Here is a 115343-nt window from a genome sequence, read left to right as displayed (position 1 = left end):
CATCCTTGCAGGCGCTATCCTCTGCCGTAGCTGCCACGGTGGGTCTTGGAAATATCTCCGGTGTTGCCCTCGCCATCGGCATGGGTGGGCCCGGGGCCATCTTTTGGATGTGGATGTCCGCTTTTGTAGGCATGGCCACCAAGTTTTTTACCTGCACACTGGCGATCATGTACAGAGGGACGGATTCCTCCGGCCATGTACAGGGAGGTCCCATGTATGTGATAGAGGAAGGAATGGGCAAAAAATGGAAATTTCTGTCGGTGATATTTTGCGTGGCGGGAATTTTGGGCCTATTGGTGATTTTTCAGGCCAATCAGCTTACAGCCGTTCTGCGCGCTGTCATGTTGGAACCCTTTGGATTGGATCAGGGTATGCCTACGCGCTGGGCCATTGGGCTGATATTGATGGGGTTGGTTGCTACAGTAATCCTCGGGGGTATTCAGCGGATCGCCAAAGTGGCCTCCCGCTTGGTACCTTTTATGGTGACGGTATACTTTATAAGTGTACTCGTTATTTTAGGGAAGAACGTTGGACAGGTGCCGGAGATGCTTTGGTTGATATTGCAGGATGCTTTTACCGGAGATGCGGTCTTGGGTGGTGCTGTCGGGCAGGTAATCATCATCGGAGCCCGGCGGGCGGCATTTTCCAATGAAGCGGGAATTGGAACAGCTCCCATGGTACATGGTGCGTCCAAAAACAGCGAGCCGGTGCGGGAAGGGCTGATCGCCATGTTAGGGCCATTTATAGACACCATCGTGGTCTGTACCCTGACCGCCTTGGCCATCATGGTGACGGGCGTTTGGCAGACAGGCGAAAAAGATGGGGTCTTGCTTACGCTGTCGGCTTTCGAGCAAGGGTTGCCGGGGATAGGCAAGTACTTGCTGATGGTTTCGGTGTTGGTGTTTGCACTCTCTACCATGTTTACCTATTCCTACTACGGGCACAAGTGCTTCAATTACCTGTTTGGAGCCGACAAAGCGGACTATTACAATTATTTCTACTTGGCGACCTTGGTGGGAGGTGCGGTGACTTCTCTGAGCGTGGTGATGAGTTTTGTAGATGCGATGTATGCCGTGATGGCATTCCCTACCATGATATCGGCACTATACCTATCGCCCAAGGTGCGGGAGGCATCAAGGGATTATTTCCAACGGATGAAAAACATGGACACATGAAATGGTTAGTAGCACCGAATGCATTTAAGGGTACCATTGAAGCCGACCGGGCTGCTGCTCTCATCGAAAAAGCCATCCTCGATGGGGACGCCTCTCATCAGGTGGAACTATGCCCAATAGCCGACGGTGGCGACGGTACCTGCCACTTGCTGTCCGATATTTTGGGCATGGAAAGGGTGGTACTCCAAGCCTGTGGCCCGCTTGGCCGCCCCATCGAAGGATTCTTTGGGTTTGAAGCAAATTCCAAAACCGCATTTGTAGACGTATCAACCGTCTCAGGAATCAAATGGCTGCATGCCCGTGAACGGGATCCCTGGACGGCCAGCTCCTATGGAACGGGGGAGTTGATTCTCCGGGCGGTAGATCTAGGTGCAACGGAGGTGGTACTCGGACTGGGAGGCAGTGCAACCGTAGATTTGGGCACGGGCATTTTACGGGCGTTGGGATTTTTGTTTTTGGATGAAAATGGGCGGGAAATACCGGTCTTTTCACCCGGATTTCTGTCAAAAATCGCCCATATTCAGCAGACAAGGCCTTGGAGCGATTTGAAGTTTACCATCCTCTGTGATGTGGACAATACGTATTTTGGAGAGCGGGGGGCTATCCCTGTGTTTGGCCCGCAAAAGGGATTGAAACTGGAGGATTTTCCGGCGTTTGAAGAAGCCTCCCGCAGTTTGGTACATCTTTTTGGGCGCAAGTCAAATCGGGAGGTGGAGGATAAACCGGGTTTTGGTGCGGCGGGAGGAATTGCGTTGGGGTTGAGCCCGTTTTTTGAGACTAACTTGGTGTCCGGTGCCAGGTACTTTTTTGACAAAGTGCACATGGCGGATCGAATTGGCAGAGCAGATCGTATCGTGACTGGCGAAGGCAGGTATGACAGTCAGTCGGATCAGGGGAAGGGCAGCCACGAACTGCTGAAGTTGGCCAAGGAGGCAGGTAAAGAGATTTGGCTGGTTACGTCCGGAACGGATGCCACGAACAGCGGCTTCGATCGGGTGTTGCAGCTTCCTGACTTGGATTTTTCTGCGCATGACTTAGCCGCGCGGGCGGAACAAAACTTGGTTACCACATTGAAACAGGCAATTACCTGACCGTTTGTTTGCAGGTAAGTAGGTAAATTGCGTTTTAGGTTCTTTATATGAGCAAAGCCGATCACTATAAAACCCATGCTTTGATGATTTATTTAAGTAGGCATATTCTTCTTCTGGTATTGACCTGTCTTTTGGCCCCGATTGCCTTTGGACAGCAATCCGCTCTTTCAGTTGAAAAGATCATGCGGGATCCCAAGTGGATGGGTACCTTTCCGTCTGACGTCGTTTGGGATGATCACGGTGAGGCCGTCTACTTTAAGTACAATCCGGATGGAGATCCGGCAGATTCCCTGCACCGTTTAAGTGTCCGCAGTCGGCAGATTTCCAAACTGAATTGGGAGCAGGAGCGGGCTATGGTGCCGCTTAGGGGGGTATTCGATGAGGGAAAATCCAAGAAGGTCTATGTGAAAAATGGCGTTCTTACCCTGTACGATTTACCAACCCGTTCGGAAAAGGAGTTGCTCCAGCTTGGGGGGAGCGTACAGGATCTGCAATTTATTGAAAAGGGAGCATCCATAGGCTTTCGCCATGGAAATGATGCGTATCTCTACCGGCTTAAGTCGGGATCCTTACATAAGTTGACTCAGGTCAAACCCGGCGACAAGACAGAGGAGAAGGCTACGGAGCAGGAAGCATGGTTGAAGGAGGACAACCTGAACCTGTTGCAAGTGGTAAGGCAGCGGGAAGAGAAAGCGAAACGAACCGACTCGCTGGCTAAGGAAAAGGCGGTAAAAGAAAGGTTCACCTTTTATCTAGGTAAGCAACAGGTAAGCAACCTCAGGATTTCGGATGATGCCAGGTACGTTTCCCTGCTGTTGACTACGCCGGCTGACAATAAAGGCACTGCAGTGCCTGATTTCATTGCTGCCAGTGGGTATACTTCGGATCTTTCGGCTAGGCCAAAGGTAGGGGCCCAGATGGCTGAGTCGGCCCTGGCAATTTACGACCTGGAGCGGGATACGGTCTTTAGGGTCGATCCGGGGGATTTACCAGGTCTTGGTGACCTGCCTGATTTTTCATCGGATTATCCAGACAGGGACTGGCGTAAAATGGAGCGCAGGCTGATCTTTTCGCAGGCGGTTTTCAGTTCCCGTGGGAGCCAGGCAGTGGCCCAGCTACGTTCCACAGATAATAAGGACCGGTGGATCATTGCGGTGGACTTACCATCAGGGAAAGTGCGGAGCTTGGATCGACAGCGTGACGAGGCTTGGGTAGCAGGACCGGGAATAGGGTGGTCGGGATCGGGCGGTATCCTAGGCTGGCTTCCTGACGGAGAGCATATTTACTTTCAGTCCGAGGAAAGTGGGTATTCCCATCTATACTTGTTGCATGTTGCGGAAGGAAAGAAAAAGGCTTTGACCGAGGGAGCATTTGAGGTGTTTGACCCTATACTGTCTGTAGACAAGAAGCATTGGTACCTTACCACTTCGGAGGCGCATCCTGGAGAACGGCATTTTTATCGGATGCCGCTTATGGGGGGTAAAATGACCCAACTCACCAGCCTAGAAGGGAATAATGAGGTTGCTCTTTCTCCAGATGAAAAATGGCTGGCGATCCGACATTCTTACAGCAATAAACCATGGGAACTGTACCTACAACCCAATAGGGCTGGAGGCCACCCGGAGCCCATTACAGCTGGGCAATCTGCCGATTTCAAGTCCTATCCTTGGCGGGATCCCCGACTGGTAACCTTTACGGCAAACGATGGGAAAGAGGTTCCTGCCCGACTTTACCTCCCCGAACCGGAAAGAGGAAATGGTGCCGCGGTAATCTTTGTGCATGGTGCCGGTTATTTGCAGAATGTGCACAAATGGTGGTCCTCCTATTTTAGGGAGTACATGTTCCATAATCTGCTTGCCGACTTAGGGTATACCGTACTGGATATCGATTACCGGGGGAGTGCCGGTTACGGGCGGGATTGGCGAACGGCCATTTACCGTCATATGGGAGGCAAGGATCTTTCGGATCAGGTGGATGGTGCCCGGTATTTGGTTTCCAGCCACGGGATAGCTCCGGAAAGCATCGGGATTTATGGGGGTAGCTATGGTGGTTTCATTACCCTAATGGCACTGTTTAATGAGCCGGAGACGTTCAAAAGTGGGGCTGCGTTGCGTTCCGTCACAGACTGGGCCCACTACAACCATCCGTATACTGCCAATATTTTGAACGAGCCATCGGATGACCCCATCGCCTATAGGCGTTCGTCCCCCATTTATTTTGCGGAGGGTCTGCGTGGCCACCTGCTAATGGCGCATGGCATGGTGGATGTAAATGTGCATTTTCAGGATATTGTACGTCTAACACAGCGGCTGATTGAGTTGGGAAAAGATAACTGGGAGCTTGCTGTGTACCCCGCCGAGGACCATGGTTTTGTGGAGCCCAGCAGTTGGACGGACGAATACAGGCGTATTTTAAAACTCTTTAACCAAACGTTATTAAAATGATCATTTCATGTTTTCGCAGCGGATTATTCGTTCTGTGCATGGTATTAGTCCTATTTGGGTGCCGTGAAAAGGCGGAGTATTATGTAATCGCCACGGAGTTGGGAGATATTGAGGTGCAGTTATTTCCCAAGCAGGCGCCGAATACCGTGGCCAACTTTTTGGCCTATGTGGAAAGTGGAGCCTATGAGGGATCCACATTTTTCCGTGTCTGTACTCCGGAAAACGAAGCCGACCGAGAGGTAAAAATTGAGGTCATCCAAGGCGGGAACGTGGCCGAGGAGCAACTGCTGCCCGCCATTCAGCTGGAAACCACGGAGATGACGGGACTTAGCCATCGAGATGGAACATTATCTATGGCGAGAGCCACGCCCCACAGTGCCCAAAGCAGCTTTTTTATCTGTATTGGGGATCAGCCGGAGTTGGATTTTGCAGGCAAGCGGAACCCCGATGGACAGGGGTTTGCAGCCTTTGGTCAGGTTACCGCCGGCATGCCTGTAGTCAGAACCATTCAGGGACTTGAAAACGTAGGACAATACCTGATTGATTCGGTGCGAATTCACCGGATAGTTCGGAAGTAGGGGGAGTTGCTGATAAAAAAAATTGCCGTAGCGATAACTCACTGCGGCATTTTTTCTGATAGGTAACAATAAAGCTAGGTATTATCCGATGGATACTCGCTTAAATGCGGCTACAGTCAAACCTTTCGAAACTCCGTCCAAGTATTGGGCGATGGTTTTGCTGTTGTCTTTTACGAAAGCTTGGCTAAGCAGGGTGTTTTCTTTGTAGAATTTGTTCAGCTTGCCCAAAGCAATCTTTTCCAGCATTTCCTCAGCCTTGCCTTCTTGGCGGGCTTGTTCTTTGCCTACCTCGATTTCACGTTCTACCACAGAAGCGTCTACACCGTCTTTGTCAACAGCTACCGGGTTCATGGCGGCGATTTGCATGGCCACGTCCTTACCGGCTTCTTCTGCGTCGTTGCCACCAGTGTTTTTAAGTGCTACCAACACACCTAATTTGCCATTGGAATGGATATAGGCTACAGCCTGGTCACCGCTTACTTTTTCAAAGTGGGAAACTTCAATTTTTTCACCGATTTTACCGGTCATTTCGGTGATTTTCTCACCGACGGTGATTCCCTCGTAAGGAAGCGCCAAGATAGCTTCGATGGAAGCGGCGTTTTCTTTTACTGCCAGATCCAGGATGGCATTGGCAAGGGATCCAAATTCTTCGTTTTTAGCAACAAAGTCGGTTTCACAAGTAAGGGAAAGCAGGGTGCCCGCTTTACCGTCTTCGGCAATGTGGGTAACTACAACACCTTCTTTGGTTTCTCTGTCAGCTCTTGAAGCAGATACTTTTTGTCCTTTTTTACGAAGGATGTCAATAGCTTTTTCAAAATCGCCTTCGGCTTCGGTCAGGGCTTTTTTACAGTCCATCATGCCGGCTCCGGTCATTTGTCTCAGTTTGTTTACCTCTTGTGCAGTAATAGCCATTGTAATAGTCGTTTATTTTGAATGTGTTTTTTTGAAACTTACGTCTCCTTCACCTAAGTGGGGACAGGGTGTCAGTCAAAAACAAAAAATTGAACATCAGGTCATCCGATGTTCAATTTTTTGAAATACTAAAATCATTGTGGATTACTCGTTTGACTCCGCGTCAACTGCTTTTTTTGCCTCCTCTTCTTCAGAGAGTTTTGCGTCGTCTTTATCTTTTTTGCGTTCTGCCAACCCTTCCTCTATGGCTGCACCAAAGGCTTTCACCAGGAGAGAGATTGATTTGAATGCATCGTCATTGGCTGGGATAGGAAAATCCACCTCATTTGGGTTGGAGTTTGTATCCACCAATGCAAAAACAGGGATACCAAGCTTTTTTGCTTCGGATATCGCAATGTGTTCTCTTTTGATATCTACTACAAACAATGCCGAAGGAAGTCTGGTCAGGTCGGCAATACCGCCCAGTACCGACTCAAGCTTCTCACGCTGGCGAGTGATCATTAGTCGCTCTTTTTTTGCCAGGTTTTTGTAAGCTTCGTCCTTCATCAATTTGTCGATGGAGGACATCTTCTTCAATGATTTGCGGATGGTCGCAAAGTTGGTCATCATACCACCTAACCATCGCTCGGTAACGTAGGGCATTTTTAGCCTTCTTGCTTCCTCCGCCACCAAATCTTTGGCTTGTTTTTTAGTAGCTACGAACATTACTTTTTTTCCGGAGCGTACTATCTGCTTGATTGCGTTGGATGCTTCTTCAAGGCAAACAAGCGTTTTGTTTAGATCGATGATATGGATCCCATTCTTCTCCATGAAGATATAGGGTGCCATTCTCGGATCCCACTTTCTCGTTAAGTGTCCGAAGTGAACACCAGCATCCAGTAAGTCTTTGTATTCTATATTGGCCATTTAATAATTAAGATATATAGGTTGTTGTATCGAATATAGTAGATACAGCCCCAACGATTAACGTTTGGAGAACTGGAATCTTCTTCTTGCTTTTCTTCGGCCCGCCTTCTTACGTTCCACCATACGAGAATCCCTGGTAAGGAAACCTTCCTTCTTTAGGGGGGGTCTGTTCTCACCGTTGATTTCGCAAAGTGCCCTGGAGATGGCCATTCGGATGGCTTCCGCCTGTCCTTTGATTCCTCCTCCATCTACATTGATGGCAATGTCGTAGGCACCGTCCTGATTTACGAGTGCCAAAGGCTGCTTAACCACAATTTGATGCAGGTCAAACGGAAAATACACCTCCAACGCTCTTTTGTTGACGGTGATATTGCCATTTCCCGGCTTCATGTAAATCCTTGCCACGGATGTTTTTCTTCTTCCGATCGTGTTAATTACTTCCATTGACGGCTGACGTTAAAATTTAACTTCTTTTGGTTGCTGTGCGCTGTGAGGATGCTCCGAACCGGCATAGACGTGCAGGTTGGTGTACAACTGCCTGCCCAAACGGTTTTTGGGAAGCATGCCCCGAACCGCTTTCTCCACCAAGGTGATCGGAGACTTCTCCATCAAAATCCGGGGAGTGGCAATACGCTGACCACCTGGATAACCGGTGTGGCGCACATATACCTTTTCGTTCCACTTCTTACCTGTCAGCCTAACCTTTTCTGCGTTTACAACAATTACGTTGTCGCCACAGTCTACGTGGGGAGTAAAATTAGGCTTGTGCTTACCCCTTAAAATCTTTGCCACCTCACTGGCAACCCGACCTAGCACCAAGGAATGGGCATCCACAACCACCCACTCTTTTTGTACCGTAGCCTTGTTCGCCGAAATGGTCTTATAGCTTAAAGTATCCACTGTTTAAATGTTTAATTATTAGCTTGTTATATACAGTTCACCCTCAAAAAGGGACACAAAGATAGATGTAAATAAATTTATTTGCAATACATTGCCAACTTTAGTGCCTTATTTTCACAAGTATAGGGAAAACCAAGTGCTTTTTACCGCTTCTTTGCCTCCCCCTTGCATAGGAACAATGATTTAGCTGAACCGCTCCAATTGTTTTACCAAAACCGCAAAATCCTTCGGATAGGGTGCTTCGATGGTGATTTTGCTTTCATCCATCAATCGGAACGTAATCGCCTGCGCATGTAGAGCCACCCGCTGCATTAGAGGTTCTTCTTCGGTGCCTTTCTTAAGGTTAAATTTCCGCTTGAGCTGGGAAAGGTAGGCAGGTTTTCCACCATACAGCACGTCGCCGCAGATCGGAGCGCCCAAGAAGCTTAGGTGAACCCGTATCTGGTGCATCCTTCCTGTGATAGGATTGCAGGATACCAAGGTATGGCGGGTGTAGGTTTTTAGCGTGTCAAAGTACGTCAGTGCCGGTTTGCCATCAATGCTGACCTTCACTATTCCCTTGTTGTTTGCATAGAGGTTTCGGTCTGCGATGGTCTGTTTGAAATCGTGGATTCCATCCACTACCGCGTGATAGATCTTTTCCACGCTCCGATCTTCAAACTGCATGGCCATATGCCTGTAGGCGTCGGGGTTTTTGGCGATTACCAAGCAGCCCGATGTTTCCTTGTCCAGGCGATGGCAGACCTGGGCGTCCGCTACATACTGTTTGGCCAGCTGTAAAATATTCTGCGCCTCATGCCGATCCTCTAACGTGGGCATGTAGGGAGGCTTGTTGATGACGATCAAGTCATCGTTTTCAAACAGGATAAGGCTGTTAAAATCAGTTTTTTTCATTGCATGCCCATTCTTCTTCGGGCTGCAAAGCTAGCCATTTAAAGGCAATGCATGAAATCCAAACTGGATTTATGCAGGCATTATAGTTTGGTTCTGCTGCTACTCCACGAAACAAATCTCACCGCTTTTTTGCTCCTTCCTGTGGCAAACTGACCAATCAGGTATTTGCGCGTATCACCCAACGAGTCTGAATCGATTAAAAAAACAGGAAAAACCCTCGTTTTTTTCGATGATGGCGAAGAGCTTCTTGTTCCGGTCGGTCTTCTGTCCAAGCATGTAGTCACGGAATGAATCGGCATTCATGGCTCCACGCAGATTGTCTGCTATTGTCTAAAGGGTTTTCCTAATCTATCTTGGCCTTTTTCTGTCATTTGCCTGCTTTGAGGAACCTGTCTTCCTTCCAGGAGGCAGGGTTGTTTAAAATGTATGCTGTAATTGTTTGATAGGATTTGTCATCACGTATAATATGGTCACAAAATACGCGGCATTCCACCCGTAATCCCAAAATGGGGCACGGGCAGAGTCAATGCGGTATTTGTTTTTGAACCTGTCCATATCAATCGGTTAGCTTAGGAAGCAGCCCTGCTTTGCATCAATCTCTTTTTATGCACCTTCACTCGCACTATTTTCTACGCCTATTCCTCAATGAGCGAATCTACAGACGAAAATCTACCTGCTAAATATAGTAAAATCTACCTGCCTGATTGAGTAAATGCCCGCAGTGTTAGATACCTTCCTTCAATCGCAAAATAGGAAGATACTTATGGGTAGGACGGCAGGGCAAACAGTACCTTTTTTTCCTTTCGGTCGATACCAATAAGCCCGCCACTTACCGGGTCAATGGCAATGCCCTGCCCGGTAAACGGTGCCGGAAAGGTACCCCTGTATTCCAACACGGTTCCCACGTTGGGGATTTTCACATAATAGACTTCCCTGTCATCGTGGCCGGTTATCAGAAACCCTTCCCGGTAGGCCACACCTCCGGAGACGCTCATGCTGCCTAAGTTGCGGAGCACCTTCTTCGGAAAGGTGAACCTGCTTATCTCCTGCCATTCCGAGTCCCATTTTACCAGATAACTCGCGGCGTTGTTTTCTTTGTAATGGGCAAACATGCCCCACCAGTGCTCCTCTTGGCGAACCACCCAAGTGAGACTGCCGTCTGTTTCGCCAAAATCAACCACCGTACAAAGATTTCCCGATCTCGGGTCAAAGCTGCGGATATCACTTTGGTCGGGCTTTTGAGGGTAGTTGGAGTGGGCCATATACAACAGTCCATCAAGAAAAAATCCGCTGTTCAGATGTATCGTGCCCGGGACACTTACCAATTTTTGAAGTTCTCCGGATTTACGTTTATACTGTCCGATTTGGGTATTGTTGATTGCATAAACGTACAGACTGTCAGCAGCTGCCGCCTGATGGGCTTCTTTGGCATAAAAGGCACTGTACAGCTTCCACTCATTGGGTAGTGCATCGGGATTCAGGGCTTGTTCTACATGAAAAATATTGACTCCTGCGGATGAATCCAACTGATAGGGGGCAGAAAGGATGGCCAGTTTGGCATTTTGATAATGTAGTCCGCCTGCAGCCTTGAAATCAGCCTCTAGGGAAGGAACGAAGGTCTTTGAGCCCAATTTTTTCAGCGTGACGGATTGCTGCGGAAAGGAGTCTATTTTTTCTGGCAAACCGGATGAATAGGAGCTCACTAGCGTAAAATCAGGACTTGCCCAATTTTCTTTTTCCCCGATTTCAATAGAGAAGATGTCTGCCACCTGCCTATTTTCGGAGGTTTTGGCAAACCCGACGAGGTACAGGGTCCTGTCTTCGGAAACCAGATTAAGGTTTTGGTAGGAGTGCCAGGCTGGGTCAGACCAGTCCTGTCTCGGTAACTGAGCGATTTCCACGGTTGCGATTGGCTGGAAGGCCGCGGATTGGAGGCGGAAGGCATTTTCGGAAATAGCGTAAAAATCCAGGTTACGGGCATCCCAATCGGCCACTACAAGCAGCACGGAACCTTGGTGTGAGGTAATGCCCACCGCCCCGGCCGTTGATCGTTCGTAAGGCCCGGACCGCTCCACGGTATATAAGGGGTTTGTCCAGGTATCCACTGACATGGATAAATCATAGACCAGTACCTTGGAGCTGTTGCGCTGGTGGTTGTCTTCTATGCCTACCGCTAGATGGTCTTGAAAAATCTGAAAGCCACCTGCATGTCTGTAGGGGGCCATCAATAGGGTGTCAATCGAAAGAATACGGGACGTTCCTCCCTGTAGATGCGCTTTGGCCATGTAGGCGACATGGGAAGAGGATCCGGACAGGTAGGCGATGGTGTCCCCCTTTTCTATATGAAGCTGAATCCCTTGGATATGGCCTCCCCGGGGATCGAACGAGGGGATGTCCTGAAAAGCATAGTCGACAGGGTGTGAAGAAATCCTTTGAAAATCAAAAAATAGGCATTGATTGGAGAAGAATAGCTTTAAAACAAGTAACCAAGGAAGAATGAAAAGTGTAAGAAACGGATGCATGAAAATTGAATGAATAGGTTATCGGATTGGTTTTGAGGTAAAAATACAATAAATCCTCGGTAGTCCGAATCATTTTCCAATTCGGTTAATTTGCCATCTGAGTTGGCATTTGTAGGAAAGCCAGACAAATCATTCGCCAAATTGCCAACGGCATTTGATTTCAAACGCCTGGTAACCGGAGTGTTGTTCGGCGATCCCATCGGTGTCTGGACTTGGCGAGGTTCAATAGCAGCCTGGCTTGGATAAACCCACCCGAAAGATCAGTACCTCCATAGTTTCTGAAAAATGTATGGTTACTGATTACCTGAAGAGCGACAAAGCTACCTCCTTCTCCAAACGTTTTTAATCCAATGCCATAATTTCCTACAGGACTAAAAGAAAGCCTAGCAGGTAGCTCATTTTCGCGATCCATCTTTACTGTGGTGATTTGGGCAATTCCCAATCCGGAGAGTAGATGAATTTGAGTGTTGTTGGTATGAAGTAAGTTCCAGCAATATTCAATCCCCATCGAGAAATAGCTAAAATGATCCGTGGTTTGAAGTTCGTCAAGGTGCACAGTTTCGTAGTTGTTCTTAACGCTGTTGATAAAGGTGCCGCCGATCACAACGTCGATGCTGCTCAAGTCATTGGTGATTCCAAAGTGGAAATTCAGCACAGGCCGTCCCCCAACTACAGCGAGATTACCGAAAGGAACCCATGATCCAAAGCTAAAGGCAAAAAAGCTGTCGAAGATTTCTTCGGTTTTTTTTACAGCATCCTGGTAACCCGAGTGAAGTGAGCTGTCCTTTGTTTGAGTCGATTGGAGAGAGTGGAAGAAATAATCGATTTCCCCTGAATACAACGAGGCGATCAGGTGCGCGTAACTCTCCTCAGGAAATCGTCGCTTAAGTTCCCTTGCCCATTGAATCAACTCTTGATCAAATTCGTGCGAAACTGCATTGTTTCGTTCGAAGGCTTCGTCTGGAAAAAAGTTGGGCCGCTTGGATCTATGCTCCATTAGCGGGTTGATTCGTAACTCAAAGTATTCCAGGTAATCGAAGAAATCCCTGTCTATGTCTATTTCGGTAAAAGCTCCCTTTTCCATCGCAATTAGGTGTCCGAGTCGATAGATAGGTTCGATAAGGCCACACGAACCCTTCCAGATAGCAGACAACTTTTCAATTTTTTGAAAGTTTTTTTGTTTCCTGTAGGTTACGATTAATTCGGAGAAATCCCTTGACCGGACAGTGCAGTCACTTGTTCTCAACACCATTTGCTCGTCCCATTCTGGAAGGGAAATTTCTTTTCGTAAGTTAAATAGCTCCTCTTGTGCAAAGAATGGTACCCATATTTTCAAGACATGAATCTGATATTTGTTCAGTTTGCGTTCAACATGTCCCTGATGAGCTTTGTAGGCTTCTGCTAGTGGGAATTCCCTGTATGGCGATTTGGCCATGTACTGCGAAAATAGGTCGGGTTGGTTGGCATAGATCAGTGCCAATAGGTAGGGGCTTGATTTTGGGTCAAGTGTAGACAACAGATTTCTGGCCCACGCCTCTGTAAATTTATCAAAATCTCCACCAAGGCCCATAAATCCCAATTGCTCTAGGTATACTTGTGAGTAAATAGCGGAGAGTTTTGTCGATTGTGCTATCGATTGCCTGTCTTCATAGGCTCTCACATAGTCCAATAAGGTATCGTCTATCAAACTTTCGTGGAAGCTGGAGTTGGCCAAGGCCGTCAAAATTCTAAGTCGAAATACAGGCTCTGATAAGCCACAGTAGGCTTCCCAATAATCAGTTAATTCGCTTAGCGAGCCGTAATTGCTCTCCTCCAATAATCGTTTGGAAATAGATACTACATTTAAGGGGATGTCTTCGCATCGGACGGGGGTCTCTCGTAGGATATCGTTTTCCGTAGAGGTTTGGGAGAAAGATAGGCTAAAAGGGAGATTTACGTAAAAAAGAAGAACAATGAAAACCTTGAAGTTGGCATTGGCCAGTAGGTGGGTTGGTTTGACGAGCAGATCCATCATTTCCATCGTTTGAAGTAATCTTCCATCGATATTCTTGCCAGTTCCTGCCAGTTTTCCTCTGTTATCATTATTGCGGAAGGCAGTGCCTCAGCCTCTCTCCTGGTGTCGGTTCTCATCAGTTCACTCGTGTGCAGTGCTTGGCTACTGTAAACGATTTCATTTTCATGTACGATGTACACAATGAGATTTAGATAAGTAACCAGGTAGAAGCCATTGGATCCTGACATCCCACCAGAAGTAATGTAGCCGGTAAATGCAATTCGGTTTAGGATATACAAAAAGGGGATTAGCTTGTAAGTGCCTTTGGATTGCCCGGCCACTTCTTTGATCCAGTCGCTGTTTACACGTCGGGTTCTGACCACATATTTTTTTATGAACGTGCTATCAATGTGATTTTTGCCCAACTCCAGTCGGTCTTGGATCGGAGCTCCCAGGTTTTTAAAGGAGGCGACTAAAATCTGCATGACACTGTCCGAATTCATTTCCATGGGCTCGTTCTCGGCTCCGAATGATAAATGGGTACGGGTATTGTAAAAAATGTAATCTGAGACAACCAGCGTATCGTTTGGAGAATAACTTTTTAAAACGGTACTTTTTCCCCGGCTTAGTTTTCGATAGTCCTTTACGCACCCTGAAACAATCGGCACCAAACACAATAGACAGAGCACCCATTTTGTTTCCATGGCAAAAAGGAGTAGGACAGATCTAAGGACTATGGATTTAACGGTTTTTTATAATGCCCAGGTTCTTTTTCAGAGGGATAGTTTTTAAAATGGCCAGTTTTTTCCAACTCTTGGTTCATCAGTGACAAAAGCCTCTCTTGGCCTAGCTCACTGAGATGTCCGTGATCGATGTAGTTTGATAGATCTTTGTTAAAGGCAGAGGGATGTTGGTTTATATTTATCAGCAGCACCTTGTCGGGATGGCGCAGAGGCATCTCAGTGATTTTTGTCCAATAGCTGTCGAGGATTTCCCGGTTAGCCCGATAGATATCGGCTGGAATAGGATGGAAATAGAGAAGAATACGGGCTTCTGTTTGATTGATTTGTTCCAATAAGGATTGCAGGGAGTGCAGTCCTTCCTCGTGGCTGGCCAGTCGGGTTAATTCCGGGTCGTGGATCTTTTTCTGTATATGAGAGACAATGTCCGGCACTTCGAAGAATCGGTTGTAATCATTTCGGCCCTCAGAGCTGTATTGATTTTGTGGGTATTTGCTCTCCCAGAGTTTAAACTTCCGTATCAACGCCAATGCATATACGCGAAGGAGAGATACGGAACCCATAGCGGATTGAAGGCCTTTTTTGGCAAGGTGTGTGTCTGTTTTTTCGGTTTCCCCGGTCAGATACGGATGAATGCTGATGATGGCCACTTCAAAATCAGCACCCTGGTCCACGGCCGTAGAATAGAGTTGTTCCAATTGACCAATTCGAGCTCCCATCAAGCTGGCATTGTATATGCGGAATCCCCTAATTCGAGAAGGATCAAGATTGGCGGACAGGGATGCACCCATCCATATCCCATCAAAACATTCAGGGACATACCGGTGCATATGCAGGTACTTACTGTACCTTTCCTCCCCGTGGAGGCCGATTCCTTCGCAGGTATGGTTTCTATAAAGTCCAAAGATGTCGATTTGCCTATTAATCCCTATAACAGCCAACATACCGACCAAGCAGCCAGCCAGTAAAGTCAGAAAATACCTTTCGTTGTTCATCGCCTAGAAGTCAAAATACAGAAAATCCTGTTGGATCATCGAGTTAAGATACAACAAGTTAAGTAGGAAAAGCGAAACGATTAGGATAGCGTAGCGTAGATTTGGTTTAAACCGTTCACCTATCTCAACGCTATTTGGGCAAAAAAGGAGTATGATGCCTATTAGCCAGACGGGGGAATCGTATTTGTTGGCGACCAGGAAGAATTCGGAAGATCCCGGATGCTGTACAATCATCCGCTCCAACAGGGTAAAGGCATCTGAAAAGTCTGCCGCCCGAAAGAATACCCAGGTGAAATTCACGAATAGAAACGTGAAAACGATCGCCAAGGCATTCGGAACCTGGAAACGAAACCTTTGCAGGAGTTGGTAAAAGACCAATGCCAACCCATGAAGCATTCCCCAGATAACAAAGGTCCAACCGGCCCCGTGCCAGATTCCCCCCAGCAGAAAGGTCAGGAATAGGTTTCCCAATGTTTTTGGGGTGCCCTGTTTACTTCCTCCAAGGGGGATATACACATAGTCCCGAAGGAATCTGCCCAGCGTGATATGCCAGCGCCGCCAAAACTCCTTGATGTTTTTGGATTTGTAAGGGGAGTCAAAGTTGATGGGTAAGCGGATGTTGAACATCAATGCGAGGCCAATGGCCATATCGGAGTATCCGCTGAAGTCAAAATAGAGTTGGACAGCGTAGGCCAGGGATGTAATCCATGCCTCTTGGGTGCTTAGAAGTTCGACGCCGGCGTAGCCGGTATTTGCGACGACACCAAAGGTGTCTGCTATGACCACTTTTTTAGCCAGTCCCATTAGAAAGATGAAAAAGCCCTTGCTAAGGTTAAAGCCGTTTATCCGAAAGTTGGCCGGAGAACTAAACTGCAGCATCATCTCCCGGTGATGCACGATGGGGCCGGCCACAAGTTGCGGAAAAAACGAAACGAAGACTCCGTAGCTGATGGGGTTGTATTCCGAGGTTAGTCCCCGATAACTGTCCACTAAATAGGCGATTTGCTGAAAAGTGAAGAAGCTGATTCCAAGGGGAAGGACTATTTCCACCAGAGGCCATTGTTGCCGGGTAAATTGGTTTACTGTTTCGATAAAAAAGTCTACGTATTTGTAATAAAACAAAAGGCCTAGATTTCCACTCAGGCCAAGCATCAGCAGCGTTTTTTTGAATGGATGGGCGGGCAGTGCTTTTCCAAGTCCGAAATTCACCAACATAGAACCTATAATCAGTACCGAGTAGGCCGGGTTCCACCGGGCGTAAAAGAACATGGAGGCTGAAAGAAGTAAAATTTTCGCACTAAGGCTTCCCACTAACCTGCTTATGAAAAAATAAAGGCATACGGTTAGCGGTAGGAAAAGAAAGATGAATTCAAAGGAATTAAAAAGCATAATCTGTTCATGGTTTGACGGCACTCTTTGTTGAACAAGTGCGCGTTCGTAGGCTAAAGATACCGTGGGAAATCCAAAAAGTAAAAGGCCTGTGCAAAGCGAATATCTGCACAGGCCATCTTTCTTATCTTATTTTTTGGGGGTTCCTCTTGGCTTTTCCGGTTTGTACGGGTCAAAAGGATAGGTTTCCGGAAGTACTTTGACACCGGTAGTCAATTTGATGGGGGCTTTTCCAGCGTAGGTAATTTCTACAAAGTGTCCTTTCCAGCCTTTATCAGGGGCTTGGATAGGTATCTGGTAGACACCGTTTTCCTGTACGGGGATTACGGTGTCCATCCATTTAGGTCCGAATACATCTATTCGAAAATCCCTCGCCTCCGGGTTATGGGCTTCCCAAAGTTTCACTTGTACGGGTGGGTTTTGCGGATCTACCGTCACTTTTATGTGGGTATCGGTCACCTCCCAACTGTATTCCGGTCTTGCTTCATCCATAAGAATGTGCTTATAAAATCCAAGCAAGATCTGCATGGCATCAGAGTTGTCCAGCGAGTGTCCAGCATTTGGGATGTACACCAAGTGCTTCTCACCGGAAAGATCGTCCCAGTAAAATTTCCAACTATCTGGAAGGAAAAATTGATCCCCGGATCCATTGATGAGTAGTTTGGGGATATCCCGGAACACCTCAATAAATGAGTAGGGCTCAGTGATCTCCAGCAAACGGTCATATTCCTCCGAACCCATCCAGTCCATGATTCCCTCACGGACGTAATCCTTTACGGCCGGTGCCCAAAACCCGTAGCTTCTCCAGTGGTGTTGGAAGGATGGGACGAGGTTTAGGAGATCGATAACGATGGGTGCCATAGCCACCACTCGGTCGTCCATTGCGGCGGTGGTCCAGGTAGTCCAACCCCGTTTTGATCCGCCTGCTACGACGTATTTCCCAAGGTTTAACCCCAATTCTTTTCCGGTATAGTCAACTACGGCATCCATGGAGTGGATGACGGCCTTTGTCATGGGAAGGCGGGCAAGCCAAATGGCGTCTTCATCTTTGGCTCCTCTTTCCATAAACTCTCTCCATCCATACGCAATCAGGCCATCTTCTACCCGGCCCTCTACGGTGTCACCTACAAAAGTTACCGGCTGAAAAGGGATGTTATGCACCTTAATGGCAGGGGAATGCGTAGCCAGCGCAGCTTCCACCAACATCTGATCGGGCTTTTCGGGAAGCTTGGTATTGGTACTGCCACCCGAAATCATCAAAAATGACGTTTCGTGTGCGAGTTTTTTGGGAATTACAAAGGATACCCAGTGCCACCATAATGTCTCGGTAACCTCCTTTTCGGTGAGCCAATGCTGCGACTCCAACCGGATTACGTAGTAGTCATAGAGTGCCTCTTCGGCATGAAACACCATTTCGTACCGGGTTGCGGGATCCGTGCTTTCCACGTATTCCCTTAGCGGGTCGCTTGGGTTGGAGTCACTTGGATCTGTTTGGGTTTCAGAAGAAGGGGATTGGCACCTAATAGAGGCAAGAGCGGCAAAAACCAGGATTATCTGACTCAGCCGTTGTTGAAAAGTTTTTTTAGTCATGATCTGTGAGTTAATGGTTTGATACTTGTCAGCGTACACAATAAGATAGTACGTAGATGGACAGCATCTGTACTACTCGCTTACCTGAAAAGTGGCCCCTCTTCTAAGAAAAAGGTAATGTCGGGCCTGTAGGCTTGTAAGGCATGGATGATTTCTGGTTTGACCGGCGTGCCAAAAACATATACTTCCTTCAGGTTGGGGATATTCAGCAGGTGAAAGATATTTCCAGGATGTATAGGCGAGAAGGATATGCTCAGCGTCTCTAAATGTTCGTGGTTGTGAAAGTACGGAAGGCCGGATCCGTCGACGCGGGTTTTTTGAATAAACAGCCGCTGAAGATTTTTCATTTTGGCAATAAAAAATAGTTCATCATCGGAAATGTCCGCCGATGCAAGGGAAACGGAAGAAAAATTCATAAAGTAAGGCTCCAATGCCAGTAGCTCTTCATTTGAAAAGCGGCGCGGGGGAAACTTCATGCGCAAACGAAAAAACGGGCCTTCTGCTTCGGGATCCCGTTCGATATGGACGTTCAGTTCTTCCGCGAGGGTAGCGAGTGAACTTGCTGCTTCCTCGAAAGCTTCCTTCTCCAGAAGCATGCGCCGTTGGTTTTGCTGCACTTTTGGGATTAGGGATTCGAAGGATATAGCCACCGCAGGATCTTCCAAAAACTCGGGTAGCGGTTGGTTTTGGGGTGCACCGACTTCTATCCAGAGGCTTATGAGCGAGATTTCTTCTGTCGTTAAGCCGGGTTTTCCCTCCGGAGGCATTCTTTCATCGTCATCTTCTGGAAGGTGTACCCGTATCAGTAATTCGCTTTCTTTTGGATTTCCCGGGATTAAAGCGGGTTTTCCACTTTTTCCGGATTTCAGTAAGTTCCCATAAGAGGTCATCAGCAAATCCCCTTTGGTTTTGTTCTCGTTATGGCAATTCAAACACTTGGCGTCGAGGATAGTGTGAATCAGGTCTTCGTACACCAGCATTTCCTCCGCCGGCTTTAGCGCGACTTGTCTGGTTGGGAATATTTGGGTCAACGGCTCGGTGAGAAAATCCTGACCGTGGGTAAGGGAACCTCCTACATGGCTCGTATAAGCGAGCATGCCATTGGTAACCAGCAAAAGGGATAGGAATATTGGACTTTTCGTGTTGTTTTTATATTTTTTCTCCCGGAAGAAAAAATAAGCGGTGGTGAGGCAAATCCCCAATCCGGTGAGCACACCTCCGCGTAGGTGATTTTGTACTTGAATTCCCGAATAGTTGTCTGAGGCGTACAACAGGTAGCCAGCCACTATGGATCCGAATGCGGAAAAACAACCCAGCAGCAGCATACTTTTTATCAGCAGTGGTTGGGAAAAAGTACTGTGAAGGAACCCTGCTACAACAAATAAGGTCGTGAGGAGGATGACTACAATGGGGAAATGCAGTAGTAACGGGTGCAGTCTTCCACCAAAAACCCAAAGGGCAGAGCTACCCTCAAAGGAATCTGGAAGAAAGAAAATGCCAATGATGAGAAGGGCGATCACAAGAGGAACCGACATTCCCCAGAATCCATACCATGAAGATCTGGATTCTGGGGAACTATCCGTGCTGGGTTTAATCATACGTATACGTGCCAAGCGGCAAATCGACAGGGTTCCCTGGGCTTAAACTAAAATTTCGTGAAGGGTTCTTGTACTGTCCGCAAACTTGGCGGTGTTCATCCCGACGGTTTGCATCCAGGTGGTATAGAGGTTTGCTAGGGGCGTGTTGTCTTCAAAAATGAGGTTCTGCCCTGTTTTGATTTTTCCACCTCCTCTACCGGCCACGATGATGGGCAGATCTCTTGGAGAGTGCCTATTTCCGTCCCGAAGGCCTGATGCAAACATGACGAGGGAATTGTCCAAGAGGGTTCGATCGCCTTCTTTGATGGATTTGAGCTTCTCACAAAAATATCCATACTGCTCAAGGTGCCATTTGGTAATGCGGTCGTATTGTTCGAGGTTGTTTTCATTGTTCATGTGGTGGGAAAGCGAGTGGTGGGCGCCGGTTACACCATCCAAAAAGGAGAAGTTCCGGTTGCTTACCGAATTGCCGTACATGAAGGTAAGGACCCTTGTAGCATCGCTCCAGAGGGCCAAGGCCATGATATCGTACATCAGGCGCGTCTTCTCGGTCACATCGATTCCGGCATTCAAATCGGTAAACTCCTCTATGCTGATGTGAAGGCGGTTCAACTCCTTACGGATATCAGGAGTTATTTTGCTTTCAAAGTCTTTCAGGTTGCCTTGATTGGAGATGCGTTTTTCGATGGAGCGAATCGACTCCAGGTATTCCTCCAGCTTATCCTGATCGGATCGGCCCAGGTTGTTTTTGAGGGATTTGGCGTCTTCTTTTACTGCATCCAATATGCTGTGCTTGTGCGGGTTTTCACCCTTTGGGGTTCCGTCTACAAATGATTTGAAAAGCCTGTCAAAGGCCAAACGCGGGTCAATTTCCTTGGAAAGAGGCGTGGTTGGGGTCTTCCAGGAAATACTGGAGGCGTACAGCCTCGTAAAGCCGACGTTGATGTCCACTCCCGTAGCAATACGATCCAGGCCATACTCCAGGGAGGGAAAGAGTGTTTCGTCCTTAAAGTGCCCGGCAATTAGTTGATCGACGGATACACCTCCGGCATTGATGTTGTCTCCGGCGGTCTTGGTGATGGGCATGGAGGTAAGGAGGTTGGCATCCTTTGCATAATGTCCGTCTGCTCCCTGGAAAATGGAGTTCTTGTTCATCATTTGTCCAAGCACCAAAATATCGTTCTTTAGGGATTTGAGTGGCTGTAACGTGGGCGAAAGCTCAAAATGAGTCCCGATTCCAGAAGGAGTCCACCGGTCTGGATGTACCCCGTTTGGCATAAAAATGAATGCCGAGCGAACTGGGTAGGCCGGATGGCTGCTCGCTGTGGCCGAAAGCGGAAACATCGCGTCCAAAAAGGGGAGCGCGATTGCCGCTCCCACACCCTTTAACATTTTTCGTCTGGAGATTTGCCACTTTTTTCTCATTTCCCTATGGTTTAATTGGGTTATTAATCTTGATAACGAGCAAGTTAGGTTGTTTTTCTGCTAATTCAAAGCCTAAATTGATTGCCCCTTGATTTAAATTTCTGTGGATCGCTTCTGAAAATCCTTGATCTTCATGCGGAACGAATAACTTTTTACCAGTTCACTGATAAAGTACTTTGGGTGGAAATCATGTGTCAGTAAATTCTCGGTCAAGTCGCGAATGGCAATCTCATCCGAGAACAACACGGATCTTCCCACTGCATAGGAAAGGAATCTGCTGCTTAGATTACGGGCAAATTTCTCCCTTTCTGCCAAGAGGAGCTTCTTTAGCTCGCTTGGCCCGGCAAATGTTTCTCCGGTACTGAGTACCCCGGATGGGTCAATAGGGATATTGCCGTAGCTTTCCCGCCATTTCCCGACCGCATCGAAGTTCTCCAACCCAATTCCGAGCGGATCCATTTTTTCATGGCAGGATTGGCACGCAGGATCAGATCGGTGCCGCTCCAGAAGCGCCCGCAAGCCAAGATCTTCGTGCAATCCATCATCTTCCGGTAGCTCACTGACATCTGGAGGTGGAGGTGGCGGGCTTATGCCCAATATCTCCTCCATGACCCATTTCCCCCTAAGCACCGGACTGGTTCTGGTAGGTAATGAGGTCACGGTAAGCACACTTCCCATTCCCAGCAATCCGCCTCTCGTACCGTCGGTGAAATGCACTAATTGAAAGTCATTTCCTGTTACGTCATTTAGTCCATAGAAGTCGGCAAGATCCTCGTTAACAAAGGTATAGTTGCTGTTTATCAGATCGAGGAAGTTGTTGCTTTTAGTCAATACATGGTGGAAATACGCCGTTGTCTCCTTATACATCGCTTCCTTGATGGCCTCTGTAAATTGGGGGAAACGTTCGGTGTCTGCTAAAGGAGCATTTGGATCCTTAAGTTTGGTAATGCCCAACCATTGACTGACGAAAGACTCGGAAAAACGCCTTGCTTTCGGGTCATCTAGCATTCGTTCCACCTGTTGTTCCAGCACCTGTTCCGACTGTAGTTTTCCTTCCGCCGCAAGTTGAAAGAGTTCTTCATCCGGCATGCTAGACCACAGGAAATAGGACAGTCTGGTGGCAATCTCAAAATCATTCAGAGGAACCGGCTTATCCAGGTCAGGCTCTTCTTCCATTTTGTAAAGAAATGAGGGGGCAATAAGAATCGCTTTGTACACCTCTGCCATACTCCTGTCAAACCGCTCTGGATTTTTGAAATTGGCATTCGCGGCGTATACCTCTTCAAAAAGTTTTGTGAGCTTGCTTTTTTCTTCGGCTTTTAGGTATCTCCTGTAGGCCTTACTGGCAAAGGGGTAAATCACTTCTTCTGCGGCTTCTTTTACCCGGACGCTGGGGTTATAATCTGAATTGAAAAGTGACCTAAACCAGTCGATGATTCGGTGCCAGAGCGTTGTTCGAAACACAATAGGCACTGCACTGCGCCACTTTTCGCGATCTTCGTAGAGTGCCTCTACGATCTCCTCGGCGGCATCGAAGTAGCGCTCCATCTTGAGTGGCGTAAAAAAGAGTGCACGCCCCTGATTATCAAATCCTCCCCCGCCGGAGCCATCTGATGGAAACCGGTTTTTGGCATCAAAACTGATTCCTGTGAGATCCAAAACGGTGTAATGATATTCGGTATGGTTTAACCGGCGAATGACCACTTTGCCTGGAGTTTTGTTCTCCAGTGATTTGATAAGTATTCCATTTACCCCTTCCACTAGGGTGTGGTACTCATCGGCAGAGAGAGGGGGTTTGTTGCTGGGAGGCATCGCCTTTCCCTTTATTTCATCGATTACCTTCAGCCAAAATTGCCCATCTTTGATTACGCGGCCCTCCTCTTCGTAGATTTCAAGGTTTACGCCTCCCTTTGGATTGCCTACATTGTGGCAGGAGTAGCAGTGATTGCGCAGGACGGGGATAATGTCTTTGGTGAAGCTCAGCGTTTCTTGAGCCTTTGCCTCGGAGACGATCGCAACTCCGACAACCAAACAGAAAAAAAAGCCTCTTAATTTCATTTTTGACAAATATCCGCCCTAGCGTATTGAAAGGTATTAGCCGAAAATATAGGTAAAAATTAGTTTTTGGACAAAATACTTTTGATGAAAGGAGAATAACCATGCCGATGACCCGAAAATATGGAAGCAAGCATGCCGGACGCAAAAAAAAATGCTGGTCAATCGTTGCATCGACCAGCATTACAATGGCAGTAAGGAGGGCGTTTAGGCGTCAACACCAAGTGCCTTTGCCATAACTTCTCCGATTTCTCCAGGGGTTTCGGCGACGTATATACCATTCTCCCGCATAATCCTCATTTTTGCTTCGGCTGTATCATCTTTTCCGCCAATGATGGCACCGGCATGACCCATCCTTCGTCCAGCGGGAGCCGTCTGCCCGGCGATAAACCCAACGACGGGCTTCTTGTTTCCGTTTTCTTTGATCCATCGGGCTGCATCTGCCTCGTAGTTTCCTCCGATTTCCCCGATCATGACGATGGCATCGGTTTCGGGATCTTCCATCAGCAGCTGTACAGCTTCTTTCGTGGATGTTCCTATAATGGGATCTCCGCCTATACCTATAGCGGTAGATACGCCCAATCCTGCTTTGGAGATTTGGTCTGCTGCTTCGTAGGTAAGTGTGCCCGATTTAGAAACCACACCAACCCTACCGGCTTTGAAAACAAAGCCTGGCATGATACCTACTTTTGCCTCTCCGGGGGTAATCACTCCGGGACAGTTAGGGCCAATCAAGGTTGCCCCTTTCTTTTTCACATAGGGCTTCACCTTCATCATATCCTTAACAGGAATTCCTTCGGTTATGGTAATAATCACTTTTATTCCTGCATCAGCAGCCTCCAAGATGGCGTCGGCGGCAAACGCCGGCGGCACAAAAATGATCGAGGTATTCGCCCCCGTTGCAACAACTGCGTCTTCGACGGTGTTGAAAACAGGTTTGCCCAAATGGGTGCTTCCACCTTTACCAGGGGTCACTCCGCCCACCACATTTGTGCCGTACTCGATCATTTGTTGTGCGTGGAAGGAGCCCTCGTTTCCGGTGAATCCTTGCACAATCACTTTTGAACTGCTATTTATCAATACACTCATAAGCCGATTTTTAAGATTTGCTACAAAATTAGAAGTTTACACCCTTTCACAAAAAGAATTGACAAACATTATCAATTTAATTTAGAGAATAGAGAAGTTTTCATAATTTTAAAACCATAACAGCAACGCATGAGCAAATCCCTACCCAAGCTACTTCTTTTTTTTTGGATTGTGGGCTCGTTACATGGACAGACCTTTAAATCCACCAAGCAAATTAGAGGGTTTGATCTCTCCAGTGAGAATGTGTTGGGTATTCAGCAAGACCGAAATGGGTTTGTATGGCTGGCCACGGACCGGGACATCCGGTTTTCGGATGGGATCAGGGAGGAGAGCGTTCCCGATTCCATACGGTTGGCACTAGAAGGCAGCAAACAGGTGTTGGTGGATACGGATGGGTGGGTTTGGGCTTCCCAGACAAAGGGTACGGCACGCGCATTTTTTTTTTCCAATGGTACTTGGCATGCACCTGTATTGGCACTCCCTCCGGCAGCGGCCAACTCGGTGCAGCCCAATATCAAAATGGAGCTGATTGGTTCCGGAAAAGACAAACGATTGGCCCTTGCTTTTGATTTTGAAGTTTTGATCCAAGACTTAGCCGGTAATAGGTTGTTTCATGCTACCGTGGATCCAAAAGAATCGGGTAGGTTTGTCTCTTTTTTTGCTTCCGAGGATCAATCCTGTTTTTTCCTTTTTGAACATGGAGTATATGGGATCAGGGATGGAGAGCTTTTTAGGGTTTCCATGGAGTACAGGGATCGCCAATTGAATATCGTGCGGGTTATTTACAATGACTCGGATGGCTATTTTTATTACTTGGAAAATGATGGCCTATACCGAGGTAGAGATCTTTGGAAGGTGGAGGAAAGGGTATATTCGGGTTTTTCTGACGTAATCAACTCTATAAGAGATGTATCGGGATTGCTGAAATATGGGGCTGATGTCTATTTTTTTTACAATTCGCAACTGTATAAACGGACTGGAAAAACAGGACGAATTACCCGTATTTCTGTAATGGATGAATTGAAGGTTGTCAACGTCCAATCCTGTTTGGTGGATAGAGAAGGCCAAATTTGGATTGGCACGTATAGGGGGGTTGCCCTATTGGAAAGCCTGCGGTTTCAGAATTTTGACCGTTCGGTTGGACTTCCGGAGACGGATATTTCGGCAATCGTTTCCCTTGGGTCCGGCAAATACGTTTTGGGGTATAACAACGGCATCCAGGTTTGGCAGGGAACCAAAGCGGTAAAGGACTTTATGTTCACGACAGGACCACAGGCAACTCTTGGTAGAGTGTTGAACTTTTCACTCGACGCCTTTGGCGGTGTTTGGTTGTCTACGTATCAGACTGGATTAAAGCGATTGGACCGTCAGACGTTGACTTTAAAGGATTATTCTCTACCGGTTGATATTCCCGTGAGTTACGTAGAGGCGGAAGGGGATAGGTTGTATGTGGTTTGTAACGATAAGGTTTTCAGTGCCAAGTTGGGTCCCGGGGGATTGGAATCCGATTTTGAGCCAGCCCTTCCATTTATAGAGGCGGAGAATATGAGGAATTTTATCCGTAAAATCGGCAAATTCAAGGGAAAATGGATTGTCATGGACAACGATGGTATCTCCAATCCCAAACACGTGAAGAGTAGAAGTGCCGAGCATATCCGCATTTCCGGCTACGATTACTTGGCTAGGGCAGATACCCTGTTGATCGGAACGGAGGACGGACTTTTTTTTGTGGAAGGGGATTCCCTGAAGCCTTATATTTACCAAGGGCTAAGTTTCAATGTTCCGATGTACTCAATCAGGCAGGATGAATCAGGAGTACTTTGGCTGGGCACAAACATGGGGGTTATTCAGTTGGGTCCCCACGGGGTAAGGCATTTTACCGAACGCAATGGCTTGATAGGCGACGAGGTGAACAGAGGGGCACTCTGTATCGGGCCAGGAGGTAGAGTGTTTATTGGTACTCAAAATGGGGTATCGGTATATGTGCCGGAAGAAGATTATGTCCGTCGGACTCCTCCCAAGACCTATCTCGAGCGGATCAATGTGATTTCGGATTACTTTGTTTCGGCTTCTCCGACAAATATCCCCTATGCCTACAATAATGTTCAAGTTGAATACAGAGCGGTAAGCTTTGTGTCTTGGCCCCGACTCCTGTTGTCTTATCGACTGAAGGGGCTACACGATGATTGGAAGACCGTTGAAAACCCTAGGGACAATAAGCTGTTTTTGAATAATTTGCCGCCTGGAGATTACCAGTTGATGCTTAAATCCAGCCTGGGAGGGCAGTTAGAGTCGGATATCGTATATGGGGAGCCCTTTCGGGTCAACTATCCCTATTACTTGCAGGGCTGGTTTATCGGAATAGTAGTGTTGGTTTTTGTGGGCCTCGGCATTCTAATCAATTTTCTGTTTGTCCAGCACAAGTATCAGGGCGTATTAAAAAGCGATTTGAATGAAAAGAAAAAGGAAATCCAGAAGACCGAAGATCAGTTCAAAAACGTTTGGAACAGTTCGGAGGATGGGCTGATGCTATCGGTAATAGGCGGTAGGGTTATCGCAGCCAACCCTGCGCTTTGCCGCATGGCTGGCGTGGAGGAGGCTGCACTCATTGAACATGGGTTAACCTATCTTTTTACCGATCCGGGATATTATGCCAAAAATAGAGAGCAAGTAACCAAAGGGATAGACAAAGCAAATGGGGTGACAATCGAAATGAAGATGCCCTTCAAAGCCGGTGAACGGGAGGTGGAAGTGTTCATCACCCGTATGGCGGTTGATTACGAAGGCAAGCCCTTCTTTCTCAATATCATCAAAGACATTACCCAGAAAAAGGAGTATCAGCGAAGTCTACGTCTGGCGAAAGAGAGAGCGGAGGAGGTTAGTAGGCTAAAAAGTAGTATATTGTCCAACATGAGCCATGAGATCAAGACGCCGTTGAATGGTATTTTGGGAAGTGCGGAAAACATATTACTCACCCAACGTGGTAACCCGGCCGTTTTGGAGCAGGTAAACATCATCAAAGAAAGTGGAGACCGCCTTTTACACACAATCAACGCGATCTTGGACCTGTCAAAGATTCAGTCAGACTCGAAAAATATCGATTACCAAGAAGTAAACGTTGACGAGTTTCTGTCCAAGGTTATTTTGCCTCATAAGGCAAGTGCTTTTAAAAAGGGTGTGTTGCTTTCGACAAAATATGGCATCCGCCCATTTACCGCAAAAATCCCCTGCTCTTTCATTGAGATGATCGTCAATCACGTGGTGAGCAATGCTGTCAAATACTCCGAGAAAGGGATGATCACCGTCTGGCTGGGTAGGGAGGATGAAAAGCTGCTCTTGAAGGTAATTGATCAGGGTGTAGGCATAAGTGGCGAGTACCTGGATAAATTGTTCATTCCATTTGACCAAGAGAGCAAAGGGTATGACCGGAAGTACGAAGGGTCGGGGGTTGGCCTTGCCATCACAAAGCACTTGTTGGATCAGCTGTCGGGTAAAATTTCCATTACGAGTGAAAAGGGTGTCGGAACCACGGTTGAAATAGAGGTGCCGCTGAGTAGTTAACCATTTACGTAATCAATAATAATCGCTAATTTTACGTCCATGTTTTCACTGAAAATCTTAATTACCGAAGACGATACGGTTTCGGCCTTACTTTTAAAGAAGGCGTTGGAAAAGAATCATCACGAGATCATCGGCATGGCCGACTCTGGCGAGATGGCATTGGAAATCTTGGAAAACACAAAAGCGGATATCGTCATGATGGACATTAACCTGTCCGGCAAACTGGATGGCATCAAGACGACGGAAATAATCAACGAGCGTTACAGCATTCCGGTTGTGTATTTGACGGCCAGTTCGGATACAGAGACGCTTCAAAAAGTAGCCGTAACCAATCCCAGTGCCTACGTTATCAAGCCGTTCAATATCAGGGAGCTGAACATGGTAATTGAGCTTGCCATTTTCAAGGATCGTAAGGAGAAGGAACTGCAGAATCTGAACAATGAGCTGGAGGAGAAGGTAAAACAGCGTACAGCGGACCTCAACGAAGCGAACAAGGAACTCCAAAAGGCCCTCGAGAAAGAAAGGGAGCTTAGTGAGCTAAAATCTCGAATCGTGCAGAATGTGTCACACGGCTTCAAGACTCCCCTTACCTCTATCCTAAGCTCTGCGCAGCTTCTTCAGATGTATGCGGAAAAAGACCATCCCTTCAAAGCGAAGATCAGTAAACACGCGACCAAAATAGAGAACTCGGTGCGAAGCTTAAACAGTTTACTTACCAGTGTACTGTTTTTTGGAAAGGCGGATGCCGATAAGATGAACTATAAGCCGGTAAAAATCTACACAGCTTCGTTCTTGAAGGATGTGGTCGATATGGTAAAGGCGGGCATTGACAACGAGGTCAAAATTGAGACCACATTTGATAAGCTGCCCAAAATGATTACCTCAGATATGGACTTATTATACCAAATCCTTGAAAATCTTCTGGCCAATGCTGTAAAGTATTCCAAGGATGGTGGGCTGGTCCAATTCAAGGTTTGGGTGGAGGATAGTTTGTTGAAAGCGGAGATTAAAGACTATGGCATTGGTATACCCGAATCCGAACAGGCCCAGTTGTTTGATCGGTTTTTTAGGGGCAAGAATGTGGGACTCCGAGAGGGATCCGGTTTGGGACTATCTATCGTCAAAAAATGCATTGAGGTAATCGGTGGAAAGATTTCCTTTGAATCAAAGGTGTCGGTAGGGACAACTTTTTTCTTGGAAATTCCGATTAAGTAATATTGAATATGATCTTACAAGCCACACAATTATCCTTTGCCTACAACCCTACCGTATCTTTCCAGCTTCCGGACATACAACTGGTCGCAGGAGACGAGCTTTTGGTTCTGGGGAAATCGGGCTCCGGGAAAACCACGCTGCTTAATATTCTCGGAGGCCTGCTTAAGCCACAAAAAGGAGAGGTAAAGGTGAATGGCACATCTCTTTACACCCTTCAAGGGAATTCCCTGGATAAGTTTCGGGGTAAAAACATTGGGATCGTTTTTCAAAAACCTCACCTACTCTCGGCCTTGACTGTGCTGGAAAACCTGGAGGTGGCAAATTACTTTGCAGGCAAAAACAAGAGAGTCTTAATTGAAAAGAATCTAGAGGAGTTGGGGATCGTTCACAAAAAGCAGTCTAAGGTGACTACGCTAAGCGAAGGAGAAGCCCAGCGTGTTTCCATAGCCCGGGCACTGGCCAATGAGCCGAAGCTGATTTTGGCAGATGAACCCACCGCCAGTTTGGACGATGACAACGCGGAGGCTGTTATCCGTCTTTTAAAAAGTCAAGCAAAGCGACTGGGAGCCGCACTCGTCGTAGTAACCCACGATCAACGGGTAAAAAACCATATAGCGAACCACCTGACCATCGGAGATCTGTAGACATGAATTTACTGAAGCTAAGTTGGAAATATCTGGTGGCAAAGCCACTGAATACAGGGTTAAACATCCTACTTTTAGCCTTGGGTCTGGCGATCATCACTGTGCTGCTCCTTATGCAGGATCAGTTCGAAAACAAGATGAACAAAGACGCCGTAGGCATTGACCTGGTCATTGGGGCAAAGGGTAGTCCCTTGCAGTTGGTTCTTTCATCTGTCTATCATATTGATTTCCCCACGGGCAATATTGATATGAAGGAGGCCATAGCAGTGTCCAGAAACCGTTTGGTAAAAAATGTCATTCCCCTTGGGATGGGCGATAATTTCCAAGGTTTTAGGATCGTAGGCACCAACCATGACTATTTGGAGCTATACGATGTGTCCTTTCAGGAAGGACAAGCCTGGGAGGAGCCTTTTGAAGTGGTGTTGGGTGCATCGGTAGCTGAGAAATTAAATTTGAAGCTTGGAGATACATTCATCGGATCCCATGGCATTGGTTCTGCCAGCCATGACCACGATGAACATGACTACGTAGTTAAGGGAATCCTGGAGCGAAAGGGAAGTGTGGTTGACCAACTTATCCTTACGAGTATTGAGTCGGTTTGGTATACCCATGATGAACCGGAGGACCATGCCCTGATGCACCAGCCTGTGGCCAAGACTGGCTTTCCAGAGACCGAAGAAGACAGGGAAGTGACGTCTCTGTTGGTAAAATACAGCAACCCCATCGCTGCGGTCCAACTTCCCCGAATGATCAACAGTAGAAGTTCGCTCCAAGCGGCGTCGCCGTCTTTTGAGATCTCCCGATTGTTCGAATTGCTCGGTGTGGGTGTGATGTTGGCAAAGGGGCTTGCAGTTATCATCATCGGCATTTCCGGACTCGGCATATTTATTGCGTTGTATAATTCGTTGAAGGAGAGAAAATATGACCTTGCTGTGATGCGGGCGATTGGTGCTTCAAAAGGGCAGTTGTTTGTCCATGTCTTGTTAGAAGGCGTAATACTTACATTTTTGGGAGCATTGGTTGGCCTGGCGATCGGACACTTTTTTCTTCTCCTTTTGGTTACCAATTATGATCAGGGAGCCCTTTCTTCGCTAAGTGCTGCGGTTTTTCTGAAAGAAGAACTGTATTTGGTTGTATTTGCGCTGGGTGTGGGGGTAATCGCCTCGCTCATACCTGCATACAATGCGTATAAAACGGATATTGCCACTCAACTGACTAAGTAAAAGAAAATATATGACAAAAATGAAGTATTCGCTGCTGTTCTTTGTTGCTATCTTAATTAGTAGTACTACTCTTCACGCACAGGAATCCGTGTGGAAGGATCTCTCCGAGGTGACCTACAAAATAGGACAGGATGAATGGGGAGAACTATATCTGCCGGTGTTTGGGCCAAAAATCAAAAAAATAGAGGGTACCGTCGTAGAGGCGGATGGCTATATCATCCCATTTGAGGGTATGTTTAAGCCTGAACACATTATTCTATCCTCATTGCCTTTGGCGGAGTGTTTCTTTTGTGGCTCCGGCGGGCCTGAAACGGTGATGGAGGTAATGCTGAAGACACCCATTACCTACACTTCCAAGCGGGTGCGTGTGCGCGGTACCCTCACCCTGAACGATAAGGATCCAGAGAAGCTCATGTATATACTGACAAACGCCCAACTACTCAACTAATTGGGTTTATTGTGCCTTCACCTATCTGACTCTCTGGAGTGAAGTCTAGGGGATCCCTCCTAGGTGAAGGTTTTTTTTGGGCATGCATCCCGTTTTTGTCATATTTTTTAGTTTCTTTTTTCGTATATTTCGACTAGCATCAATCCATTCCTCTGGCCGTCATAGACGATTGATGTCCAGGGTGCCTAGGACTGTTGGTCGAATGTTTGTGGCTTACAAAGTGCCCTGAGGATCTCATAGAGGAAGGCCTGATTATCGTGATTAGGGACAAAAGGAAACCAAGTCGAATCTTTATGAAAGACCTAAAATACCTTATTGCCTACAGTATTCCAGTTTCCGCCTTTCTCGCTATACAGTGGGTTGGGTGGTGGTCGTGGGCTACCGTTATTTTGGCATTCGGGGTATTTCCGCTATTGGATCTGATCCTGCCTTTTTCCAGTGCCAATTATTCGGATGAGGAGGAAAAAAGGCGGGTGGCCAACCGTTTTTTCGACTGGCTGCTCTACCTGTGTCCTTTTATCTGTTTTATACTATTGTATGCCTATTTTCAGCGCATAAGTAGTGCTGAGTTGGGACTGTTTGAGCGGATTGGCCTCACGTTGAGTTTGGGGGTGGTTTTAGGGGCGTTGGGTATCAATGTGTCACATGAGCTTGGTCACAGAGCGTCTAAGTGGGAGCAGTTACTGGCCAAAGCAGGCTTGTTACCTGTGCTTTACCAACACTTTTTTATTGAGCATAACCGTGGCCATCACAAAGCAGTAGGTACAGATGAGGATCCGGCATCCGCTCGTAAAAACGAATCAGTATATGCGTTTTTTATCCGTTCGATTACGGGGCAGTATCGGAATGCGTGGAGATTGGAGCGAATGCGACTGGCAAAGAAAGGCAAGTCCTTCTTTTCCTGGAATAACGGAATGATTCGGTTTACAGTCTATCAGGCTTCGTATTTGCTGGCGGTAGGTTGGTTTTTTGGTTGGGGGATGATCCCGTACGCCATATCTGTTGCACTAATTGGCGTATTACTTTTGGAGACGATCAATTACATAGAGCACTATGGACTTCGAAGGGCTGTCCTGGCCAATGGGAAACCGGAACGCGTACGCGCAAAGCACTCCTGGAACTCAGATCATGAAATGGGACGAATTGTCCTCTTTGAACTGACCCGGCATTCTGACCACCATTACCTCGCTTCGAGGAAGTATCAGATCCTTCGGCATCTGGACGAAAGCCCGCAGTTGCGTACCGGATATCCAGGCAGTATGCTGTTGGCCCTGCTCCCGCCACTTTGGTTTTATCTTATGAACGAAAGACTGGAAGCCCATGGGTGCCAGTAAATTGATTGGTTGAGCGCATGTACTACCTTCCGTTCCTATCTTTTTCTATACCTTATTACATCTTTAGAGGGCTACTGTTTTGTCGTGTACCTAATTTTCAAGCTACACCCTAAAAGTCTATCGTTTGTAAAAATCTACCGCAACTATTATTTGGGTATTTGTTGGTTGCGTGGGGGTTTTGACTTAATTTTAGCCATTAACCACTAATTTAATTCCTTGACTATGAGCTTGAAACCCAGCAGACGATCGTTTCTTAGGCGTGCCACGATTTTGGCAGGAGGTGCATTTTCTGCACAAAGTATCTTTAATCAGACGTATGGATCGGTTTTTGACGATCTCGCTGCGAAATATTCCGGGATTGCGCCAGCTGATTTGGCCTATGACGAAGATTATTGGTCAGTTATACAGCAAGGCTACACGGCCAGTTCCGCGCCGGTACTCAACCTGAATAACGGAGGGGTTTCTCCTTCGCCCTTGGTAGTGCAGCAGGCAGTGGAGCGATATGGTCAATTATCAAATCAAGGTCCTTCCTACTACATGTGGAAAATTCTGGACCAGGGAAGGGAGCCCCTACGAGAGAAATTGGCCCTCCTGGGTGGCGCAGACCCGGAGGAAATCGCTATCAACCGCAATGCCACGGAAGCATTGAACTCCATTATTTTTGGCTTGGATCTAAATCGAGGAGATGAGGTTATCGGCTGTTATTTTGACTATGGTAACATGATGCACGCCTGGCATCAGCGTGCCAAACGGGAAGGTATTGTATATAAGCAATTGAGTTTCGATTTTCCTATCGAAGACGATGACATGATCGTGCAGGCCTATAGGGAAGCGATCACGGAGAAAACCAAAATCATCCACGTAACCCATGTTATAAATTGGATTGGGCAGATAATGCCGGTTAAGAAAATCTGTCAGATGGCTCATGAGCGCGGGATAGAGGTAATTGTGGATGGAGCCCATTCGTTTGGTCTACTCGATTTCAAAATCCCGGAATTGGAAGGGGACTATTTTGGAACCTCCCTTCATAAATACCTTTCGGCCCCGATTGGAAGCGGTATGCTGTGGATCAAGAAGGAAAAGATAAGCAAGGTATGGCCTCTGTTAAGTAATGGAGATCCGCAAAGCGGCAATATCCGTAAGTTTGAAAGTATCGGAACCAGGAGTTTTCCGATCGAACAGGGTATAGGTGAGGCGTTGAATTTCCATAATGCGATTGGCGCAAAACGGAAAGAGGAGAGGGTAAGGTATTTGAAAAATTACTGGGCAGAGAAGGCATTGGAAATTCCGGGGGTAAAGTTACACGCCTCTTTAAAAGCGCCGTATAGCTGTGCGATCGCAGGCGTTTCTGTGGCGGGTATGTCTCCAAAAGAGCTGGAAAATAGTTTAATGTCCAGATTTCAGATCCACACGGTTGCCATTCCTTATCGAAATCTGGATTGTGTGCGGGTTTCCCCTCACATTTATACCAGTTTATCCGACTTGGACAGATTTGTAAAAGCTTTGTCGATACTGGCGGCAGAAAACGCCAACTTTGACATGGGAGGTAAAGGAGCTTAAGTGGCCGCTACGGTGGAGGCTTCGAAGCGTTCAAATTTTCGCAGTAAATCCTGCGTAACCGGTCCGGGTACCCCCCTTCCAATGATGGTCTGATCAACGGAAGTGATGGGAAGGATCCGCTTCGTCGTGCTGGTCATGAACAGTTCGTCTGCCTGCATTACTTCATCGAGCGTGATATCGCGAACAAGTACATAAGGTGCTAAATCCATTACTTTTTGCCTGGTGATGCCTTTTAGGATGTGTTTGCCGGGTGTGCTTATTACGCCTTTTTTAACAATAAAGACATTGCTGCGCGAGCTCTCCGAGACAATACCTTGGTGGTGGTAAAGAACATCCTCTATGCCATTGGCTGCCCATTCGGTACTCAATAGACAGGGGAGGGTATAGTTTGTGGTTTTGATCTCTGCGATAGGTCTAACGTAGTCTACACTTGCTAACTGAACTCCCTGTTGGTATTTTTCGGCCCCTGGAAGTTTGAGGGATTCGCAAAAAATAAAAAGGGGACCTTTTGAGGGCGTGAAGAAATTTTCCGAAATCCCTCCCGATAGTACCATGCGGATCCCACCTTCCTCTAGGCTATTTTTTTGGATTAACTCTTCGATAATCTTTCTCAAGGAATCCCTATCATAGGAAAGCGGAAGCCGTGCTTTCCGCGCTGAATTTATAAACCGGGTAAGGTAGTCTTCCAAAAAAAGTGCGCTGCCCCGGACGGTCCGGAAAAAGTCAAAAATGGCATAGCCCCGTATTAACCCAATATCCAGGGGGTGTAAACTTGCCCGTTGGGAATCCATGATAGTGTCTCCGGCAAAACAATAGGGTTTTATCATTTGATTGTGAGTGGCGTGTTTTTTGAACTAATCGAAATTTATCAGTACCTTCAATTGTTTAATTAAGGTGTATAACTTTGTGCAAATATAACCTTACTGGATAAGAATGAAACGAATTCCGTTGTTTTTGGTAGTATTGGGCCTGATTTTTTTCAGTGCCTGTGGAAGCTCGGAGGAGTCAGAGGTAGAGAGAATGAAACGTGAAGTTATCGCCGTTCATGACGAGGTCATGCCGCTAATGGGAGAGCTCCGGTCCTTTCAACGCTCCTTGGAAGAAAAGGCAGATGAGCTGGATTCCCGGGGGGTAGAAAGCCCCTTAGTAGGAGAATATCGCACCGCCGCATCCGCTTGTTCAGCTGCCTATGAGGGTATGTTTATTTGGATGCGTCAGTTTGATATGAGGATGGAAGAAATGAACGAGGATCAATCCCTGGCATACCTAGAGGATCAGGCTATAAAGGTTGCCAAAGTCAACGAGGATATTAAAACAGCCTTGAAGCTAGCTGAATCCTTATTGGCAGAGTGATCGTTAGTGGATTTTGGTTTCTTGAGGAGCCAATAGAGGGCGTTGGTCAGGACTTCTATTGAACTGGCCAGTGTTTATGGTTTAAGGTAATCGCTGACCTGATCAGGGGTTACCAATATTTCTCCCTGACCCCAAACTGTGTAAATATAGGTAGTGATTTGGGCTATTTCGATCGGCTTTAAGATGGGATTTCCAGGCATGGGTTGGTTGTAAACCTGTCCATTTACGATGATTTCGCCCTTTAATCCATGGCGGATAATACGTACTGTTCTTCCCAGATCGTTTATCATGTAATCGGAGTCTTTCAGTGGAGGAATGACAAGACCCAACCCGGTGCCATCTTTTTGATGGCAATTGGCACAGTGTTGAACATACAACTCCCTGCCCGCAATTGCATACTGCCGGGTTTTCAGATCCTTGATTTTGTGTAGGCTTACCGTATTTTCCGTTTTTGGTTCTCCACATCCGAAAAGAAGGAATACCATCCAAACAGAAATAGCTGCAAGCTTAGTAGGATACTGCATCTTCTTTGAGAAGTTTTGGGATGTCACGCATCAGCCGGTTCACCTGATCTTCTTTGGTTCCGTCGTATACGCCCCGTATCCGCCCCTCACGGTCAATAAGTACAAAAGCTCCGCTGTGCAGGTATCCCCCGAGCTCGTTTTTGTCCTCCATGGCAGTGGTTAGGTAGCTGGTCTGTCCAATTTCAAAAATGCGCTCCTGATCCCCTGTCAGGAAATTCCATGTTTGCGCATTGGGTATACCCAGACGAATGGCATAGTCTTGGAGAAGTTCCACCGTATCGTGCTCGGGGTCTATGGTGTGGCTTAATATCAGAAAATCAGACTCATTCTGAAAGGTTTCGTATACACGTAGCATTTGTGTCTTCATGATCGGGCAAATGGTAGGGCAACTGGTAAAAAAGAAGTCTGCCACATAGACCTTTCCACGCACATCACGGTTGGAGACTAGTTTTCCCGATTGGTTTCTAAATTCAAAATCGGCTATCCGATGATATACGGTATCCACCACCTTTTTGCCATCTACAATCTTCTCCTCGGTGTACTTATTCCCCAAAATTGGAAGTTTACCACCGTTATTAGATCCTGTACAGGAAACAGCTGATACCACCATAAACAGCACAAAAACCAACCCTCGCATTTTCATTTTTCGTTGTTTATTTGAAAAGACAACCGCCGCCGGTCTTTAGTTCCTGCTTCGTATTGTTTTATAAAGTTTGATTCCCAGCATCAGCAAGGCTGCCAAACCGATCAGGCCGGCAATACCCCATACCATGCTCATCAGGTTTTTTGCCACAATCAAAAAAACAATGGCAAAGAGTAGCAGGGTAGAAGCCTCATTCCATAGTCTAAGCTGCCCACTGCTCCATGCACAAATACCTTGTTGTAGTTTGGCGTAGATAGCGTGGCATTTTAAATGGTAGGCGTACAGCAACACTACAAAGAAAAGCTTGGCCTGCATGAAGGGCAGCTCTATGTAGCCCCATCGGTAGGTCAGTACCCAAATACCAAATATTAAGGTAAGGACAGCCGACGGCCACGTGATAATGTACCACAGCCTGTAAGCCATTAGATCTAGTTGGGGTTTTAGGATTCGCCTTTCATGTTCAGGCTTATCCATGGATTCGCGTTGGTATATGAACAGCCGCACGATGTAGAAGAGGCCTGCGAACCAGGTTACCATAAAAATTATATGCAGTGCTTTGACGTATTCGAATGCCATTTCGGTAATTTTGGTCGAAATTAAGGTTTTAACCGTTATAACTGTAAATCATGAAGAGGAATTATTTGTTTCATGCGTTACTGTTGACCGTGGTGGGGATTGTGTTTTGGATGATTGCTGACACCATTTCCCAGCCGGGAGTGGGAGACCTGTCGAGTAGGTTTGAGGAGCTGGACTCCTACCGAAACGAGAACAATACAGGGCCGGTGCACAGGGTATATCTGGTCTTCACCCCCGACATTAACTGGGAGGAGATGGAAGCGTACGGCAATTTCATGCCACATACCAAATATGGTGTAACCCGCGTTTTCTTCGTCAATGAGCGTTTGTCTCCGCCGTTTGACTTGGACATCCGAGAACCCTACCTAGCAGCAAGTGCACAGCGCGCCTGTATAGGACGCTATGAAAAATCCCCAATGGGAGAGGTTAGTTTCCGGAAATACCCTTTCGATAAATGATGATTGGCGGAGATCCGAACGGTAAAAGGGGAAGGCTGGACTTGGAGACGTACGTCACAGGGATTCTTAGCGGCGAAAGAGCCATCCTGAGCAGAGCCATTACACTGGTGGAAAGTACCTTGGATTCAGACAGGAAGCTTGCAGGAGAGCTGATGGAGCGTCTTTTGCCTTATAGTGGGAAGTCCTTGCGTATAGGAATTACCGGCGCGCCGGGTGTGGGAAAAAGCACGTTCATTGATGCTTTTGGACAGCTCCTTGCCTTGAAGGGACATCAAGTTGCCGTCCTATCGATCGATCCTAGTAGTATCGAGTCCAAAGGAAGCGTTCTCGGAGACAAGACTAGGATGGAAAGGCTAGCACTCAACCCCTCTGCGTATATACGGCCTTCACCCTCGCAGGGATTGTTGGGCGGGGTTAGTGCAGCTACAAGGGAGGCGTCCTTGCTTTGTGAGGCCGCGGGGTTTGATCGGTTGATCATCGAAACGGTAGGCGTAGGGCAATCTGAGGTAGCGGTAAAGCAGATGGTAGATGTGATGGTCTTTTTGACCATGCCCGGTGCTGGAGATGAGTTGCAGGGGATCAAAAAGGGCATCATGGAGACCGCTGATCTGATTCTTGTCAACAAAGCGGATGGAGATCGCGTGGCAGCCAGCCTTGCCAAGGAGCAGGTTGAAAACGCCTTGAAACTTGCGTCGGCCAAGCCCAATGGGTGGAAGCCGCGGGTGCTTAGCTGTTCCTCCCTTCGGAATGATGGAATTGAAGAAGTACTGACCGTTCTAGAGGAGTTTGTTCAAACCTGTCAAAATACAGGATTTATCGAGAGAAATCGGGCAGAACAGCGGGTTCACTGGTTAAGGGAACAGCTTAAGTATCTGCTGGAAAAGCGTTTCTTTGAAAATGAAGCCGTTCGAAGGGAGTTTCCCTTGCTAGGTGATAAAGTGCGGGAAGGACATGTTTCGACCTTTGCGGCTTCCAATCTGTTGCTTGCTATGTATATCGAAAGCATTAAATCCAACTAGAACGAAATCAGATGATTAGAATTTTGTTTTTCTCTTGTGTGGTTATTCTATTGAATGCATGCGGTGCAGACCAGGTCAAGAGCCAAGTAAATTTATCCAGCCCAGCATCTGTCAGGTCGGTGGAAAGGGAGTTTTCCAAGTGTGTGAAGGACGTTTGCGTCACAATAGAGTTGTCTTTTCCAGCTTATGAGGAACAGAGCGGTTTAGACAATTTCTTGAATGCAGAAATCCAAGGTTTCGTAAAAAACGCTCTATCTTGGGGTGATAGGAAAGCTGATGAGTACGCCGATTACGAAGAAGCAGCGGAGGATTTTATAGCTGTCTTTGAAAAAGCCGAAACCGATGGGTTTAATGGTATGGATTGGTTTTTTACGTTGGAAGGTAGCGAAGCCTTTCGATCCTCCGATCTTATTTCTTTGCGTTTTTCGACCTATCATTTTACCGGAGGTGCGCACCCAAACGGTTTTCAGACACTGCTGACTTATGATTTGAAAGGCGAGGGGGCAAAAGTGGAGGACAATTCACTGGTACTGGATGAGAAGAGACTTCTAGAAATCGCACTGGCTAAATTTCGTGCCTACCATGAGGTGGCGGACGGCGTTTCGCTCGAGGATGATGGGAGGTTTTTTCTGGACGAGGGGCGTTTTTTTCTGCCTCAGACGATGGGCTACGGTGATGGCGTCTTTTTATTGATCTACAACGCCTATGAAATCGGACCCTATGTTATAGGAGTTACGGAACTTGAGATCCCAATCGAAGAATTGGGAGGTGTTGTCAGGCAACCTTTATTTTAATTCAACCTACACCTCGTTTTTCGCAGACGGCTAGTAGGACTTCATTTTGAATTTTTTCCGCAATTCAATGATGGCTGCTTTAAAAGAGTTATCCGTTTCCATCAGGTCATTGACTGTCTGTACCGCATGTATCACGGTGCTATGGTCGCGTCCGCCAAAATGGTACCCTATGGATTTTAGGGAATGGTTGGTAAATTCCTTTGCAAAATACATGGCTACCTGCCTTGCAGTCACGATCTCTTTTTTACGGGTTTTCGCCTTGAGATCCTCTAATTTGATATCGTAATAATCGGCACAGGTTTTCTGAATAAAATCTATACCCACCTCTGCCTCGATATCCTTGACAATGTTTTTCATGATTGTCTTGGCAAGACTAAGGTCAATATCCACCCGGTTCAGGGACGCGTGGGCAATAAGGGAAATCATGACCCCCTCCAATTCCCGCACGTTTGTGTCCACAGTATAGGCGAGGTATTCGATTACATCCTCGGGAATGGAAATGCCTTCGCTTTGCATTTTCCGCTTAATGATGGCAACCCGGGTCTCAAAATCCGGCATTTGTAAGTCGGTAGTCAGCCCCCATTTGAATCTGGACAGCAAACGTTCCTCAAGTCCCATCAAATCTTTCGGGGCACAATCTGAGGTCATGACTATTTGCTTTTTGTTCTGGTGCAGGTGGTTAAAAATATGGAAGAACATCTCTTGGGTACGTCCTTTTCCCGCAAAAAATTGGATGTCGTCAATGATGAGTACATCGACCTGCATATAAAAATTGGTGAACGGCTTCACGTTGCCGTCCTTAATGGCATCTAGAAATTGGTTGACAAATTTTTCAGATGAAACATATAGGACGAATTTGTCCTCCAGGTTGTTTTTTATCTCGTTTCCGATGGCCTGTACCAGGTGGGTTTTTCCCAATCCTACGCCACCATAGATAAGTAGCGGGTTGAATGAGGTTATGCCTGGCTTATTGGCTACAGCATATCCAGCAGACCTTGCCAGACGGTTACAATCTCCTTCTATAAAATTGGCAAAAGTATGGGTTTCAATCAGGTTGGATTGCAGGGTTGTCTCGGCATTTAGGGAGGGCAGATCAAACGGACTATGGTCAAAATTATCTCCCGCCGCTACCGGCTGCTTTTCCTTTAATTTTTTTCCAGCTTTCGTACCTTGGGGGAAGCTGACTACATAGGGTTGGTTTTGTGAATTTCCACGATCTACTACCACTGCGTATTCTAATCGCCCGTTCGCCCCCATCACGGTTTTGATCGCAAGTTTTAAAACGTCGACGTAATGCTCCTCGATCCATTCATAAAAAAACTGGCTTGGAACCTGTATGGTTAACGTGGTACCCTCCATACGAACAGGTGTGATAGGAGCAAACCAAGTAGAAAAGCTCTGCTCATTGACGTGTTTTTCAATTACACGTAAACATTCTTTCCATATAGCGCCAGCCTCAGTACCCATTGAACAATCTAACTATGCAACACCAAACTACTCTACCTCGATTTTTGAAGGGAGACAAATTTGTCAAAAAGAAAACAAAATAAAAAATCCATTTTGGCTTGATTTTTTTACTTTTCCGCTCAATTGCCCGAAAAGCGGGTTTTTCATGTTGCATTTTTTTTCCAGATTTTATCAGGCATTTTCAGCACCTGTTTTTTGCAGCTAAGTAAGTTCTCAAAAGGCGGGATTTTCGTATCCATCCGCATCCCATTATTCTTTTTTTCCACTACTAATTGGAATACCACGAGGGATCCTCGGAAAACGGGTACAATTGGGTTACATTTGGTTATAAGTAGTTTGTTTACTAAGGTGTTTTAAGCGAATGTGTGTATATGAACCTTTTAAGTGATTCTTTTCCCCCGGTCAATAAGGAGGAATGGAAGGAGCGGATGCAGCGGGAAGGGTTGGATTTGTCCCGAACATTATTGGAAATTGAAGAGGGCTTGGCGGTGGATTCGGTTTGTACCCAAGAAAATGCTGTTCCGCTGATGAAAGACTACCAAAACCGGATTAGACGGTTTAAGTCAAACGAACGGGTATGGGAAAACGTCGAAGAGCTCGACGGGCAATCGGATGAGGAGCTAAATGCCCGAATTCACGAATCGCTGCGGGATGGAGTGGACGGGGTGTTGATCTCCCTCACACCTTCCGCGGACTTGTCCGTGGTATTTAAGGGAGTGTTGTTGGCGCATGTTGGTGTGTGGATCAAATTCAATGGTAGTCCGATCGTTTCGATGCGTCAGTTTGCGGCTTGGATCGGAGATCAATCTTTCGATCGGCGACAACTATCCGGAGGATTTCTCTGGAGTAAGGAACAACTCGAAGGAGTTGATTTTCGATCTTCTGAGGTTTTGGAGTTAATGAATTTCTACCTGGCATTGGACAGGTTTAAATGTTTTGGCATTCAGCTTTCCCAGCAGCACCGGGCTTCAGGTAGTTTAACCGAAGTAGTAGAGGTTCTTGGGTTTTTCCAGGATAGTGTTGGGAATCCCCCTTCCATCGAAGGCTGGAGCAGGGCGTTCTTCGTGCATATTACGTTGGAAAGCCATTTTTTGCGCCAGATTGCGATCCTCAGGGCGATGAAAGTACTGGTTCACCAAGTGTTTTTACATTTTGGTTATACCGTGCACCCGAGCGATTTTTATATATTGGCAAGCAGTACTCCTGAAGGGAGCGACGGTTTTCATTCCCTGATAAGGCACACGTCCAAGGCTTTGTCAGCAATTATCGGGGGCGCAGATGGCCTGCTCTTGACCACTTATCCCAATACAGTGGATGGAACTATCGGCGTCAAGAGACAAGTCACTTCTAGGATAGGCAGGATTTTAAGTGAGGAGTCATGTTTATCGGAAGTGTTGGATCCGGTGGGTGGAGCTTTTTTGATAGAGAAGATAGCTTGGGAACTGTTGGATGCGGTAATGGCTACAATCGAAAAGCGGATCGTGGGATTTGGTTGGAGGTCTTTAGGTGATCTGGGGGTCTTGTATGGTGATTTGGGTGAAGCTGAATCCAGTTCCTTTCTGCTGCCTGAGGGAATATCTTGTTCCGCGGTAAATACACCGGCTGATCTCAGTAAGTTCTTTCCGATAGGGTCTGTTTCCGGCATGCCTCCGTTTCTCAGGGGACCCTATGCATCTATGTACTTGGCAAGGCCTTGGACGATTCGACAGTATGCTGGGTTTTCTACGGCAGAAGAGTCCAACCGGTTTTATCGGGCCAACTTGGCGGCTGGGCAGCGTGGGTTATCCATTGCTTTTGATCTACCGACCCACCGAGGGTATGATTCCGATCATCCTCGTGTAAGGGGTGATGTGGGCAAAGCAGGCGTAGCCATTGATACAGTAGAGGATATGAAGCAGTTGTTTGAGGGAATACCTTTGGAAAAGATGTCGGTGTCTATGACCATGAACGGGGCGGTAATCCCTATCATGGCTTTTTTTATTGTAGCGGGGGAAGAACAAGGGCTTACGCCGGATCAGTTAACGGGCACAATTCAAAACGATATCCTGAAGGAGTTCATGGTTCGTAATACGTATATCTATCCTCCTGGGCCCTCTATGCGCATAGTATCGGATATTTTCAGCTACACTGCAGAGAAAATGCCCCGGTTCAACTCCATTTCGATCTCGGGCTATCACATGCACGAGGCCGGCGCACCAGCGGATTTGGAGCTTGCCTACACCCTTGCGGATGGGCTGGCTTATGTCAGAAAGGGTATGGAAGCGGGCTTACAGATTGATGATTTTGCACCCAGGCTATCCTTTTTTTGGGCTACGGGAATGAATTTTTTTATGGAAATTGCCAAGCTCAGAGCAGGGAGGGTTATCTGGGCACGCATGATGAGTAATTTGGGTGCCAAAAATCCCAAGTCTTTGCAATTACGTGCCCACTGCCAGACTTCGGGCTGGTCTCTCACCCGACAAGACCCATACAACAACATTTGCAGGACTACCTCAGAGGCTATGTCTGCGGTCTTGGGGCATACCCAATCCCTGCACACCAATTCCTTTGACGAGGCCATTGCTCTTCCCACGCCTTTTTCGGCAGGCATAGCCAGAGAGACCCAACTTTTTCTTCAACAGGAAGCTGGGCTGACCGCAGCGATCGATCCGTTCGGTGGTTCCAATTACCTAGAGTACTTGACGGATCGGTTAATAATGCGGGCTGAAGGCCATATTCGTGAAGTGGAGGAGCTCGGAGGAATGGAGAAGGCGATCGAACTGGGAATACCCAAGATGCGTATAGAGGAAGCAGCAGCCAAAAAGCAGGCACGTATAGACGAGGGTATAGATGTCATTGTCGGTGTAAACCGATACCAATCCACAGACGATGAGGAAATAGACATTCTCCGTGTTGACAATGAAGCGGTGAGGCAATCCCAGGTGAATCGCATCCAGGAAACTAAGAAAAAAAGAGATTTAAACACCGTAGAGAATTGTCTGAACCGTATAGAAGAAGCAGCGGAAACAGGTGTAGGGAACTTATTGGCGCTGGCGGTAGACGCAGCGAGGGCTCGGGCAACCTTGGGAGAAATATCGATGGCTATGGAAAAAAGTTTTGGGAGGTACCAGGCAACCGCAAGAACTATTTCGGGTGCTTATTTGTCGGAGGCCGGAGATTCAAAGGTGATTCAGTTGGCAAAGGAAAAGGCAGATGAATTTGCTAAGCTGGAAGGGCGTAGGCCAAGGATCTTGGTCGCCAAGATCGGACAGGATGGGCATGATCGGGGTGCAAAAATAATTGCGAGTGGTTTTTCAGACCTGGGATTCGATGTGGATGTGGGCCCTCTTTTTCAGACCCCTGAGGAAGTAGCCAAGCAGGCAGTGGAAAATGACGTGCACGTGGTAGGCGTTTCCTCCCAGGCTGGGGGGCATAGAACACTGGTGCCCGAGTTGATTGCTGAACTGCACAAATCCGGAAGGCCCGATATCACAGTGGTTGCCGGTGGTGTGATTCCTCCGGAGGATGAGTCATACCTGCTGGAATGTGGCGTGAAGGCGGTATTTGGTTCCGGTGTGGCTGTCAGTAAAGCTGCTCTTAGGGTTCTGGAGGTGCTCTCGGAATGATCGATATAGGCAGTTTTGTTTCTCCTCCAAACCCAGATCACCTTTCGCTTAAAGGTGCTTTTGGCAGGCAATATCCGGGTTCCTTTTTAAAAAGAGATAGTAATTTCGGGCCATATTCGGTACTTTTAGTGTTTCAATAAACGATTACTACTTAACCATAAATTTATTTACCATGAAAAGAAAAGCAACGGCCATTTGGAAAGGTACAGGTTTAGAGGGAAGCGGGACATTGGATGCTCCCAGCGGTTTTTTTGATGCGACGCCTTATTCGTCCAAAACCCGGTTTGAAAACGAAGATGGCAAGGCGGGCACCAACCCAGAGGAACTCATAGCGGCCGCTCATGCAGGGTGCTTCTGCATGGCATTGAGCTTTCAGATAGCCGGAAAGGGATTTGCTGCGGAAGAATTAAATGCGGTAGCGACGGTGTCTTTGGACAAGCAGGAAGCAGGCGGTTTTGCCATTACAGGAATTACGCTTGATCTGAAAGGAAAGGTGCCAGGCATGGATGAAGCTCAGTTCATCGAGTTGGCCCAAGCAGCTAAGGAAGGCTGCCCTATCAGTAAGGCATTGAGTTCAGTGCCCATTGCCCTATCTATTACTTACCTTTCGTAATCAGATAACTTGTTTGCATAGTAGATACCTCCCCTTGTAGCTGCGTGGGAGGTATTTTTTTGTGGTTCGTTGGAATCTCCCTAGGTTGACTTTGTTTTTAGGTATGTCGGCTCCAATTATATCATTTCTTCATTGCTATGGAAGGTATTAATAATATATTTGTCGGATGTTAAAACTTAAAAACTTTCTTTGATCGAGGATATGGAGCAGGTATTTCTTTATTTGGTGCCCTTTTTAGGGATCATCGGCCTCTTGGTAATGGCAGTTAAGTCGGCTTGGGTGAGTAAGCAGCCTTCTGGAGAGGAAAACATGGTAGAGCTTGCGGGATTTATAGCCAAAGGCGCCATGTCATTTTTAAAGGCGGAATGGAAAGTCATGATTTATTTTGTGATAATTGCGGCGTTGATCTTGGGGTGGTCGGGTACTTTATTGGAAAACTCCAGTCCTGTAATTGCAATTGCCTTTTTGATAGGAGCCGTCGCTTCCGCGTTCGCAGGGTACTTGGGCATGAATATCGCCACCAAAGCCAATGTGCGAACAACGCAGGCTGCCAAGACGAGTTTGAAAAAAGCGTTGGAGGTTTCCTTCACTGGGGGTACGGTGATGGGATTAGGCGTGGCAGGTTTAGCGGTTTTGGGAATGGGCTCCCTTTTCATCGTTTTTTATTATATGTTTGTCATTTCTCAGGGAGGTGACGTCAACGGCCATGAGATGGAAACCGCTCTGGAAGTATTGGCGGGATTTTCCCTAGGTGCTGAGTCGATTGCGTTGTTTGCCCGGGTCGGGGGTGGTATTTACACCAAAGCTGCCGACGTAGGAGCTGACCTAGTGGGTAAGGTAGAGGCTGGAATTCCAGAAGACGATGTGAGAAACCCTGCAACCATAGCCGACAACGTCGGTGACAACGTGGGTGACGTGGCAGGTATGGGCGCTGATCTTTTTGGTTCCTACGTGGCAACCATTTTGGCCTCCATGGTTTTGGGAAGAGAGATTGTTTCGAACGATAATTTGGGAGGTATCGCGCCGATTTTGTTGCCTCTGGTCATTGCAGGTCTGGGTTTGATATTCTCTATTGTGGGTACTTTGTTCGTTAAGATTGCCGACGATAATGGCAGTGTTCAGTCTGCACTGAATAAAGGTAACTGGATATCAATCGTATTGACCGTAGCGGCATCCTTCTTTTTGATCGATTTTATGCTCCCGGATGGTGATTTGGTTATGAAACGGGATGCTTCGGTAGCCTTTACCAAAATGGGCGTTTTCGGTGCTGTATTTATTGGATTGATCGTAGGGGCACTGATGAGCATCATTACGGAATACTATACGGCGATGGGCAGGCGACCGGTAAATTCGATTATCAAACAGTCTTCAACCGGGCACGCAACCAATATCATAGGTGGATTGGCGATCGGTATGGAGTCTACGGTGCTGCCAATTTTGGTATTGGCAGGTGGTATTTTCTCATCGTACCTGGCTGCTGGTCTTTATGGAGTAGCTATTGCCGCGGCCGGAATGATGGCTACCACAGCCATGCAGTTGGCAATCGATGCGTTTGGGCCGATAGCCGATAACGCAGGTGGTATTGCCGAAATGTCCGGGTTGCCTAAAGAAGTTCGGGAGCGTACAGATATTCTTGACGCTGTAGGTAATACGACAGCCGCAACCGGAAAGGGATTTGCTATTGCTTCGGCAGCGTTGACCGCGCTGGCGCTTTTTGCAGCGTATGTGGGTATATCAGGGATCAGTTCTATTGATATCTACAAAGCGGATGTTTTGGCGGGTCTGTTTGTGGGTGCTATGATTCCCTTTATTTTCTCGGCTCTTGCCATAGCTGCAGTCGGAAGGGCTGCCATGGACATGGTCAACGAGGTGCGAAGGCAGTTTAAGGAAATTCCCGGTATCATGGAGTACAAAAACAAGCCGGATTACGAGAAATGTGTGGAAATTTCTACCAAAGCATCTATTCGGGAAATGGTGGCTCCTGGCGCGATTGCTCTGCTGTCACCTATCGCTGTGGGATTCCTATTCGGCCATGAGGTGTTGGGAGGCATGCTCGCCGGGGTGACTGTGTCTGGCGTGCTCATGGGTATTTTCCAAAACAATGCGGGAGGTGCTTGGGATAACGCGAAGAAATCTTTCGAGAAAGGAGTCGAAATCAACGGTCAAATGTACTATAAGGGGTCTGAACCTCACAAGTCGTCGGTAACCGGCGATACGGTAGGGGATCCCTTCAAGGATACCTCAGGGCCATCGATGAATATATTGATTAAATTGACTTCCATCGTCTCCATCGTCATTGCTCCTTTTATTCCCGGAGTAAGCCCTTTGGGCCTTGCCTTGGAAGATGATAGGCCACAGTCGATCGAAGTGGTGCATGAGGAGATCGCTTCAGATAAGGAGATCGAATCCCTTCCCATCAATTAACCGAACCCCATGATCAGGAGTGAGCGCATCGTTGGGATGGCTCACTCCGGTTTTTTTGACCCGGTGCGGTTCTTTTTGGTGGATTGGTTATGGGATCAATGAAAGCTTGGAAAAGTAGGGTCTTACATGAAGTGCTGGTCTTCCGTTGTTTTCTCAAATCCCAACAGATCTGTTTTGGCAGCAACCACCGAAACGATTTAATAAGTTGAAAAAAAATTAGATGAAGTTAGCACCATTCTACCGATCATTTCTTTGGATCCTATTTTTGCTTAGCTCCTTTTCGGGGATAGCGCAGCAACCAATCGCCCCCTTGGCTGGGAAGGTAATCTGCCTTGATCCCGGACATGGAGGTACGGCGGATACAGATCAGTATCGGGTAGGACTTGCCGGAGAACGGGAGGAGTGGATCAACCTTCGCGTTGGTTTAGTGTTAAAACGTCTGTTGGAAAAAGCAGGTGCTACGGTGCTGATGACAAGAGAGTCGGATCTGCTTGTTAGCTTGGCAGACCGGGCTGAAATGGCAGTGGCCAACAAAGCAGATATGTTTGTCTCGATTCACCACAATGCCACTGCTGACCGTTCGGTTAATTTCCCCATTGTTTATTTTCATGGCAGTGCAGAGGAAAATCTAGCGGGGGTTAGGCTGGCCAAGTTGATCGGAGATTCCTTTGTGGCTTCTATGTTTAAGGGTCAGTCGGAATTGAGTGTCGTGTCTGATTTTGCCATTTTTCCCAACTCAGGGGCCGGAGTACTTAGGGGAACCTACGGGATTCCGGCAGTTGTTGCGGAGGCCTCCTTTTTTTCCGATCCAAAGGAGGAGAAGCGATTGCGAAGGCGATCCTACAATCAAAAGGAAGCCAAGGCTTATTTTGAGGCAATTTCAGCCTTTTTTTCCCATTCGGCCGATTTACCCATCCTCGAAAAGAAGCAACCGCTGACACTTACCCCCTTTTTGGTTTTTCAGGAGGCTGAGCGGATGTCACCTGAGGCAAAGAATTGGCACGGGAATTTCATGGAAGGAAAAAAAATTGTGGATGATCAATCAATAGAACTTTTCGATAAAGCGCTTGATCTCCTGACGTTGTCGGTAAAATCATTTCCGGATTCGCCAGTAGCCGGAGTAGCCCACGACTACCGAGCGAGGGTGTTGGAGGCTCTGGGCAAAGAAGCGGATGCAGAACAGGAAAGACGCAGGAGGCGCCATTTTTATCCACAGTGGTAATATTACAGCAAACTACTGAAATCCCTTTTCAATTGACCAACGAGTTCGGCAAGTTGCTCCATAGCTAGGGAAACTTGGTGCGGCAGATCGGAGGAGTTTGGCCGGTTTTCTGCCAAGTCTTCCACCTGTCTGATCGTTTTTCCCAGTTCCTCCACCCTGATATTGTCAACGCTTGGTTTAAGCTGGTGCGCCAGGTTTCGGATCTCCCGGATGTTTCCTGTATCCAGGGCTTGTTTCATACCCTTCATGGTGTTTTCGGCCTGGTCTAGGAACAGTAAAATCATCTGCTCGATAAACTCATTGCTGCCTCCGCTTATTTCCTCCAGGTTTATCAGGTCGTAAATTTTTTCGTGACGGTCCGGCTTATCCATTCGCTATCAGTTTTGTAAATTGTGTGGTTGCGAATTTACTACATTCATACCTTAATTCCCTACCTCGTTTTTCAAACTTTTTGAGGCAATACGTCTTATTTGGAATTAACTTGCAGACCTAAACCGAAAACTGATATTGACAGAACACGTTTGCAGATGGTAAATTTGAATCATTATCTAAAGATCGCCGAAGAGCTGGGGATCCAACTTAAACAAGTAGATGAAACCGTAAGCCTACTGGACGAGGGAGCCACAGTGCCTTTCATTTCAAGGTATAGAAAGGAAGTTACGGGGAGTTTGGACGAAGTACAGGTAGCGGCCATCAGAGATCGGATTCAGCAGCTGAGAGATTTGGAAAAAAGGAAGGAGGCGGTGCTGAAATCTATTAAGGAACAGGGGAAGCTTACGGAGGAGTTGGAGAAGAAGATTGCTGCCGCAGAGACTATGTCCGTGCTGGAAGATATTTATTTGCCTTACAAGCCGAAGCGTAGGACAAAAGGTACTATAGCGAAAGAAAAGGGATTGGAGCCCCTCGCCGCAAAACTCTATGAACAGGAGCGGGGTTGGGATATTACTGCCATGGCAGAGAGCTTTATCGATGCGGACAAGGAGGTACTCACCGCAGACGATGCGCTTCAAGGCGCAAGGGATATCATGGCGGAGTGGGTCAACGAAGATGCCACAGTAAGGGAAAAACTACGGAACTTGTTTATCGAGAAAGGTAATTTCGTATGCAAGGTAATTCCGGGAAAGGAAGAGGAGGCGGCAAAATACCGTGATTATTTTGATTGGACGGAACCTATCAAAACGGCGCCTTCCCACAGGGTACTGGCAATGAGGAGGGGAGAGAAGGAGTTGTTTTTGATGTTGGATACCTGTCCGGATGAACTGGATGCAATCAGTTTGATAGAAAAGCAGGTGCTCAAGGGCGACAATCCCGCATCAGAACAGGTGAAAGTAGCGGTAAAGGATAGCTATCGACGTTTACTGAAGCCTTCTATGGAAACGGAGGTACGGCTGTACTCCAAAAAGCGGGCAGACGAGGAGGCCATTAAGGTGTTTGCCGAAAATCTGCGTCAGTTGCTGCTGGCAGCGCCTTTAGGGGAGAAGGCTGTAATTGCGATTGACCCTGGTTTCCGGACGGGTTGTAAAATGGTTTGCTTGGGACCACAGGGGCAGTTTTTGGCGTATGAGACTATTTTTCCCAATGAGCCACAGCGGAAAGTTGCTCCCGCCGCCGCGGTAATACTACAATGGGTGCGGCAGTACCAGGTTACTGCGATTGCGATTGGAAATGGAACCGCTGGAAGGGAAACGGAGTCGTTCGTCAAATCCATTGGGTTGCCCTCGGAGGTAATGGTGGTGATGGTGAATGAAAGTGGAGCGTCCATCTACTCTGCGTCGGAGGTGGCGCGGGAGGAGTTTCCCGATTTAGACCTGACGGTTAGGGGAGCCGTCTCCATTGGCAGGAGGCTAATGGATCCGCTTGCGGAACTTGTCAAAATTGATCCAAAATCAATTGGTGTTGGGCAGTACCAGCATGACGTGGATCAGTCAGCCTTGAAAACCTCCCTAGATGATACGGTGATGAGCTGTGTGAATGGGGTGGGAGTAGAGCTGAACACTGCTTCTAAGCAGTTGCTGACCTATGTGTCCGGATTGGGTTCGGCCCTGGCCCAAAACATTGTCCAATACAGGAATGAGCATGGGCCTTTCAAGAGTAGGGAGGAAATTAAGAAAGTGCCCAGGCTTGGGGAGAAAGCGTTTGAACAAGCGGCTGGCTTCTTGCGGGTACGGAATGGATCAAATCCACTAGATGCCAGTGCAGTACATCCGGAGAGATATGCGTTGGTAAATCAAATGGCAAGTGATCTGGGCTGTGAGGTGGCAAACTTGGTGCAGGATCCCAAGCTTTCCGAAAAGATAGTGCTTCAGAAATACGTCAATTCCGATGTGGGGCTGCCTACATTAAAAGATATATTGGATGAATTGGCAAAGCCGGGGAGAGATCCTCGACAAACTTTCGAGCTGTTTGCATTTGAAGAAGGGGTAAATTCCATGCAGGATCTCAAAGTTGGGATGAAACTACCAGGGATCGTTACAAATATTACCAAGTTTGGGGCATTTGTCGATATTGGTGTTCATCAGGATGGACTTGTACACTTGAGTCATTTTGCGGATAAGTTTGTCAATGATCCATCAGATGTAGTGGTTGTGAACCAGAAGGTGACGGTAACTGTGATGGAAGTAGACATTGCAAGAAAGCGTATCGGACTTAGCATGAAATCCGACCCCTTTGCGGAGAAGGGAGCTGTTAAGAGAGGTGGGGGCCGCCCAAATCAAGCTCCTAATACAAGGGAAAGGGAAGCGGAAGGGGATTTGGCGACCAAACTTGCCCTGCTTAAAAGTAAGTTTCGGTAGATCCGTCTGCGATTTACGTTTCGTGGTTAGCATTTTGAGCCACTTGGGAAACCAAGTGGTTTTTTATTTGGGGATGGACTACAGTCCGAAAAGCGGTTTTTTTGGTCTTGTTCACAATTGGAAATACTGTCTTCGAAATGTGTGCATACAAGGGGCAACGGTTTATATCGCTGCATTCGGTAGCGATGAAGAGGGATGACCATGGAAACCACTTAAGACATCAAATTAATAAAAGTCTGTAAAATACGTATTAATAGAAATATAATTTTTTAAAAAATCAAAAATAAAAAATTAAAATAGTTTGTAGAATGTTACCTATTTTAATAGTTAATAAAAATACTTATATTACGGAAAAATGAAGATAAAATTTTGATTTAGGGTTAAAAATAAACCAATAATAAAGAGTAAAATATCCTATGGTTGAAATAATGGTAAAAAATATATCCAGTTACGAGACTACAAGGAAAAATGTTTCGAGTAAGAATTAAAAAATAATATATAATAAAACAAATAAAAAATAGATTTAAAAATATTAAATAAGTATAATAATATAATTAAAAATTAATAAATTAAAAATAAATAAATATTTTTTTCTTAGCTTCTTTTTTAGTTGGTTGAAAAAATAAATTTTGGTTTGTTGTTTTTTACCTGATTCCTGTTCTATATTTAAATCGGGAAATGAAGGAAGCCCTGATAACATCAGAAGGAAAGCCTTACGACCTGCATTATTAGTCTTTTTCAACTAGCCCAAATAACCTACGTTGCGCAAGCAAAAAACCTGCATTGCAGGACCCTATATAGTTCACTTTAACCATTAACAACATGATCAAAACGTTTACACTATGGAGTGGGAAACATTCCTTCCTGAAAGGTTTATTTCTCGTTGCAGTCATCGCTGCGGTGTCGGTACTCGACAATCCGCTATTCGCACAGGGGAGATCCATCTCCGGTAAAGTATTGGATGAAAATAATGATCCCATCATTGGTGCCAGTGTGCTGGTAAAGGGGACCGTCAAAGGTGCAGCCACTGACTTGGATGGGGAGTTTTCATTGTCTTTGGCTGAAGGCGAAAACATTCTGGAGGTTTCCTTCATTGGCTACAACAAACAAGAGGTAACCATCGGAAACAGAAGTTCGCTAAGCGTATCACTCGTTCCAGATACCCAAGCACTCTCCGAGGTTGTAGTTACAGCCTTCGGGATGGAACGTGAAAAGAAGGCACTTGGCTACACCACCCAATCGGTGGATGGCAGCAAACTGGCAGAAGCACGGCAGCCCAACGTCGTGAATAACTTGGCCGGACGAATCGCCGGTGTCCAGATCAACAGTAACTCTATGCCAGGTTCGGGATCCCACGTGGTAATTCGTGGATCTTCTTCCGTATCCGGGAATAACCAGCCTCTCGTGGTGGTGGATGGTGTTCCATTGGAGCAGACCGACACCAGAAGGTATGGGGGTGGACTTTCTGAAATCAATCCGGACAACATTAAGGAAATCAACGTATTAAAGGGGGCGACAGCCGCGGCATTGTACGGCTCTCGGGCTGCCAACGGTGTGATCATGGTTACCACCAAGGATGGTTCAGGAACCAAAGGTATAGGTGTCGAATTTAACTCAAATGTCACCTTTGACCGGCCGTTGATTAAGCCAAACTTCCAAAATATATACGGTGGAGGTGCGGGATACAGAACTTGGTATGTAGACGGCAGAAATGGGTTTGATGCAGACGGAATCAGGGGAACGGCAGGAGTAGACGAAAGCTGGGGGGCTCCCATGGATGGCAGGTTGGTACCTCTTTGGTATTCCGCTCCCGATCGGGTGCCGTTGCTTCCGCAACCTAACAACTGGGAGCAGTTTTGGGAAACCGGTAGTGCCGTTCAGAACAACGTAGCTGTATCGGGTGCAAATGAAAGTGGAAATTTCCGGCTTTCATTGGGAAGATTGGATCAGCAAAGTATTATGTATAACAACGGCTACTTCCGTAACAACTTTAAAATCAACGCTGGCTATAACCTGACCTCCAAATTGAATGTTACGGTGAGTGCGGAATACGTAAAGTCCGGATCGGATAATAGGAGATATACAGCGAGCTCGGATTTTATTTGGGCTCACCGCCACACGGAATACGATAGGCTCAGAAACTGGGAGGATTACTACGAGATCCAAAGGGCGACTTTTCGACCTGGTGATGACTATCCCTATGCGAACTGGCAGCACGAGTATTTTGCGAACCCCTACTTCTTGCAGGACAGGTATCCAAATGCCAATATGAAGGATCGCTTGGTGGGCAATATTGCCGCTACCTACAAGTTCACTGACAATCTAAGCTTAATGATTCGATCAGGAACAGACTATTGGTCAGACAACCGAACGGATGTGACCAGTGTGGAGCGAACCAAGAACTTTGTGCGTATTTTGGGAGCCTACACCCAAACCAATATTAGCAGCCAGGAAACTAACAGCGATTTTATCCTTAATTACAATAAGACGTTCGCTTCTAAGTTTTCCGTCAATGTGCAGGCAGGTGGAATCAACCGAACCAATGATTTTGTCAGCAATGCCGTAAATGTCCGGGAATTGACCATAGATGGACTCTACAATCTGGGTAACTATGCCAGTCCGGTAGTTCCCTCAAGTGAAATCAGGAGACAGACCGTAAACAGTGTGTTTGGCGCCACCCAATTTGGCTATAACAATTCGTTGTTTTTGGACATAACCGGTAGAAACGACTGGTCCAGCACCTTGCCGATTAATGCCAACTCCTTCTTTTATCCCTCGGTAGCTTTGAGTGCGGTGATCACCGATATCTTTGACATACAGAGCAGGGTCTTGTCCTTTGCAAAGGTACGTGCGTCCCTCGCACAGGTGGGTAATGACGCAGATCCTTATCAATTGCGACAAACATTCATGGCACAAGGGCTGTGGGCAGGAACCACCCCTACTTACTCTGAGGCTCCTACCATTGCTAACAGGGATCTGAAACCTGAAATTACCACCGGCAGGGAAGTTGGTTTGGACCTGCGATTTTTGAACGGGAGAATTGGTTTGGACTTGACCTATTACCACCAATCTACCACCAACCAAATTCTCGCAGTGGCTATATCAAATGCCTCCGGTTATCAGTTCCGTACGCTAAATGCAGGTGAGGTTACCAACCAAGGAGTAGAAGCTATGTTGACGGCTTCCGTATTACAAAACAGGGGAGGATTAAATTGGGATGTGTCTGTAAACTTCTCCCGCAACCGAAACTTGGTTGTTGAGCTTGCCGAAGGGTTGGAGAACTACATTTTGGGCTCTCAAAACAGTGTTACCTCCGAGGCTCGCATAGGGCAGCCATACGGCACTTTTTATGGCCGACGTTACCTTCGGTCACCTGAAGGGGAGATCGTCTACAATAATGGATTGCCCCAATTGGAGCCGGGAACCTTTGCGCTTGGTAACATACAGCCCGATTGGATGGGAGGCATTGCCAATGACTTCAAATACAGGAATTTCTCTCTTGGTACTTTGATTGACATCAGGATGGGTGGCGATATCTTTGACGTGGGCACGGGCCTTGCCAGAAAAACCGGTCAGTACGCAGAGACAGCCATAGGTCGTGAGGAAGGCGTGATTGGCCAGGGAGTTAAAAACGTAGGAACGGCGGAAAATCCCTCCTTTGTACCGAATGATGTGGTTATTCAGGCGGCTACTTTCTGGAATGCGACAAACCCACGGAATTTCCACGAGGCGGGGATATTCGACGGTTCTTTCGTAAAACTCAGAGAGGTGACTTTTGGGTACACCATTCCTCAGTCTATTTTGGGCAAAACCTTTATCCAAGGAGTCCGGGTGTCGCTGGTTGGAAGGAACCTAGCCATGTTGCACAGAAACCATCCACACATGGATCCAGAAGTTGATATGAAGGGGGGTAACGCACAGGGATTCGCGTCCGGCGAGCAGCCTTCTACCCGAAACATTGGGTTCAACCTTAATGTCACTTTCTAATTGTTTCACTAATCCGACAGTAATAATGAAAATTTATAAAAACATACCTTTCGCATTCCTCTTGGTCTTTGGCCTGATAGCCGGTGCCTGTACCGGAGAATTTGAGGAAACCAACACAAACCCCAACGAACCGGAGGTGGTGTCCCCTAGCTTACTGCTTCCCAATGCCATCCAAGTTTCAGCTGATCGGTATTGGGGTCACAGCACGAGATACCAACGGCTCAATATTGATGCGGCCATGTGTTGGATTCAGCATATTGCCAGGAACATATACATTAACTCCGAGGGTGACAATTATGAAGTTCCCGTAACTATTTCTTCAGGTACTTGGGATAACGTGTACCGTAATTCGCTGGTTAATTTTGAGAGTATCCTCAAGCTATCCAGACCAGGGGCTCGCTATGCGAATGTCAACTATGAGGGGATTGCGCTGGTAATGAAAGCATTCACGTATTCCTACCTCACTGATGTATTCGGCCCCATTCCCTACTCGGAGGCCCTAAAAGGAACGGCAGATGAGCCAATCTACTCTCCAAAGTACGATTCCATGGAGGATATCTATGCAGGCCTCCTTGCCGACCTTAAATTGGCCAACGAGAAATTGACCGTGGGCGGGCCAAGAGTCGACGGAGATATCCTTTATAACGGGAATATCCTACGTTGGAAGAAGTTTGCAAACTCCCTGCGCTTGAAGTTGGCCAATCGCCAAGCAGCGAAAAAGCCTGCCGAATCTCGGGCGATTATGCAGGAAATACTGGCAAACCCCACCGCCTTCCCCATTTTCGCCAGCAACAGTGAGTATGCAGCACTCAACCATGCAAACGTGATCGGAAGCAGAAATAAAATGTTTGACGTATTCTCGACACGATCTGATTGGAATATCAGTAGTACGCTAATCGGAAAGTTGTTGGAGCTGGACGATCCACGTATTAACGCCTATGCAAAGCCAACGCCAACTGGAGAATTTGCCGGACTTCCGAATGGATTAACAGATGAAGCTGCTGCGACCTTTGTGGCTTCAACCATTGGTGATCGATTCCTTGACCCATCCGCGCCTAGTATCCTGATGACCTATTCCGAACTGTTGTTTGTCCTGGCAGAAGCGGCATTCGACGGAGATATTCAAGGTGATTCCCAAGAGTATCTACGACGAGCAATAGCAGCGTCGTTTGAACAAAACGGGTTGTCCATGCCAAGCGACTATATGTCCCGTTTGGGAACGATCAATAAGGAAGTTATCATGACTCAAAAGTGGATTGCCCTATTTGGTCAAGGCATTGAGGCGTGGACTGAATACAGGAGAACCGGTTTCCCTGTTATGCCTGCACCGCATCCTAGCTCTATATTTACTAATAATGGAGTGTTGCCTACCCGTTTGGAGTATCCTCTTGGAGAATATTCCCTGAACAGCAGCAATGTAGCCACCGGAGTCCAGCTTTTGGGAGGAGATGATACGATGAGAACCAAGCTTTGGTGGGCAGAGTAATGGTTTCTGGCCCGAAGATTATTAACTACAAAACAATTTAAGACATATGAAAATTCTGAATAAAAACCTAGGTATATATATAGCCCTCTTGGCGGTAGTATGCTTCTCCTGCGTTGAAGAAGACGGGCTGGTGACACCCAATGTAGCCTCACCAGTATTGGTACTGCTACAGGGTTCTTCCTTTCAGGCCACTGCCCCAGTGACCGTTACGGGCAGATTTTATGAGTTGGATAAAAGCGGGATACTAGATCATCGCGTAGGGATCGATTCTATTCCGGTTTCCGGACTTCAGGTTAGGGTTTTTATCAACCATAACCAGGAAATTGGGACTGCGACCACTGACAATACCGGTTCTTTGGTATTTCAGCAGCCTTGGTCAACTCTCGGACTATCCTCGCCAAGAGTAGGGAATTCTGTACGGTTGGAGTTTGCCGGCGTGCATAAGAACATAGCGTTCCGAACCTATCACAACGTGGTAGTAAGGCAATAGAGCCAATCATTTTTTTGTAGAGTTAGGGAGTACGCAAGGTCAATTCGGGACGGTTTAAAGGAACCTCCGAACATTTTGCGGCTCCCTAATTATTTTTCCAAATAAAAATCGTATATTTCTAAATACTTAAATACTTTAACCCCTAATCCACCATTTTATGAAAAACCTTAATCGGAGAAACTGGCTGAAGGCCAGTATGACCGCGACCGCAGGGATATTGACTGCGGGGTATGTTCAGGCAGCACCCTCCGCTCCTCAGCATGCACTTGCAAAAAAGAGACCCGCTGATTATTATGCGCGGTTGTCTTCCAATGAAAATCCGTTTGGGCCTGCAGCCTCTGCAAAAAAGGCCCTGAAGGCGGCTATTGACGATGCGTTTTTGTATCCAAGGCACTACCGTGACCAACTGGTTGAAACCATCGCAAAGGTAGAAGGCGTGGATAAGAGCTATATTCTGCTAGGAGCAGGCTCCAGTGAATTGCTTCATGCCGCTGCCAGGGTATATGGAGGCAAAAGTACCAAGGTTCTCTCAGCGGATCCCACCTATTTTTCCTTGGTTCGTTCGGCAGAGTCTCTGGGAGCTGAGTGGGTAAAAGTACCGCTTACCAAGGAATTGGATCACAATCTGGGAGCAATGGAGGATAAAGTCTCCAAGGATATTTCCCTGCTTTATTTGGTAAATCCCAACAACCCAACAGGTAAGATCATGACTGGAACGGAAATCCGATCTTTCTGTGATTTGGTATCTGACAAGGTTCCGGTATTTGTGGATGAGGCCTATATTGATTATATGGACGATCCAGCAGGCAGTACTACGGTCGAGTGTGTTCGTAATGGCAAAAATATTATTGTAGCAAAGACTTTTTCGAAGGTTCATGCTTTTGCAGGTTTGCGCGTAGGCTATTGCATTGCCCAACCGGATGTGATTAAAGCATTGTCAGCAGAAGGCCCCCGTAATACCTTGACCGGCCCTTCGATGGCGGCAGCAGCTGCGAGCCTTACCGATGCAGAGTTCCTGAAATACTCCGTCAAAAAGAATGAAGAGGGAAAGCAGTTCGTATACAGTGAATTGAAAAGACTGGGATTCGAATACGTTCCTTCCCACACCAATTTTATCTTATTCCCTATTGGAATGGACGGTGCTGAATTCCAGAAGAAAATGATGGCCAATCAAGTCTCCATAAAGACCGCTCTCATAGATGGTCAGCAATATTGCAGAGTGAGCATGGGTACCTTGGATGATTTGGGAATGTTTGTAGATGCATTTAAAAAGGTTCACACCCATAAACTAAATAAAGTATAATAGTGCATTTTTGTTAGTTACCATTCAGGTGTTTTTTTTCCTGTCCGGGTTTTGCGCGTTCAGTAATGGGGCGGGAAATCTGGGCAGGTTTTTTTATGGACTTTTTTCCTTTGTCCCACCTTATCTGGGTTTTCTGGTTTTCTATACCGGTGCGTTCTTTACACCAAAAAAAATGGCTGTCGAAACTCAACAGCCATTTTTCATATTAAAGGTGTTAGTGGTGGTTTTATTACTTCCTAGGGTTTGTGATTATCGGATCTGATTAGTTACCTTCTTTTTCAAAGGAAGGTTTGTACTCGATTAGGTTAAACCAGGAAAGTACTGGTTTGATAATTCCTAATGCTACTAGACCCAGTCCCACAGTAAACAAGGTTGCGGTAGAAGCAAACAATTCTCCAAATGAAAATACCGTTAGCATGATCAACGTTGAAAATGGCAGCGATACGGCAAGGATATTGACGGCCAATTCCATGTCGAAAGTTCTTTTGCGACTGTTTTCCTGTTTTTGTTCCAACGCTGTAATGGATGCCATGTGTGCAAAGGGCCAAAAGCTAATGGCACTTTGAGGAAAAACCACGAGTACCATAATGGCCGCGTAAGAAAGATTCGGAGCAAACATCAACACCAACCCGCTAAGGACGAAGGTAAGACCTGCCCGAACCATCAACAAACCGGCGATTTTTCTGATTTGTCTCCAATTGAAAACTACCGCGATACCTATGAAGATAAGTACCAAGGGAGTCATTAGATTGCTCAGTGTGCTGATGGCTGTGGCGATAAAGCTCGGAAGATCAACTAAATGGATATCAAAGCTCAAAAGCACCAAGGCCAATACGATGACGATGTTTATTGGCTCGTTTATCAAACTTAGAAGAAGGGACTTTAGCTTGTCACCGTTTCCCGCCTGAATATTGGTGTTGATTCGGAAATACCACCGCATGGCGATCAGGTAAGCTATGATCAACACAAATATCTTGTTGCCGATATCCGCCAATGCGCCCCAAGCCAATGCATCGTCTCCCAAATATTCGATCAGAAAAGGGAAACAGGACATCCCGGGCGCCAAGGACGGAAACAGAAGCAGGTACGTTCGGTAGGTGCTGCTATCTTTGTCAATTCCAAAAAACGGTAGCGTAAATTTCAAAATGAAATAAAGCACCACGTTAAAAGAAATGGCGAGGATCGGCAGCATCAATAAATCTGGCTGAACCTCAGCCTTAAGCAACGCAACAAAGATGATGGCTGGTAGTGCCACCGTAAGGATTAACGTTTTCAACCCTTTTTGCTGAGCAGGATCCCCCAGCTTTCCTCTTAACAAAAACCCAATTACCAAAAGCAGGAGCAAGGAAAGCGTCTTTTGGACTGCTATGTTCATAAATTAAATTGATTATTAGTGGCTAATGCATAAATAGAGAGGGTTATTTGGGTTTATTGTTTCCGTTTATAGCTTTAGGTAGTAGATACTTTGAGTGCGTCTACGAATAGTTTCATCTCATCCATAGTGCCCATACTAACCCTACACCATGAAGAATCATACATGGAATAGGCTCGAATGCCGACTCCCTGATCCATCATTTTTTTGGAAAACTCCCTGCCCTCTTGGGCGATGGGGAAGATCACAAAACTCGTGTGGGAAGGGATTGGCGCAAAGCCCATGGATACAACCTTTTCTGTAGTAAACTCCCTCGACTCTTTGTTCCACTTGCGGCAATTGGTGAGGAACTGCTCATCCTGCATACTGGCGATTGCTCCCTTCAATGAAGTGACGCAAAGTCCCATGGTTCCTCGTACCAATGAAGTGATTGATTTTACGCGTTCCTCAGTGGCAACCAAGTATCCTACACGAAGACCTGCCATACCGTGAATCTTTGAGAAGGTACGGGCTACCATCACGTCATATCCCTCGGCGACCAGTCCGGCCATGGTGTTGTCCCCTGGATTGTCCATAAATTCCAAGTAAGCCTCATCAACGAAGATAGGTGCTTTTTTGGATACGGATTTGCAAAACTCCTTCAAAGAAGAGCCAGCGGTTATCGCCCCCATTGGGTTGTTTGGATTACATACATAGACCAATTTGGTAGTATTGTCTACTGCTGCACTCATTCCAGGTAGATCGTGAGAGTAGTCGCTTTTCAGGGGAACGGCTTTCCAACTGCCACCGATCTTTTCAGCAGTATTGATCAGGGACATGTACGTAGGATCCGCAGACACAACATTTCCTCCGTCCTTACAAAGTACGATAGCTGTTTTTTCCAAGAGATCTGTGGAGCCAGGGCCAAGCATAATATTTTCTGGTTTCACACCTTCTTTTTCAGCGATCATACTGATAAGGTAGGCTGCGTCTGCATGGCCGTAGCGGTTTCCCATAGCAATGGATTCGGAAATAGCTTTCTGAACCTTAGCTGAGGGGCCAAAGGGGTTTTCATTTGCTGAAAGCCTAGCCCTCATCTTAATTTCATTCATTGGAGGGTAGATGATCTCCTTAACCATGCTCTCGCTGCTCCAGTTGCTCAAAGAGCCGCCTCCGTTTCTTGCAAACAAATCACTAGATGCCAAGGATATGGAACCCAATCCCAGCACGCTTGTTTTAAGCCAATTTCTTCTGTTAATGTTTTTCATGTTTTTAATGTTGTTAGTAGTTGCCTAATGCGGTTTAAATTTAGCTTAATTTCCAAACAAAAAAAACAAGTGTCCAAATATTGGTTTAAAAAAGAACCAATAAATTAATTAAAGAAATCATAGTTGATTTTTATGGGTAAGAATATACCCTATCCTTTGGTTATTTTTAAAAAATGATCCAGAGGGGGGTTGAAAATTGGCTTGAATTCCAGCTAAATGGTTTGTTTATTAAATAAACAATTGTATCTTTGATATGTTGGTTTTACAAACAAATCAATGAAACCTCTAAATACCAAGCTATATGCAGATTAGTTATACCACAAAGCAATTACCCTCCGGGAATTTACAAGTAAAGTTTTCAGTAGAAGGAGGGGAGTTTCCACGATACGGCTATCTTCTGATAGAGGGCGATCGTACAGACGAAGAGATCTATGCGGAATTGTGGAGCAGGATTACGATGCGCAAAAGAGCCACGTTGGATTTGATGAAGTTTTCATTCAAGGAATACTGGAAAGATGACAACCGGTTTTTTATATACACTGCCTAGATTATAAAGATGCATGTATTTGGCAAAAAACATTCGATTTTTACGGCAGCGCATAGGTATGACCCAGGAGGCTTTGGCAGCGAAACTGGGCATTCAGCGAACTATGATTTCTGCCTATGAAGATGGACGCTCCGAACCCAAGCTTTCATCGCTCACCATATTGTCAAACGTATTTGGTGTTACCGTCGATGGGTTGATGATGCGGGATTTGTCATCCGGGGAAGGAAAGGAAACGCTCGTGCATCCCCCTCTTCGCGTGTTAGCCGTGACGGTAGATCGGGAAGACCGGGAAGGTATCTGCCTGGTAAGCCAGAAGGCGTCTGCCGGATACCTAAGCGGGTATTCAGACACTGAATACGTGGGCACTTTGCCGCAATTTCAACTTCCCAACCTCCCCGGTGGCCGAACCTATCGGGCATTTGAAATAACCGGCGACAGTATGTTGCCCATTCAACCGGGAACAATAATCATCGGATCTTTTTTGGAGCAAATTGAACACCTGAGAAATGGCAGAACCTACGTATTGGTGACCACGAACGATGGCGTGGTGTACAAGAGGGTGTTCAATTACCTTGCAGAGCGGGGTAAATTGTTTTTGGTTTCCGATAATGAACTATATAAGCCATTTGAGGTAGGGGCGCAGGAGGTTCTTGAGATTTGGGAAGCCAAGGCTTTTATCAGTACGGTGTTTCCAAGTCCCAGGGAGCGAGATCAAGCCGTTTCCCTAGAGGCTATCGCCCATATGATCCGTGATTTAAGGGAGCAAATCGTCAAATCAAAATAAAAAACGGCAGAACCGTCTTTTTATCCAGATGCCTGCCGTTTTTGTTATGCATACCCTAAGGCCGAATTATTCCAAATCTCCGCTTTCTGCTTTTTCCAAAAGGGTCTCATTGGCCGTTATTCCTATTTCAACTCTTCTGTTTTGGGCTCTTCCCTGGTCGGTATCATTTGAAGCCACAGGACGTTCAAAGCCATAGCCAATGGTAGTGAGTCGATCGCCGGATACACCTTTTGTCTTCAAGTAGTTAGCGACCGAATTCGCCCGGCGCTCAGACAGCCCTTGATTGTAAGAGGCGCTTCCCCTGTTGTCGGTATGCCCTTCGATCACCACGTTGGTGTCCGGATACTTGTTTAGAATGTCGGCCAACTCCATCACACTTTTCTGGGAGTCAGGCGTCAATGCAAAGGAATCAAAGCCGAAAAGTATACCGGATTCGAAAACGATCTTGATACCTTCCTCTACACGTTCTACCTGCGCATTTTCGATAGCCTCCAATTCCTTGGCCTGCCTATCCATGTATTTGCCTATGGCTGCACCGGCGGCTCCTCCCACGGCTGCACCGATGATCGCACCGCCAGCGGTATTTCCTTTCTTATTGCCGATAAGTCCCCCTATCGCACCTCCTGCACCTGCTCCGACTGCAGCCCCTTTTCCCGTATTGCTCCAATCCGCGCAACTGGAAATAATTGTACCGCTCAGGAATAATCCAAGCAAAAATTTCATGTGTTTCATCAGGACAACTGGTTTAGTTTTTCGAATGTATTCTTTATTTGACTTTTTGCGTCAAATGACTCGTCTAGGTTGTATATCCCTTGGCTAAAATCATGCCATAAGCCATCGCCCACATCGATGTAGGTACCCTTTTTGGTAGGTTCAGATGCTTTTGCGATTTCGTAATCATAATCCGGCAAAAATATGTTGGACAACAATTCTTTGGCATCCTCCCAATCCATGTGAACTGATGCCCCGTTTAGCCTAAGGTCAATTTTCCGGGTGGCAAATCGAATCGTCATTTCATACATCCATACCTTTTCGGGAGAAATCGATTTATAACGTATGGTAAGGGGAGCCTCCCGTTTGCTAACCTCGTAGATCGCTTGTATAAACTCCTGTGCCAAGTATTGCCATTCTGTCTGATTATTTGGGATACTTCGCACAAGTTTGCCATGGATGTCCTTTGCCAACACCTTGACGCCACCCTCTTCACCCAGCAGTTTCTGGTTAGACCATTTGGTCTGGGCATAAAGCTTTTTCAAAGGCGACTCCCATACTTTCGGTATCTCTCCTACAAACCGGAAATCATCGTCGGGTGTGAACCCTTCGTTTATAATATCCGCCTCCGAAAGTTCTTCGCGATGAAGGTACTGGATCTCAAACTGCGCATTGACAAAGGTTTTTTCAAAACTGAGCTTCAATTTATAGACATGGTTGAACGGAGGGGGAATGTCGCCCGTTGAATAGTCCAACTCTAGCCGTATAATATCATCCGATTTTAGGTGCATGTGCGCTCTTGGTGTATTTACAGGACAAAATTAGGCGATTGCCTTTAAAAAAGGTCACGAAACGGAAATTTCATCTGTTTATATTTGCAATAAAAAAGGGTCGGCATGTCCAAAGAAGAGCCAGATTATCTATCCATAAACGAAGCAATCGCCCAAGCAGTATATGAGCAAGGTTGGGTGGTGGTTGATGATTACTTACCGGAAGTTCTTCGTAGCCAGCTGCTCGGTGAGCAGCAGGAGTTGTTGTCCGAGGGTAGTTTTAGACATGCTGGCATAGGCAAAGGCGAGTCATTTACCATCAAACCGGAGATTCGTAGTGATCGGGTTTTGTGGATGGATGAACGCGCCCTTTCCCCTGTTCAGGAGCGCTATTGGTCTCTAATGGAGCGGCTACGTCAGGCTATTAACAGGCGGTGTTTTTTAGGATTAAGATCCTTTGAGTGTCACTTTGCCGTATATCCACCCGGCTCTTTTTACAAAAGGCATCTGGATCAGTTTCAGGCGGTAAAGTACCGGGTAGTCACGGTAATTCTATACCTGAATGAAGAATGGGAGGAGTCGTTTGGTGGGGAACTTAGGATGTATTTGCCATCTTCAGATAAAGAGGAAAGGCTTGTTGATGTTTTGCCAAAAGGAGGGAGGCTCGTCGTTTTCTTGAGTGGCGAAATCCCCCACGAAGTTTTGCCTACCACACAAGATAGAGCCAGCATCACCGGGTGGTTTCGGGATGTAGCCGATGTCTCCTAAAGATTCATTCGAATGGATATTTTTTTCGGAACTTCCTGTAGCCTGAACGCTGCTTTTTCAAAAGGGGGCGGCCCAAAAAGCCCTTTCGCATTGTTTGAAAAACCGTAGGCGTCTTTTGGAATACCGAAGGCTCCAGTCCTCAGGACGCCATCGTTGTCGTGGTCGTGGAAGGTCGAGATCGCATATGTGCCCACGGGAAGACCGCTAATGGATAGTTCTGCTGCGCCTTCGCGGATCGGAACCTTAAAGTTACGGTATGCTTTGTGGGGTTGGTTTGGAAAGCCATCCGGTTGGTTAAAAAGCAGCACATAGACGTAGCCTTGGTTACTCGGCAGATTCGTGAATGTGACGCTGAACTGTGTGTTGATAGGGGTTGCCATCCAGAAATAAAGCATGAAAAAAACTAAACTGCTCATGTTAAGTAAGGTTTCAGTGTCTCCAATTTGTTTATTTTTGAAGATTCGGTTGTTTGCATTTGATCTACGGAAAGGATCGCTTTTGGGATGTGGTATTTTGGCAGATGCAGTTTTAACTCCATCAAAAAGGCTGCCATGTTCGGTTCGGTGGTGCCTAGTTTTTCAACAACCAACAGGACTGCTTCCCCAAGCGTTGGGTCTGGCGTTTTCCATATAAAAAAACGGGTTCCTGGAAAACGCATCCTCCAGAGGGGTTCTATTTCGGATTCGATCTGTTCTGGATACAGTTTGATACCACCCGAATTGATAACAAAATCGATACGGCCTTTCCAGATGAAGCTATTTTTCCCGACCAACTCGACAAGGTCATTTGTTTCCAACTTCGGTGCTATGGCCATCTTTGCTTGGATGACCAATGTCCCTTGTTTGGAGGTGGTTAATTTTACACCGGGCAGGGCTTTATAAATTAAAGGCCCATCGCACTTAAGGTCTGCCATAGCAATGTGGGATACCGTTTCGGTCATCCCAAAGGTCTGATAAACCTTGTTTTTCAGGTCTTTGGTTTTCTCTTTGAGGGTGGGTGAGATAGGTGCACCGCCTACCAGTAGGTTTTCGATACGGTTTAGAAGTGCCCGTGATTCCGGGTTTTCCAAGCTGGCCTCCAATTGCATGGGCACTACTGCGGCCAAGTCTATGTGTACGTCATCAACAGGCGATGATATGAGGGTACTGGGTTTGCTCAAATAAAGTTTACTCTGCCACTCTAATGCCCGCACCAGCATCATCTTTCCGGCGATCATCTCGGTATTCAGGCTGCAAAGTAAGCTGCAGCCCATGCCAAGGTTGAGAAAACGTCTTGTGTTGCGCGCGCTAATGCGCATCTGCTCGCGGGAAACTTCTATCAGTTTCGGGCTACCTGTGGATCCGGAAGTATTTAGCGTAAATATGTTGGTACCATTGAGCCAATCATAGCAAAACTGAAAGGCTCCAGTCCATTCTGGTTCATCTTCCGTCCATTTTCCCTGCTTGATTTCCTCAAACGTATAACTATTCAGGGTTGTAAAAATCAACTTTTTAGACAATTGGTGGGCGGAAGAAATCAAACCAAATTACTTGTGTAAATACCAAGGATTTTTGCCTAAAAAGCTCGCTAGGATTCTTAATAGGCCTCTGAATCCATCTCCAATATTCGTCAAAAATTCCCAGAAGCCTGTTATCTTGCAGGAAAAAAAGAAGCCAGAATGATGAATTGGGAAACTGTAAAGAATTTCGAAGATATTACCTATAAGAAATGCAATGGTGTGGCCCGAATTGCATTTAACCGTCCCGAGGTTCGGAATGCGTTTCGCCCAAAAACGACGAGTGAGTTGTATGAGGCCTTTTTGGATGCGAGGGAGGACACCTCGGTTGGTGTGGTGTTGCTATCAGCAGAAGGGCCATCCCCGAAGGATGGTGTCTATGCATTTTGCAGCGGAGGCGATCAGCGGGCGAGAGGTCATCAGGGGTATGTAGGAGAAGACGGTATGCATCGGCTCAACATCCTGGAAGTACAGCGACTTATCCGTTTTATGCCCAAAGTGGTCATTGCCGTGGTGCCAGGTTGGGCCGTGGGAGGGGGGCATAGCCTCCACGTGGTCTGTGACTTGACGCTTGCCAGCAAAGAGCATGCGATTTTTAAGCAAACAGATGCGGATGTAACGAGTTTTGACGGAGGATATGGCTCTGCCTACCTAGCCAAGATGGTCGGTCAAAAGCGGGCCAGGGAGATATTTTTTCTCGGTCGAAACTACAGCGCGCAGGAAGCATATGAGATGGGTATGGTAAATGCCGTGGTTCCCCATGCTGAACTGGAAGAAACCGCGTATCAGTGGGCACAGGAAATTTTGGCCAAGTCCCCAACTTCGATAAAAATGTTAAAGTTTGCATTTAACCTAACCGACGACGGAATGGTGGGGCAGCAGGTTTTTGCCGGGGAGGCGACCCGCTTGGCTTACATGACCGAAGAAGCGAAAGAAGGAAGGAATGCCTTTCTGGAGAAACGAAAGCCTAACTTTAAAGACATCAAGTGGATTCCCTAGGGATTGGTATGATCAATTGAACTAAAAAATCAGCCTCTTGTATGTCAGAAGGCTGATTTTTTAGGTACAATCTCCTCATCAATAGTAGAGAAATTTCCTTGGACAAAGGTAAACATGGTGCTACCGCATTTCCCAACTTATATTCCAAATTCAACCTGGAAGGTTCCGGTCACTCCAGAAGAGAGGCCGGCAATGGAGGAAATACGGTCGATCCAACGATAACCGAAATTACCCTGGATCTTTATGCGGTGACCGTTTAAATAACGGGTATATCCAAAGAGCAACTCATCTATATCTGCTTCTCTTGGGTAAAGAACTTCCTTTGCCGACGTAAAGGCGTACCTGACGGCTAATTCGCTTTTTCTGGAAACCATTTTGCTAAGCTGGGTATTCATGCCATGGCCTACAAATACATGGCGGGTCAGTCCCTCTGCATTTTGGGTAATCGGATTGGCGGCGTTTCGCTGCATGTATTCCGATGATAGTGCCCAACCGGTATATTTGAAAACGCCATCCAGGATCAGGCTGTTGAGGTTCCGCTCCTCGTAAAGAACCAATCCTGTCTGCCCTCCAGCTCGCGTTGCTTTGTGGTTTCTACTTACCGTTGCGGCAAGTGAGAGTTTGGGTTTTGGCTCAAATTGCTGGTCACCCTCGGAATAGTCGCCATTGTTGGTGAACTTACCAAATGGTAGTAATTCTATGCGACCGGTATAGGCAAACCCATCATTGTTGTTGAAGGAATTTCGGCCTTGCCCGGTGGTTACGGCGCCTTTAAGCATCGCTAGGGATCTTCCCGCCAAGGGCTGCGTATAATACCCAAAGAACCCAAAATCCCGGTCTATGTTAAAGAAGGCATTGGCCACGGATCTATCGGCAAACTGGAGATTTCCGGAACTGACAACCCGTTGCCTGTTTCCCGGTAGTTTAGACTGGCCAAATCCAACGTAGAATTTGTCGGAAAAGGTATAGTATACGATGGCGTCCCGCAGTGTTTGGGCGGTATTTCCCGATTCCAAATCCATATCCGAACGTGAAAAGGCCATTTGGATGTAATACTGGATTTTAGGGTTTAGCACAAAGCCGTCCAGTCTCAACCGAAGCCTTCGTACCTTCATGTCATACATATCCACAGAGAAATTGTCTCCCCTAATATTGTTATAACCAGCCCGATTTTGGATCCTAAATCGAAGGTTCAGGAGGAAGAGGGAGTCTTTCTGGAACCCAAGACCTTCTTGCACATTGATCAGGGCCCGTTCATCTGATTCAACTTTTTGGGCTATCAAGGTATTTTTGCTCAAAACCAAAAAGAACAAAGGAATAAAGAAGAGGCATCTCGAAGTGCCATTAGGGGTCTTAACTTGCCTTTTTTGTGTCATTAGAGATAACTTGTTTCATTTCAAAGCCAGAAATCCTCGATACCACGTTTATCACAGGTGCCGTCACCGGCACGAAGCGGAGAAAGCTCATTTGAATTCAATTTAGAAAAATCCGGCTTGCTTATTATACAGGCGATCGGGAGGTGTAGTAACCTGATTCAAAAGGAAGGACTTTTCTATACAGCTAGGGTACTACTTAAATTGACTAGATTGGACTACTGGTACATTGTGCCAAAATGGTTTTTTCCTGTATGAAAAAGCCAGGCCCAAACCGGACCTGGCTTTTATTATTTCAAATGCAGAAAGTGTTACTTGCCTGCTTTTATTAGATTCAAGGCAGACCCCGCTTTAAACCATCCTATTTGTCCTTCGTTGTAGGTATGGTTCACTTTGATAGAATCTTTGGTGCCATCTGTATGGTTCAAAACAACCGTAAGAGGGCTGCCAGGAGAAAAGGTCTCCAACCCTAGTATATCGATACTGTCGTCTTCCTTGATCAGGTCGTAATCGGCAGGGTTGTCGAAAGTCAACGCCAGCATGCCCTGTTTCTTTAGGTTTGTCTCGTGGATTCGCGCAAATGACTTCACCAAAATAGCACGAACACCCAAAAACCGAGGTTCCATGGCAGCATGTTCCCGAGACGACCCTTCACCATAGTTTTCATCGCCCACCACTACCGAACCGATATTGTGGAGCTTGTATTGGCGCTGCACGGCAGGAACTTCACCATATTCTCCGGTGATTTGGTTTTTTACTTTGTTTGTTTCACCGTTAAACGCATTTACCGCACCGATTAGCATGTTGTTGGAAATATTGTCCAGATGACCTCGGAAACGCAGCCAAGGCCCTGCCATGGAGATATGGTCGGTGGTACATTTTCCCTGGGCTTTGATAAGCAGTTTCAGTCCGGTAAGGTCTGTTCCTTCCCAAGCTGCGAATGGATCCAGTAGTTGAAGCCGGTCAGATTTGGGGTCTACTATTACCTCAACCGACGAACCGTCAGCTGCTGGTGCCTGATAGCCCGCGTCTTCTACGGCAAATCCTTTGGTAGGCATTTCCAAACCCTGTGGCTCGTCCAACTTTACTGCTTGGCCTTCTTCGTTGGTAAGGGAGTCGGTCATGGGGTTAAATGTCAGGTCTCCCGCTATCGCCATGGCTGTCACTATCTCCGGTGAAGCCACAAAGGAGTGGGTATTTGGATTTCCATCGGCCCTCTTGGCGAAGTTCCTGTTGAAGGAGGTGATGATGGAGTTTTTTTCCTGTTTTTCGGCACCGTGGCGCGCCCACTGTCCGATACAAGGTCCGCAGGCATTTGCAAGTACTACTCCTCCCATGTTTTCGAATACTCCTAGGAAGCCATCGCGCTCTACGGTATACCTCACCTGTTCAGATCCCGGTGTAATGGTATATTCTGATTTGGCAGTCAGCTTTTTGTCGACAGCCTGTTGGGCAAGAGAGGCGGCGCGGGAAATATCTTCATAAGAGGAATTGGTACAGGATCCTATCAATCCTACCTCTAATTTTTGAGGCCATCCATTTTCCTTGACAGCGGCGGCAAATTTGGACAAAGGCCAGGCCAAATCTGGGGTGAAGGGCCCATTGATATGGGGTTCCAATTCGGACAGGTTGATTTCGATTACCTGATCGAAGTAGGTGGCAGGATCAGCATATACTTCGGGATCACCGGTCAGATGCTCTCTAATACCATTCGCAAGGTCTGCTACCTCTTCACGACCGGTTCCCCGTAGGTAGGCCTCCGATTTTTCATCATATCCGAAAATGGACGTGGTGGCACCTATCTCAGCACCCATGTTGCATATTGTGCCTTTTCCTGTTGCCGAAAGTGAGTTTGCTCCTTCGCCGAAATATTCTACGATGTTTCCAGTACCTCCCTTTACGGTCAAGATACCGGCTACCTTAAGTATAACGTCTTTGGCGGATGTCCATCCGGAAAGTTTGCCAGTGAGCTTTACACCAATTAATTTAGGGAATTTCAGTTCCCAAGGTAAGCCTGCCATCACATCGCAGGCGTCGGCACCGCCTACACCGATCGCGATCATGCCCAGTCCACCGGCATTGGGCGTATGCGAATCGGTACCGATCATCATGCCGCCAGGGAACGCATAGTTTTCCAAAACAACCTGATGGATGATCCCTGCCCCAGGCTTCCAGAATCCCAGTCCGTACTTGTTCGACACGGAAGCCAAAAAGTCATAGACCTCTTTATTTTTGTTTTTTGCTTTCTCCAGATCGGTGCTTGCACCAACTTCAGCTTGGATCAGGTGGTCACAGTGAACGGTAGAAGGCACAGCTACTTTGGCTCTACCCGCTTGCATAAACTGCAACAACGCCATTTGGGCAGTGGCATCCTGCATGGCTACTCGGTCTGGTTGGAAATCCACATAATCTTTTCCTCTTGCATATGCCCCCGAAGCATCTCCCTGAGACAGGTGCGCGTAAAGGATTTTTTCCGTAAGTGTAAGCGGCTTGCCAACCGCTTTTCTAGCGGCTTCGATTTTCGCCGGAAAGCTGGCATACACAGCTTTGATCATTTCAATATCAAATACCATTGGGAATGTTTTATGGTTATGTTTATTAAAAACCTAATTTCCCGCAAAGATATAAAAACCAGTCAAAAAAACCTGTAAAATCGGCCTCTTTAGCTTATTTATAGTAATTATGGCAAGTTGACCGAATACATTGCAAGCGACCTATTGAGGACAGCACTGTTACCTCAGAGCGAAAGCAAAAATTGGATGGTGTCGACATTGTCCGCATAATCGCTTACCACAGGGCACTGTGCGGATCCAAAAGGGATAGAACCGGGTAACCAGCCACCTTTGCTGAGGGTACATTGAATGCGATCCGATTGGTTTCGTAATTTTTCTTCAACTTCTTCTTGAGAGTGGTACATGGCGTAATGTACAACAGCTATGGGGGATACCAAATCTTCTGATTGGCGCATGAGAAGAAACCCATTGTCCAAATGATCCTCACCATTCACCAGGTAGATGGATTTGTTGTAATCGTAATTGTTCGCGTATTTGTGATGATCCATTACGTGGCTCATCGGTGAAGAAGCCTCCAGAAAAGCAACAATCTGCTGTGGACTGCTTACATATAACTTGGAAACATTACGGCATCCAAGGCCAAAATACTGCAGCACATCGGATGTGAGAAGGACGAGTTCCTCAGCGGTTTCCTTTCCGTTTAACACAGCCACGGAAGTTCTGTTCTTTCGAATGATATGGGGATACTTTCCAAAATAATAATCGAAGTACCGGGCGGAGTTGTTGCTGCCGGTAGCAATATAGGCATCCATTCCCTGTAGGCGTTCGGCCCATCGGATTTGCTCCGAAAATCCCGGTTCTATTTCAAGCAAACGATCCACCAGCCATGGTATCAATACTCTATCTGTCGAGCTCAGCTTAATGTGGGCGATATGCCCGGTTAAAAGAACGCATAATAGGTCATGGAATCCCACTCCTGGGATATTTCCAGCCATTACCAACCCAATGGATTTCTGATCAATTGTGGGCGGGATGGGGTAATTGGCCAGCCAATTTTCAAGCGAGTCTGGCCGAAGCATTTCCCGGATCCCCTGTATGGCTAATTGGGTTTGGGCAGGAATAAACCAAGGGTTGTTTCCCACGATTTGCGGAAAAAGGTCCTCCTGAGTAGAGGAAGGTAGGCTTTGTAACAGGTTTCCCAATGCGGTAAAGGCATGGATACGTTGTTGCAAGGATAAATCCATCAGGTAATTCAGTAAATTTTACAGGCCAATCGCTAAGTAGAAGGAGGTAGCCCTTGAACGTTTCCCCACAAAGGTAGGGCTTTGAGAAGGAAAATCCTCGAGTGCCTAGGTAGGGATTGGATATTTAGTGTGACAATTAATGTATATGGATCTTTTTCGGGTTTTCGAAAACCAAAATGTTTGTTCAATTGTATTATGGTTATTAGTTTTGCAAACAATCTAACGAAGAATTGACATGGCCATAATGATAACAGACGAGTGCATCAATTGCGGTGCATGCGAACCAGAGTGCCCCAACACGGCGATTTATGAAGGTGGAATAGAGTGGACCTGGGCAGGGGGCACCAATTTAACTGAGGTTACCCTGCCAGATGGTACCGTGGTCGATGCCAACGAAAAGCAGGAGCCGGTTTCGGATGAATTTTATTACATTGTGACTTCCAAGTGCACGGAGTGTACCGGTTTCCATGAGGAGCCTCAGTGTGCTGCTGTTTGCCCTGTCGACTGCTGCGTAGACGACCCTGACCACCGGGAATCTGAGGAAGAGTTGCTTTCCAAAAAGCTGTACATGCACGGCGAATAATAGGGGTGTGTTGATCCCACACTTTCATACAGACCTACAAAATTGTTTTTTCCACCAACAATTTTGTAGGTTATCACATTTTTTCAGAAAAAAAATCGGTAGATAGTTTGATTTTAACCCATCATTTGGTTTATCTTGCCAATAAATTCATTTTTGAATAAAAAAAGGAGGAAAGTGGAAGACAACAAAGATTACGATAGGGATGAGATCTTCTCTAAGAAGGTGAAAGCAGGGAAAAGAACCTACTTTTTTGACGTCAAGTCAACTCGCTCAAACGATTACTACCTAACCATAACGGAAAGTAAGCGTAAGATGAGGGAGGAAAATTATTTTTACGAGAAGCACAAGATCTTTTTGTACAAAGAAGATTTTCAAAAGTTCATTGAAGCCCTGCAGCGTACGGTTGACCATGTGAAGAATGACCTGATGCCTGAGGTTGATTTTAGCCAGTTTGACATGGGGTCGGATAACTCAGATGGTGATGATGATGCGTTTAAAGATGATTTGAAGTGGGATTAAATTACTCCAACTACCGGCATTAACCCTTGAATCAGTGGCTGCCGGAGAGAGTTTAGCGTAACCATCCTTCTTTTACCAAGCTCTTGGAACTCTTTGCCCAAAAAGGTGACGCATTCCAAGAGCGTTTTTATTATTTTTGCCAGTATGAATCGGGTTGTCATCAAATTACTCCTCGGATTGGCAGTTTTGCTTGTCCTGGGATGGTATTTTTCCAACATTAGTCTCTACTTTGTGTTTTCGTTGGTCATAGCTGCTGTACTTAGGCCGATGACCAATCGGATCAATGGGCTCTACTTGATTGGGCAACCTATTCCCCGGGCGGTAGCTATATTCCTGTCATTTTCTGTGGTGATTGCTTTGGTTATATTTCTTGTTTTGTTGTTTATACCGCTTTTTCGATCTCAGTTCGAGCTTCTCAATGAATTGGATGTAACGTACCTATACGAGCAGATTCAAAAGCCGGCAGCTTTTGTAGAGGATATATTAATTAGGTATAGCTTGGTGGTAAATGAGCCGGGGTTTCTTTTGGCACAGATTCGGGAAAATCTGCTATCCAGCGTGGGGGGGTTGGACATACAGGGTTTTGTCAATCGGTTTATCTCTGCTACCAGTTCCCTTTTGATCAGCGTATTGGCCATTTCATTTATCACATTTTTTCTTTTGCTCGAAAATGGCCTTTTGCGCCGAAATTTCATTGGGTTTGTCCCAAACGCTTATTTTGAGCTATCAGTGTCTACGTTTCATAAAGTCGAACGTCTACTTTCAAATTACCTTATTGGCCTGCTGGTTCAAATGACCTCAATTTTTTCGATTGCTTCTCTGGGACTTCTTTTGATGGATATTGAATACGCCATGAGCATTGCGGTATTTGCGGCCGTAGCCAATTTGATTCCCTACGCAGGGCCAATCCTGGGTGCTTCCTTCGGGATATTGGTAGGTTTATCTACCGGCACATTTGGCGAAGCCGCAGAGGTATATTTGTTCTTGGCCAAAATTTTGGGGGTTTTTGGCGTGGTGCAGTTGTGTGATAACATTATTCTCCAACCCATGATCTTTTCGAAATCGGTAAAAGCCCATCCGCTTGAGATTTTTGTTGTTATATTTGCCGGGGCAAAAGTTGCCGGTGTCCTCGGGATGATCTTTGCAATTCCGGTGTATACCATTTTCCGGGTTTCCTTTAAGGAGTTCTATAAAGGGTATAAGGACTACCGAATTTTCAAAATAGATAAGATTTAAATAGTTCATGGGATTAAAGTGTGGGATTGTTGGGTTGCCCAATGTTGGGAAATCAACTCTTTTTAATGCATTGTCTAGCGCAAAGGCCGAAGCTGCCAATTTTCCTTTTTGCACGATCGAGCCAAATGTTGGAGTGGTTACCGTACCAGACAGAAGACTTCAAGCGCTGGAACTGCTGGTAAAGCCGCAGCGGGTGGTCCCTACGATCATCGAGTTTGTTGACATCGCCGGATTGGTAAAGGGAGCAAGCAAAGGGGAAGGATTGGGAAACAAATTTTTGGCCAATATTCGTGAGGTCGATGCGGTTATTCATGTGATTCGATGTTTTGAGGACGATAATGTCGTCCATGTGGCAGGAGGGGTGGATCCACTGTTTGACAAGGAGGTGATTGATACCGAGTTGCAATTGAAGGATTTGGAGTCTATTGAGAAAAAAATTCAAAAAAACGAGAAAATAGCAAAATCGGGAGACGCGAAGGCGAAAAAAATACTGAGCACCCTGCTTTCCTTCAAAGAGGGGCTGTTGGCAGGGAAAAATGCCAGGGCGATAGAGGTGGAAGAAGAGGACTTGGAGGCTGTGCAAGACCTGCACCTCCTGACCATCAAGCCGGTGCTCTACGTCGCCAATGTGTCGGAAAAGGAAATCACAACGGGCAATGCCCATGTCGATAAGCTACGTGAGGTGGCAGATTCAGAGGGAGCCGAGGTGGTTCTGCTCTGTGCTGCACTGGAAGCACAAATAGCTGAATTTGAGGAGGAAGAGGAAAAGCAAATGTTTTTGTCAGAGTATGGACTCGAGGAAAGTGGTCTCAATCGCCTGATCAGTGCTGCATACAAGTTGTTGAACCTCATTACCTACTTCACCGCCGGTGTTCAAGAGGTTAGGGCATGGACAATCCGAAGGGGATGGAAGGCACCGGCTGCCGCAGGGGTCATTCACAGTGACTTCGAAAAAGGATTCATCAAAGCGGAGGTCATCAAACTGCATGACTATGAGCAGTTCAAAACCGAAGCGGCATGTCGGGAAAATGGTAAAATAGCTATTGAGGGAAAGGAATACGTGGTTAAAGACGGGGATATCATGCATTTTCGTTTTAACGTATAAAAATAATTCAAATTTTATTGTTAAGTTTGTTGCAACTTAATTACCCAAAAATTAGTTAACCACTTATGAAAAAGTGTTAAATTATTGTTTAACTTTTCATTTTTACCATCGTGAGAATTAGATTAATATTTTCTTTGAAGAACAAGGGAGCTTACCTCCCTTTCCATCATCAGTATATCCTTGCGCAATTCCTGAAGGGGTTGATCGTAAAAGGTGGAAATGAATCTTTTTTCAATTACAATTACTTCAACTTCTCTGGCTTGAAAGGTCAAACCAAAGTAAGTAGAAGCGGGTTGCACTATTATTCCAGTTTGGTAACCTTGGTCCTGTCTGCACCTGATCAGGACTTTTTGGATTACCTGTTGGAACAAGTGTTCAAGACACCGAAAATTGAATTGGGGAACCTGATTCTTTCACCTGAGTATACCGAAAAGGAGACCGAACCTGAATTGGAGACCTCCAACAAGTTTGTTTGCATCTCTCCCTTGGTGTTGCTCATGCCTACCTTTGACGATGAGTCGGGTAAGCGGTTTATCAATCCTGACACGGATGAGTTCTCGGATCTTCTTTACGAATCCACACTGACCCGTATGGAAAAATCCGGTTGGTACACCCAGGAGCAAATGGAGTCTTTTTACAAATTCCAAGTGGTGCCGGACATGAATTACGTTAATAAACTACGTGAGCAACAAAAGAAATTCGCCCGTATTTATTCGGTGTATGACATGGATGTCAAGTATGAGGTTCGCGGATACACGCTGCCGTTCACGCTTTACGCCGCGGAGGAAGTACAAGACTTTGTTTTCAAATGTGGTTTGGGCGCCTTCACGCACAAGGGGTTCGGCATGTTGGACTTAGCCAACAATATGCCTAGTCAGCGAACAGAGCCCTACAAGTTTAAGCGAGAGGGATTTGTGCCTTATCGTCAGCATGTAAGTGAGAACCTGCCTAAACGTGAAGGCGGAGACATTCCAGACTCGATCGAATAGCATTAAAAAGGGAAGTTTAACTTCCCTTTTTTGTTTTCAAAGCCGGCGTTTATTCGGGTTCAAAACCGTGTATCCGATCAGTTCGTCGTACCGGGATCCCATATCCCTGTAGTAAAAAAACACCTCGTACTCGTTTTCTGTTTGGAAGTGCGTGCCCTCAAAGGGCTCCATATCCCACCCACGTTCCGTCTTCAAGCCATACTGGTAATCATACCAGCCTTGCTTAAGGAACAGTGTGGTCTGGTACAGTTTTTTCTCCTTATTATAGGTCATTTTGGCATCCGCACTGGTTCCCCATTCCGTAAGTGCACCCAGGACATACGGTGCCTGTGGCAATTCGGGAGATTGTAAATTAAAGGTTGTCAAAATGTATTCGCTTTCCAGGTGGTGGTTTTGCCGCTCCACATTCATAACAACATACTGTCCGTTCAAATCCAGGTACTCCAGGTAGGCCTGATTCCGTCGCACCTCATCCACCCCGGCTTCTGCGAACACAACATCCTCTTCCATCCGTACCGAGGCTACATTTCGACCACGGGTCCGAACATAACGTAGGTCTATAAACCTGAATTCGTTGCCTGCCTGGAAGGAATTACTTCCGTCGAATAACCGGTACTCAATTTGCCTTAAATCTTCTCGGATAAACGTTGGCTTCAAGTTATAGATGGCCTGATCCCAGCGTTGGTTTTGCCGGATAACGATACGGGTATTGTTGATCGGATCCAACAGCTCCCGGTTTGAATAGTTTACGATCACATCGATTTGGTGCGAACGCTGCCGTTCTGCCGCATTTGATGGTGGCACAATACTGGCTCCTAAATTGATCTGGTTTTGAAACACCATGAAGCGTTTGGTGATAACGGTGTTGGCTTCGTTACGGCCGCGGTATACCTTCAAGATATAGTTTCCTGTTTTGGTGACCCTGGGGACGGCAAACGTGTAATGGATGTACGGGATTCGGGTATTGATCCCATATTCGTAGTCGTTTACGTTGAATTCGTTATACTGCGTAAGGTAGTCTGCCTCCCGCAATCTAGAGGGGGTCCAGTCTACGTTGCAGTGGATCAATTTTGCCGAATATTGGTCAGCTTCGTAGGCGATATCGTCAAAGGTGAGAAGGAGCGGGATCGAGGAATTTAGAGAGATGACAGGAGGGTTGGTTTGGGTGGAAATATCCATTGATGCCGGAAAAAGCCTTACGGTCTGAATATTTTCGTCATGGATCTTGTCCTCAAGGGCTTTTTGTGCAAATACACTGCTGCTGACGAGAAATAGCAGTGAAAGTAAGTTTATACGAATCGGCATGTGGAACTGCGTTTGGGTTTAACGTTGGTTAATCGAGGGTGAGAACTTCACCTTGCAACCTGTCGATTTCCTCCGCTAACGCCTCCCAGGTAAGGTTGAGATGGGCTTCCCGCTTAAGTAACGATTGGTAGTCCTCGTTTAGTTTTTCGATCGAAGTAGATTTTTCGTACAGGTTAGGATTTGCAAGGTGTCGTTCAAGATCCGCCTTTTGGTGTTCCGTTTGACTGATTTCATGTTCCAAGGCCTCCAGTTCCTTTTCTTTGAGCTTTAGCTCTTTTTTTAGCTGGTTTAGGGCTTGCCTGTCTTGGTTTTTCAAAACCACGGGCTCTTTTTTTTCCTTTTTTGGACGCTCCACTGATGAGGCGTTTTTGGTGTTTTGCTGTTCAGACCAGTAAATATATTCATCATAGGTGCCCGGATATATTTTGATTTCTTGGTCTTCGATATACCAGATTTTATTCGCCACACCTTTTATGAAGTGTCGGTCGTGGGATACAGTCACAAAGGTTCCCTCGTATTGCTGCAACGCTTGGATCAGAATATTTACTGATTGCATGTCCAGGTGGTTTGTGGGTTCATCAAGCAGAAGGAAGTTTGCCTCCGATATCATGGTTTTTGCCAAGGCCACTCTCGATTTCTCACCCCCGGATAATACCTTTATTTTTTTGAATACATCATCGTTTGTGAACAAAAAACAGCCAAGGACATTTCTCAATTCCGTTTCCGACTTGTTACTGCCTGACTGCGCCAGCTCCTGGAGGATTTCATTGTTTATATCCAGGGCTTCCAGCTGATGTTGAGCAAAAAAGGATTTGATCACATTGTAGCCTTCTTCCCTGTTCCCTTCGATTTTTTCTGAGCCATCGATTATCCTTAGTAGAGTTGATTTGCCCTTGCCATTGGCTCCTATCAATGCGATTTTATCTCCTCGTTCGATTCGTGCACTGGTGTTTTTCAGGATTTCGATGGGACCGTATGCTTTTGACACATTTTCCAAAACGACCACGTCCCGGCCAGACCGCTGCGAAAATTTGAACTTGAAGTTGACCGAAACCTCGTCACTGACCACCTCCGATACCCTCTCCATTCGCTCCAAAGCCTTGATGCGGGATTGTACCTGGTTGGATTTGGTGGCTTTTGCCCGGAACCGTTCTATGAACTTCTCCGTCTGCTTGATCATCTGCTGCTGGTTCTCAAAAGCGTTTTGCTGGATTTCTTCCCGTCCGGCTTTTTCTGTTTTATAAAAATCGTAGTTACCTGCGTAGCTGGTGAGTGTCTGTCTCGATACTTCCACCGTGATTTCCGTGGCATTATTCAGAAAGGTGCGGTCGTGTGAAACGACAACGACCGCTCCCTCATAGTTTTTCAAGTAATTCTCCACCCACTGAATAGAGGGTAGATCGAGGTGGTTGGTTGGTTCGTCGAGCATAAGCAGTGACGGCTTTTCCAGCAGGAGTTTTGCAAGCATCACCCGCATACGCCAACCGCCCGAAAAAGTCTTTAAGGGGCGGGAAAGATCGACTGTGGAAAAACCAATGCCTTCCAGTACCTCCTCTGCTTTTGCTTTGATCGTATAGCCTTCGTTTGCTTCAAAGCGATCTTGGAGGTTGGCGAGTTTCTGGATGATTTCCTCCGAATAGTCTGTTTCCATTTGGGCCAAAACACGGTCAATTTCGGCCTGAAGGGCGAGTGTGTCTTTGAACGCCTCCAAAGCAACCTCCAAAATACTGTCCTCCGATTGATAGGATAAGAGGTCTTGGTTCAAAAAACCGATTGTACAGTCGTTTGATTTTTGCACCTCTCCACTGCTCGGAGCCAGATCTCCGTTTATTATCTTCAGGAGAGTGGATTTTCCGGTTCCATTTTGACCGACCAAAGCTATTTTGTCTTTGGGCCGGATATGCAGGGACGCATTTTCATACAAGGCACGGCCACCTATGAAATACGAGAGGTTGTTTATCGAAAGCATGCCGTAAAATTAGGAAAATCTGCCAAAAAATCCCGAAAGGCTTCAGGTACAAAGGACGGCCATATGGGAAAGCGGTGTGAAGGCCATAGAAATAGATCGTGCTTTTGGGTAGTTTGCCTATATTGTTTTTGAATTTGATTGATTGTGTTATAAAAATATTAAACAAATTGACAGCAGGACTGAATTCGGAATTTTATTCTTACTTTTGCACTCTAATTAAAAAATCAACATGCAGAGTATCCGTAACATAGCGATCATTGCTCACGTAGACCACGGCAAAACAACACTCGTGGATAAAATTATCCACGCTTCTAAAATTTTTAGGGAGAACCAACAGTTTGAAGACCTGATTCTGGACAACAATGATCTGGAGCGGGAGCGGGGCATTACCATTCTATCCAAGAACGTTTCAGTCCGGTATAAGGATATCAAGATAAACATTATCGATACGCCGGGTCACGCGGATTTTGGTGGCGAAGTGGAACGTGTGTTGAAAATGGCCGATGGAGTTATTTTGTTGGTGGACGCATTTGAAGGGCCCATGCCCCAGACGCGATTTGTACTGGGTAAGGCATTGGGGCTTGGATTGACGCCTATCGTGGTCGTTAATAAGGTCGACAAAGAAAACTGCCGTCCGGATGAGGTGCATGAGTCTGTTTTTGATCTTATGTTCAATCTCGACGCTACCGAGGAACAGTTGGATTTCCATACCCTCTACGGATCTGCCAAGCAAAACTGGATGGGACCGGATTGGAAAAACCCAACCGATTCCATATTGCCACTTTTGGATGCAATAATAGAATGTATTCCCGAGCCAAAATTGGAAGAAGGTACACTTCAGATGCAAATCACCTCCCTGGATTTTTCCAACTTCGTCGGGAGGATAGCCATTGGCAGGGTAAAAAGAGGAATGATCAAAGAGGGAGCACAGGTTACCCTATGCAAGTCCGACGGTACGCTGAAAAGGGTCAAAGTGAAAGAGCTTCATGTGTTTGAAGGACTAGGAAAAGTTAAGGTTTCGGAGGTCTCTGCCGGGGATATATGTGCCGTAACCGGAATAGAGGATTTCGAAATAGGGGATACCCTGGCCGACCTGGAAAATCCAGAGCCACTACCGCGCATTTCGATCGATGAGCCTACCATGAATATGCTCTTCACGATAAATAACTCACCTTTCTTTGGCAAAGAGGGCAAATTTGTGACTTCCCGACATCTAAGGGATCGATTGTTTAAGGAGACGGAAAAGAACCTTGCCCTCAAGGTCGAGACAACCGATTCGGAGGATAAATTTCTTGTTTATGGCAGGGGTATCCTTCATTTGTCTATCCTGATAGAGACCATGAGACGTGAGGGGTATGAGCTACAGGTGGGTCAGCCTCAGGTGATTTTTAAGACCATAGATGGGATGAAACATGAACCTATTGAAACCCTTTCGGTCGATGTGCCTGAAACGACGGCGGGAAAGGTAATCGAATTGGCAACCCAGCGAAAAGGGGAGCTTTTGGTCATGGAGCCCAAAGGAGATCTCCAGCACTTGGAGTTTAAGATCCCTTCACGAGGGTTGATCGGATTGAGAAACAACGTATTGACGGCTACCCAGGGTGAAGCGATTATGAATCACCGATTCACTGCGTATGAGCCATTTAAAGGAACGATCCCGGGAAGGATCAACGGATCGTTGATTTCCATGGAGGGAGGGGCTTGCACGGCCTATGCGATAGACAAGTTACAGGATCGGGGTACCTTTTTTGTGGATCCGGGAGAGGAACTCTACGGGGGGCAGGTAATCGGTGAGCACAACCGTGACAACGATATCGTCGTTAACGTGCAGAAGGGGAAAAAGCTGACCAATATGCGTGCTTCTGGTTCGGATGAAAATACAAAAATTGCTCCCGCCAAGAAATTCTCGCTGGAAGAAGCAATGGAGTATATCCAGAAAGATGAATACCTCGAAATCACCCCGAAGAGTATCCGCATGCGTAAAATTTACCTGGATGAAAACGAGCGTTCCAGGAAATCCAAAGAGCAGCAGGCGGTTTAAATCAGAAGAGGATGATTGATAAAGATCATCCTTTTTTTGCCTTTGAAGAAAATAGTGACCTAAATTGGAGAGTTTCAAACCTATTTACCAATGAAAAAAATAGCGGTGTTTACTTCAGGCGGTGATTCCCCAGGGATGAATGCCTGCATCCGTTCGGTGGTGAGGACAGGCCTCTATCGCGGTTTGGATGTATATGGTATCATGTACGGCTATGATGGCATGATCGAAGGGACAATCAAAAAGATGGCCTCCCATTCTGTCAGCAATATTATTCAGCGCGGTGGTACGATTCTAAAATCGGCAAGGAGTGAGGCCTTTATGACGAAAGAGGGAAGGCAAAAAGCCTATGCGGAGCTAACGAAACTTGGAATAGAGGGCCTGGTGGCGATCGGAGGCGATGGTACGTTTACAGGAGCCAAGGTGTTTTTTGAAGAATACGGGATACCCACCGTGGGCTGTCCTGGCACTATTGATAACGATATCTACGGAACCGACTACACCATTGGGTTTGATACGGCAGTAAATACGGCACTGGAGGCCATCGATAAGATTAGAGATACCGCGGCTGCCCATGATAGGATATTTTTCATAGAAGTGATGGGACGGGACAGTGGATACATCGGCATAGAGTGTGGTATCGGTGGAGGCGCGGAGCTGGTTATGGTGCCCGAAACCAGAACGAAGATAGAAGATGTGGTCAAATCGCTCAAGGGCTTGCGAAAAACCAAGACCTCCAGTATCATAATCGTTGCAGAAGGTCTAGACTGTGGCGATGCCGCCCAGATTATGGAGCGTGTGAAGGCCAGTTTTAAAGACGAGGAAAAGGAGTTTAAAGTAACTACCCTGGGCCACATCCAACGTGGCGGTAATCCCACAGCGAAAGACAGGCTATTGGGCAGTAGAATGGGAATGGCAGCAGTGGAAGGGCTCTTAGCGGGCGAATCCAATTGTATGGCGGGAGTCATGAATGATCATGTGGTGTACACTCCCTTTGCAGATTGCATTACCAAAGAAAAACCGTTGAAAAGTGATTATCTTAGGCTTCAGGAAATACTGAGTATTTAATAGCATATGGGATTTGTACCGATTTTCATTACCCTTGGGGCTTTTGTTGGCATGTTTTCACTCTTGGTGAGTCACAACATGGGCCTGCGAAGAAAGAGATACATGGCGGCAGTTGAGGAGCTCCAGAACCAGCTTCAGGTTTCGTCTCCAAAAATATCATCAGAAGGGGACGGACTTAGGGTATTGGAGGGTGAATTTCAGCGACAAAGGGCCGCGAAAAAGGTTTCGGAATTGGAGATTGCTAAGATAGAACGACTTTTTCAGGAGGCAAAATTGGGTCGGCATGCCTATAGGACGCTGATACGTACTAAACCCTATGCATTTGTAGCCAAATTGTTTGGTCATCGTCCCATCTGATCTTCCACAAAGGAAATGATCTCCTCCAGTTGGTCTGGATGAAACCATCGGTAGTCCGGATCCCGTCGAAGCCAGGTGAGTTGTCGCTTTGCATACCTCCTCGAATTTCTCTTTAGTAAGCGGATCGCTTCTGCCCGATCATAGCATCCTTCCAGAAAACCGAATATTTCGGTGTAGCCCACCGTTTGCAGTGCATTTAGGTGCCTGAATGGGTAGAGTGCCTCAGCTTCTTCAAATAGCCCTTGTTCGATCATTAGGTCCACACGGTGGTCTATCCGATCATAGAGTTCTGTCCGCTCACGGATTAAGGCTATTTTGATGATGGAAAAGGGACGATTTTCTCTGTTCCTGGTTCTAAAACTGCTAAAGGGCTTCCCGGTGGCCAGGCAAACCTCGAGTGCCCGTATAAGTCGTTGGGGGTTTTGCGTGTCTACTTGGCCGTAGTAGGTTGGATCAAGCGTAGACAGCAGTTCCTGTAGTGCTGAGATTCCTTCCGTCTGGAATTGATTGGTAAGCTGATGCCTCCATTTGGGCTCAATCTCCGGCATGTTGTCCAGTCCGTTGGCTACCGAATCAATGTATAGACCTGATCCTCCGGTAAGGATGATTGGATTGTATTCCGAAAACTTCTGTTCAAGAAGAGTAAGCACGTCCAATTCAAATCGTCTGACGTCGTATTCATCGTGAATCGAGTGACTATCAATCATGTAGTGGGGGATCCTTTTTAGTAGCTCTAAGGGTGGTTTTGCCGTACCTATATCCATTTCCCTAAAAAATTGTCTGCTGTCAGCGGATATGATAAAAGTTTTAAATTTTTTGGCTAAATTTATGCATAAATCGGTCTTGCCAACTGCAGTCGGGCCTGAAATGATCAGAAGTGTGTTTTTTCGTTGTACCAAATGGGAGGGAAATTAGGAGAAGTACAGCGAAATTAATAAATTTTAGATATGAAAAATAAGGTAGTCCTGATTGTAGATGACAATGCGCTGAACAGGAGGGTTTTTGAGAACATTTTAATGCATAACTATTCGTTCGAATCGGCGGGGGATGGATTGGAGGCGATAGAGAAATTGAAATCAGGTAACTATGATTTGGTATTGATGGACATACAGATGCCCCGATTGGATGGGATCTCTGCACTGAAGCAGATCCGGGAAGATAACCTTACAGAAAGTCCTATTATTGCTGTTTCAGCTTATTCGAATCAGGCAGACAGGGAGTATTTTTTGTCTACGGGGTTTGATGATTTTATCGCAAAGCCGGTAAAGCCCAAGGATTTGTTGGAAACGATCCATTTCCATTTGGAGTACCACGACAAAAATGAAGTACTTGCAGATAGCACCAGTATGGATAACGGAACTTTGGATGAGACGGTTATTTTGCAGTTGCTGAAGTTCAATTCGCTTGAAAATATTAGGTCGGTTTATGTGGATTTTCTAGAAGAGGCGGAAAATTTACTCAGCGGCATAAAAAAATCGTTAATTTTAAAGAACTTTGATGATATTGGGGGAAAATTACACATCATAAAGGGAAATTCTGGCACCTTGGGCATAAACGATGTTTTTAGGGTTTCAGCCAGTTTTGAGTCAGATATCAAGGAGGCCCGCTATGAAAATGCGGAAGGACATTGTGCCACGCTGGAAAAGAGCATCGATGTTTTTAAGGAGAAATTGTTAAACCAAAAATTGTTTGAAAAATATGAGTGAATCCAAAAGAGTGTTGGTGGCAGAGGACAGTTCGGTAATCATCAACCTAACAAAAAATGTGTTAGCCTTTGATAATTACAAGATCACCTCCGTGAAAAATGGAAAGCAGGTGTTGGAGAAGCTTCAGACTGAGGATTTTGATGTGATATTGATGGATATCAACATGCCTGTTATGGACGGAATCACCTGTACCCAGGCGATCAGGGCGCTTCCTGATAAGAAAAAGTCAAAGATCCCGATTATTGCCATAACTGGTAACTACAAGAATTTCACCTTGGATGATTTCATTCAGGTAGGGATGGATGATTATGTGCAGAAGCCGCTCGATTACGATTTATTACTTTCAACGGTGAGGAAGCATGCCTATAAATAGGTTATGGGAGTAAAGTACACGAAAAGCTACCTTGACAAAATAGAAAACCTTTTCTCGCAATCTGCTTATCACCTCAGGTACGAGAAGGGAAATTTCAAATCCGGATATTGCATTCTTAAAAGTACTAGAGTTGTCATTGTCAACAAATATTTCACCCTCGAGGGTAAGATCAATGCGCTACTTGATATAATCAAGGAGCTTCAATTGAATCCCAAGAGTTTTGAGGACAAAAAGGCACAGGAATTCCTAATTGAGTTGCAACAAACTGAATTAAAGCTTTGAAGGTTACTTTTCTTGGGACAGGAACGTCGCAGGGCGTTCCGGTTATTGGTTGTGCCTGTGGCGTATGCAGATCACTTGATTTTCGGGACAAGAGGCTTAGAACATCCGTTCATATAGAAGTAGGTGGCAAAAGTTTTGTTATTGACACCGGCCCCGATTTTCGAGCGCAAATGCTCAGAGAAGGCGTTGAACGCTTGGATGCGGTCATCTATACCCATGAGCACAAAGACCATACTGCCGGCATGGACGATATCCGGCCTTTCAACTACAAACAAGGGGCAGATATACCGATTTACGGCACCCAAAAAGTGATCGACCAGTTAAAGGCAGAGTTTTCGTATGTGTTTGCATCCAAAAAATATCCAGGTGTACCAGGTGTAAAGGTGCATGAGATCACCGATCAGCCTTTTGAAATACAAGGGGTGAAGTTTACCCCCATCGAAGTAATGCACCACAAAATCCCGGTATTCGGATATCGAATCCGAGATTTTGTGTATATCACCGATGCCAACCGTATCGATTCTTCCCAAATCGACAAAATCAGGGGCTGTGGGGTGTTAGTATTAAATGCTCTTCAGATACAACCCCATATTTCCCATTTCACCCTCGACGAAGCGCTTGAGATGGTGGAATTGATCAATCCGGTCAAAACCTATTTCACGCATATCAGCCATAGGCTGGGGACGGTGAGGGAGGTCGAAAAAAGACTCCCAAACGCTGTTTCATTGGCGTATGATGGGCTCCAAATCAATCTTTAACATGCATTTGAACTACCACTTTTTTAAATTCCTCTGTCCTGCGCTGGAGGAGCGATTGGTCGATAAGCAGGTTTCGGAATGCTTTAGCCAGAACAAAGATGAATTGGTTATTTGTTTTCAGGATGATAATTTGGGTGTTTTTTACGTTGTTGCCCACCTCATTCCCGCAGCGTCTTGCTTATATTTTCCCGTAGATTTTAAGAGGAGCAAAAGAAATAATGTAACCTTATTTCCTGAATTGCTCGGACAGCGGGTGGTATCGGTTCACCTTTTTACATTTGAGCGGGCGTTTTCGGTCAGGTTTCGATCGGGAGGGCAGTTGGTTTTCAAAATGCACGGCAGTAGGAGCAATCTATTGTATTTCCCCCCGGGGGCGATAATGCCTGCAACCATGTTTAGGAAATCACTTAGGGATGATGCGCTTTTAGAGCTGGCCGGTTTGGAAAAGCCATTGGTGCTCGATAAGACGCGTTTTTATCAGCTTCAGGGCAACGTCGCACAGTTCTTGCCTACCTTGGGCAAGCAGCCCCGAAATTGGTTAAAGGCTCGAGGTTACCTCGATTTGGACATCGATGCAAGATTCGCATTGATTCAGGAATTGTTGGATCTGCTCGATAGTCCCCTCTTTGCGGTTTTCAGATTGGAGGAGGAATATGTGCTCACGTTATTGCCCTGCCCGGATGCCGAATTCACAACTGGAGATCCCATTGAGGTATGTAATGTGTATTTCAAAAAGGCGGTTATACGCCTCGGCTTTGAGCAGGAGAAGCGCCAATTGGTCAAATCACTGAGGGATCATATTGTAAAAACGGACAATTACCTTCGCAAAACCTATGAAAAGCTGGCTGAACTGGAATCCCAGACATCTCCGGGACAGTTGGCAGATATCCTCATGGCCAATCTGCATCAGATCCCTCCGGGAGCAGAGCAGGTTGAGCTGTTTGATTTTTACAAGGAAAAGACGATTTTGGTTCCGCTTAAGCGGGGGGTTTCGCCGCAAAAGCAAGCAGAGACCCTGTACAGAAAAGCCAAAAACCGCAAAATAGAACTGAGTCAATTGGAAAAGAACCTTGAAGAAAAGGAAGGCCTTATGGAGCAATTGACAAAAGATTTGACCGAGGCAGAATGTCTGGAAAACCATCGGGAGCTGCGGAGTTTCATGAAGGATAGGGGATTGATGCCTGAATCAAGACAAACCCAAGAGCCTATCCCCTTCAAGCGGTTTTCGGCAGATGGTTTTGAGATTCTAGTTGGCAAGTCCTCCAAGGCCAACGACGAGATGTTAAGGAGATATGCTTGGAAGGAGGATCTTTGGTTGCATGCGAAAGGAGTTTCAGGTTCGCATGTGCTGATCAAATACCGATCAGGAGCTATGTTTCCCAAGCCGGTAATAGAGCGGGCGGCGGCATTGGCAGCGTATTATTCGAAAAGCCGTACAGATAGTCTTTGTCCGGTGATTTTTACCCCTGTCAAATACGTGAGGAAGGTGAAGGGCGCTGCGCCCGGTGCTGTGCATGTGGACAGGGAGCAAGTGGTCATGGTCCGACCAGAGGGCCCCGAGGGGGAGAAATAGAAGAAAGCTATCCAATACGGACAGCTTTCTTCGTTGGGTTTGTTGGTAAAATCAGGTTACCTGATGGATTTTCAGCATGTTGGTACGCCCCTTGGATTTGAGCGGCATGCTTGCGGTGTTTATGATGATGTCCCCCTCTTTTACGTGCTTGTGTTCCTTTAGGATATCCTCGATATCCTGGAATGTCGCATCGGTGGATATTTGATTGTCGTAAAAGAAACCACGCACCCCCCACACTAAACTCAGCTGAGTGATAAGCAGGGGATTACTGGTGAAAATAAAAATATCCGCAGACGGGCGATGGGACGAAAGCCTGAAACCGGTAAAGCCGGAGGTGGTGATTCCTACGATGGCTTTTGCCTTTACATTCCTGGATAGTCGGCTGGCCATCAAGAGCAGGTTATTGCTCAAGTAGCTATCCGTGTCTTCCGGTATTTTGTACAGATTGTGGTATATATTCCCGTTTTCTTCGATGTAACCGATGACGCTGGTCATCGCCTTTACCGCTGCGATCGGATATTTTCCTGATGCGGTTTCTGCAGATAGCATGACAGCGTCTGCTCCATCCAAAACCGCCGTGGCCACGTCGTTCGTCTCGGCACGGGTAGGTCTTGGGTTTACGATCATGCTCTCCATCATCTGAGTAGCTACAATCACCGGTTTGCAGGCAATTTTACATTTTTCCACCATGGTTTTTTGCCATAGAGGCACCACCTCCATGGGGACTTCCACGCCAAGATCCCCTCTTGCCACCATAATTGCGTCGGTTGCCGCTATGATGGCGTCGATGTTTTCAAGTGCCTCGGGTTTCTCTATTTTGGCTACTATTTTACAGCATTTTCCGGCCTTTTCGATCCGTTCCCTGAGGTCTGTGATATCTTCTGCCGATCGAACGAACGATAGAGCAATCCAATCCACATCGTTTTCCAATCCGAATTCAAGGTCTTCTAAATCCTTTTCCGTAAGTGAGGGAGCACTTACTTTGGTGTTGGGAAGGTTGATGCCTTTGCGTGATTTCAGGATTCCGCCATGAACTACCGTACATACTACGTTTTTTCCATCTGTATTAAGTACCACCAATTCGAGGTTTCCGTCATCGATTAGAATCCGATCTCCCGGAACCACGTCATTGGGCAAGTTTTGGTATACGGTGCTTATCAGTTCCGGTGTTCCTACCACCGGGTCGTTTGTGATGGTGATTTGTTCTCCTGGTCGTATGACCACTCCATTGTTTTCTACTTCCCCTACACGGATTTTCGGGCCTTGTAGATCTTGTAGTATCCCGATATTTAGGTTGTACTGCTTGTTGATGCTTCGGATGAGTTGGATAACATTTTTGTGCCCTTCGTGGGTACCGTGCGAAAAATTGAGACGAAAAACATCAGCTCCGGCCATTGCTAGCTCAGTCAGCACTTCTTCATTATTACTGGCAGGCCCTACCGTGGCCAAAATTTTTGTCTTGTTGAAGATTGGTACTCTCATTTTCCTTTTTTTAGTGTTTAATAAGTTAGTAGGTTGTCCCTTGATTTTAATTTGGTGATATCAAGCTTCACCACGTTTTGTATGCCCTTTATTTTTGATAACTCATCAATACAGGTAGGCAAGTCTAGCCCGTTCGCGGGATCCTGGACAATTAGAAAATAGTCCATTATCTTGAGCTCCGGTATCAGGAAGCGGGCTTGGCCGGCTACCGGATACGACTTGTTACGCAGTAATTGGATGAAGCCATGTTCCTTTTCCAATAGGTATTGGGAAATGACCAACGTGGGCTGGTTGGTGAATTCCATGGTGTAATCCGCATCTCTTTTCAGCTCCAAACCGAGACTTCTATTGATCAACCAGGCTATTTTGTAGTCCTTTATTGGAGCCACAAGACCCAACAGATCAAAATCGTATGATGCCTCAATCAGGAGTTTACTTTTCTTCATTTAGGAAGAATTTAAAAAAACAAAGTTAAAAATTTTATCTCAACTTCTATCTTTGATGGGAAGTTCTTAAATTTAGTCAGCCTTTTTTTTTGACATTAAGGTTTTAAATAATTTTCTTTGCGGAGTGTTTTAACTAAACTGATCACAAAATGTCTGAAATTGCACAAAAAGTAAAAGCCATTATCGTCGATAAATTGGGCGTAGAAGAGTCTGAAGTTACTCCTGAGGCAAGCTTCACCAATGACCTAGGAGCAGACTCCCTGGACACCGTTGAGCTTATCATGGAGTTTGAAAAGGAGTTCAATATTTCTATTCCTGATGACCAAGCTGAGCAAATCGGTACTGTAGGTCAGGCTGTTAGCTATTTGGAAGCTAACGTAAAATAATCTGTACTTAAAATCATTCTATGAATTTAAGAAGAGTAGTTGTAACAGGTTTAGGTGCCCTCACGCCTATCGGTAACACCGTTCCGGAATTTTGGAAAGGGTTGTCGTTAGGTGTGAGCGGTGCTGCACCTATTACTAGGTTTGATGCCTCGGCGTTTAAGACGCAGTTTGCCTGTGAGCTAAAAAATCTACAGGTAGAAGACCATCTTGACCGGAAGGAAGCCAGAAAAATAGACCCTTATGCGCAGTATGCCATGATAGCCGTGGAAGAAGCCATGCAGGATTCTGGTATCGATCTGGAAAAAGTAAACCTAGTGAGGGCCGGAGTAATCTGGGGTTCGGGAATTGGAGGACTGAAGACCTTTCAGGATGAAGTGACCTCCTTCGCTACCGGTGACGGGACGCCAAGGTTTAATCCTTACTTTATCCCCAAGATGATCGCCGACATTGCTGCCGGCTTCATCTCCATTAAGTATGGTTTTCAGGGCCCGAATTTTGCGACCGTATCTGCCTGTGCATCTGCTACCAACGCGCTTATTGATGCGTTTAATTACATCCGGCTTGGAAAGGCTGACGTATTCATCTCTGGCGGTTCAGAAGCGGCAGTTACAGAAGCAGGGGTCGGCGGATTCAATGCGCTTAAAGCCCTGTCCCAACGCAACGATTCGCCGGAAACGGCGTCCAGACCTTTTGATAAAGATAGGGATGGATTCGTTTTGGGTGAAGGTGCCGGAGCAATTGTGCTTGAGGAGTATGAACACGCAAAAGCAAGGGGCGCCAAGATTTATGCGGAACTGGTTGGCGGTGGCATGACCGGTGACGCATACCATATTACTGCCCCACATCCTGAGGGTAGGGGCGCTGCCAACGTCATGAAGTTTGCACTGGAGGATGCCGGAATGAACCCTGAGGATATAGATTATATCAACGTACATGGTACATCCACTCCTCTGGGAGATATCAGCGAAGTAAAAGCTATCCAGCAAGTGTTCGGACAGCATGCCTATAAATTGAATATCTCCAGCACGAAATCTATGACCGGACACCTCCTGGGTGCTGCGGGTGCCATCGAAGCCATAGCTAGTATTTTGGCGATCAAGAACAGCCTGGTGCCCCCTACTATCAATCATTTTACGGATGACGAAGGGCTTGATAGCAAATTGAATTTGACCTTTAACAAGGCTCAGGAACGTGTTATGAATGCAGCATTGAGCAATACTTTTGGATTTGGCGGGCACAATTGCTCGATCATCTTTAAAAAACTAACCGAATAAGTTTGAGGATTTTACGTTTACTGCGAATTCACGAGCTGGGATATAGTAAACAGGATAAAAGGCTTGCTTCTGCTATCAAAATGATAGTGGGGAGCAAGCCTTTAAACTTATCGCTTTATCGGCTGGCGCTAAGGCATTCATCTGCCGCCGAGGAACTGAGAAATGGAGTTAAGGTATCCAATGAGCGATTGGAATACCTAGGCGATGCAGTTCTCGGGACCATCGTAGCCGAATACCTATTCATGAAGTTTCCTTATAGGGATGAGGGGTTTTTGACAGAAACCAGGTCACGGATTGTAAACCGGGAATCTCTCAATCATGTTGGCCAGAAAATAGGTCTGGCTGCGATCGTAGAGGCAGGGTTGGCATCCAAGAATCCATACGCCTACAAATCCATTTATGGCGACACCCTTGAAGCCATGATCGGGGCCATTTACCTGGACAGGGGCTACAGGTTTTGTCGAAGCTTCGTATGCCAGCGATTGATTCTGCCCTATTTTGATATAGACAATATTATCAATACGACCACCAACTTTAAAAGCAAAGTCATCGAGTGGTCGCAAAGAGACAACAAAGAAGTTGATTTTCGCTTGATATCGGTGTCCGGGGCCCAACGATTTAAAGAGTTTATTGTTGAGTTATATGTCGACGGGGAGCCGTTGGCAGAGGGTAAGGGGCCTACCAAAAAGAAGGCTGAGCAGGAAGCCGCTAAAGCAGCCTGTGAGAAGCTGCAAATGTCCCTTTAAACCGTTTTTCATTAAATTCGCTGATATTATCATCCTTTTATGGCATCAATAAAACTAGGCGGCGCGACCGTAAATCAGACGCCCTTGGACTGGGAGGGAAACTTCAATAACCTGGTTTCTGCCATACACGATGCCAAGAAAGAAAAAGTCCATCTTCTATGTTTTCCAGAGCTGAGTATGACGGGCTATGGGAGTGAGGATCTCTTTTTAAGTTATTGGTATCCGAAAAAGGCACTTGCCTACGTCCAAAAGCTCCTTCCTTTTACGCAGGGGATGGTCGTATGTGTGGGGCTTCCCCTCCGGGTGGGGCAACTGGTTTACAACTGTGTAGCCGTATTGGAGGACAAGGAAGTGAAGGGGTTCGTTGCCAAACAGTTTTTGGCCATCGATGGAGTCCACTATGAGGCACGCTGGTTTACGCCTTGGAGGGCAGGCGAGGTAGTTTCGTTTGATTTTTTCGGGCAGGAAGTCCCTTTAGGGGATCTCATATTTGAAGTGGAAGGCGTTACCTTTGGGTTCGAAATCTGTGAGGATGCCTGGAGGGGAGATAGTAGACCCGGTTTTCGGTTAAAAGACAGGGGGGTGGATCTTATTTTAAATCCCAGTGCCAGTCATTTTGCCATGGGTAAAAGTAGGCAACGGGAAATTCTGGTAACAGAGAGTTCTGCAAGTTTCGGGTTGACCTATTTTTATGTCAATTTGCTGGGAAATGAGTCCGGACGGATGATTTTTGATGGAGAGATACTCCTGGCCCAGGAGGGTTTCTTGCTGGTAAAAAACCCCCTGCTTTCCTATGCATCGTATCAGCTGGTAACATTTGAGTATAGTACAGCCAAATCGAGAAAGGAGGAAGTATCTACCGATCACAACAAAAATGAAGAGTTTGCGAAAGCAGTATCTTTGGCATTGTTCGATTATCTCCGAAAAAGCAGAAGTAAGGGCTTTGTATTGTCCCTAAGCGGTGGGGCAGATTCTTCTTCCATAGCTGTGTTGGTGGCGGAGATGGTTCGAAGAGGTATACAAGAGCTCGGGATGGAGCAGTTTCTCAGTAAATTACATATTGGCGGACAAGAGAATAGCTATAAAGATAGCAACCAGGTAGTTGCGCGGTTACTGACTGTTGCCTACCAAGGCACCGAAAATTCCTCCGAAGCTACCTTTCAAAGTGCCCTTCAATTGGCTGACAGTATTGGTGCCGAGTTTTTCCATTGGAGTATTTCGGAAGAAGTAGCCTCCTACACCCAAAAGATTGAGAAGGCATTGGGTCGAAAACTCAGCTGGGAGACCGACGATCTGGCACTTCAGAATATCCAGGCGAGGGCACGCTCTCCAATCATCTGGATGCTTGCCAACCTGAAAAATGCGCTGCTGCTTACTACCTCCAATAGAAGTGAGGGAGATGTAGGCTATGCCACTATGGATGGAGATACCAGTGGAAGTATTTCACCTATTGCAGCCGTGGATAAGGCTTTTATACTCCAGTGGCTTCGATGGGCCCAACATACCCTGGGGTACGAAGGGTTACGTGGGGTCAATTCGCTTCAGCCTTCGGCAGAGCTCCGTCCATTGGAGAACAAGCAAACGGACGAGGAGGATTTAATGCCCTATGATGTAATTGTGGCTATTGAGCGGCTTGCCATTCGGGATAGACGTAGCCCCGCGGATGTTTACCTGATTTTGAGGGATGAGTTGGATCTGGATCCTGGTCGCCTGAAAGAATACATCCAAAAGTTTTTCAGACTCTGGTCACGTAACCAGTGGAAGCGAGAGCGGCTCGCTCCATCCTTCCATTTGGATGAGTTCAATGTGGATCCCAAGACATGGTATCGATTCCCCATTCTATCGGGGGGCTATGAGGAGGAATTGAGGGAATTGGCGGGATTAGATTGATATTAATGTTATTTTAGCCAAAATTTTGCTGCCATGATGGAATCAGTTTTGTCTTATGTGGTGTGGAGTCCCCACCCTGCCGTATTTTCAGGATTTGAACGGCTCCGTTGGTATAGTTTGTTGTTTGCCTTGGGATTTATTATTTCCCAGCAAATAATGATTTACATATACCGTAAGGAAGGGCACGATGAAAAATTGGTTGATCGGCTGACTATTTACATGGTACTGGCTACCATTTTTGGTGCCCGATTGGGCCATGTTCTATTTTATGAGCCTGAGAAATATCTCAGTAATCCCATCGATATCCTTAAGGTATGGGAAGGTGGCTTGGCAAGTCATGGAGCGGCCATCGGAATTCTGTTTGCTTTGTGGCTATATGCCCGCAAGACTCCCGGCCAAAGCTACCTTTGGGTAGTTGATCGCATTGTCATCGTGGTAGCGATGACCGGTGCCATGATCCGTGTGGGAAACCTGATGAATTCCGAGATAGGAGGTAAGGCTACGGGCAATGATAGCGGTTTCGTTTTTGCGCGCGATGCGGAGGAAATATTGGAGACGCTCAGGCTTCCCCTATTGGACGTGAGTGCATACAAACCTCAGGACCGTTCCGACGAGTTAAATGGATCAGGCATTGTACCCGTTAACTTTGATTTGAAGGTGTCCAAGGGCGGATTCGATGAGCAGGAGCTGGGTGAAGCGATTGCAAGGGATGTCAAGTATGCGCTTACCCGATTTAAAAGCTCGCAGAAGTACCTTGCAGAGGATGTAGGCAGTCCGTTGGATTATTCCATTGCAGACCGGGGAGACCATTTTCTTGTCACCGTGCGAACCTTTGGAGTAACCAAGTACCCTACGCAGATATATGAGTCGTTGTCGTATTTTGTAATTTTCCTAGCACTTTACCTTGGTTGGAGAAAATATACGCACAAAATACCGGAAGGCCTCTACTTAGGTGTTTTTTTGGTGACCGTTTTTGGTATGCGCTTTCTTTGGGAGTTTATGAAAGAAGTACAAGTGGACTTTGAGGAAGATCTTACCTTTAATATGGGGCAGGCCTTGAGTATACCGCTCGTATTGGCGGGGATTGCATTGATTTTGTATGCCTGGAAAAAAGGTTCTCCAGCTCAAGGTAAAACATCTTCCCATTCATAGCGTTATCACGGTACGGGCTTAGTGATTAGGGAACGGGATCGTGTCCGTGACTTCCCCATGGGTGGCATTTCGCGATTCGTTTGATGCCGAGCCATCCACCCCTGCGTACGCCATGCTTCCCTATAGCTTCCTTCATGTACTGGGAACAGGTTGGCGTAAACCTACAGGACGGAGGGAACAACGGAGAAATGAGGTACTGGTACACCAAAATCGGAAAAATGGCTATCTTCTTTATTACTTCCTTCAATTTTTGGCTGTTTGTATACTAAATCCTTTATTTGCCTGATTAGTTCTTTTTGCATATTCATTTATATGGGATGGCGATTCAAATTTAGTATTTACTGTATGACGAAGCGTATTACCGGCCTCGTGGGGTTGGTACTTGTTTTTCTTGCGGGTGCCCATGCCCAAGTGACAACGGAAGATTTGGAAAGCGAGCTCATGGTTCCCAAGCAGGTCACGGTAAATACCATTTTTATCATTGGAAATGAAAAAACCCGAAAGAACATCATTTTGCGTGAAATGGATATTTCGGAGGGGGTTACGTATGAGTGGGAGGAGTTTGTGTCCATGCTTGTCGCAGACCAAAAGAAAATCTATAACCTGCTCCTTTTCAATACGGTTGACGTTAAGCCCTATTTTGTCGCGGATGATCAGGTTGAAGTCTTGGTGTCTGTCACGGAGCGATGGTACATTTTGCCCAGTGTGATTTTTACATTGGCAGATCGTAATTTCTCCGAGTGGTGGATTAACCAAAACCGTGATTTCTCCAGGGTCAACTACGGAATCAAGCTCGACCATAACAATGTGGGAGGCAGAAATGAGAAGTTGCGGTTGGTAGGCCAGCTTGGTTTTACCCAGGCATTTGACATCCAATACAGCAAACCTTACATCGATCGAAAGCAGTTGCATGGCATTTCTGCCCGGTTCAATTACTTCACCAACAAGACCATCGCTGTTAGGTCCAGTGACAACCGTCAGGTTTTTTATACAAATCCGGAAGAGGATGTACTTCGAAAATCCATGAATGCCCTCTTGAACTATTCGTTTCGAGGAAGTTATTACAATTTTCACTCGGCCACCGTAGGGTATCATCAGAGTAGGATTCACGAAGACGTGCTGGTGCAAAACCCCGTTTATTTCCCCAATGGTAATACGCAGCTAAGTTATTTTTTTGCTTCCTACAGTTACCGCCACGATAAGCGTGATAACAACGCCTATGCCACGGATGGTGAGTTACTTGTTTTGGGGGTAAATAAGTATGGGCTATTTGGACGTGACAATATCGACGAGACTGAGTTTACGTTACAGGCCAACCGGTATTTGCCGCTTCGTGGCAGGTTTCATTTGGCGACAGGATTGTCTGCCTCTACTTTTTTGAGCCCTTTGCAGCCCTATACGCTGGTTCGGGGTATAGGGTATAGGCCTGATTTTATCCGTGGTTACGAAATAAATGTGATTGAAGGGCAACAGGTGGCTGTTCATAAAAACAGCTTGCGTTATGAGCTTTTTAACGCAGCCTTTGATATTTCCAACTACATGCCCATAGACGAGTTTGCCGTGTTTCCCTTCAAGATGTACCTAAGTGCCAACTTTGATCATGGCATTGTCCATGACAGAAATCGGCTCGTCGAAAACCTGCGGCTGACAAATCGCTATTTATATGGGTATGGAGTAGGGTTGGATTTGGTTACTTTTTACGATACCGTTATTAGGTTTGAGTATTCTATCAATGATGTTGGTATGGGTAATTTCTTTATTAACATGAAGGCACCTCTGTAATTTTTTAATTTTTGCTTTTGTTGAATATATTTTTGTATTATATTTCTTGGGTGTTTTCTTTTTTGATCAAACTTCATTTTTATGGGAAGTTTAAGGCTACTGACGCATTGTTTTCTTTGGGCTATACCTTTGGCCGGATACGCGCAAAATGGCACGGAGGTGCTTCCCTCGGGTGCCAGAAGCCAAGGTATGGGTAATTCCCACGTCACGCTATTGGATGCTTGGTCAGTTTTTAATAACGCAGGGGCAATGGCTCAAGTGGAAGAATCCCAGGTTTTTGTGGCATACGATCACCGGATGGGCCTAGATGAACTTACCACGCTTGGAGCTGGTGGGGTCTGGAAAACGGATGCGGGAGCTTGGGGTGTGGGTGTGGGCACCTATGGGGGAGAACACTTTAACCAACAAACCCTAGGATTGGCATATTCGAATAAATTAGGTATCGCCAGCTTGGGTCTGAAAGTCAACTATTTTCAGACCAACATTGAGGGATTTGGGCGGGGCGGCGCACCCTTGGTGGAATTTGGAGGGGTTGCCGAACTTGGCCCTCAGGTACTTTTTGGGGCGCACATCTATAATTTGACCAGGGCCCGTATGGGGCGTATCAGTGAAGAGTTTCTGCCCACCGTGATCAGGGCTGGGATCTCCTTTCGCGCCTCGGAGTTTTTGCTGGTCAGTGTGGAAGTGGAGAAGGAGATTTATTTGGATCCACTGGTGAAGATAGGTTTGGAGTACGCTGTGCAGCAAAAAATTGATCTGCGGACCGGAGTGCATCCTCAGGCGGGACAGTTGTTTTTTGGGATCGGTTTTCGTCCACGAAGGTATCGCATAGACTATGCCATGGCACAACATCCGCAGCTGGGTTTTACCCATCATTTTTCCATCAACCTACTTTGGGCTGAACGATGAGCAGCCGTCAAGCCAAGGTGGTTTTATTTATCCTGCTTTTTTTGCAGTCTGCACCTCATTTTGCCCGGCAGCGTTCGAAGCCCGATATAGATATGGAGGCTTTTATTGAAGAATTGTTTGCGATGCAAAAGGACGACGTAGACTACGAAGACCTTTACGAGAATCTCCTGCAATTATACCTGAACCCCATTTCACTCAACAATACGCACGCGGAAGAGCTTAGCTCCCTCTACATATTAACTCCCCTTCAGGTTAACCGTTTTTTGGAATACAGGGAAACGGTAGGCCCTCTGATTTCCATTTATGAGTTGCAGGCAATACCAGATTGGGATTTGGCTACCATTCATAGAATCCTGCCATTTGTAACCCTACGGCAGAATGGGCTGACCCGACCTAACAGCCTTTGGCAGCGGATCCGTAGTGAGAGGGACGGTTATTTGATATTCAGGCATCGAAGGGTGTGGGAAACGAGAAGGGGTTTTACACCTCCGGACACATTGAGCGGGGGAAGGTTGTCTACCAGGTACCTAGGTGATCCGAACGACCTGTACCTTCGTTTTCGGGTACAGCATGCAAAGGATTTCAGCGTTGGTTTTACCGCTGATAAGGATGCGGGAGAGCCATTCGTTTGGGATAGACCGACCAATCGATACGGATTCAACTTTCTTTCCTACCACGCTACTCTTTATCAGCGGGGCAGGTGGAAAGCCATAACACTGGGTGACTTTCAGCTTCAGTTTGGTCAGGGACTGGTGTTCGGTGCTGGATTTGGCGTGGGTAAGGGGGCCGAAACAATTACAACTACCCGCAGGAGCTCGTTGGGCATTCGCCCCTATACCTCCGCACTTGAATTTGGGTTTTTTAGGGGCGGGGCAGCGACTTATCAGACTGGATTATGGGAGTGGACCTTGCTCTACGGCGATACACCGCGCGATGCCAGGCTCCAATTTTCGACCGACAGCCTCGATACAGGAAGTTCCCACTTTTCGTCCCTCCTGCGTAGCGGGCTTCATCGCACCCCATCCGAAATTGCGGCCAAAGCCCAGGGCAGGGAGCGTAATGTCGGGGGCAATATTCAGTATCGTAGTCTGGATAGAAATTTTCAATGGGGCCTAAATGCCCTGTATACGACGTATAGCCAACCTTTTCTCCCTGCCGCACGCATATACAATGCCTTTGATTTTAGGGGTCGTCAAAATCATGTGCATAGCACCTATTTTTCATATAACTACCGGAACTATTTCTTTTTTGGAGAAGGGGCTGTTTCCAGGAGTGGGGGAACCGGATCGGTGGCGGGTCTTATGGCGAGCCTAAGCCGAAATATGGATGCCTCATTGTTGTGGAGGCGGTATGATCGGCATTTTCACAGCTTTTATGCCAATGCGTTTGCCGAGGGGTCTCGGCCCACCAATGAATCCGGCATGTACATAGGCTTTCAGTACAGGCCCGGGTATAAGTGGACATGGTCATTTTACCATGACAGCTTTAGGTTTCCATGGATGCGTTTTCGGGTTTATGCACCTTCGAGCGGAAATGAGTGGCTTAGCCGATTAAGTTACAGGCCTGACAGACGCACGCACCTGTTCATACAATGGAGAGAGGAAGTGAAAGATAGAAACTTGATTTCGGCAGATCAGGATGCAAACCACTATCGGCTGATGCCTGCTTCCAAACGTAACGGGGTGATTAGTTTGGATAGACGCTTCAGCAATGTATGGACGATGAAATCCAGGGTGCAGTTCAGTGACTTTGATTTTGGGGGCAAAAAAACCACGGGATTTGCCCTGATGCAAGATGTGGAGGGCACTTGGGATAGCTTTCGCCTTAGTGGAAGGTTTGCACTTTTTGATACCGACGATTTTGACAATAGGCAGTATGTCTACGAAAAGAATGTGCTGTGGGCTTTTTCTGCACCAAACTATTTCGGACAGGGCATGCGATATTATCTTTTAGGGCAATGGAAAATCAGCCGGCAATTCACTGTATGGGCAAGATGGGCAAGAACGGCCTACACCGATAGAGAACGTATCGGTACAGGCCTTCAGGAAATCAGTGGTAATACGCTGTCCGAAACCACCCTTCAGCTTAGATACCAATTTAACCGTTAGAAGGGTTAATTCAGGCTTTGTTATCACCCAGTCTTGTTGGTTTTTAGTAGATCCCTTATCTCCTCCAATAGGACTTCGGTTTTGTTGACGGTGGGAGTTGGGGGTGTTTGGGCTTTTTCTTCCTTGCGTTTTAGCTGGTTGATCAGCTTAACAATCATAAAGATAGCGAAGGCCACAATCGCAAAATCTATAATGACCTGAACAAATGCACCATAACCCATCGTAACGGCGGCGATTGCCTGTCCGTCTTCCCCAATGCCCGCTTCTTTGAGCGTGATAGCCAGATCGGAAAAGTCTACGCCGCCGACCAAAAGCCCTATGGGGGGCATGATGATGTCATTTACCAGAGAGGTCACTATCTTACCGAAGGCTCCTCCAATCACAACCGCAACCGCCAGATCCACTACATTGCCTCGGACGGCAAAGTCTCTAAATTCTTTTAATAGGCTCATAAAATTTAAATTTGATTGTTAATGCCACGAACAATTTTAGTTGGTAAACAATATAGTGAAAACAGGCTTTTATACTGCGAGATTGGAAGAAAAATTAATTTCTTTGTGGGAATGAAGACAAACCAATTAAGGGCAATGCTAAAGAACAACCACCTAGTACCTCCCGTCGCACCGAAGCGGGTCAAGCAACTGGAAGCGCATGGACACATACGCGTTGATGAGTATTACTGGATGAACGATCGGGATAATCCGGAAGTCATTGATTACCTCAATGCAGAAAATCATTATCTAAAGTCGGTGATGGAGCCCACAGAGGCACTCCAGGAACAGTTATTTCAGGAAATGAAAGGGCGCATCAAAGAGGACGATGAATCCGTTCCCTACTATAAAAATGGTTATTATTATTTTAACCGCTACGAGAAGGACAAGGAGTATCCCATCTATTGCCGGAAAAAAGAGCATTTAAATGCCCGAGAGGAGGTAATGCTAGACGTGAACGAGCTGGCCGGAGACGCTGCCTATTTTCAGGTGGGTAGTCTCGGGGTATCCCAAGATCAGCGACTGCTTTGCTATTCCTTTGATGCGGTTGGTAGAAGGATCTATAATCTGGCCATTAAAAACTTGGTAGATGGCTCCATGCTACCCGATGAAATCGAGGCTGTAACCGGGAATTTCTGCTGGGCCAACGACAATCGTACGTTATTCTACGCAAAGCAGGATCCGGAGACACTCAGGTCTTACCGTATTTACAGGCATGCCCTAGGTACCCCACAGGAGGCCGATGAGTTGCTATATGAAGAAACGGATGACACATTCACCTGCCACGTGCGTAAGTCCAAGTCCCAGCAGTTTCTCTTTATTGTATCTCAGAGTACCGTGTCCACCGAGTATAGGGTGCTTCCGGCGGACTCACCCAGTGAAGACTGGAGGTTGATACAACCTAGGGAACGGGATCTGGAGTATGAGGTAGAACACGCAGAGGATCATTTCTATGTGTTGACCAATGCGTTTGGTGCAAAGAATTTTCAGGTGATGCGGGCACCGGTAGCTACCTGTGGCAAAGAGTTTTGGCAGGAGTTCATACCCCATAGGGAACATGTCCTCTTAGAGGGTATGGAGGTATTTAAAAATCACCTGGTCTTGGAAGAACGTTTTTATGGACTGGGCAGGCTTCAGGTGCGTTCGTGGGATGGTATAAGTAAGCATTACATCAAAATGGATGAACCGGTCTACACGGTCTGGATCGCTCAGAATGCCGAGTTTTACACCCATATACTTCGATTTGGCTATAATTCGCTTTGTACGCCCAGCTCCATATATGATTACGATATGGATAGCCAATCGAGAGAATTGATGAAGCAACAGGAGGTAGTAGGGGGCTACGATGCAAGTGCTTATCGTTCCGAGCGCTGCTGGGCTTTGGCATCGGATGGTACGGAAATCCCTATTTCCTTGGTTTACAGTAAGCGTCTTTTCAACAAAAACGGAACCAATCCATTGCTCCTGTATGCGTATGGATCGTATGGCTACAGCATGGATCCTACCTTTAGTAGCAGCCGGCTTAGTTTGCTGGACAGAGGGTTTGTATATGCGATCGCCCATATACGAGGAGGTCAGGAGATGGGCAGATATTGGTACGAAGATGGGAAAATGCTGAAAAAGAAAAATACGTTTACGGATTTCATCGCCTGTACGGAGTTCTTGAAACGGGAAAAATACAGTGCGTCGGACCGTATGTTTGCTATGGGAGGAAGCGCAGGAGGACTTTTGATGGGGGCGGTGATCAATGCACGTCCAGATTTGTTTAAAGGAGTGGTGGCGGCGGTGCCCTTCGTGGACGTCGTGACGACCATGTTGGATGAAAGCATTCCATTGACAACGGGTGAATTTGATGAATGGGGGAATCCAAAGGATAAGAAGTACTATGACTACATGCTATCCTACTCACCTTATGATAACGTAGGCCGTAAAGCGTACCCCAATCTGTTGGTTACGTCGGGTCTGCACGATAGTCAGGTACAGTACTGGGAACCAACCAAGTGGGTAGCAAAGCTTCGAGATCACAAGGTGGGCGACGGCCTTCTCCTTCTATATACCAACATGGTGGCAGGACACGGAGGTGCCTCGGGGCGGTTCAAAGCCTTGAAGGAATTGGCGATGGAGTATGCGTTTATAGTCGGTTTGGTAGAATAAAGACGTGAGCGCGCGGTTGGTTTTTTGATAATATTTTACTAAGTTGTCCAAGTCTTACTACCCGTTTGGACGAAAGCGTAAAAAACCCAAAAGACCTGCCCCCAAGAGGCATCCGGGGAAGGGCCAACAATTCATGCAGGCACTGCATTAGTTTTTCCCGTGGGCTTCTTGGTAACCATTACCAACCAAAACGTGATCTTATGAAGTTCAACTATGCCTATTCCCCCGATTTTTACGATGAAATGTACTTTCCCGATGGCACGCCAAGACAACAGGGTGCCGCATTCAACGATTTGCTGACTACCACGCCCCAAAAAAAGCTTTCCCGCCTTCAATTTTCGGCGGATAAGGCCCAGATGGCGATGGGAATGACCTTTAACGTGTATCATGACAAGCAAGGCGTGGAAAAAATCCTGCATCTGGACATTATTCCACGGATCATTTCCGCCAAAGAGTGGAATCATTTGGACCGTGGTCTCAAACAGCGCATAGAGGCACTGAATCTTTTTTTGCAGGATATTTACAATGACGGAAAGATCATCAAAGACGGTGTGGTTCCTGATGACCTGATATATGGGAGCAAGGATTTTCTGGAAGCCTGCAGGGGATTGACCCCTCCCAAAGGGATTTGGTGCCACATCACGGGTACCGATTTGGTGCGTGATCACCACGGTGATTATTACATATTGGAAGACAACCTCCGCTGTCCTTCGGGTGTTTCCTACATGTTGGAGAGCCGTGAGATTATTAAGCGGGCTTTTCCGGGGCTCTTTAATAAGCTTGGTGTCCGGCCTGTTTCGGATTATTCGGCCAAGCTTCTTTCCATGCTTCAGCACCTTTCCGACAAGGCCAAGCCTGTGATCGGTGTTCTCACCCCCGGTATCTACAACTCAGCCTATTTCGAGCATTCCTACCTGGCGCAGCAGATGGGGGTGGAGTTGGTATCGGGGATGGATCTGACCGTAAAGGACAAGAAAGTGTACATGCGTACCACCAAGGGGCTACAGCAGATAGATGTGATCTACCGAAGGATCGACGATGTCTTTTTGGATCCGTTGGCGTTTAATCCGGATTCCTTGCTGGGTGTCCCAGGACTATTTGAGGCGTATAAGGCCGGAAGTATTGCACTTGCCAACGCCCCGGGTACGGGAGTGGCAGATGATAAGGCCGTATATGCCTATGTGCCAAGAATCATCAAATACTACTTGGGCGAAGATCCGATTTTGAACAATGTACCTACCTACCTCTGCAGGGAAGAGCAGGATCGGAAGTATGTGTTGGAAAACATCGCTGATTTGGTGGTGAAGGAGACGAATGCAGCAGGTGGTTATGGCATGCTGATCGGTCCCAAAGCTACTAAGGAAGAACACGAAAAATTCAAACAGCTGATTTCTGCCAACCCCAAAAATTACATCGCCCAGCCTACTCTTTCGCTTTCTACCGTACCTACAATTATCGATAACAAAACTATCGAGCCAAGACACGTGGATTTGAGGCCCTACATACTTTATGGTCGCGAGATTCAGGTGATACCCGGTGCGCTTACCCGAGTTGCGTTGAAAAAGGGCTCCCTCGTCGTCAATAGTTCCCAGGGGGGCGGCAGTAAAGATACCTGGGTATTGTTCAATGACTAAACCACTTCAACATGTTAAGTAGAGTAGCAAATTCGATTTATTGGCTGGGAAGGTACCTGGAAAGAGCTGAAAACTATGCCCGGTTTATAGATGTCAATTTTAACCTTATGCTTGACCTCCCAGGCGATTTGGAGGAGCAATGGGAGCCATTGGTAATGGCTACCGGCGATGATGCCCTCTTTCGTTCCAAGCATGCGGCCTTTACAAAAAAGGAGGTGATCCACTTTTTGGCATTCGATACTGACAATCCTAACTCACTGATATCTTCCGTGACCTTTGCCCGCGAAAACGCCCGGATCATTCGTGAAAACCTCACCAAGGAAACGTGGGAAAAACTTAACGAAACCTATCATTTTGTAAAAAGGGGGGCAGACAAGAAAGAATGGATGAAGGAAGACCCGAGAGGCTTCTTTGAAAATGTTAAGTGTCAGATTCTGCTCCTGTATGGACTGGCAGATAATACGGTGGCACGAACCGAGGGTTGGTATTTCCGGCAGCTGGGTCAGTTCCTTGAGCGGGCCGACAAGACAGCGCGGATCTTGGACGTAAAATACCACATTTTGTTGCCGTCTACGGATGAAGTAGGGACGCCGTTGGATTTTCTCCACTGGATGGCACTCCTCAAGTCCGTTACTGCCTTTAATACGTACAGGAGGCTCTACGGGAATATAGATCCTGCCGGTGTGGTCGAGTTTTTGGTGCTGAACAAGTATTTTCCCAGGTCAGTCTTTTACTGCCTCAAGGAGGCAGAGTCATGCCTGAAGAAAATAACGGGCTCCAACGGGTCGGGATACACCAACAGCTCCGAAAAGGCAATAGGGGAGTTGCGTTCCAAGTTGGAATACGATGATGTGGCCGAAATCATCCAAGGAGGCCTCCATGAATACCTTGAGCATCTCCTTATCAAAACAAATTTCATTTCGGATAGGATCAATGAGAATTTCTTTCAAATAAAGGATACCTTTGCGAATCAAATAAGTGTGCAAGGATGACATTTTGTATTGGAGTCAAAACCCGCTACGGGATCGTAGGACTGGCGGATACGCGGATTACATCGGGAAGTGATACCACCACGTCCAAAAAGCTGTATACCGTCAACCGTAAAAGACATTCCTTTTTTATCATGACCTCGGGTCTTCGGTCGGTTCGCGACAAGGCAATCACCTATTTTGCGGAGTTGATTGAAAAGGAAGACGATACCTACGACAAGATGTATAAAGCTGTCAATGGATTTGCGGATCAGGTAAAGCGGGTGGCCAAGGAGGACAAAGCTTCACTGGCCGAGTCAGGTTTGGCTTTCAACCTGTATTCGATTATAGGCGGGCAGCTGGAGGAAGACAAGGAACCCAAGCTTTTTATGCTTTACCCGGAGGGCAACTGGATCGAGATTCGGCAAGGTACCCCATTTGTCATTATTGGCAATACGGGATTTGGCAATCCGGTGCTGCGTCGATCCCTCCGATTTGATGAGCCATTGGACTTTGCCCTTAAGAGTGCATTTTTGGCCTTTGATGCAACCCGGATTTCTGCCAACGACGTGGATTATCCCATAGATACGGTCATCCTGGAAAACAACAGCTACAATATCATCGAAAACCGGTTTGAGCAGCATGAGTTGAGCCATATCTCCGAGTATTGGAACAACTGCCTCAAAGAAGCGATCAACAATCTGCCGTCTGATGGATTGGCGAAAGCCTTCTCCCATGCGGAAATCGAGGATTCTGAATAGTCACGGAGGCACATGAAGATTAGGATACACCATGAAACCTTATACACGTATAGTTCAAAGGTGTTCCTGAACCCGCACCAGTTGTTGCTGAAGCCCCTTCAACGAGACTATTTGCGTATTTTGGAATACAGGCTGGATGTAGCCCCTGAGCCTTCGGGCATCAGTGAGCGGTTCAGCTTGGAAGGTAATCCCTATTTTCAGGTTTGGTTTGGCGAATCCTCCGCCGAGTTGAGGGTAATGCTTCATGCCCACGTTGAGAGCAGACCGTTTAATCCCTATGCCTTTGTGATAGATTCCGGTTTTTTGGAGTCGGTTGATGTTGCAAGGGAAAAGCCGTTCACATACCATTCTGAAGAAACCCCACTTTTGGCCCCCTTTCTTGCAGGAGGCGAGCATTCCGAGTTAACTAGCTTTGTCAGAGATCATATGACTTCGGGAGATCCCATACTTTTCCTGACCTCCCTAAACGCTTCGTTATATGCCGAATGGGAGCATATGATCCGCCTTGAGGAGAATGTATGGGAACCGGTGTATACATTTCACAAGAAGCAAGCGTCTTGCAGGGATTTGGCATGGATGATGATGATTATGCTTAGGAATGCCGGCATTGCATCCAGATTTGTAAGTGGCTATGCTTTTAACCCGGATCTGGACGAGGGGCATGAACTACATGCATGGGTGGAGGCCTATCTGCCCGGTGCTGGCTGGATTGGATTGGATCCAAGCCTGGGACTATTGGCCGATCACCACTACATACCCCTGGCGACCGGACACCATCCATCCCGAACATTGCCCGTACACGGGACAGTCGGGGGGGATCGGATAGTGAAGGCAACGCTAAGCAGCCGGGTAGAGTTGATGCAAACCGACATTAATCAGGGATAAGTAAAACCTTTTCGGTTTTATTTCGATTATTTAACAGCACAAACTCCTACGAATGAACAATCTTGGTCCGATTATTTTTATCACTACTGTCTTTCTCTTTAGTTGTTTTTTGAATTGGTATACCTTTCAAGGGTTTAAGGCACTCTTTCAGGGTTGGGATCATACACGTGGAAAACTACTTGTATTTGCCGCCTATTGGCTTGTGATGGTGGGCATTACCTTGTGGATTCTGTTTACCTTTTTCCGGATTTCTAGAGAAGGAGAGATAAGCCGGGACTCCCAGCAGGTGTTAAACCTGTTTCTAACGGTTACTGTCACGCAGATTACCGTTATCCTGTTCTTGTTTGCTGAAGATATCGTACGGGTATTGGCTAGCGGATGGAATTATTTCTGGGGCGAAGCGCAGGGCACAGGTGGTTATCTGCCGGACAGAAGAAAATTTGTTAGCCAATTGGCCTTTGCGACGGCTGCCATCCCCTTTGCGGGATTTGTGTATGGGATCGTCCGGGGCAAATATAATTTCCGCGTCATACGTCAAACCGTTTATTTCAAGGACTTGCCCGATGCCTTTGACGGATTTACCATTACGCAGCTTTCAGATATCCACGCCGGAAGCTTTACCGACCGGGATGCGGTGCAGCGGGGGATAGACCTCGCTGCAAAGCAGCAATCGGATCTATTTGTGTTCACCGGTGACTTGGTTAACCACAAGGCGGATGAAATCAGTCCCTTTGCAAAGGGGTTTGCCAAGATAAGGGCTCCCTTTGGCCAGTTCTCCATCTTGGGCAATCACGACTATGGTGACTACGTCTCCTGGCCCAGCAAGGAAGAGAAGGAGCAAAACTTTCGACGGCTCAAGGAGTTGCATGCAGAAATGGGATACAGGCTATTATTGGACGAAAGCGTGCTGTTGGAAAAAGATGGGCAGCGTATCCGCTTGTTGGGTGTGGAAAATTGGGGAGTAGGCTTTCACGCGAAGGGAGATTTGGAAAAAGCACTGCTAGAGGCCGATCCGGCAGAGTTCAAAATACTTCTTTCCCATGACCCATCCCATTGGGATGAGGAAGTAAAAAACCATCCCAAGCAGGTACATTTAACGCTTAGCGGCCATACCCATGGTATGCAGTTTGGGATAGAAACTCCCTTGATACGCTGGAGTCCTGCTCAATTTCGGTACCCGAATTGGGCCGGTATCGCGGAGCATAATGGCAAATACCTTTATGTCAATCGGGGATTCGGGTTTCATGCTTTTTCCGGTAGGGTAGGTATCTGGCCTGAAATCACCGTGTTGGAGCTGCGCAAAGCCTAGCTTTTTTTGCGTTTGGATCACGCATCCAATTTGAAGATTTCAGGCCGATATCTATCCGTTTTTCGCGGTATGCCGCAGACTCCCAAGTAAACTACTATCGCGAAAAAAACAGACGAGTGATAAAAATCCCCTGACCATCGTCCGGACCGGCATTGCTTTCCACTCCACTGGTTACAAAGGTCAACTTCCACCCGTCCGAGAGCATGGTGTTTATTTTGGAGGTAATAATCGCGTCATTGGAAGCAATATTTTGGAAGTTGATCCCGGTGGCACTGAAAAAGTTTAACAGCTTCGTCTCTTCAATTTCATCGATCCGTAGGTCCGAACGGCTGATCTCCCGCTGATTGCTCCTTCTACCGTCGGTTCTTTCCGTAGTGAACTCTTGATAATCGGTAGTGGCATTGTTATCAACTATCCTAGATCTACCCAAGCCCATCGGAACGATGGATTCAACTACGGTTACAATTTTGAACTCCTGCTGCGCATGGATGGATGCTGTAAATAGTAAAAATAAGGCAAACAATAACTTGGTCTTTTTCATTTTTTAAAAGGTTTATATTGAAGATGAATGGTTTTATAACGGAGTTTGTGGTAAAAAGGTTCGGGTTAACGAGGCTTATTCCGTCGGGTTTTTCGTTGAAAATCCAGGGTACTGGATACCTTCGTTTTTTAAACCATAAATCAATTAACAAAGGTAGAATTGCAGAGCCAAAGGCTTTTGATGTCCGAAAAATTTCCTTTCTTTGAAGATCAATTTCGGTCACGATGAGCATAAAAATAGGCATCATAACCTCCTCCGATCGGGCGGCAGCCAACGTATACGAAGATATTTCAGGTAAGGAAATCATCCGGACACTTACGGAATACCTCCTTTCTCCGTGGGAACCGGTCTATCGGGTGGTGCCCGACGAGCAGGATCGGTTGGAAGAAACCCTCATCGAACTTTGCGATCGGGAGGGCTGCTGCCTCGTGGTAACCACCGGTGGTACGGGGCCGGCACTTCGCGATGTCACTCCCGAAGCCACCGAGGCGGTCTGCCAAAAAATGATGCCTGGATTCGGCGAACTGATGCGGCAGGTAAGCCTTCAATACGTTCCTACCGCCATCCTTTCCCGGCAGACGGCCGGCATCCGAAACCAAAGCCTGATTGTCAACCTTCCAGGGAAACCGTCCGCCATACGGCAATGCTTGGATGCGGTCTTTCCGGCCATACCCTACTGCATTGACCTCATAGAGGGCCCTTATTTGGAGGCAAATCCAGCGGTAATCAAGGTTTTTCGCCCCAAGAAATAATCCTTTACGAGGCTGAGGGAATCAGCGCATCGCCAACGTGCAGGCTGGAACCTCCCAATAGCAGCATATTCTGCCCAAACAAGACTTTCCCCCCTACATTTCTGTAGCCGGCCAATGTGCGGAGAGGCTCTTTGCCCTTTTTTGCTGTGGCCTGGTCTACCGTGGTCAGTACACACCGGGCACAGGGTTTGGTAATTTTAAAAACAGCATCCCCTATTCGTAGGGTTTTCCAGCCGTCGTCCTCATAAGGAATCCCCCCTGAAAACACCAAGTTGGGTCTAAATCGGTTCATCGGAACGGGGTTTTCAAGACGGGCATTCAGATCATCAAGGGATGCCTGTCCGATTAGTAGATAAGGCATGGCATCCGCATAGCTCACCGTTTCCCCTTTTACGGCGTATTTGGGATCGATTTTTCGCTGGATATTTTCCGGCATCATTACCAACTCACAAGGCATTCGCAATATTTCAGAAAACCACCTGCCCGCTGTTTTCGACACCACCTGACCTGCTACCAGGTCCTCCCAGATTGACACAGGGATCATCCGATTCGTTTCCGGGGTGAATGGAACCAGTATAGACTGTCTCTTGTCCATCTTGTGGGTAATTCGTAGCCCCTCGGGCAGCACGCTTACCCCCAAAAGTGCCATTTGCGGATGGGTACGCTGAGAAAGAAAGCAGCCCTGCGCATCTACGAGCATCCATCTTCGGTCGTACTGGATTCCTCGTTCTTCTAGTTTGGCAGATGCCAAGCGGATACCACCCAATGACTTGATCGGATAGATGTAAATGTCCTGTAGCTTCATAAAAGGACTAGTTTGTGGAATTTTAAGGGAATATCATTTTGATTTGGTTGCAACGGGGAGATAACATCTAGCAGGTGAGTTTGATTTAGTCGGAGCAATATATTCATTATACGCTATATACGATAGCCCCTAAATCTGCCATGTTGATAGATTGCATGCCGGTTTTTTCATGCAGCTGTTGGTAATGGGAGAGGACTTGTCTTACCTCAGCGAGGGAAGATTCCAGGTGATGGCCGTGATTGTGGGGGTGCCACCACATATGATATACCTCACCTTCGGCTGCCGCCAGATTCATTTCCTGAAAGATGCGTTTTAACTTGAGGCGATTGACCCAAAGAGCTTTGGATTGGAAAGGGCGAAAGAAACGGGAGGCGGGGACTTGCACCGGCAAGGGAGGTTTAGGTACATGGAGCATCGCGCGTGGGTACGAGGTTTTGTTACTCAGAGGAAGTATTGAGTCACCTGTACGGAACAGGCGTTTGGAGAATTCGTGATCTTGTGGGTTTTGCCAGTACCAATCGTAGGGATTTGTGCGCACCATGGAAAATCCTTCTTCTCCGGAAATTCTCAGTACTTCGTCATTATATTGATTTCTGGGAAAAACCAGGGAGCGCATGTCCATGCCCAGTTTTTCCTTTGCTATCCGTCTGGCTGCTTGTAAGTCGGCACGGAAACTGGCTTCGCAGGCACCAGCTGCCCCGGTATAGTAATGGGCGTGGGTATGGCAGCCAATTTCCTGTCCCGGATAGCTGTGTATGCATTTAGCCAAATCAGGGGCGAAGAGAATGCTGTCGGGCACTTCGTGTTTCTCGTACCAACGGTAGGCCGAATAACCCTCGGATTTGAACAGAGGCGGTACATCGGGCTGATAGATCCGCCATTCCTCACGGTCGTTTGCCAGTAGCATGCCTACCGTAGCCCAAGTAGCTGAAATGCCAAACTCGGCAAAAAGATCCAATAAACGCGGAACAGCCTCTCTTGCCCGTTCATAGTAGCCCAGCCTACCAAGGTAGGAAGTCTTGTCGAAGCGGCCCCAGTGCAGCTCAAAATCAAGGGATATGACGAAAAATGACTGGCTCACTACGATGGGTTGAATAGTAAGTGACAAAGCTAATTACCGCCAAAAATAACTTTCTTTTTGATAAGAGCGGTATAGGGAAGCCATAATAGCCCGAAAAACGGTAGTAAAATGCTTTTCATGCGCGTGATGATGCCCAGGTTGTTCAGCGTGACACTGTATAAGAGCAACATTGCGATGCCAAGGATGAGCCCCTGCAAGACAAAGTGTGGAGGGTTTAGCAAGGTCCTTTTCCATACCCCTGTGCCTAATGCGGTTAGGGAAAGTAGCAACAAGAAACTGTTCTCCAAGGCTGCAGCCCATCGCCATATCCCTACGCTCTCCCCCAGGTGTGGGCGAAAAAGTACCGTCCAAAGCCGCACAGGCCACGTGTACTCGTGCATGGGGATATAACTTCCCGCCTGAAATCCTGCCAGAAATTCCAGTTGGCTGTTGAAAAAATCGTAAATGGCAGCGAGGCTCCAAGCAGATAGGTGGGTTTGGCGAAGTAAAATGTAAAGCAAAAACGCCCCCCCCACCGCAGAGAGGGCGATAACTGGCCATCGAAAAGGACTATTCAGGATTTTCCGGTCTTGGAGTTGATAGACTGTGGTGATCAAAATGAGCACTGCCCCGTGGATCGGACGTGTCATACCGGTCAAAAACAGGCCTAATAGGAGCCAGTGGCCATTTTTCCAAAGGTTGGTGTTTCCTTTGAGTACCCATATCGTTCCCAGCCACAAGACGGCTTCTTTTCCTACGCCTGCGGTCCAGAAATGGGCACTTGGTATAAAAAGGGCAAGAACCCATGCATTTTTCAGAAGGCTTCCCTTTTCCCACCCCCAGTGGGTAAGTCCCAGGCGAAGCAACTCCACAAAGCCGAGAAAACCTACCAGACTAAAGAGTAAATTTCCAGTGAGATAGGAAAGTCCCATAACCCGAGCTGGAACGTAGGTTAGCCATTGCATGAAAAAATTACCGTACTCAAAATAGTCCATCCAGCCCAGTGCCGGACGGTAATTGGTGATAGAAAGTTGCCAGTACGCAATCGAATCCCCACCATGAGTAAGCAGGTAATGGTGAAATAACACCGTAAAGAGGAGGTGGTAGAGAAGAAGTAATACAACTAGACGGACGGCAGTACCCGGCATGAAGTCTTTTTTGGGATATGGAAGTTAAGTGATTTTTTTCGTCTCTCTGTCATGGGTTCGGTGCCAGAGTCCAAAGAAAATGCTTTTTTCGCCCCACTGAAATTATTTTTCAGTGAGGAGGCCGTACTTTGGGGAGTTGAACAAACGCTGTTTCCGATGAAACTAAGAGGCGACCTTATCTATCGGGCTACGGCCTTGGTTATAGCTATTGTGTTTTTGATCCTGCCTTTCGATATTATCAACGGGGGGGATTGGTATGGATTTTTTCCTTCAGCGATGTTGGCAATTTTACTGTTTCACATACCGTATTTTTACTATGGGGTAACCCATTTAACCCGCAGAGATAGTTGGCCACTGATTCCATTAGCCGGGATAAGTACCTACTACTTTTTTCTAAATGGTATGTGGGTAGGTTTTTTTTATCTCTCTGCAGTGTGTTTTATTGTATTTTGGGTGCGGTATACCATTAGTGGATCTCTACAATTTGATTACGGCGAAGGCCACAGCCCATTTACCTTGTATAATGCAGTCCGTAGCGTTTCGCTAGATGTTACAGTTTTTGGGTTAGCCATTTTCAATTTCTTTCTGATGTGGTATCTCCGTGAGCCGCCGTTGTTTAATGTAATTAAATGATATATGCTTCGCGATATAGGTGGATATATGCCTGCGGCGATATATTGGGTTACGTTTTGGGGGATAGAATTGCTTCGGAATCGTGGTTTTGGAAAGGATGTGGGATCGTAATTTTTGCGAATCTCACATCTTAGGTCTAACGTCTAACGTCTCAGATATAAGCCTTCGGCGATACTGAAATGATATATGCTTCGCGATATAAGTGGATATAAGCCTTCGGCGATATATTTGGTTGCGATTGGGAGGATAGTTTTGCTCCGGATTCGTGGTTTTGGAAAGGATGTAGGATCTTAATTTTTGTGAATCTCACATCTTAGGTCTAACGTCTAACGTCTCAGATATAAGCCTTCGGCGATACTGAAATGATATATGCTGCGCGATATAAGTGGATATAAGCCTTCGGCGATATATTTGGTTGCGATTGGGAGGATAGTTTTGCTCCGGATTCGTGGTTTTGGAAAGGATGTAGGATCTTAATTTTTGCGAATCTCACATCTTATGTCTAACGTCTAACGTCTCAGATATATGCCTGCGCCGATATTAAAATGATATATGCTTTGCGATATTCGTTGATATACGCCTGCGGCGATATATTTGGTTGCGTTTGGGAGGATAGTTTTGCTCCGGATTCGTGGTTTTGGAAAGGATGTGGGATCGTAATTTTTGCGATGTCACATCTTATGTCTAACGTCTAACGTTTCAGATTTAAGCCTTCGGCGATATATTGGGTTGTGGTTATAAGGTTAGTATCTGTAAGTATGCAACCCGTTGGCGTAGGAGCATCTATAGTCGGCGTAGTATTTCTAACCTATACTACCGGTCCGCTTTGGGCGGTTGCCGGTGGATGGAGCTTATGGGTAGCAACAACAGCCGCAGCTGTGTACGGATGTGGAAATACATTGGGTTCACGTTAAAGATCAGAGATGTTTCGGACTTTGTTATTTGTTTATTTCTTTGGCTGTCTTGCTGCCAGTATTTACGCCTTCTTGGCTCCGGGTACCGATGTATCCATACTAACCCGTATATCGTTGGTAATGTTTACGGCACTGGCGGGATGGTTACTTTATTGGAATGGCCGGAAATCTCAGTTTAAGAAATAGATTTTCCGATGGCCGGGATTTATACAAAGTGATATGAAATGATATATGCTTCGCGATATAGGTGGATATATGCCTTCGGCGATATATTGGGTTAGGTTTGGGAGGATAGTTTTGCTTCGGGTTCATGGTTTTGGAAAGGATGTGGTATCGTAAATTTCGCGCATCTCACATCTTATGTCTAACGTCTAATGTCTCCTATCTTCAAA

The 115343-nt window shown here is 46.6% G+C and carries 97 protein-coding genes and 1 pseudogene (1 of these 98 running past the window's edge); 57 read left to right on the top strand and 41 right to left on the bottom strand.

Annotated elements, in window-relative coordinates; all coding sequences use genetic code 11:
* From ADIS_RS14830 to ADIS_RS14815, 4 genes are all read left to right on the top strand, one after another.
* A protein-coding gene (locus ADIS_RS14830; protein ID WP_010855414.1) for an alanine/glycine:cation symporter family protein crosses the window boundary here: on the top strand, positions 1 to 1175 show its 3' portion. The gene continues 181 nt to the left of window position 1, outside the view; only the last 1175 of its 1356 coding nucleotides appear in the window; the start codon falls outside the window, past its left edge; the stop codon is at positions 1173 to 1175.
* Positions 1172 to 2266 (top strand): glycerate kinase, encoded by a 1095-nt coding sequence (locus ADIS_RS14825; protein ID WP_010855413.1) that lies wholly within the window; start codon positions 1172 to 1174, stop codon positions 2264 to 2266. Before ADIS_RS14830 ends, ADIS_RS14825 begins: the two co-directional genes overlap by 4 nt.
* Before the next feature lie 83 nt (positions 2267 to 2349).
* The gene (locus ADIS_RS14820) at positions 2350 to 4710 is read left to right on the top strand and encodes a S9 family peptidase (protein WP_010855412.1); all 2361 of its coding nucleotides are present in this window, start codon (positions 2350 to 2352) and stop codon (positions 4708 to 4710) included.
* A 38-nt stretch (positions 4711 to 4748) separates the two neighbouring features.
* Positions 4749 to 5288, top strand: a complete 540-nt coding sequence (locus ADIS_RS14815) for a peptidylprolyl isomerase (RefSeq protein WP_010855411.1) — start codon at positions 4749 to 4751, stop codon at positions 5286 to 5288.
* Between the two features lie 81 nt (positions 5289 to 5369).
* On the opposite strand, the gene tsf is transcribed toward ADIS_RS14815, so the two are convergent.
* The 15 genes from tsf to sucD all read right to left on the bottom strand — a co-directional run bounded on the left by tsf (position 5370) and on the right by sucD (position 24296).
* Positions 5370 to 6200 carry a translation elongation factor Ts gene (gene tsf / locus ADIS_RS14810; RefSeq protein WP_010855410.1) on the bottom strand — a complete coding sequence of 277 codons (831 nt, stop codon included), beginning with the start codon at positions 6198 to 6200 and terminating at the stop codon, positions 5370 to 5372.
* Positions 6201 to 6344: 144 nt separating this feature from the next.
* The gene (rpsB, locus tag ADIS_RS14805) at positions 6345 to 7106 is read right to left on the bottom strand and encodes a 30S ribosomal protein S2 (protein ID WP_010855409.1); all 762 of its coding nucleotides are present in this window, start codon (positions 7104 to 7106) and stop codon (positions 6345 to 6347) included.
* A gap of 57 nt (positions 7107 to 7163) precedes the next feature.
* Entirely contained in the window at positions 7164 to 7550 is a 387-nt protein-coding gene (gene rpsI, locus ADIS_RS14800; RefSeq protein WP_010855408.1) for a 30S ribosomal protein S9, read from the bottom strand.
* 12 nt (positions 7551 to 7562) lie between these two features.
* Complete coding sequence (gene rplM / locus ADIS_RS14795) at positions 7563 to 8006, bottom strand: 50S ribosomal protein L13 (RefSeq protein WP_035806237.1); 444 nt, start codon at positions 8004 to 8006, stop codon at positions 7563 to 7565.
* Positions 8007 to 8189: 183 nt separating this feature from the next.
* The gene (locus ADIS_RS14790) at positions 8190 to 8900 is read right to left on the bottom strand and encodes an RluA family pseudouridine synthase (protein ID WP_010855406.1); all 711 of its coding nucleotides are present in this window, start codon (positions 8898 to 8900) and stop codon (positions 8190 to 8192) included.
* A gap of 761 nt (positions 8901 to 9661) precedes the next feature.
* A complete protein-coding gene (locus tag ADIS_RS22395; protein ID WP_010855403.1) occupies positions 9662 to 11422 on the bottom strand; it encodes a hypothetical protein in 1761 nt (586 codons plus the stop codon).
* A gap of 160 nt (positions 11423 to 11582) precedes the next feature.
* A complete protein-coding gene (locus ADIS_RS14780; RefSeq protein WP_035806236.1) occupies positions 11583 to 13442 on the bottom strand; it encodes a hypothetical protein in 1860 nt (619 codons plus the stop codon).
* Positions 13433 to 14119, bottom strand: a complete 687-nt coding sequence (locus ADIS_RS14775) for a hypothetical protein (protein WP_155907507.1) — start codon at positions 14117 to 14119, stop codon at positions 13433 to 13435. Before ADIS_RS14775 ends, ADIS_RS14780 begins: the two co-directional genes overlap by 10 nt.
* Before the next feature lie 29 nt (positions 14120 to 14148).
* A complete protein-coding gene (locus tag ADIS_RS14770) occupies positions 14149 to 15150 on the bottom strand; it encodes a hypothetical protein (RefSeq protein WP_010855399.1) in 1002 nt (333 codons plus the stop codon).
* Positions 15151 to 15153: 3 nt separating this feature from the next.
* Positions 15154 to 16539, bottom strand: a complete 1386-nt coding sequence (locus tag ADIS_RS14765; protein ID WP_010855398.1) for an MBOAT family O-acyltransferase — start codon at positions 16537 to 16539, stop codon at positions 15154 to 15156.
* Between the two features lie 129 nt (positions 16540 to 16668).
* Positions 16669 to 18129, bottom strand: coding sequence for a PhoPQ-activated pathogenicity-related family protein (locus ADIS_RS14760; RefSeq protein ID WP_010855396.1), 1461 nt, complete (start codon positions 18127 to 18129; stop codon positions 16669 to 16671).
* Between the two features lie 80 nt (positions 18130 to 18209).
* Positions 18210 to 19727, bottom strand: coding sequence for a c-type cytochrome domain-containing protein (locus ADIS_RS14755; protein WP_155907505.1), 1518 nt, complete (start codon positions 19725 to 19727; stop codon positions 18210 to 18212).
* 42 nt (positions 19728 to 19769) lie between these two features.
* Positions 19770 to 21152, bottom strand: a complete 1383-nt coding sequence (locus ADIS_RS14750) for a DUF1552 domain-containing protein (protein WP_010855393.1) — start codon at positions 21150 to 21152, stop codon at positions 19770 to 19772.
* Positions 21153 to 21245: 93 nt separating this feature from the next.
* Positions 21246 to 23210, bottom strand: a complete 1965-nt coding sequence (locus ADIS_RS14745) for a DUF1592 domain-containing protein (protein ID WP_010855392.1) — start codon at positions 23208 to 23210, stop codon at positions 21246 to 21248.
* A 204-nt stretch (positions 23211 to 23414) separates the two neighbouring features.
* Positions 23415 to 24296, bottom strand: a complete 882-nt coding sequence (sucD, locus tag ADIS_RS14740; RefSeq protein ID WP_010855391.1) for a succinate--CoA ligase subunit alpha — start codon at positions 24294 to 24296, stop codon at positions 23415 to 23417.
* Positions 24297 to 24425: 129 nt separating this feature from the next.
* Here sucD and ADIS_RS22390 point away from each other — a divergent pair, with 129 nt between their 5' ends.
* The 7 genes from ADIS_RS22390 (at position 24426) to ADIS_RS14705 (ending at position 34281) form a co-directional block, all read left to right on the top strand.
* Complete coding sequence (locus ADIS_RS22390) at positions 24426 to 27857, top strand: sensor histidine kinase (RefSeq protein WP_010855390.1); 3432 nt, start codon at positions 24426 to 24428, stop codon at positions 27855 to 27857.
* Between the two features lie 39 nt (positions 27858 to 27896).
* The gene (locus tag ADIS_RS14730; protein WP_010855389.1) at positions 27897 to 29072 is read left to right on the top strand and encodes a hybrid sensor histidine kinase/response regulator; all 1176 of its coding nucleotides are present in this window, start codon (positions 27897 to 27899) and stop codon (positions 29070 to 29072) included.
* Between the two features lie 8 nt (positions 29073 to 29080).
* Positions 29081 to 29716: an ABC transporter ATP-binding protein gene (locus tag ADIS_RS14725; protein WP_010855388.1), complete on the top strand. Its 636-nt coding sequence runs from the start codon at positions 29081 to 29083 to the stop codon at positions 29714 to 29716.
* A 2-nt stretch (positions 29717 to 29718) separates the two neighbouring features.
* Positions 29719 to 30939, top strand: a complete 1221-nt coding sequence (locus ADIS_RS14720) for an ABC transporter permease (protein ID WP_010855387.1) — start codon at positions 29719 to 29721, stop codon at positions 30937 to 30939.
* Positions 30940 to 30958: 19 nt separating this feature from the next.
* Positions 30959 to 31387, top strand: a complete 429-nt coding sequence (locus tag ADIS_RS14715; RefSeq protein WP_035806234.1) for a hypothetical protein — start codon at positions 30959 to 30961, stop codon at positions 31385 to 31387.
* A 293-nt stretch (positions 31388 to 31680) separates the two neighbouring features.
* Positions 31681 to 32721, top strand: a complete 1041-nt coding sequence (locus ADIS_RS14710) for an alkane 1-monooxygenase (RefSeq protein WP_010855385.1) — start codon at positions 31681 to 31683, stop codon at positions 32719 to 32721.
* Between the two features lie 222 nt (positions 32722 to 32943).
* Positions 32944 to 34281, top strand: coding sequence for an aminotransferase class V-fold PLP-dependent enzyme (locus tag ADIS_RS14705; RefSeq protein ID WP_010855384.1), 1338 nt, complete (start codon positions 32944 to 32946; stop codon positions 34279 to 34281).
* Here ADIS_RS14705 and ADIS_RS14700 read toward each other — a convergent pair.
* A complete protein-coding gene (locus ADIS_RS14700) occupies positions 34278 to 35108 on the bottom strand; it encodes an aminotransferase class IV (RefSeq protein ID WP_316931240.1) in 831 nt (276 codons plus the stop codon). The genes ADIS_RS14705 and ADIS_RS14700 overlap by 4 nt on opposite strands.
* A 106-nt stretch (positions 35109 to 35214) precedes the next feature.
* Between ADIS_RS14700 and ADIS_RS14695 the strand changes: the two genes are divergently transcribed.
* On the top strand, positions 35215 to 35634 hold the full coding sequence (locus ADIS_RS14695; RefSeq protein ID WP_035806232.1) for a hypothetical protein: 420 nt from the start codon (positions 35215 to 35217) through the stop codon (positions 35632 to 35634).
* A 74-nt stretch (positions 35635 to 35708) separates the two neighbouring features.
* Here ADIS_RS14695 and ADIS_RS14690 read toward each other — a convergent pair whose 3' ends face one another.
* The 3 genes from ADIS_RS14690 to ADIS_RS14680 are packed head-to-tail and all read right to left on the bottom strand — an operon-like array spanning position 35709 to position 37377.
* The gene (locus tag ADIS_RS14690) at positions 35709 to 36158 is read right to left on the bottom strand and encodes a c-type cytochrome (RefSeq protein ID WP_238325444.1); all 450 of its coding nucleotides are present in this window, start codon (positions 36156 to 36158) and stop codon (positions 35709 to 35711) included.
* On the bottom strand, positions 36142 to 36801 hold the full coding sequence (locus tag ADIS_RS14685) for an SCO family protein (protein WP_010855379.1): 660 nt from the start codon (positions 36799 to 36801) through the stop codon (positions 36142 to 36144). The genes ADIS_RS14690 and ADIS_RS14685 overlap by 17 nt, the downstream gene beginning before the upstream one ends.
* Before the next feature lie 39 nt (positions 36802 to 36840).
* Positions 36841 to 37377, bottom strand: coding sequence for a CopD family protein (locus ADIS_RS14680; protein WP_035806230.1), 537 nt, complete (start codon positions 37375 to 37377; stop codon positions 36841 to 36843).
* A gap of 50 nt (positions 37378 to 37427) precedes the next feature.
* Between ADIS_RS14680 and ADIS_RS14675 the strand changes: the two genes are divergently transcribed.
* Genes ADIS_RS14675 through ADIS_RS14665 form a run of 3 tightly spaced genes read left to right on the top strand, consistent with a single transcriptional unit; the run spans position 37428 to position 39648 of the window.
* On the top strand, positions 37428 to 37835 hold the full coding sequence (locus tag ADIS_RS14675; protein WP_010855377.1) for a hypothetical protein: 408 nt from the start codon (positions 37428 to 37430) through the stop codon (positions 37833 to 37835).
* On the top strand, positions 37832 to 38854 hold the full coding sequence (gene meaB / locus ADIS_RS14670; RefSeq protein WP_010855376.1) for a methylmalonyl Co-A mutase-associated GTPase MeaB: 1023 nt from the start codon (positions 37832 to 37834) through the stop codon (positions 38852 to 38854). The genes ADIS_RS14675 and meaB overlap by 4 nt, the downstream gene beginning before the upstream one ends.
* 11 nt (positions 38855 to 38865) lie before the next feature.
* Positions 38866 to 39648: a DUF3298 and DUF4163 domain-containing protein gene (locus ADIS_RS14665; RefSeq protein WP_035806228.1), complete on the top strand. Its 783-nt coding sequence runs from the start codon at positions 38866 to 38868 to the stop codon at positions 39646 to 39648.
* Positions 39649 to 39678: 30 nt separating this feature from the next.
* Here ADIS_RS14665 and dnaA read toward each other — a convergent pair whose 3' ends face one another.
* The gene (gene dnaA / locus ADIS_RS14660; RefSeq protein ID WP_035806226.1) at positions 39679 to 41115 is read right to left on the bottom strand and encodes a chromosomal replication initiator protein DnaA; all 1437 of its coding nucleotides are present in this window, start codon (positions 41113 to 41115) and stop codon (positions 39679 to 39681) included.
* A gap of 371 nt (positions 41116 to 41486) precedes the next feature.
* Between dnaA and ADIS_RS23625 the strand changes: the two are divergent.
* From ADIS_RS23625 to ADIS_RS14640, 5 genes and pseudogenes are all read left to right on the top strand, one after another.
* Positions 41487 to 42578, top strand: a pseudogene (locus ADIS_RS23625) (methylmalonyl-CoA mutase family protein); the annotation flags it as partial.
* A 48-nt stretch (positions 42579 to 42626) separates the two neighbouring features.
* Positions 42627 to 44720 carry a methylmalonyl-CoA mutase gene (scpA, locus tag ADIS_RS22755; RefSeq protein ID WP_394330316.1) on the top strand — a complete coding sequence of 698 codons (2094 nt, stop codon included), beginning with the start codon at positions 42627 to 42629 and terminating at the stop codon, positions 44718 to 44720.
* A gap of 172 nt (positions 44721 to 44892) precedes the next feature.
* Positions 44893 to 45333 carry an OsmC family protein gene (locus ADIS_RS14650; protein WP_010855369.1) on the top strand — a complete coding sequence of 147 codons (441 nt, stop codon included), beginning with the start codon at positions 44893 to 44895 and terminating at the stop codon, positions 45331 to 45333.
* A gap of 201 nt (positions 45334 to 45534) precedes the next feature.
* On the top strand, positions 45535 to 47757 hold the full coding sequence (locus ADIS_RS14645) for a sodium-translocating pyrophosphatase (RefSeq protein WP_035806344.1): 2223 nt from the start codon (positions 45535 to 45537) through the stop codon (positions 47755 to 47757).
* Positions 47758 to 47977: 220 nt separating this feature from the next.
* Positions 47978 to 48979 carry an N-acetylmuramoyl-L-alanine amidase family protein gene (locus ADIS_RS14640; RefSeq protein ID WP_010855367.1) on the top strand — a complete coding sequence of 334 codons (1002 nt, stop codon included), beginning with the start codon at positions 47978 to 47980 and terminating at the stop codon, positions 48977 to 48979.
* Between the two features lie 2 nt (positions 48980 to 48981).
* Here ADIS_RS14640 and ADIS_RS14635 read toward each other — a convergent pair whose 3' ends face one another.
* Entirely contained in the window at positions 48982 to 49350 is a 369-nt protein-coding gene (locus tag ADIS_RS14635; protein ID WP_010855366.1) for an Hpt domain-containing protein, read from the bottom strand.
* Positions 49351 to 49506: 156 nt separating this feature from the next.
* On the opposite strand from ADIS_RS14635, the gene ADIS_RS14630 reads away from it, so the two are divergent.
* The 5 genes from ADIS_RS14630 (at position 49507) to ADIS_RS14610 (ending at position 59037) form a co-directional block, all read left to right on the top strand.
* Positions 49507 to 51771: a Tex family protein gene (locus ADIS_RS14630; RefSeq protein ID WP_010855365.1), complete on the top strand. Its 2265-nt coding sequence runs from the start codon at positions 49507 to 49509 to the stop codon at positions 51769 to 51771.
* Positions 51772 to 52593: 822 nt separating this feature from the next.
* A complete protein-coding gene (locus tag ADIS_RS14625) occupies positions 52594 to 55758 on the top strand; it encodes a SusC/RagA family TonB-linked outer membrane protein (RefSeq protein WP_010855362.1) in 3165 nt (1054 codons plus the stop codon).
* Positions 55759 to 55783: 25 nt separating this feature from the next.
* Entirely contained in the window at positions 55784 to 57244 is a 1461-nt protein-coding gene (locus ADIS_RS14620) for a SusD/RagB family nutrient-binding outer membrane lipoprotein (RefSeq protein ID WP_010855361.1), read from the top strand.
* Between the two features lie 46 nt (positions 57245 to 57290).
* Positions 57291 to 57734: a hypothetical protein gene (locus ADIS_RS14615; protein ID WP_010855360.1), complete on the top strand. Its 444-nt coding sequence runs from the start codon at positions 57291 to 57293 to the stop codon at positions 57732 to 57734.
* 157 nt (positions 57735 to 57891) lie between these two features.
* Positions 57892 to 59037, top strand: coding sequence for a pyridoxal phosphate-dependent aminotransferase (locus ADIS_RS14610; protein WP_010855359.1), 1146 nt, complete (start codon positions 57892 to 57894; stop codon positions 59035 to 59037).
* A gap of 262 nt (positions 59038 to 59299) precedes the next feature.
* Here ADIS_RS14610 and ADIS_RS14605 read toward each other — a convergent pair whose 3' ends face one another.
* Together ADIS_RS14605 and ADIS_RS14600 are read right to left on the bottom strand one after the other, a co-directional pair.
* Positions 59300 to 60412 (bottom strand): AEC family transporter, encoded by a 1113-nt coding sequence (locus tag ADIS_RS14605; protein WP_010855357.1) that lies wholly within the window; start codon positions 60410 to 60412, stop codon positions 59300 to 59302.
* Between the two features lie 74 nt (positions 60413 to 60486).
* A complete protein-coding gene (locus tag ADIS_RS14600) occupies positions 60487 to 61656 on the bottom strand; it encodes a pyridoxal phosphate-dependent aminotransferase (protein ID WP_035806223.1) in 1170 nt (389 codons plus the stop codon).
* A gap of 301 nt (positions 61657 to 61957) precedes the next feature.
* On the opposite strand from ADIS_RS14600, the gene ADIS_RS14595 reads away from it, so the two are divergent.
* Positions 61958 to 62203, top strand: coding sequence for a hypothetical protein (locus tag ADIS_RS14595; protein ID WP_010855355.1), 246 nt, complete (start codon positions 61958 to 61960; stop codon positions 62201 to 62203).
* A gap of 13 nt (positions 62204 to 62216) precedes the next feature.
* Complete coding sequence (locus ADIS_RS14590) at positions 62217 to 62987, top strand: XRE family transcriptional regulator (protein WP_010855354.1); 771 nt, start codon at positions 62217 to 62219, stop codon at positions 62985 to 62987.
* A gap of 66 nt (positions 62988 to 63053) precedes the next feature.
* Here the strand turns inward: ADIS_RS14590 and ADIS_RS14585 are convergent, their stop codons facing one another.
* Together ADIS_RS14585 and ADIS_RS14580 are read right to left on the bottom strand one after the other, a co-directional pair.
* Complete coding sequence (locus ADIS_RS14585) at positions 63054 to 63719, bottom strand: OmpA family protein (protein WP_010855353.1); 666 nt, start codon at positions 63717 to 63719, stop codon at positions 63054 to 63056.
* Positions 63719 to 64489, bottom strand: a complete 771-nt coding sequence (locus tag ADIS_RS14580) for a hypothetical protein (RefSeq protein WP_010855352.1) — start codon at positions 64487 to 64489, stop codon at positions 63719 to 63721. The genes ADIS_RS14585 and ADIS_RS14580 overlap by 1 nt, the downstream gene beginning before the upstream one ends.
* A 105-nt stretch (positions 64490 to 64594) precedes the next feature.
* Between ADIS_RS14580 and ADIS_RS14575 the strand changes: the two genes are divergently transcribed.
* Entirely contained in the window at positions 64595 to 65236 is a 642-nt protein-coding gene (locus tag ADIS_RS14575) for a 2OG-Fe(II) oxygenase (protein ID WP_010855351.1), read from the top strand.
* On the opposite strand, the gene ADIS_RS14570 is transcribed toward ADIS_RS14575, so the two are convergent.
* Both ADIS_RS14570 and ADIS_RS14565 read right to left on the bottom strand, forming a co-directional pair.
* Entirely contained in the window at positions 65233 to 65652 is a 420-nt protein-coding gene (locus ADIS_RS14570; protein WP_035806220.1) for a DUF2141 domain-containing protein, read from the bottom strand. The two genes, ADIS_RS14575 and ADIS_RS14570, sit on opposite strands and share 4 nt — an antisense overlap.
* The gene (locus tag ADIS_RS14565; RefSeq protein ID WP_162141574.1) at positions 65649 to 66722 is read right to left on the bottom strand and encodes an AMP-binding protein; all 1074 of its coding nucleotides are present in this window, start codon (positions 66720 to 66722) and stop codon (positions 65649 to 65651) included. The genes ADIS_RS14570 and ADIS_RS14565 overlap by 4 nt, the downstream gene beginning before the upstream one ends.
* Positions 66723 to 66896: 174 nt before the next feature.
* Here ADIS_RS14565 and ADIS_RS14560 point away from each other — a divergent pair, with 174 nt between their 5' ends.
* Entirely contained in the window at positions 66897 to 67730 is an 834-nt protein-coding gene (locus ADIS_RS14560; protein ID WP_035806338.1) for a 1,4-dihydroxy-2-naphthoyl-CoA synthase, read from the top strand.
* Positions 67731 to 67867: 137 nt separating this feature from the next.
* On the opposite strand, the gene ADIS_RS14555 is transcribed toward ADIS_RS14560, so the two are convergent.
* The 3 genes from ADIS_RS14555 to ADIS_RS14545 all read right to left on the bottom strand — a co-directional run bounded on the left by ADIS_RS14555 (position 67868) and on the right by ADIS_RS14545 (position 72860).
* Positions 67868 to 69106: a porin gene (locus ADIS_RS14555; protein ID WP_010855347.1), complete on the bottom strand. Its 1239-nt coding sequence runs from the start codon at positions 69104 to 69106 to the stop codon at positions 67868 to 67870.
* A 308-nt stretch (positions 69107 to 69414) separates the two neighbouring features.
* The gene (locus ADIS_RS14550) at positions 69415 to 71676 is read right to left on the bottom strand and encodes an aconitate hydratase (protein ID WP_010855346.1); all 2262 of its coding nucleotides are present in this window, start codon (positions 71674 to 71676) and stop codon (positions 69415 to 69417) included.
* A 164-nt stretch (positions 71677 to 71840) separates the two neighbouring features.
* Complete coding sequence (locus ADIS_RS14545; protein WP_010855345.1) at positions 71841 to 72860, bottom strand: acyl-CoA reductase; 1020 nt, start codon at positions 72858 to 72860, stop codon at positions 71841 to 71843.
* Positions 72861 to 73095: 235 nt separating this feature from the next.
* Here ADIS_RS14545 and ADIS_RS14540 point away from each other — a divergent pair, with 235 nt between their 5' ends.
* The 5 genes from ADIS_RS14540 (at position 73096) to cas6 (ending at position 77292) form a co-directional block, all read left to right on the top strand.
* A complete protein-coding gene (locus tag ADIS_RS14540; RefSeq protein WP_035806218.1) occupies positions 73096 to 73443 on the top strand; it encodes a 4Fe-4S binding protein in 348 nt (115 codons plus the stop codon).
* A gap of 174 nt (positions 73444 to 73617) precedes the next feature.
* A complete protein-coding gene (locus tag ADIS_RS14535; RefSeq protein WP_035806334.1) occupies positions 73618 to 73962 on the top strand; it encodes a DUF3276 family protein in 345 nt (114 codons plus the stop codon).
* A 144-nt stretch (positions 73963 to 74106) separates the two neighbouring features.
* Positions 74107 to 75198 (top strand): AI-2E family transporter, encoded by a 1092-nt coding sequence (locus ADIS_RS14530; protein ID WP_035806331.1) that lies wholly within the window; start codon positions 74107 to 74109, stop codon positions 75196 to 75198.
* A 7-nt stretch (positions 75199 to 75205) separates the two neighbouring features.
* On the top strand, positions 75206 to 76303 hold the full coding sequence (gene ychF, locus ADIS_RS14525; RefSeq protein WP_035806216.1) for a redox-regulated ATPase YchF: 1098 nt from the start codon (positions 75206 to 75208) through the stop codon (positions 76301 to 76303).
* A 110-nt stretch (positions 76304 to 76413) separates the two neighbouring features.
* Complete coding sequence (gene cas6 / locus ADIS_RS14520) at positions 76414 to 77292, top strand: CRISPR-associated endoribonuclease Cas6 (RefSeq protein ID WP_035806213.1); 879 nt, start codon at positions 76414 to 76416, stop codon at positions 77290 to 77292.
* A 36-nt stretch (positions 77293 to 77328) separates the two neighbouring features.
* On the opposite strand, the gene ADIS_RS14515 is transcribed toward cas6, so the two are convergent.
* Together ADIS_RS14515 and abc-f are read right to left on the bottom strand one after the other, a co-directional pair.
* Positions 77329 to 78597, bottom strand: coding sequence for a type IX secretion system plug protein (locus tag ADIS_RS14515; RefSeq protein WP_010855338.1), 1269 nt, complete (start codon positions 78595 to 78597; stop codon positions 77329 to 77331).
* Positions 78598 to 78625: 28 nt separating this feature from the next.
* The gene (gene abc-f / locus ADIS_RS14510) at positions 78626 to 80566 is read right to left on the bottom strand and encodes a ribosomal protection-like ABC-F family protein (RefSeq protein ID WP_010855337.1); all 1941 of its coding nucleotides are present in this window, start codon (positions 80564 to 80566) and stop codon (positions 78626 to 78628) included.
* 229 nt (positions 80567 to 80795) lie between these two features.
* Here abc-f and typA point away from each other — a divergent pair, with 229 nt between their 5' ends.
* From typA to ADIS_RS14495, 3 genes are all read left to right on the top strand, one after another.
* Entirely contained in the window at positions 80796 to 82607 is a 1812-nt protein-coding gene (typA, locus tag ADIS_RS14505) for a translational GTPase TypA (protein WP_035806211.1), read from the top strand.
* 90 nt (positions 82608 to 82697) lie between these two features.
* A complete protein-coding gene (gene pfkA / locus ADIS_RS14500) occupies positions 82698 to 83672 on the top strand; it encodes a 6-phosphofructokinase (protein WP_035806208.1) in 975 nt (324 codons plus the stop codon).
* A 6-nt stretch (positions 83673 to 83678) separates the two neighbouring features.
* Positions 83679 to 84029, top strand: a complete 351-nt coding sequence (locus ADIS_RS14495; RefSeq protein ID WP_010855333.1) for a hypothetical protein — start codon at positions 83679 to 83681, stop codon at positions 84027 to 84029.
* Here ADIS_RS14495 and miaA read toward each other — a convergent pair.
* Positions 84014 to 84928 (bottom strand): tRNA (adenosine(37)-N6)-dimethylallyltransferase MiaA, encoded by a 915-nt coding sequence (miaA, locus tag ADIS_RS14490; protein WP_035806206.1) that lies wholly within the window; start codon positions 84926 to 84928, stop codon positions 84014 to 84016. The two genes, ADIS_RS14495 and miaA, sit on opposite strands and share 16 nt — an antisense overlap.
* Before the next feature lie 48 nt (positions 84929 to 84976).
* Between miaA and ADIS_RS14485 the strand changes: the two genes are divergently transcribed.
* Genes ADIS_RS14485 through ADIS_RS14465 form a run of 5 tightly spaced genes read left to right on the top strand, consistent with a single transcriptional unit; the run spans position 84977 to position 88721 of the window.
* Positions 84977 to 85735 carry a response regulator gene (locus ADIS_RS14485; protein WP_010855331.1) on the top strand — a complete coding sequence of 253 codons (759 nt, stop codon included), beginning with the start codon at positions 84977 to 84979 and terminating at the stop codon, positions 85733 to 85735.
* Positions 85728 to 86108, top strand: coding sequence for a response regulator (locus ADIS_RS14480; RefSeq protein ID WP_035806203.1), 381 nt, complete (start codon positions 85728 to 85730; stop codon positions 86106 to 86108). Before ADIS_RS14485 ends, ADIS_RS14480 begins: the two co-directional genes overlap by 8 nt.
* Positions 86109 to 86111: 3 nt before the next feature.
* Positions 86112 to 86390, top strand: a complete 279-nt coding sequence (locus tag ADIS_RS14475) for a hypothetical protein (RefSeq protein ID WP_010855329.1) — start codon at positions 86112 to 86114, stop codon at positions 86388 to 86390.
* Positions 86387 to 87148: an MBL fold metallo-hydrolase gene (locus ADIS_RS14470; RefSeq protein ID WP_010855328.1), complete on the top strand. Its 762-nt coding sequence runs from the start codon at positions 86387 to 86389 to the stop codon at positions 87146 to 87148. The genes ADIS_RS14475 and ADIS_RS14470 overlap by 4 nt, the downstream gene beginning before the upstream one ends.
* Before the next feature lies 1 nt (position 87149).
* Positions 87150 to 88721: an NFACT RNA binding domain-containing protein gene (locus tag ADIS_RS14465; protein ID WP_010855327.1), complete on the top strand. Its 1572-nt coding sequence runs from the start codon at positions 87150 to 87152 to the stop codon at positions 88719 to 88721.
* 51 nt (positions 88722 to 88772) lie between these two features.
* Here the strand turns inward: ADIS_RS14465 and pyk are convergent, their stop codons facing one another.
* Both pyk and ADIS_RS14455 read right to left on the bottom strand, forming a co-directional pair.
* Positions 88773 to 90203, bottom strand: coding sequence for a pyruvate kinase (pyk, locus tag ADIS_RS14460; RefSeq protein ID WP_010855326.1), 1431 nt, complete (start codon positions 90201 to 90203; stop codon positions 88773 to 88775).
* Between the two features lie 17 nt (positions 90204 to 90220).
* Entirely contained in the window at positions 90221 to 90649 is a 429-nt protein-coding gene (locus tag ADIS_RS14455) for an IPExxxVDY family protein (RefSeq protein ID WP_010855325.1), read from the bottom strand.
* A gap of 149 nt (positions 90650 to 90798) precedes the next feature.
* Between ADIS_RS14455 and ADIS_RS14450 the strand changes: the two genes are divergently transcribed.
* The 5 genes from ADIS_RS14450 to ADIS_RS14430 are packed head-to-tail and all read left to right on the top strand — an operon-like array spanning position 90799 to position 96097.
* Positions 90799 to 91035: an acyl carrier protein gene (locus ADIS_RS14450; protein ID WP_010855324.1), complete on the top strand. Its 237-nt coding sequence runs from the start codon at positions 90799 to 90801 to the stop codon at positions 91033 to 91035.
* A gap of 20 nt (positions 91036 to 91055) precedes the next feature.
* Complete coding sequence (gene fabF / locus ADIS_RS14445) at positions 91056 to 92309, top strand: beta-ketoacyl-ACP synthase II (protein ID WP_010855323.1); 1254 nt, start codon at positions 91056 to 91058, stop codon at positions 92307 to 92309.
* Between the two features lie 2 nt (positions 92310 to 92311).
* Positions 92312 to 93055: a ribonuclease III gene (gene rnc / locus ADIS_RS14440; RefSeq protein ID WP_035806200.1), complete on the top strand. Its 744-nt coding sequence runs from the start codon at positions 92312 to 92314 to the stop codon at positions 93053 to 93055.
* A gap of 39 nt (positions 93056 to 93094) precedes the next feature.
* On the top strand, positions 93095 to 94945 hold the full coding sequence (nadE, locus tag ADIS_RS14435; protein ID WP_035806198.1) for an NAD(+) synthase: 1851 nt from the start codon (positions 93095 to 93097) through the stop codon (positions 94943 to 94945).
* A gap of 33 nt (positions 94946 to 94978) precedes the next feature.
* Positions 94979 to 96097, top strand: coding sequence for a prolipoprotein diacylglyceryl transferase (locus tag ADIS_RS14430; protein ID WP_010855320.1), 1119 nt, complete (start codon positions 94979 to 94981; stop codon positions 96095 to 96097).
* Between the two features lie 25 nt (positions 96098 to 96122).
* Here the strand turns inward: ADIS_RS14430 and yidD are convergent, their stop codons facing one another.
* Positions 96123 to 96344, bottom strand: coding sequence for a membrane protein insertion efficiency factor YidD (gene yidD, locus ADIS_RS22750; protein WP_081634953.1), 222 nt, complete (start codon positions 96342 to 96344; stop codon positions 96123 to 96125).
* Between the two features lie 98 nt (positions 96345 to 96442).
* Between yidD and ADIS_RS14425 the strand changes: the two genes are divergently transcribed.
* The 3 genes from ADIS_RS14425 (at position 96443) to ADIS_RS14415 (ending at position 100896) form a co-directional block, all read left to right on the top strand.
* Positions 96443 to 97879 carry a BamA/TamA family outer membrane protein gene (locus ADIS_RS14425; protein WP_010855318.1) on the top strand — a complete coding sequence of 479 codons (1437 nt, stop codon included), beginning with the start codon at positions 96443 to 96445 and terminating at the stop codon, positions 97877 to 97879.
* An 81-nt stretch (positions 97880 to 97960) separates the two neighbouring features.
* The gene (locus ADIS_RS14420) at positions 97961 to 98788 is read left to right on the top strand and encodes a PorV/PorQ family protein (protein WP_051113328.1); all 828 of its coding nucleotides are present in this window, start codon (positions 97961 to 97963) and stop codon (positions 98786 to 98788) included.
* The gene (locus ADIS_RS14415; protein ID WP_010855315.1) at positions 98785 to 100896 is read left to right on the top strand and encodes a ComEA family DNA-binding protein; all 2112 of its coding nucleotides are present in this window, start codon (positions 98785 to 98787) and stop codon (positions 100894 to 100896) included. The genes ADIS_RS14420 and ADIS_RS14415 overlap by 4 nt, the downstream gene beginning before the upstream one ends.
* 23 nt (positions 100897 to 100919) lie before the next feature.
* Here ADIS_RS14415 and mscL read toward each other — a convergent pair whose 3' ends face one another.
* Entirely contained in the window at positions 100920 to 101348 is a 429-nt protein-coding gene (gene mscL / locus ADIS_RS14410; protein ID WP_010855314.1) for a large-conductance mechanosensitive channel protein MscL, read from the bottom strand.
* A 111-nt stretch (positions 101349 to 101459) separates the two neighbouring features.
* Here mscL and ADIS_RS14405 point away from each other — a divergent pair, with 111 nt between their 5' ends.
* From ADIS_RS14405 to ADIS_RS14380, 6 genes are all read left to right on the top strand, one after another.
* On the top strand, positions 101460 to 103541 hold the full coding sequence (locus tag ADIS_RS14405; protein WP_238325443.1) for a S9 family peptidase: 2082 nt from the start codon (positions 101460 to 101462) through the stop codon (positions 103539 to 103541).
* Between the two features lie 200 nt (positions 103542 to 103741).
* Entirely contained in the window at positions 103742 to 105175 is a 1434-nt protein-coding gene (locus ADIS_RS14400) for a circularly permuted type 2 ATP-grasp protein (RefSeq protein WP_010855312.1), read from the top strand.
* An 11-nt stretch (positions 105176 to 105186) separates the two neighbouring features.
* The gene (locus tag ADIS_RS14395; protein WP_010855311.1) at positions 105187 to 106167 is read left to right on the top strand and encodes an alpha-E domain-containing protein; all 981 of its coding nucleotides are present in this window, start codon (positions 105187 to 105189) and stop codon (positions 106165 to 106167) included.
* Positions 106164 to 106904 carry a proteasome-type protease gene (locus ADIS_RS14390; RefSeq protein WP_010855310.1) on the top strand — a complete coding sequence of 247 codons (741 nt, stop codon included), beginning with the start codon at positions 106164 to 106166 and terminating at the stop codon, positions 106902 to 106904. The genes ADIS_RS14395 and ADIS_RS14390 overlap by 4 nt, the downstream gene beginning before the upstream one ends.
* 12 nt (positions 106905 to 106916) lie before the next feature.
* Positions 106917 to 107789, top strand: a complete 873-nt coding sequence (locus ADIS_RS14385; protein ID WP_035806196.1) for a transglutaminase family protein — start codon at positions 106917 to 106919, stop codon at positions 107787 to 107789.
* Between the two features lie 52 nt (positions 107790 to 107841).
* Positions 107842 to 109098, top strand: a complete 1257-nt coding sequence (locus ADIS_RS14380; protein ID WP_010855308.1) for a metallophosphoesterase — start codon at positions 107842 to 107844, stop codon at positions 109096 to 109098.
* 94 nt (positions 109099 to 109192) lie between these two features.
* On the opposite strand, the gene ADIS_RS14375 is transcribed toward ADIS_RS14380, so the two are convergent.
* Positions 109193 to 109639, bottom strand: a complete 447-nt coding sequence (locus tag ADIS_RS14375; protein ID WP_035806193.1) for a hypothetical protein — start codon at positions 109637 to 109639, stop codon at positions 109193 to 109195.
* Between the two features lie 224 nt (positions 109640 to 109863).
* On the opposite strand from ADIS_RS14375, the gene mog reads away from it, so the two are divergent.
* Positions 109864 to 110391, top strand: coding sequence for a molybdopterin adenylyltransferase (gene mog / locus ADIS_RS14365; protein WP_010855305.1), 528 nt, complete (start codon positions 109864 to 109866; stop codon positions 110389 to 110391).
* A 4-nt stretch (positions 110392 to 110395) separates the two neighbouring features.
* Here mog and ADIS_RS14360 read toward each other — a convergent pair whose 3' ends face one another.
* The 3 genes from ADIS_RS14360 to ADIS_RS14350 form a co-directional block, all read right to left on the bottom strand.
* Entirely contained in the window at positions 110396 to 111196 is an 801-nt protein-coding gene (locus tag ADIS_RS14360; RefSeq protein WP_010855304.1) for an MOSC domain-containing protein, read from the bottom strand.
* A gap of 106 nt (positions 111197 to 111302) precedes the next feature.
* Positions 111303 to 112277, bottom strand: a complete 975-nt coding sequence (locus tag ADIS_RS14355) for a polysaccharide deacetylase family protein (RefSeq protein ID WP_010855303.1) — start codon at positions 112275 to 112277, stop codon at positions 111303 to 111305.
* A 29-nt stretch (positions 112278 to 112306) separates the two neighbouring features.
* Positions 112307 to 113404: a hypothetical protein gene (locus ADIS_RS14350; protein WP_010855302.1), complete on the bottom strand. Its 1098-nt coding sequence runs from the start codon at positions 113402 to 113404 to the stop codon at positions 112307 to 112309.
* Positions 113405 to 115343: the final 1939 nt, after the last annotated feature.

Origin of the sequence: Lunatimonas lonarensis (assembly GCF_000390185.1) — a bacterium.
GTDB lineage: Bacteria > Bacteroidota > Bacteroidia > Cytophagales > Cyclobacteriaceae > Lunatimonas > Lunatimonas lonarensis.
This window is presented reverse-complemented; position numbering and strand designations above follow the sequence as displayed.

Coding starts and splice junctions, on each gene's coding strand:
- ADIS_RS14765 (WP_010855398.1), bottom strand. CDS start 16,539: ATGCTTTTTAATTCCTTTGAATTCATCTTTCTTTTCCTACCGCTAACC.
- ADIS_RS14775 (WP_155907507.1), bottom strand. CDS start 14,119: ATGGAAACAAAATGGGTGCTCTGTCTATTGTGTTTGGTGCCGATTGTT.
- ADIS_RS14615 (WP_010855360.1), top strand. CDS start 57,291: ATGAAAATTCTGAATAAAAACCTAGGTATATATATAGCCCTCTTGGCG.
- ADIS_RS14750 (WP_010855393.1), bottom strand. CDS start 21,152: ATGAGAAAAAAGTGGCAAATCTCCAGACGAAAAATGTTAAAGGGTGTG.
- ADIS_RS14640 (WP_010855367.1), top strand. CDS start 47,978: ATGAAGTTAGCACCATTCTACCGATCATTTCTTTGGATCCTATTTTTG.
- ADIS_RS14820 (WP_010855412.1), top strand. CDS start 2,350: ATGATTTATTTAAGTAGGCATATTCTTCTTCTGGTATTGACCTGTCTT.
- ADIS_RS14390 (WP_010855310.1), top strand. CDS start 106,164: ATGACATTTTGTATTGGAGTCAAAACCCGCTACGGGATCGTAGGACTG.
- ADIS_RS14380 (WP_010855308.1), top strand. CDS start 107,842: ATGAACAATCTTGGTCCGATTATTTTTATCACTACTGTCTTTCTCTTT.
- ADIS_RS14560 (WP_035806338.1), top strand. CDS start 66,897: ATGAATTGGGAAACTGTAAAGAATTTCGAAGATATTACCTATAAGAAA.
- ADIS_RS14695 (WP_035806232.1), top strand. CDS start 35,215: ATGAAACGAATTCCGTTGTTTTTGGTAGTATTGGGCCTGATTTTTTTC.
- ADIS_RS14545 (WP_010855345.1), bottom strand. CDS start 72,860: ATGGATTTATCCTTGCAACAACGTATCCATGCCTTTACCGCATTGGGA.
- ADIS_RS14605 (WP_010855357.1), bottom strand. CDS start 60,412: ATGAACATAGCAGTCCAAAAGACGCTTTCCTTGCTCCTGCTTTTGGTA.
- ADIS_RS14730 (WP_010855389.1), top strand. CDS start 27,897: ATGTTTTCACTGAAAATCTTAATTACCGAAGACGATACGGTTTCGGCC.
- ADIS_RS14475 (WP_010855329.1), top strand. CDS start 86,112: ATGGGAGTAAAGTACACGAAAAGCTACCTTGACAAAATAGAAAACCTT.
- mog (WP_010855305.1), top strand. CDS start 109,864: ATGAGCATAAAAATAGGCATCATAACCTCCTCCGATCGGGCGGCAGCC.
- ADIS_RS14580 (WP_010855352.1), bottom strand. CDS start 64,489: ATGCACCTAAAATCGGATGATATTATACGGCTAGAGTTGGACTATTCA.
- ADIS_RS14725 (WP_010855388.1), top strand. CDS start 29,081: ATGATCTTACAAGCCACACAATTATCCTTTGCCTACAACCCTACCGTA.
- ADIS_RS14630 (WP_010855365.1), top strand. CDS start 49,507: ATGGTAAATTTGAATCATTATCTAAAGATCGCCGAAGAGCTGGGGATC.
- ADIS_RS14685 (WP_010855379.1), bottom strand. CDS start 36,801: ATGAAAATGCGAGGGTTGGTTTTTGTGCTGTTTATGGTGGTATCAGCT.
- rpsI (WP_010855408.1), bottom strand. CDS start 7,550: ATGGAAGTAATTAACACGATCGGAAGAAGAAAAACATCCGTGGCAAGG.
- ADIS_RS14755 (WP_155907505.1), bottom strand. CDS start 19,727: ATGATTAAACCCAGCACGGATAGTTCCCCAGAATCCAGATCTTCATGG.
- ADIS_RS14540 (WP_035806218.1), top strand. CDS start 73,096: ATGGCCATAATGATAACAGACGAGTGCATCAATTGCGGTGCATGCGAA.
- pfkA (WP_035806208.1), top strand. CDS start 82,698: ATGAAAAAAATAGCGGTGTTTACTTCAGGCGGTGATTCCCCAGGGATG.
- ADIS_RS22390 (WP_010855390.1), top strand. CDS start 24,426: ATGAGCAAATCCCTACCCAAGCTACTTCTTTTTTTTTGGATTGTGGGC.
- ADIS_RS14420 (WP_051113328.1), top strand. CDS start 97,961: ATGGGAAGTTTAAGGCTACTGACGCATTGTTTTCTTTGGGCTATACCT.
- typA (WP_035806211.1), top strand. CDS start 80,796: ATGCAGAGTATCCGTAACATAGCGATCATTGCTCACGTAGACCACGGC.
- mscL (WP_010855314.1), bottom strand. CDS start 101,348: ATGAGCCTATTAAAAGAATTTAGAGACTTTGCCGTCCGAGGCAATGTA.
- ADIS_RS14675 (WP_010855377.1), top strand. CDS start 37,428: ATGAAGAGGAATTATTTGTTTCATGCGTTACTGTTGACCGTGGTGGGG.
- ADIS_RS14515 (WP_010855338.1), bottom strand. CDS start 78,597: ATGCCGATTCGTATAAACTTACTTTCACTGCTATTTCTCGTCAGCAGC.
- ADIS_RS14415 (WP_010855315.1), top strand. CDS start 98,785: ATGAGCAGCCGTCAAGCCAAGGTGGTTTTATTTATCCTGCTTTTTTTG.
- ADIS_RS14550 (WP_010855346.1), bottom strand. CDS start 71,676: ATGGTATTTGATATTGAAATGATCAAAGCTGTGTATGCCAGCTTTCCG.
- ADIS_RS14600 (WP_035806223.1), bottom strand. CDS start 61,656: ATGAAAAACATTAACAGAAGAAATTGGCTTAAAACAAGCGTGCTGGGA.
- ADIS_RS14575 (WP_010855351.1), top strand. CDS start 64,595: ATGTCCAAAGAAGAGCCAGATTATCTATCCATAAACGAAGCAATCGCC.
- ADIS_RS14555 (WP_010855347.1), bottom strand. CDS start 69,106: ATGACACAAAAAAGGCAAGTTAAGACCCCTAATGGCACTTCGAGATGC.
- ADIS_RS14485 (WP_010855331.1), top strand. CDS start 84,977: ATGAAAAATAAGGTAGTCCTGATTGTAGATGACAATGCGCTGAACAGG.
- ADIS_RS14770 (WP_010855399.1), bottom strand. CDS start 15,150: ATGAACAACGAAAGGTATTTTCTGACTTTACTGGCTGGCTGCTTGGTC.
- ADIS_RS14645 (WP_035806344.1), top strand. CDS start 45,535: ATGGAGCAGGTATTTCTTTATTTGGTGCCCTTTTTAGGGATCATCGGC.
- rpsB (WP_010855409.1), bottom strand. CDS start 7,106: ATGGCCAATATAGAATACAAAGACTTACTGGATGCTGGTGTTCACTTC.
- ADIS_RS14455 (WP_010855325.1), bottom strand. CDS start 90,649: ATGAAGAAAAGTAAACTCCTGATTGAGGCATCATACGATTTTGATCTG.
- abc-f (WP_010855337.1), bottom strand. CDS start 80,566: ATGCTTTCGATAAACAACCTCTCGTATTTCATAGGTGGCCGTGCCTTG.
- ADIS_RS14465 (WP_010855327.1), top strand. CDS start 87,150: ATGCATTTGAACTACCACTTTTTTAAATTCCTCTGTCCTGCGCTGGAG.
- pyk (WP_010855326.1), bottom strand. CDS start 90,203: ATGAGAGTACCAATCTTCAACAAGACAAAAATTTTGGCCACGGTAGGG.
- ADIS_RS14635 (WP_010855366.1), bottom strand. CDS start 49,350: ATGGATAAGCCGGACCGTCACGAAAAAATTTACGACCTGATAAACCTG.
- ADIS_RS14395 (WP_010855311.1), top strand. CDS start 105,187: ATGTTAAGTAGAGTAGCAAATTCGATTTATTGGCTGGGAAGGTACCTG.
- ADIS_RS14480 (WP_035806203.1), top strand. CDS start 85,728: ATGAGTGAATCCAAAAGAGTGTTGGTGGCAGAGGACAGTTCGGTAATC.
- ADIS_RS14665 (WP_035806228.1), top strand. CDS start 38,866: ATGATTAGAATTTTGTTTTTCTCTTGTGTGGTTATTCTATTGAATGCA.
- ADIS_RS14430 (WP_010855320.1), top strand. CDS start 94,979: ATGATGGAATCAGTTTTGTCTTATGTGGTGTGGAGTCCCCACCCTGCC.
- ADIS_RS14360 (WP_010855304.1), bottom strand. CDS start 111,196: ATGAAGCTACAGGACATTTACATCTATCCGATCAAGTCATTGGGTGGT.
- ADIS_RS14425 (WP_010855318.1), top strand. CDS start 96,443: ATGACGAAGCGTATTACCGGCCTCGTGGGGTTGGTACTTGTTTTTCTT.
- sucD (WP_010855391.1), bottom strand. CDS start 24,296: ATGAGTGTATTGATAAATAGCAGTTCAAAAGTGATTGTGCAAGGATTC.
- ADIS_RS14650 (WP_010855369.1), top strand. CDS start 44,893: ATGAAAAGAAAAGCAACGGCCATTTGGAAAGGTACAGGTTTAGAGGGA.
- ADIS_RS14610 (WP_010855359.1), top strand. CDS start 57,892: ATGAAAAACCTTAATCGGAGAAACTGGCTGAAGGCCAGTATGACCGCG.
- ADIS_RS14745 (WP_010855392.1), bottom strand. CDS start 23,210: ATGAAATTAAGAGGCTTTTTTTTCTGTTTGGTTGTCGGAGTTGCGATC.
- ADIS_RS14450 (WP_010855324.1), top strand. CDS start 90,799: ATGTCTGAAATTGCACAAAAAGTAAAAGCCATTATCGTCGATAAATTG.
- ADIS_RS14350 (WP_010855302.1), bottom strand. CDS start 113,404: ATGCCGGGTACTGCCGTCCGTCTAGTTGTATTACTTCTTCTCTACCAC.
- ADIS_RS14375 (WP_035806193.1), bottom strand. CDS start 109,639: ATGAAAAAGACCAAGTTATTGTTTGCCTTATTTTTACTATTTACAGCA.
- ADIS_RS14780 (WP_035806236.1), bottom strand. CDS start 13,442: ATGGAAATGATGGATCTGCTCGTCAAACCAACCCACCTACTGGCCAAT.
- ychF (WP_035806216.1), top strand. CDS start 75,206: ATGGGATTAAAGTGTGGGATTGTTGGGTTGCCCAATGTTGGGAAATCA.
- ADIS_RS14530 (WP_035806331.1), top strand. CDS start 74,107: ATGAATCGGGTTGTCATCAAATTACTCCTCGGATTGGCAGTTTTGCTT.
- ADIS_RS14595 (WP_010855355.1), top strand. CDS start 61,958: ATGCAGATTAGTTATACCACAAAGCAATTACCCTCCGGGAATTTACAA.
- ADIS_RS14700 (WP_316931240.1), bottom strand. CDS start 35,108: ATGATAAAACCCTATTGTTTTGCCGGAGACACTATCATGGATTCCCAA.
- ADIS_RS14620 (WP_010855361.1), top strand. CDS start 55,784: ATGAAAATTTATAAAAACATACCTTTCGCATTCCTCTTGGTCTTTGGC.
- ADIS_RS14385 (WP_035806196.1), top strand. CDS start 106,917: ATGAAGATTAGGATACACCATGAAACCTTATACACGTATAGTTCAAAG.
- ADIS_RS14690 (WP_238325444.1), bottom strand. CDS start 36,158: ATGCAGTATCCTACTAAGCTTGCAGCTATTTCTGTTTGGATGGTATTC.
- ADIS_RS14825 (WP_010855413.1), top strand. CDS start 1,172: ATGAAATGGTTAGTAGCACCGAATGCATTTAAGGGTACCATTGAAGCC.
- ADIS_RS14680 (WP_035806230.1), bottom strand. CDS start 37,377: ATGGCATTCGAATACGTCAAAGCACTGCATATAATTTTTATGGTAACC.
- ADIS_RS14570 (WP_035806220.1), bottom strand. CDS start 65,652: ATGAGCAGTTTAGTTTTTTTCATGCTTTATTTCTGGATGGCAACCCCT.
- ADIS_RS14720 (WP_010855387.1), top strand. CDS start 29,719: ATGAATTTACTGAAGCTAAGTTGGAAATATCTGGTGGCAAAGCCACTG.
- ADIS_RS14790 (WP_010855406.1), bottom strand. CDS start 8,900: ATGAAAAAAACTGATTTTAACAGCCTTATCCTGTTTGAAAACGATGAC.
- ADIS_RS14400 (WP_010855312.1), top strand. CDS start 103,742: ATGAAGTTCAACTATGCCTATTCCCCCGATTTTTACGATGAAATGTAC.
- ADIS_RS14705 (WP_010855384.1), top strand. CDS start 32,944: ATGAGCTTGAAACCCAGCAGACGATCGTTTCTTAGGCGTGCCACGATT.
- ADIS_RS14710 (WP_010855385.1), top strand. CDS start 31,681: ATGAAAGACCTAAAATACCTTATTGCCTACAGTATTCCAGTTTCCGCC.
- ADIS_RS14405 (WP_238325443.1), top strand. CDS start 101,460: ATGAAGACAAACCAATTAAGGGCAATGCTAAAGAACAACCACCTAGTA.
- ADIS_RS14760 (WP_010855396.1), bottom strand. CDS start 18,129: ATGACTAAAAAAACTTTTCAACAACGGCTGAGTCAGATAATCCTGGTT.
- nadE (WP_035806198.1), top strand. CDS start 93,095: ATGGCATCAATAAAACTAGGCGGCGCGACCGTAAATCAGACGCCCTTG.
- ADIS_RS14625 (WP_010855362.1), top strand. CDS start 52,594: ATGATCAAAACGTTTACACTATGGAGTGGGAAACATTCCTTCCTGAAA.
- ADIS_RS14590 (WP_010855354.1), top strand. CDS start 62,217: ATGTATTTGGCAAAAAACATTCGATTTTTACGGCAGCGCATAGGTATG.
- ADIS_RS14715 (WP_035806234.1), top strand. CDS start 30,959: ATGAAGTATTCGCTGCTGTTCTTTGTTGCTATCTTAATTAGTAGTACT.
- fabF (WP_010855323.1), top strand. CDS start 91,056: ATGAATTTAAGAAGAGTAGTTGTAACAGGTTTAGGTGCCCTCACGCCT.
- ADIS_RS14585 (WP_010855353.1), bottom strand. CDS start 63,719: ATGAAACACATGAAATTTTTGCTTGGATTATTCCTGAGCGGTACAATT.
- meaB (WP_010855376.1), top strand. CDS start 37,832: ATGATGATTGGCGGAGATCCGAACGGTAAAAGGGGAAGGCTGGACTTG.
- dnaA (WP_035806226.1), bottom strand. CDS start 41,115: ATGGGTACTGAGGCTGGCGCTATATGGAAAGAATGTTTACGTGTAATT.
- tsf (WP_010855410.1), bottom strand. CDS start 6,200: ATGGCTATTACTGCACAAGAGGTAAACAAACTGAGACAAATGACCGGA.
- ADIS_RS22395 (WP_010855403.1), bottom strand. CDS start 11,422: ATGCATCCGTTTCTTACACTTTTCATTCTTCCTTGGTTACTTGTTTTA.
- ADIS_RS14495 (WP_010855333.1), top strand. CDS start 83,679: ATGGGATTTGTACCGATTTTCATTACCCTTGGGGCTTTTGTTGGCATG.
- ADIS_RS14815 (WP_010855411.1), top strand. CDS start 4,749: ATGGTATTAGTCCTATTTGGGTGCCGTGAAAAGGCGGAGTATTATGTA.